Source organism: Flavobacterium oncorhynchi (assembly GCF_002217355.1).
GTDB classification, from domain to species: Bacteria; Bacteroidota; Bacteroidia; order Flavobacteriales; family Flavobacteriaceae; genus Flavobacterium; species Flavobacterium oncorhynchi.
Genome location: NZ_MUHA01000005.1, coordinates 57,672 through 173,014, shown reverse-complemented (window position 1 = coordinate 173,014; position 115,343 = coordinate 57,672). Strand labels below are relative to the sequence as shown.

Sequence of the window (115,343 nt, the reverse complement as noted above, 5' to 3'; positions counted from 1 at the left end):
GTAGTTTGTGCCAATGCTGCAATGGCAATTTCGACTGTTACAAAATGTTCTCCGCAAGAAGGATTTGAATTAGCAAAAGAAAGTTTATTGTCTGGAAAAGGATTGACAGCATTAAAGACTTTACAAGAATTAAGCAAATAAGAAACAAACACAAATTTCACAAATTAGCACTAATAAAATTTGCGCCTTTGTGACTTCGTGGCAAAACAACAACAATGAATATTTTAGATAAAATCATAGTAGACAAAAAACGAGAAGTTATTCTAAAGAAATCAATTATTCCGGTTTCTCAATTGGAATCTTCAGTATTTTTTGGGAAACAGACAATTTCTCTTAGCCAAAAATTAAAAGAAAGCAATTCTGGAATTATTGCCGAACACAAACGTCGTTCTCCATCAAAATCAATTATCAATCAAAGTTTTACAGTCGAAGAAGTCGTTAAAGGATACGAAAATGCAGGAGCTTGTGGAATTTCTGTTTTAACAGACGGAAAATATTTTGGAGGTTCACTTGACGACTTACTTTTAGCAAGAGCGAGTGTGAATATTCCGCTTTTGCGAAAAGAATTTATTGTTGACGAATATCAGATTCTTGAAGCAAAAGCTCACGGAGCCGATTTAATTTTATTAATCGCGGCAGTTTTAACAAGAGAAGAAATAAAATCGCTGTCTGAATTTGCAAAAAAACTAGGATTAGAAGTTTTATTAGAAGTTCATAATCAGGAAGAATTAGAAAAATCGATCATGCCTAGTTTAGATATGATTGGTGTAAACAACAGAAATCTAAAAACATTCGAAGTAAGCTTAGATTTTAGTAAACAACTAGCATCTCAAATTCCTGATGATTTTGTAAAAGTTTCTGAAAGCGGAATTTCATCAATCGAAGCCATTCAGGAACTAAAACCTTACGGATATAAAGGTTTCTTAATTGGAGAAAACTTCATGAAAACTGATAATGCCGGGAAAGCTGCAACTGAATTTATTAATAAGCTAAACGTTTAAAAGTTTGCCACGAATTACACAAATTTACACTAATTAGATTCGTACTTATTCTTGAAATTCGCGGCAAGAAAACAAACAAAAGCTTCGCGAACTTAGCGTTTATAAGCGCAATCAAAATAAAAAATCTTAGCGCTCTTTGCGGTAAAAAAAACAAAACGAAATGAAACTCAAAATATGCGGTATGAAATACCCCGAAAATATTCTAGAAGTTGGAGCGCTCCTGCCCGATTATATGGGATTTATTTTCTGGGAAAAATCCGCACGATATTTTAACGGAACCATTCCTGAGCTAATAAAAACAGTCAAAAAAGTGGGTGTTTTTGTCAATCAAAGTCAGGAAGAAATTCTAGAAAAAGTAAGAACATATAATTTACAAGCCGTTCAGTTACATGGAAATGAATCGGTTGATTTTTTATCAGAACTAAAAAAACAACTGCCAAAAGAAATCGAAATCATAAAAGTATTTTCAGCTGATGAAAACTTCGATTTTGAAGTTATAAAACCTTTTGAAGCTGTCGCTGACTATTTTCTATTTGACACAAAAGGCAGACTTCCAGGTGGAAACGGAACAACATTCGACTGGACAATATTAAAAAAATACAATTCGGAAAAGCCATTCTTTTTGAGCGGCGGAATCGGGATTAACGAATTAAAAGCCATTGAAGAAATTTCAAAAACAAATTTACCTATTTATGCTGTCGATGTAAATAGTAAATTTGAAATCGAACCAGGGCTTAAAAACAAAAATCTATTTAGCAATTTCAAACGAAAATTTGATGTTGCCAACTTTTAAAATTGGAATAAAATGAATTTTAACGTTAACGAAAAAGGATATTACGGAGAATTTGGCGGAGCTTATATTCCAGAAATGCTATATCCAAATGTAGAGGAATTACGCCAAAACTATTTAAAAATTACAAGTGAACCAGGTTTTAAAGCTGAGTTTGATAAACTTTTAAAAGATTATGTTGGCCGTCCTAGTCCGCTTTATTTTGCAAATCGTTTATCTGAAAAATACAACACCAAAATTTACTTAAAAAGAGAAGACCTTAATCATACGGGCGCTCATAAAGTAAATAATACGATTGGACAGATATTAGTTGCCAGACGTTTGGGTAAAAAAAGAATTATTGCCGAAACGGGAGCTGGTCAGCATGGAGTTGCAACAGCAACAGTTTGTGCTTTAATGGGAATGGAATGTATTGTTTACATGGGCGAAATAGACATCGCACGTCAAGCTCCAAACGTAGCTCGTATGAAAATGTTAGGCGCAGAAGTTCGTCCGGCACTTTCGGGTTCAAGAACTTTAAAAGATGCTACAAACGAAGCTATTCGTGATTGGATCAATAATCCGGTTGACACACATTATATTATTGGTTCAGCCATTGGACCTCATCCTTATCCAGATATGGTAACGCGTTTTCAAAGTGTCATTTCTGAGGAAATAAAATGGCAGTTAAAAGAAAAAGAAGGACGCGAAAATCCTGATTATGTAGTAGCTTGTATTGGCGGAGGAAGTAATGCAGCAGGAACATATTATCACTTTTTACATGAACCAGAAGTAGGTATTATTGCTGTTGAAGCAGCTGGAAAGGGTGTAGACAGCGGTCACAGTGCTGCAACCAGTAAATTAGGAAAAGTGGGGGTTATTCACGGCTGTAAAACGCTTTTAATGCAAACATCAGACGGACAAATTACGGAACCATATTCTATTTCTGCAGGTTTAGATTATCCTGGTGTTGGCCCAATGCACGCGCATTTAGCACAAACTGGACGCGGAGAATTTTTCTCTGTTACTGATGATGATGCTATGAATGCAGGTTTACAGCTGACAAAATTAGAAGGAATCATTCCTGCAATTGAAAGTGCACATGCCTTTGCAGTTTTAGATCAAAAGAAATTTAAACCTACAGATATTGTAGTAATCAGTCTTTCAGGCCGCGGTGATAAAGATTTAGATAATTATATTGATTATTTTAAATTGTAATAAAAATCGTAATTTGGAGCGTTTTCCGAAACAACGGATTAGAACATATTTAACGCAGACAAGCAACGAGAAAAATAATAATTATGGAACAGTTATTCTCTTACGGAACATTACGTTCAAAAGAAATTCAGATGCGAGTTTTTAGAAAACTATTAACTGGCACTCCCGATCAGCTAAATGGCTACAAATTAAAAAGTCTCAAAATTGAAGAAGAATTTGGAATGGCAGATTATGTTGTCGCAATAGCAAGTGAAAGTCTTTCAGATGTTATTCATGGCGTTGTTTTTAATGTTACTCTGGCAGATTTAGCTAAAGTAGATTTATTTGAATCGAATGCTTACAAAAGGGTTAAAGTAACATTGAACTCTGGAATTTCTGCTTGGGTTTATACAGAAAACTAACAGTTGTAAAAACAAAAAATGATTCTAGCAGCCGCACAAACAAAACCAACTCAAGGAAATATTGAAGCTAATTTACAGGATCATTATAACCTAATTGAAATGGCAGTTCAAAATGGAGAGCAATTAATCACTTTTCCCGAAATGTCGATTACTGGTAATGAAAGAGAAAAATGAAAATGATAACTGGACAAGCAAGATTGTAAAACTTTAAAACATATGCCGCAGATTACACAAATTTAAAAAGATTTTACACGCTGATTTAGCAGATTTTATTGGTAATATTAAAAAAAATCTGTCCTAATCTGCTTAAATCAATTTAAATCTGCGTGAAATAATTTACAACAGTAATCAGTGAAAATCCTTTAATCTGTGGCAGAACAAAACTTAACATACCTACAAGGTTCTGAAAACCTTGCATAAGAAATAAAAGATATTAAAATGAACAGAATAACTCAAAAATTAAAAGAAGATAAAAAGATCCTTTCGATCTATTTTTCTGCTGGATATCCAAGTTTAAATGATACCGTGCAGATTATTCAAGATTTAGAAAAAAACGGCGTTGACTTAATCGAAATTGGATTGCCCTTTAGCGATCCTTTGGCAGACGGACCAACGATTCAGGCAAGTTCTACAACCGCGCTTCATAACGGAATGACAACTCAAATTCTTTTCGATCAGTTGCAAAACATCCGCGAAAGCGTAAAAATTCCGTTGATTATTATGGGATATTTTAATCCGATGCTGCAATACGGCGTTGAAGCTTTTTGCAAAAAATGTGCTGAAATTGGAATTGACGGATTAATTATTCCAGATTTACCTGTTGATGTTTATGCTGATGAATACAAAGCAATTTTCGAAAAATACGGATTGCTTAACGTATTCTTGATTACACCACAAACTTCGGAAGAACGTATTCGTTTTATCGACAGCGTTTCAAACGGATTTATTTACATGGTAAGTTCTGCAAGCGTTACAGGTTCTCAATCTGGTTTTGGAAATGTTCAGGAAAGTTATTTTGAAAGAATTGCAAACATGAATTTGAAAAACCCGCAAATCGTGGGTTTTGGAATTTCGAATAAAGAAACTTTCAATCAAGCTACTAAATATGCAAAAGGTGCTATCATTGGAAGTGCTTTTATCAAACATTTGAGTGAAAATGGAAGTGGGAAAATTGCAGAATTTGTTGGAGAAATTCGATAAATTGTATACAATAAACATATAGTTTGTCATTCTGAGGGACGAAGAATCTCCGTTGCAAAATCGACAAAGATTAAAGCTTTTGATTGCGGAGCTGCTTGTGAAGATTTCTCCTTCGTCGAAATGACAAAACAGAGCTATAAAGCTGAAACACTTGGTGTTTCAGCTTTTTTTTGCACTAAATTACAAAATCATTTTATGTTAATATTATGTTAAAATAAAATTAAACAAGTGTTTAATTTAAACAAGTGTTTAATTTTGTATTCGATTAGAAACAACATCATGTCACACATCGAACTAAACGATAAAAAAATTCAGATTCTAAACGTTGCCGAAAGGTTGTTTTCTGAAAAAGGATTTGAAGGGACGTCAATACGGGATATTTCGAAAGAAGCAAAAATCAACATTGCCATGATTTCGTATTATTTTGGCTCCAAGGAAAGATTACTGGAATCTTTAATTATTTACAAAACTTCGGATTTAAAATTACAACTCGAAAATTTATTACAAGAAAATCTGGAACCGATTGAAAAAGTCAATAAATTAATCGAAATTTACATTAACAGAATCAGTTGTAACAAAGGGATTTTCAGAGTTTTACATTTTGAAATTAACGCAAAAAAAAGAGAAAAAAGTTTTATTGCATTTACAGAATTAAAAAAAGGGAATCTAAAATCTGTTGAGAGTATTATTACTCAAGGTCAGGAAAAAGGTGTTTTTAGAAAAGATGTAATCATTCCGCTAATTACGCCAACTATCATAGGAACGTATTTTCACTTTCATATGAATAAACCTTTCTTCGTAGAGTTACTGAACTTAAATACAGAAGCATTGTACAATGATTACATTAAAACCAGTCTCACAAAGCACATTCAACAAACTATAAAAGCGCTACTTGTTTATGAAAATTAGTCAATTAATGCTCTTTGGAGTATTCTTTATCGGAATATCTGCAATAGAAGCACAAGAAAAAACAAGTTTAACCTTAGACGAAGCCGTAAAAATGGCTTGGGAAAAAAGCAACGAAGTTACGCTTGCCAATACTAAGGTAAACACAAAAAAACACGAGCTTACAGCCGTAAAAAACAATCAATATCCTGATTTAAAAGTTTCTGGTCAATATCAGCGTCTTACAAAAGCATCTATTGAAATGCCTAATCAGGATAAAAGTGCTTCTTTAGCATCTCCTGATCGTGCAATGCTTGGAATGGCAAATTTGAGTTTACCTATTTTTGCAGGATTCAAAATTCAAAGCAGTATTGATGCTTACGATAACTTGTATGAAGCGGAAACTGCCAATGCAGCAAAAACTAAAGAAGATGTTGCATTAAGAGTAATCACTTATTATACGGCACTATACAAAGCTCAAAAAACACTCGATGTTTTAAATGAGAATCAAAAAAGTGCTAAACAGCGTGTTACTGATTTTATAGAATTGGAGAAAAACGGAATTATTCCGAGAAACGATTTGTTGAAAGCACAGTTATTAGTTTCAAAAACACAATTATCTATTGATGAAGCTACGAACAACTTAAACAACATCAATTTTTATCTCACTACTTTATTGAAATTAGCTCCTGAAACAAAACTTCAAGTTAATGAGGATGATTTCTTTAATTTAAAAACAAACAATGCACCAACATCTGATGCAATTGCTTTGGAGAGCAGAAAAGATCTTGAGGCTGTTCGCTTACAGCAAAAAGCTTCTGAAGCAAGTATTAAAGTAGCAAAAGCTGGGTATTATCCTTCTATTTCTTTACTTGGAGGTTACACCGCTTTTGATCTTAAAGATATAGTAACGGTAAAATATGCTATGAACTTTGGTTTAGGTTTATCGTATGATTTATCAGGAATCTTAAAAAACAGCGCGCACGTTAAAGAAGCTGAAAGCAGAGCTCTAGAAGTAAAAAACACTGAAGCTATTATGACGGATCGTATTAAGGTAGAGGTTCAAAAATCTATCGAAGATTATGATTTAGCCATTAATCAAAGTGTTGTTTATAATGAAGCATTACAGCAGGCTGCGGAAAATTACAGACTTGTAAAAGACAAGTTCGACAATGGTTTGGCTGATACTAATGATTTGGTTGAAGCAGATGTTGAACAATTAAGTGCCAAAATAAATACTGCTGTTTCTAAAGCGGCAATTATTCAAAAATATTACGAATTACTTTCAGTATCAGGACAATTATCACAATCATTCAATCTTTCTAAAATATAATCGACAGCTCTCATGGAAAAGAAAAAGACAAATAAAAAATTCATCATCATACTAACCGTATTGGTTTTAGTGGGCGGAACGTATGGAATATCAAAATATATTCACTCACAAGCTCACGAAGAAACGGATGATGCTCAAATCGAGAAAAAAATGAACCCGATTATTCCGAGAGTTTCAGGATATATCAGTAAAGTTTATGTGAAAGATAATGATTATGTAAAAAAAGGAGATACTTTATTTACTATCGATAAGAGAGACTATCAATTAAAAATTGACGAAGCAAACGCTGCTTTGTTAGGAGCTGAAGGACAATACGAAGCTGCAAAAGCTGATATTGGAAGTGCATATGCAAGTATTTCTGTTTCTGATGCAAATATGAAATCGGCTAGCGGTTCTATCGAAAGCGCAAAAATTAGATTGAGACAACTTACAAACGATTATAACCGTTATAATAATTTGTATAAAACACATACGATTACAAAACAACAATATGAGCAAGCTTTGACTGCAAAGGAAGAAGCAGAAAATCAAGTACGTGTTTTACAACAACAACAAAGAGCAAGTTCTTACCAAAAATCGGTAATTGAATCTAAATCTAAAGCTTCTGATAAACAAACAGAAGTTGCTGCTGCAAACATCAAAAAAGCAAAAACGATGCTCGATGTTGCTCATTTGAACCTTTCTTATACAGTAGTTACTGCTGCAATTGACGGTCAAGTTTCGAAAGTTGATATTCAACCAGGACAATTGGTACAACCTGGACAATCTTTGTTTTACATCATCAATAATAACGAAGCTTGGGTTGTAGCAAACTTTAAAGAAACACAATTAAACAAAATGATTGTAGGTCAAAAAGTAAGTTTAAAAGTTGATGCTTACCCTAACTATGAGTTTAAAGGTACAGTAACTTCATTCTCTCCTGCGACAGGATCTCGTTTTTCATTATTACCTCCTGATAATGCTACAGGAAACTTCGTAAAAACAATTCAGAGATTACCAGTAAAAATTAGTTTAGATGAATCAAACGATCCTGAAAAAGTAAAACTTTTAAGACCAGGAATGAATGTTGACGTAGACGTACATTTAAAATAAAACATGGCAGGAGCAGTACAAGCAGACGACGATTTAGTAGAATACGGTTATAGACGTGTTATCATTACGATTACGGCAGTACTTTGTGCACTGTTGGAAATTGTTGATACGACGATTGTAAACGTAGCGCTGACAGACATGCGCGGAAGTCTTGGTGCTACCTTGACTGATGTGGCATGGGTAATTACAGCATACGCAATTGCGAATGTTATTGTAATACCGATGACAAGCTGGCTATCACAGCAATTTGGAAGACGTAATTATTTTGTGGCTTCCATTATAATATTTACGGTCTGTTCTTTTTTGTGTGGTAATGCCACGAATATTTGGGAACTTGTAGCTTTCCGATTCGTACAAGGTATGGGTGGAGGAGCATTACTAGTAACAGCCCAAACGATTATTACCGAAAGTTATCCAGTTGCAAAACGTGGAATGGCACAGGCTATATACGGAATGGGTGTAATTGTTGGACCTACTCTTGGACCGCCTTTGGGAGGTTATTTGGTAGATAATTATTCTTGGCCTTATATTTTCTATATCAATATTCCATTAGGGATTATCGCTACTATTTTGGCTATAACTTTTGTGAGAAGTCCAAAATATGGCGAAAAATTGAAAGCCAATCAGGTTGACTGGTGGGGAATTATTTTGTTGAGTGCCTTTATTGGTTCTTTACAATTTGTACTTGAACACGGACAGCAAGATGACTGGTTTAATGATCCACTTATTGTAACTTTAAGTGTTGTTACGGTTCTTGGATTAATATTATTTATTTGGAGAGAGCTAACCTATAAATATCCAATCGTAAACTTAAGTGTTTTAAAAGATGGAAATTTAAGAATTGGAACTGTAATGTGTTTTATTCTTGGTTTCGGTTTATACGGTTCAACTTTAATTATCCCAATTTACACGCAGTCGATTTTAGGATGGACAGCAACTGATGCAGGATTATTATTAATTCCTGGATCTATTACCACGGCGCTAATGATGCCATTTGTGGGTAATATGATTCAGAAAGGTGTACCACAAGGTTATATGGTGGGAGTTGGATTCTTTATTTTCTTCTTGTTTACCTTTATGATGTACAGCCGTATGACTCCAGACACGGGTGTTGAACATATGTACTGGCCTTTAATTTTAAGAGGAATTGGTTTAGGATTACTTTTCGTTCCTATTACAACACTTTCACTTTCGACTTTAAAAGGAAAACATATTGGTGAAGGGGCGGCATTTACTGGAATGATGCGTCAATTGGGTGGATCTTTTGGTATTGCGATTATTACCACTTTCATCACACGTTTTAGTCAGACACACAGAGTAGATCTAATTAACAATTTAGATCCTGCAAAATATGATGTCCAACAACGTATTACAGGAATGCAGCACGCTTTTATGGCAAAAGGATACAGCGCAGATGTTGCTTTAAAGAAAGCGTATCAAGCTATAGAGTATTCAGTAATGAAGCAAAGTACTGTAATGGCTTACATGGATATTTTCCTGTATCTTGGAATCATGTTTTTATGTTGCATACCGATTATTCTCTTTATCAAAAAAGGGAAGAACAAAATTAGTGCAGCCGACGCAATGCATTAATAATAATAATTTTATAATACGCAGAAACGCCGAATTCATCATTTAGAATTCGGCGTTTATTTTTTTTTATTTTACTGCAATCCCAATAGCTATCAGGAGCAAAGAATTTATTCATAAAAGCATAAAAAAAGTTCGCAAAGCTTTGTAATAAAAACTTTGCGAACCTTGCGTAAATCATTGCGTTCTTTGCGGTAAAAAACCCTAGAACCTTAGTATCTTAGAACCTCAGCTCCTTAAAAGTTATCTTGTAAAAACCAAATGATTCCCTTTAGAAAGATTGGCATCAAACTGATATCCTTCGTAGTTAAAGCCTTTCAAGTCCTCGATAGTTTCGGCATTCGTATCAATAATGTAGCGAACCATCATACCTCTTGCCTTTTTTGCAAAGAAACTGATCATTTTTAATTTTCCATCTTTATAATCTTTAAAATCTGGTGTAATTACTGGAACTTTCAAAGCTTTTACATCAACTGCAGAGAAGTATTCATTACTCGCTAAATTCACGAACAATTCGTCTTTTTTCAATTCTTTATTTAAAGCTTTTGTAACCACAGGTTTCCAAAACTCATGAAGGTTTTTATACTCACCAACCGGTATTTTTGTTCCCATTTCTAAACGATATGCCTGCATTAAATCAAGAGGTTTTAAAAGTCCGTAAAGTCCAGATAAGATTCTTAATTTATCTTGAAGCACCTCAAGTTTTTCTAATGGAATTGTATAAGCGTCTAAACCTGTGTAAACATCTCCGTCAAAAGTATAAACTGCCGGACGCGCATTTTCAGGTGTAAAAGGCGTTTTCCATTCTTGATTTCGTTTCCAGTTTAAATCGGCAAGTTTGCTTGAAATTGACATTAACTCAGACAATTCAGCTGGCTTTTTTTGTTTTACAACTTTATGAACCACTCTTGCTTCTTTTAAAAATGATGGTTCTGTATATTGAGATGTTGGTAATTCTTTTTCGAAATTCAGTGATTTCGCTGGAGATATAACAATTTTCATGTGAGCTTTTTTGTATGATTCAAAAATACAAATTGAAATTTTAAAAATTAGAAATTGTAATTGATTTGTTTTATTGGGGTATAGTTTTTTTTCGCCACGAATTACACTAATTTCCAAGTTTTTTTTTTGAGCCACAGATTACAGGATTAAAAGGATTAAAAAAATCTGCGTAAATCTTTTTAATCTGTGGCAAAAAATCTTCACAACCTGCGTAAAAGAAAAATAATTCGTGGAAATTAGTGTAATTAGCGGTAAACCTTTCCCAATTCATAAAAATCGACACTGCAAAATGTGAAATTGTTCAAAAAAGTGAGCGATAGATTGTAATAGGCATTTTCTATGTTGTAAATTTGCATACGTTTCATTTCTTAGAAATTTGAAATGTCTTTTTTATTCAAAAATTAGTGAATTCGTGGCTATACAAACAAATTATAAAACAGCTTTACAAAATAAAATTTTCGATATTATCTCGAAAGCTTCTCAGGAACTAAATGTTGACAGTTATGTTATTGGTGGTTTTGTTAGAGATTTACTTTTAAATCGAGGTTCTAAAAAAGATATTGATGTTGTAGCTGTTGGCAGCGGAATCGAATTGGCTTTAAAAGTTTCTGAATTACTTCCTAACAAACCAAAAGTTCAGGTTTTTAAAACTTATGGAACTGCAATGTTACGTTTTGAAGATACTGATATTGAATTTGTCGGCGCTCGAAAAGAATCTTATAATTTTGACAGCCGAAATCCAATTGTAGAAAACGGAACGCTTCAGGATGACCAAAACCGTCGTGATTTTACAATCAATGCATTGGCTTTATCTTTAAACGAAAACAATTTTGGAGATCTTTTAGACCCTTTTGACGGTTTGAAAGATTTAGAAAATAAAACGATTAAAACTCCACTGGATCCAGACATTACTTATTCTGATGATCCGCTTCGAATGCTTCGTGCAATTCGTTTTGCTACACAATTGAAATTTGAGATTGAAGAAAATTCATTGAATGCAATTACAAAAAATGCTGATCGTATTAAAATTATTTCGGGTGAGAGAATTGTTGACGAATTGAATAAAATTCTTTCGACAGATAAACCTTCAACTGGATTTTTACTTTTATACAAAACGAGACTTTTAGATTTGATTTTACCTGAACTAACGGCGCTGAATCAGGTTGAAGAAATAGAAGGTCATACACATAAAAACAACTTTTATCATACGCTTGAAGTAGTTGATAATATTTGTCCAAATACAGATGATGTCTGGCTGCGCTGGTCGGCATTATTACATGATATTGGAAAAGCGCCAACAAAACGTTTCAGCAAAAAGCAAGGCTGGACTTTTCATGGACATGAGTTTTTGGGCGGAAAAATGGCGAAGAATATCTTCGAACGCCTGCACATGCCTTTGAACCATAAAATGAAATTTGTTCAAAAAATGGTTATTATGAGTTCGCGTCCAATTGTTTTGGCGCAGGATATTGTTACCGACAGTGCAGTTCGTCGTTTGGTTTTTGACGCCGGCGAAGATGTCGAAAATTTAATGACTTTATGTGAGGCTGATATTACAACCAAAAATCCATCGAAATTCAAGAAATATCATAAAAACTTTGAAATCGTTCGCAAGAAAATTGTAGAAGTGGAAGAGCGCGATCATGTTCGTAATTTTCAACCCCCAATTTCTGGCGAGGAAATTATGGAAATGTTCGATTTAAAACCTTCACGTGAAATTGGAGTTTTGAAAGAAGCTGTGAAAGAAGCAATTTTAGAAGGCGATATACCAAACGAATATCAGGCGGCTTATGATTTTGTAATTAAAAGAGCATCAAAGTTAAATCTAACGCTTAAAAAATAATGGACGAATTAGGTGCTGTTTTTCTAGTTTTACTTTTATTGGTATTCATAGTATCAAATATTATGTTTTCAAGAAAACTGAAGAATTCAGACGGCAACCATTTTAAATTAAAAATTATATTTTTCTTTAGCTGTATAATTACTATTACATTAGTTTTCATTGCATTCTTTATTTTTGAATCTTCTCTTGACATAGCTATTTCAAAATTACGAATCGAAAATGAATATGCTCAAAGAATTACTAAACTTTTAATTATACTTCCTTTAAATAGTATTGCAAATTATTTTCTGGCAAAATTTTACTTAAAGAAAACCAAACGAACAAACGAAATAGAATTAATTGGAAAAGAATGAAAAAAGAGAATAAATCAGTAATCATTTGGTTACTATCAGGTTGTGTTTTATTATTTTTAATGGTAGTCGTTGGCGGAATTACCCGTTTGACCAACTCAGGTTTATCAATGACCGATTGGCATTTGGTAACCGATACTTTCCCGCCTTTAACGGAAGCCAAATGGAATGAGGCTTTTGAGCAGTACAAGAAATTTCCTGAGTATCAAAAAATCAACATTCATAACGATTTTCAGCTTTCAGATTATAAGTTTATTTATTTCTGGGAATGGTTTCACCGTTTCATCGGTCGTATTATTGGTTTAGTATTTTTTGTTCCTTTTGTTTATTTCTTAATCAAAAAGAAATTAGATACAGCAACGATCAAAAAGTGTATTGTACTTTTGGCAATGGGTGGTTTTCAAGGTTTTCTTGGATGGTTTATGGTTAGAAGTGGTTTAATTGACAATCCAGATGTAAGTCATTTTAGACTTTCGCTGCATTTAACTTTTGCTTTTATAACTTTTGCTTATACGCTTTGGGTAGCGCTGGATTTAATTTATCCAGAAAGAAATATCAACAAAATATTACCGTTGCGCACTATTGCACGTTATGCTTTGGCCGCTTTATTAATACAAATTATTTATGGTGGTTTTGTTGCAGGATTAAACGCAGGATTAATTCATAATCACTGGCCTTTAATGAGTGACGGAGAATTTATGCACGAATCAGTTCTTATTGAACAATCAAGTTTAATAAAAAATTTAATTGAAGGAAAAAGCGGTGTTCAGTTTGTACACAGAACTTTTGCTTACGTAGTAGTTGCCATTATACTTTTCCTATATTTTAGAAGTAAAAAATATACGCTTACTAATACACAATCAAACGGAATTAAAACTTTGGTGGTTTTTGTATTTATACAGTTTCTACTAGGAGTTTTCACTTTATTATACAGCGTGCCTTTGGCTTTAGGACTAATCCATCAGATTATGGCATTTTTCCTTTTAAGTGCTATGACTTTTACATTGCATCGATTGAGTAAATAAATTCGAAATAGCTGTCTCAAAAGGACTGCTTTTTTGCTGTATAGATTATTGACAAATTTATTCTTCGATAAACCCCAGCGGGGTAAAATATTTATAGAGATACAATTCGATAAATTATAAAGCTCCAGAGGAGCGACATATATTAAGAATATAGAAAAAACATGTCGCTCCTCTGGAGCTATATATTGTAAACATTTATCCTTTGCTATAAATATTTAGCTTCTCTGAAGCTTACAAAAAAAGCTGTCCTTTTGAGACAACCTCTTTTTTGCGACATAGATTTTAATTAAATGAATTAAAATCAGCTGAATTTCTATATTTTGATTTAAATTTTACCCAAGCCAAGCTTTAAAATCTTGTACTTTTTCTCGGCTTACTATTACCTCATCTTCCTTGTAAGTTGGTAAAATAACTTTCAAACGAGAATTTGTATATACCTGAATTTCTTTAATTGCCTGCAGCGGTACAATAAATTTTCTGCTTACACGAAAAAAATCCTTTTTATCTAGTTCCTGTTCTAAAATTTCTAAAGTCGAATCGATTAAGTAGTTTCGATTATCAAAGGTATGTATATATGTTCCTTTGTTTTCACTAAAAAAACATTCAATCTCTTCGGTCGTTATTACTTTTAAGTGCTGTCCTATTTTAACAGTAAATCTTTTTTTGTAACTCTTTTCAAAAGGATTTGACAGCATTTGACGTATTTGCTCAAAGTCTAATTGCAGATTATGATTTCTTTCATCAGCTTTAGGCATTCGCGCTTTATACTTTACTACTGCGGCTTCTAGATCATCTTCATCTATTGGTTTTAAAAGATAATCAATACTATTTAGTTTAAAAGCTTTCAAAGCATACTCATCATAAGCTGTTGTAAAAATTATGGCGCTTTGAATATTTATTTTTTCAAAAATCTCAAACGATAAACCATCTGATAACTGAATATCCAGAAAAATCAAATCTGGATGTTCATTATTTGTAAACCAATGAAGTGATTCTTCTACAGAATGCAGCATTGTTTTTACAGTTATATCTAATTTTTCAAGTTTTCGCTGCAATAAACGTGCAGCTGGTTTTTCGTCTTCTATAATTAATGTGGTCATTTAATACAATACAAGGTTTAAAATATACTAGTTAAAATTACTCCCATTTTTTCTTATTCTGAGCTTCTTTTTCCATATATTTTTGGATTTTTCTATCTTCCCAATCTTTATTAAAAAAAATATCCGGGCCAAAAACAGTAAAAGCATGAATGGCTAAAGCAATCCCCCAATAAAATGCGGTTGAATAAACTTCCCAATCTCGAAAACCTCTAATTTCAATACGATTGCCTATAAAACCATTATTCAAATTTGAAATAATGATAATAATATTTACTATAATGTAAACCTTCAGATGCGAATAAAATCCTTTTATTCTTCTAACCTTTCTATAGGCAGCGTTAAAGTTTTCATCTGTACTAAATTCATCTCCGTATTCTTCATACATACGTCTTCTAAATCGTCCCATTTTATTTTGATTTAAAAATTATTGCCATTTACTTTTGTTCCATTTTTCCTTTTCCATAAACTCTTTGATTTTTCTTTCTTCCCAGTCTTTTCCTAAAGCCGGAAATACTTCAAAAACCCTTAATCCATGAAAAACTACTCCAATTCCCCACCACAACAAAGGCCAAAAAAACCATAAATATTCCGGTGATGTGTACAAATTAACGAAAATCAAAATTGCATTTACAAATATATAAGATGCCAAGTTTCCATAAAATCCTTTAATATCACCGACTTTCTTTTTAGCCAAAAAATATCTATCCTCTTCGCTGTATTTCATTTCCATGATTACTCCCATTTTTGTTTTTTTTCTCTTTTTTCTAAAATACGTTTCATTTTACGTTTCTCCCATTTATCTCCAAAAACTTTAGCAGAGACAAATAAATCAATCGCTGAACCAAAAAATACGGTTGACCAAACAATCATTACAACTCCATTTAAAAATTTAGCAGGAAACACATTCAAAGGCAATTTGTAATACTCTTTTAAAACAAAAAGCACCACCGCTATAATATAAAAAAATGAATGAACATAAAATGATTTAAGCTTTACAACCTTTTTGCTGGCTAACTGCTGTAATTCATATTCTTCTTGATCACTATTATAATTCGTTTTCATCTTTAGCTTGAAGTTTTTTGGTTTTTTTCTTTTCCTAAAATCTCTTGAATCTTTCGTTCTTCCCATTCTTTATTAAAAAACGGCGAGTATCCAAAAACTTTCAATCCATGAAAAACCACTCCTATCCCCCAGCCTCCAATACACCAAATGAACCATAAATATTCTGGCGAAGTCACAAGGTTGATAACAACTAAAACTATGGTTACGAAAATAAAAACAGTCAAATGCTCGTAAAATCCTCTAATTTCTTTTACTTTTTTTTGAGCCTGGTAATAGCGTTCCGCTTCTGTATAATTTGGCTTCATGATTATTTCCAAGTTTGCTTGTTTTTTTCTTTCTCTAAAATCTCTCTAATCTTTCTTTCCTCCCAACCTGTGCTGTAGCCATATACTTTAAAAGCATGCATTACAACTCCAAATCCCCAGCCCAAAGCTGAAAACCAAAACCATTGAAATCCTGGTGAATATCTTAAATTAACAAAAGCTAATATTGGGATTACACAGCAATATGAAATTACATTTCCGTAAAACCCTTTTAATTCTTCTACTCTTTTTTTAGCCCTAAAATAAGCTTTAGTTTCATCGTTATAATCTGCATTTGTTTCCATAACGTTAATTTGTTTTGTTAAAATTGGAATCTTAACCGTGAAATTTTTCTCATCTTGTTCGATCATCACATTTCTGTTGGTCACAATTGCATATCGATTTACAATATTCTGTAATCCAACTCCCTGCCTATCCTGAAGAACTTCTTTTTTCTGAAGATCATTTTGAATTGCTAAGTAATCACCGTCAATAAAAATTCGAATATGAAGCGGTTTTTGCTCACTTACAACATTATGTTTTACCGTATTTTCAAGCAATAGCTGTAATGAAAGCGGAACTACTTTTGCATCCGGATTTATGTTCTCGACTGGCAATTCGTAGAATAAACTATTCTCAAAACGCATTTTCAACAGATTCATATAGGTTTTTGCAAATGATAACTCATCTTCTACAGAAACCAATTCTTTGTCCTTCTGCTCTAAAACATAGCGGTAAATTTTTGACAAAGAAGTCGTAAAACGCTGTGCATTATCAGGATTTTCTTCGATCAAGGAACTTAAAACATTTAAGCTGTTAAAAAGAAAATGTGGATCGATCTGATTTTTTAAACTCTCAAATTGTGCATTTGCCGTTCCTGCAATAATTTTTTGCTGCGTTATTTCAATTTTAGAAGCTTGTTTCCATTTTACCATAAAACTTCTGGCTTGCATGAAAGTAGAAACTCCAAACGATAAAACAATATAAAAAACGTGATTCCAAATCATTCGATTGCCAAAAAACTGATCTATAGGAAGCTTCTGAACGACAACAAAAATGATATAATTAATTCCTAACACTGCAGGAACTGTATATAAAACAGTTACTAAAATTCCGTAATATACTCTTAAATTAGTCTGTTCCAGCCAATCCCATTTTCGATCTAAGAGAACGCTTATAAAACCATTTCCAAAACCAAGTCCAAACGAATAAAGACAGCTTAAAAGAAATGTTAGTACAACATTTTTTACATTTAAATCAGTACCTAAAAGAGCGCAGAATATTACTGTAAAGATCATAGAAATCTTGAAACACACTATGGTTCCACTTTTCAAATCAGCAAATGCATTTCTATGGTCTTTCATTATAATTAACTTAATTTATTACTATTTTTTATTTACAGGTTTTTTGAATTTCCAACGCTCTTTCTAAACCCCATTTAGGAGAAAAAGGCGTTTCAGGCTTAAAAGTACCAAAAAGTTCGATAGATCTGTTAACTTGTTCACAAAGTGGTTTTGTATCAACCCCAGTCCATTTCGCTCCTCCCAGTTGATAATCAGCCTCACCGAAAACAGCTCTCGGATTGTTTGGATCTAGTGCTTTAGCAGTTGCATAAGCTTCCATTACTTTAGCCGAATATTTCATTCCGTTTGTCATTGGATCAGACGCTACATAAGCTGTGTAAATTAAAGCCTGCATTACGTACAACTCTGAATTGTTTAGATCTTTTAACATTTCAGCATCAACAGCATCTTGCGCTTTTGTCAATAACAAATCAATTTTGGTTTTATCTTTTTCACCAAAAGCCGATGTCGTGTTAATTAAAGCTACATAATAATTAGGCAGATAACTATTTTTTTCGGCCGCTGCAATTCTTTCAAACAATGCCGAAGCATCCGCATTTTTTCCTTCTTTCCAAAGCCCGAAAGCTTTTGTCATTCCTTGTTCAAACTGTGTTTGTGCAGATAATAAGCTGCAGATAAATAATGTGATAATGGTAATAATCTTGGTCATGATTTCTTTTTTTTAAGGTTGTTTTTTTTAGATTCTACCCCGATAGCTATCGGGGCTGAGCTGCTAAGGTTCTAATTTTTTCTTATTGATGATTAAAACTCTTTTGTTTTTTTAGATTCTAAGCTTTTCTTACTTAGAACCTTAGCAACTTGTTAATTATACTTCAAAAGTATATTGGATTTTACTGTTTTAAAATTAAATGATACTGAGTTGTTGATTTTTGCTGCTGAATTGTTTCTTATTAAGATTCTGAGGTTCTGAGATGCTAAGGTTCTAAGTTTTTTTTTTCTTAGCAGCTCAGAACCTTAGCAGCTTAGCATCTATACCACGAACTACAAATTCTTCAACTGATTCTCATTTTTATTTTGGCTGATGGTCCAAAAGAAGCCTAAAAAGAAAAATCGATCTGCGGTTGGCACTACGGCTTGTCTTTGATATACTCCATTTGGATCTGGTAATTTTGCATAATCATATCCAAAAACATTCTGTGTTCCTAAAACGTTCGAAACAGAAAAATAAAGGATTTTTTGTGTTGTTAATATATACGCCCAGTTGAAACTCAAACTATTGTATGATTTTGTTTTTCCGCTCATAAATTGTGTCTGATTTGGGTCGTTATATGGGCGTCCTGAACTATAATTGTTTGTAAAACCTATTTGTGATTTCCAATCTGTAATAAAATATTTTGTTACTACAGATAAAGTATGATTTGCAATAAAACTTGGCACAGCCATTGTTGGAAAATTCTTGTATTGTCGCTCAGAATCGATATAAGAATACGAAATCCAATATTCTAAGTTTTTGTACAAATTACTGTCTCTCCAATATAATTCTAAACCTTTTGCATAACCTGAACCGTCATTATTGAAGACTGAATTGTATCTAATATCTTTTGTATCATATTGAACTAAATTTCTATAATCTTTATAATAAAGATCTGCTCTAAAAATCTGTCCCGGTTTTGTAAATTGATAATTCAAAATATAATGACTTGCTTTTTCACTTTCAAACTGATGGTATTTTGAGTATTTAATATAATCTACAACCGGTGTCTGCGAAAAATCTCCATAAGCAAATGAAAGCTGGCTTGTTTTTGAAAACTTGTAAGCTATTGAAGCTCTTGGCGCAATATTATTTTCATTTAGCAAACTATTGTTCGAATATCTTAAACCAACTTTCATTGCTAACCTTTTAGAAAATAAAATATCTCCTTCTGTATAAGCTGCAAAGATGTTTGAATCATATCCGTTTGTAACATCGATTGAAATATTGTCATTAAAATTTTCATCGAATTTTGTAATGAAATAATCCGCTCCAAAAGATACTTTAAAATAATTCGAAACTTTTTTACCAAACTTCAATTTCAATTGTGCCGCATTTTCATCAGCATCAATATCATTTATATCATATTTTGTTTTGTTTTTACTGTATCCGTAGCTTATTCCTGTTGTTAACTGCCATCCAGTTCCAAAAGTTCCCTTGTAAGAAGAATTCAAATAAAAATTATTGTTATTCAAATCTGTTCTGATAGGATTCTCGAAATTGATATTTTTCTGATTTAAATCGAATTTCTCCGAATCAAAAGCGGCATAAAGTTTAAAGATTCCATTTGTAAAATTATATCTGTAAACTGTTTCACCTCCAAGAGACTGATACGGATTATTCCAATCTACATTTTGAGGAATCACCGCCTGATATGGCGCTAAGTTTATGTAAGCCATATTTACACTCAACGAGCTTTTTTTCATTTTTTGAGTATGTCCTAAACTCAGACCTACAGTCATTAAACCAATATCTGTTTTATTATGATCTACTTCGTCCTGCGTATTTAAAAGTAAAACACTTGATAATGCTTCACCATATTCTGCAGAATAACCTCCAGTCGAAAAAGAGATTCCGCTAAACAAAAAAGGAGAAAATCGGCTTCGAGTTGGCAAATTATTTGTTGTCGCTCCATAAGGCTGTGCAACTCTAATTCCGTCTACAAAAGTCTGCGTTTCGTTTGCTTCTCCACCACGAACGAACAAACGCCCGTCTTCACCAACAGATTGTGTTCCTGGTAAAGTCTGCAAAGCAGCAATTATATTTCCAGCTGAACCAGCTGTTGTTACAATATCTAAAGGTTTTAAAACCGAAACTCTCGCTTTATCTCCAGATTCTAAAGTTCCTGCTGTGATTACAACAGCATCAAGTGTATTTATATTTTCTCTAAGTTTAACCGTTTGCTCTTTATAATTCGTTACATCAATTTCTTTCTTGTAGGTTTCAAAAAGCAAAAAACTCACTACAAGAAATTGATTTCCAGTCGCACTTGTTTCAAAAGAAAACTCACCCGTTGCAGAGCTAGTTGCTCCGTCGTATGTTCCGTCTAGGTAAATATTAGCGCCTTGAACCGGCCTTCCTTTTTGGTCAATCACTTTTCCAGAAATCGTATTTTGAGCGAAAATAAAAACAGTAAAAAGTAAAAAAATACTTGTAAAAAATAACTTGGTTTTCATAACATTGGTTTTTGTTGAAGCAAATGTATTTTAACATTCAGCGTTAAAAAATATATAATAACTGAACTGTAGAAATTTATGACTGAGTTGTAATTTACTTTATTTGTATATTAGCTTTGAATTGCAAAACTATCAATTATGTCAGAAAGCAAGAGAATTTCAAATCTATATCAATCCATTTATAATGGAAATCCATGGCTGGAGGTTACTCTAGCACGTACTTTAGAAAATGTAAGTGCCGAACAGGCTTATAAGAAAACAAATCCTAATTTGAACACGATTTGGGAAATTGTAAATCACCTGATACAATGGAGAAGAAACATTTTAAAACGCGTTCAGGGAGAAACGATCATCACGCCGGATCATAATTATTTTGTTCCCGTTTTAGATCCGTCTGAAGCCGCTTGGGAGCAGTCACTTCAAAATTTGGCTAAATCACAAGAATCGTGGAATTCCTTTTTTGAAGATTTCGACGATGCTGATCTGGCAAAAATATATGCTGCGAACAATCACACGTTCTACGAACATATACACGGCATTATTCAGCACGATGTTTATCATTTAGGGCAGATTGTTATTTTGAAAAAACTTCTTTAAAAACAGTGTTATGAAAAACTCTTTCTTTTTATTCGCTTTCTTACTAATAAATGCAATTGGATTCGCTCAGGAAACGGAAGTTAAATTTGATGAAAATTTAGCCAAATCGTTGAATGCAGATGAATATGGAATGAAAAAATATGTTTTCTGTTTATTGAAATCAGGAACAAACAAAACGGCTTCAAAAGAAGAAACCAAAAAATTATTTGAAGGTCATATGGCAAATATCAACAAACTAGCCAAAGAAGGAAAACTCGTTGTTGCCGGTCCTTTTATGAAAAATGATCGAAATTATCGTGGAATTTATATTTTTAATGTAGAAACTGTTGACGAAGCAAAAGCTCTTGTTGCAACAGATCCTGCCATTAAAGCCAATTTGCTTGAAGCCGAATTAACACCGTGGTATTCGAGTGCGGCTTTGCAGGAAACAGTAAAAATTCACGAAAAAATTGCCAAGACTAAAATGTAATCTCTTTATATGAAAACAGAAAAAGAAAAAATGATTGCGGGAGAATATTACTTACCAGGAGATCCTGTTTTAGTAAAAGACCGCCGAAAAGCAAAAATCTTATTACATACATTGAATGTAAAAGAATACCGCTTGACCAAAAAAGCAAAAGAAATTTTAAAAGAGTTAATTCCTAATTCTGGCAGTAATTTTTATATCGAACCACCTTTTCATTGCGATTATGGATATAATATAACTTGTGGGGACAATGTTTATTTTAATGTTAACTGTGTTGTTCTTGATAGTTGTCCAGTAAATATTGGATCAAATGTTTTTTTTGCACCAAATGTTCAAATCTACACTGCAACTCATCCGCTTGATGCAGAATTGAGAAAATCTTTAGAAAACGCAGAACCAATTACAATTGGCGACGATTGCTGGATTGGCGGAAACTCTGTTATTTGTCCTGGTGTAACAATTGGTAAAGGCTGTGTTATTGGCGCGGGATCTGTTGTTGCAAAAGATATTCCTGATAATTCTCTTGCCGTTGGAAATCCTGCTAAAGTAATTCGAAAATTAAATCAAGAACCTCAACAAAAAAACTAATGCTTACCTTAAACAAAATCCATCATATTGCCATTTTATGCTCGGATTATCAAAAATCTAAAACTTTTTATACCGAAGTTTTAGGACTTACCATTATTAGAGAAATCTATCGTGAAGAACGCCAATCGTATAAACTTGATTTGGCATTAAATGGCATTTATGTAGTAGAACTATTCTCTTTCCCAAATCCGCCGCAGCGTCCATCGAGACCAGAGGCAGTTGGATTACGACACTTGGCATTTGAAGTAATTAATTTAGAAGAAACTATAGCTTTCTTAACTTCAAAAAACATAGAAGCAGAACCTATCAGAATAGATGAAACGACTGAAAAACGTTTTACTTTTATTGCTGATCCTGATTTATTGCCAATTGAGTTTTATGAGAGATAGAAACTAAGGTTCAAAGATACAGAGGCTCAAAGGAACAGAGGTTATTACTTCTTTTATGTCATTTCGAGGAACGAGAAATCACACTAGAAACTAAGCAAGTAAAAAGCAATTTTTGTCAATTCACATGTGATTTATCGTTCGAAAATAACACAAAATGAGAAAACTTTGAACCTTTGCTGCTTTGTACCTTTGCACATAAACAAGCGATATACAAAGAAAAACGCACTGAAAGAATTTTCTTGTTTATATACATTTTAACACACTATATTGAAGATTTTCTATTAAAAACCGATTTTGATGCTTAATTTTGTAATCCGCATAAAAAAGCTGCGACTTACTTCTGATGAACAAAACGGCGAAAATCAAAAAAAATCATCAATTTATCAAATTCCGAAAATTAGTTATTGTATCTGTTTTAATTGGCTTTTTATCAGCCTTTTTGGGAATTTCACTTAAAAAAATCACTGAATATTACGAGGAAATCTTCTTTCATGAAGTATCGGTTCATCCAATATTCTATATTATTTTTCCAGTTTTCGGATTGTCTGTAATTTATTTCCTGAGACAATATCTCTTTAAGAAAAAAGAAAATAAAGGAATCAAAGAAGTTTTTGAAAGTACAAAAACTAAAAAGAATCTTCCTTCTTATAAAATTCCATCACATTTTATAAACGGTTTAATCACGGTTATTTTTGGCGGATCAACAGGAATAGAGGTTTCTACAGTTGTAGCTACAGCGACAATTGGATCTGTTGCTCATGAAAAAGAAAATGTCTTCCGTCAATACAAAACAGAATTAATTTGTGCAGGTGTTGCTGCTGGTGTTACTGCTCTTTTCAGTAGTCCAATAGCAGGAATTCTGTTTGCTTTTGAAGTTATTTCAAGAAAAGTAACACGTGCATTTATTATTTCAAATGTAATTGCTGTTTCTATTGCATTTGGTTTACTTTCAATTTTAAAAGAAGAACCTTTATTTGCCGTTTCTATTACAACTTGGCATTTAAAAGCGATTCCGTATTTTATTCTTTTAGGAATTTTAGCTGGGATGAATTCTGTGTATTTAACACGATGTGTATTGTTTTTTAAATCTCAATTTGGAAAAATAGATACGCATTATTATAAAATCCTTATAGGCTCTGTAGTTTTAAGCATCTCATTATTTGTTTTTCCACAATTGTATGGAGAAGGCTATCATGCCATAAAAAGTATTTTTGGAAATTCGACAGAAATCCCCTTAACCCTGACATTAGCTTTAACCTTTATTGGTGTTTTAATTCTAAAACCTATCGTTACCTCTATTACATTAGCTTCTGGCGGAGACGGCGGCGTTTTTGCACCAAGTCTTTTTATCGGTGCCTTTTTAGGATTATTGCTTGCATCGGTTTTAAACACCTTTTTCAATCTGCATGTAATTCCAGTAAACTTTATGATTATTGGTATGGCTGCGGTATTAAGCGCGAGTATTCATGCCCCTTTTACAGCAATATTTTTAGTATGCGGTTTAACAAACGATTATACGTTGTTTTTACCAATTCTTGTCGTGTGTCTAATTTCTAAATACACCGCAAAAATGATTTATCCGCATACTGTTTATACGTATGCCCCAAGTTTAACAAAATAACAGTTCCGAAACCAACTCACAAATCTCACAGATTTAAATACTAATTTTTAACCCTTCTTATAAAATAAACAAACATTAAATAATTATGCCCACTCCAAGAATTAAAAGAAGCTATCGCAAAACTCGTTATATTCTTTATAAAGAAACTTTAATTGACTACAAAGAGCATTTTTGGTCATTTCTCGGATCATTTGTTGGGATTGGGATTTTAGCTTATGTACAATCGATACATTTTACAGGAAATGATGCTGTTTACTTGATTGGTTCTTTTGGAGCTTCGAGCGTTTTGGTTTACGGAATTATTCAAAGTCCATTTTCTCAGCCAAGGAATTTAGTTGGCGGACACGTAATTTCGGCTTTTATAGGCGTTACAGTTCATAAACTAGCACCAGATATTATTTGGATTGCGGCACCTTTGGCCGTTTCGCTGGCAATAATTTTCATGCAGATTACTAAAACTCTGCACCCGCCAGGAGGCGCAACAGCTCTGATTGCTATTATTGGTTCAGACAAAATTAAGGCTTTGGGATATTTTTATGTGGTTTCGCCGGTTCTTGTGGGAACACTTATTTTACTTTTGACTGCTCTACTTTTTAATAATATGACATCAAGCAGAAGTTATCCCAGCCACAGCACATACCATAAACATTATCATAAAATCAAAAAGAGATTAACTGGTAAGCAGTAATTGCTTCAACTGTTCCGGTACTGTTTTCATGAACTTGCAGCTATAATTTTAGGAATCTTTGAAAACTAAACGATTCTGAAAATTGGGCAAATTCATCAAACACACTAAATCACAAAAAAACAGCAGTTTAAAATCTTTTCAACAAATCGTAATTCACAATTCGTATTTTGTTTTTTATATTTTACCTTTGACCTCTCAATAAAAACAAAGATTATGGTTTATAAATTTAGAGTAATTCTAGACGCCGAAGAAGATATTTTTAGAGACATTGCTATTCTTGAAGAAGATACTCTTGAAGATTTACACAATGCAATCTTCAACGCTTTTGGTTTTGACGGAATGGAAGTAGCTTCGTTCTACACCTGCGATGAAACTTGGAATCAAGAAGATGAAATTCCGCTTTTTGATACTGGCGATGTTCCTGGTGAGCAAAGAACTATGGGCGATTATCCATTATCTTCTATCTTAGATAAAGAAAACACCAAAATCATTTATGTTTACGATTTCATTCATATGTGGACTTTCTTAGTTGAATTGGCTGCTATTGAAGATCAATCTGTTGGAGCTGTTTACCCAGAAACTTTATTCTCTCATGGAGAAATGCCTGATGATTCTGGCGAGAAAAATTTTGAAGCTGATATGCACGACGATATCTACGGCGAATTTGAAGACGATCTAGACGAAGACGATCTAGATATGTTTGAAGGCGATGACAGCTTTGAAGATTTTGGATTTGAGGAGAATTGGAATTAGTTTTTTTGAGGTTCAAAGGTACAGAGAGACAAAGGCACAAAGGTTTTCTTTAAAATTTTGCAATTTTAATTTGTAAGTTTTTTATTATTTTTACACTTAATTCTCAATTGTAAAAATGAAAACTTTTAGAGATCTTTTAATCTGGCAAAAATCTATGAATTTGGTAACTGAAATTTACCAAATAACAAATTCATTCCCTAAAGAAGAAATTTATGGTTTATCTTCACAAATTAGAAGATGCTCCATTTCAATACCAAGTAATATTGCTGAGGGATACGGCAGAGATGGAAATAATGATTATTTGAGGTTTTTAAACATCTCAATTTCATCATTGTTTGAAATGCAGACTCAACTTGAAATTTCATTCAATTTAAAATATATAACCGAGCACCAATTCAATAAAGTAAATGGAGAAAGCAGAGAAATAGAACGAATGTTAAGTTCTTTTATCAGAAAAATAAAAGATAGAAACTAACCTTTGTTCCTTTGAACCTTTGCTTCTCTGAACCTAAATAAATACATGATCAACTTATTCAACACTCACATCGAGACGCTTTCGATACACCGCGTAGGAAACAAAAGCCGTAACGAAGCTATTTTTTTATCAGAACAGCCCTTTAATTTAAATGACGAAATTGTGCCTTTGATAAAAGAGTATTTCTTTAAACCTTTTAGAGAAAAGGAAGAAAACTATTATCAGTTTGCTCACGAAGTAGATTTGGATTACAATGATATGTTTAAGTATGCTTCTGAAATTTTTGATAATCCTGGGAATGTTCAGGAAGTTTCAAAAAAAATCACAAAACATTTATACGAGCAGTCTAACCATCCGCATATTAAAAACGGAGAGGTTTATGTTACGTACTTAACCAATTTAAGTATCGATAATAATGTAGTTGATGCTATCGGAATTTTTAAAAGTGAGTTACAGGCTGACTTTTTACAATTTGAAGAAAAAGACAGCAATCTTGAAATGATTTTACAACAAGGGATCAACTTGAGTAAATTAGACAAAGGATGTTTGATTTTTAATTATAAAAAAGAAGAAGGATATAAAATCCTGACTGTAGACAGCAACCGTTATGATGCGCGTTATTGGTTAGAGCACTTTTTATCTGTTGATGCTTTTGAAGATGAAAACTTCATTACTAAAAAGTACTTGAAATTCTGTCAAAACTTCGCAAAAGATGTTGTTTTACCAGCAGAAGATAAAAAAGAAGAAGTTATGTTCATGAACCGTTCTGTGAATTACTTCGCTAAAAACGATCAGTTTGAAGAACAAAATTTCTTGAATGAAGTACTTGACAATCCTGACTTAATTCCTGAATTCAAAAACTATAAAGTTGATAAAGGAGAAAAATACAGCATCGAAGATGTAACCTCATTCCCAATTGCAAATGCAGCAGTTTCTGACGCTAGAAAATCGATTAAAAACGTTATTAATCTAGATACACATATTCAGATTAAAATGGATTTTATCAATCCTGAAAGTGCAGAAAAATTTGTTGAAAAAGGCTGGGATGAAGAAAAACAAATGTATTACTACTTAGTTTACTTCAATAAAGAAGAAAAAAGCTAAGAGTTATTCATTTTCTATTACTTACTTAAAAAGAAAAACGGCAGTTGCAATTTGTAACTGCCGTTTTTTATTGACAGTTTTACGTTATAAAAGTTTTTCTTTTTAAAATATCAATTAAACTCGATAGTACTATAAACGAAAGAAATCGCAAAATGCTAAAGATTCTTAATTTATGCTTAATTTTGTGTTTTAAAACCAAAACAGATGGATCGTCTTTTACACAACGAAAGTCCTTTCGAAACGATAATCTCATTTCATAAGCTGATTGAATCTTTTGAAGAAATTGCTTTATCTGATGTTGATTATCGATCTAATTATGCTAAAGCCATTTTAAAAGAGGTTGAAGCATATCCGGAATTTAGAACCGGAATTCACGACTACTCTATTATTAAAAATAACGAAGATTTAATCAAAAATCTAGTTGCTGATTTATTTCCAACTGCACTTACGCATAACGAGATAAAGGCAATTACAATTCCTTTTCAAAACGTTTCGTTCAATTATACCGAACGTTTCAAGAAAATTTTACGTAACGCCGGCGACGAATTTTATATGGAAATTCGTGATTTTGATGAACATCAATTTTACATCAACAATTGCTGTTTGATTTTAGGCGATTACTACAAACAAAATCTCGATTTCAACAGACCATTTTTCTATGATATTCCAGACGAAAACGGCATAGAAAAGCATTATAGAATTTTGTATAATGCCGATTTTATGGAAATTACTCCAACAGAAAAAGCAATACATTTAACACAAGACGATATCGATCTTCTTATTGATAATTATAATGATATTGATTTATGGAAATCTAAATTCCCTAAAGGAAGCTGGATTCTTAAAGGTTTTGGCATTGTTTCTTTGTTTGATGCAACGACCGAAAGTGCTATTTCGAACCTAAAAAGTAATTTATTAAAACCCGAAACTACAAGAGTTGCTTCGACAGAAATAATTGAAAACATTTTTAAATCGATCTTTAAAATTTCGAATTTAAAAGTGGGGTTTATAATCTACAATCCCGAAGAAGAAAAATTCATCAGACCAATAAAATTTGACAATCAGCTTACCAGTTTTTTATTAAAATCAGATCAGGAAGTAGATTGTAAAAATGCTTTTTTTGGATGTTCTTTTGAAAATTTATTAGACAAAAAAGAACCGCTTGTTATTTCTAATGTTAAAAAATTCATCGAAGATTCTTCAAACAAAAAACTTGGTGAACATTTATTAAAACAAGGAATTCAAAGCTGTGTTTTTGCTCCGGTTATAAAAGACGGTCATTTATTGGGTGTAGTCGAACTAGTTTCTGAAAATGCAAGAGAACTAAACAGCGTAAACGCTACAAAACTGGAATTAGTTTTGCCGTACTTAACAGATACAATTGATCGCTATAATACCGATATGCAGCATCAGGTTGAAGCCATTATTCAGCGTGAGTATACAACAATTCATCCAAGTGTTTATTGGAAATTCAAGAAAGAATCTCAAAATTACTTTCAAAATATAAATCATACAAAAGACTATATTTTTAAAGAGATTGTGTTTAAAAATGTATTCCCGTTATACGGACAAATTGATATTAAAAGTTCATCTGAACATCGAAATGAAACTGTAAAAATAGATCTTCAAAATCAGCTTACAGCACTATTAGAAATTTTTAATAATCAAAAACCCAACTCTAATTTGGTTCTTTTAGAGCAGAGAAAATTTGAACTAGAATCGCTTCGAGACGAGTTAGAATTTCCTTTGAAAGCAGATACTGAACAACATATTCAGCGCTATATAGAAGAAGAAATTCATCCGATATTGAAAAACACAAAGGACAATGCTAAAAATGTAAAATTGGAAGAATTGTACTTTGAAACTCTGGATGAAAAAACAGGAATGTTTTATCAGGAAAGAAAGAAGTTCGACAATGCGATGTCGATTATCAATAAAAGATTAGCTTCTGTTCTAGATAAAAAGCAAATCGAGGCGCAGCAAATCTATCCGCATTATTATGAGCGTTTTAAAACTGACGGCGTAGAACATAACTTATATATTGGAGCTTCGATTGCACCAACAAAACCGTTTGATATAATGTATCTGCATAATTTGCGTTTGTGGCAGCTGCAAACGTTATGTGAAATGGAATTGGCGCATCATCAGCTAAAAGAATCACTGCCATACGAATTAGATGTTACTTCGTTGATCTTGGTATTTAGTTCTCCGCTTTCTATACGTTTTAGAATGGATGAAAAACGTTTTGATGTTGACGGAACTTATAATGCCAGATATGAGGTTGTTAAAAAACGAATTGATAAAGCAAATATCAAAGGAACTAACGAACGTATTACTGAAAAGGAAAAAATAACAATCGTGTATTCGCAAAACAGCGAAGAAGCTGAGTATTTAAAATATATTAAATACCTGCAGCACACGAAAGTTCTTGAGCCAGCAATCGAACAATTCGAAGTCGAAGATCTTCAAGGCGTTTCGGGTTTAAGAGCTATTCGAGTAAAAGTCATTAATAATACTTCGAATTCAGAGGTAAAAAAAATAACCTATCAGGATTTACTAGATGAGCTCAACTAAATTAGTTGAGCTTTTTCTTTGACTAATATTGAACCGCAGATCAAACGTTTAAATATGTACTTAAAATTAAATCGATTTAAAAGCGATTACAAACGCAATTACCGTAATAATTATGCCTACCATGAAAAAATTGTAGGCTATACGCAGTAAGTTGTACTTTCGCTGTAAAACCAATCCTAGGTAATATAAATCTTTAATCATTGTTGAGTACAAATAATCTCGGTCTTTCATCATTTCATTCATAGCCCAGTCATAATCTTCAAGAGGCATTTTATAAAAATTCCCAAAGAACATTAAATTCACTTTTTTCTCTTCAACATCAGCACGCGTAAAAAAACCAGAGGTTACTTTTGGACGTGTAGAAAGTATGGCAAAAATAATAGTAACCACACTTGAAATCAACATAATGAATGTGGGCAATACCAAATGTGCATTTTTTGGACTGTCTAATTTTGGAATAATAGACGAAAGTGCAATCGAAATAATAATAGCATTAACAGATAACAGAATATTAGCTTTACTATCAGCAATACCGCTTAAACGTGTATGATTCCCAAGAGTAACACGAAATAGAGTATCGATACCGCGATCTGGTTTTTCGAGTTTTTCTTTCTTTTTATTCTCCTCCTCTATTGCTTCGGCAGCTTTTAATTCTTGTTTATCTATTTTTTTTCGAATAAGAACTAAATTTTTCTCTTTAAGCGGCTGCCATTTTCTAAGTGCGTAATCCGTGTAAAAACGGTGTTTATTCAATAAAAAATTCAAATTCTCTTTAGCCCATTCCGCATTTGAGAACGATATTTTTCCAGTATTTTTAAGCTCTAAACGCAGCAGCTCGCAAGTTGTAACGTATTCCGTTCCCATAAGATGTGCATAATCTGCATCTTTAATAATTTTTTCTAAATGCGTTTTAGGAACGTATTCTTTCTGTGTTGCCAAAATCAAATCGGCAACAGCTGCGATAAACTCTTCCGATTGTCCTTTTTCTTTCAAAAAAGCAGTTGCAATTTTCACACTCTCTTTCTCATGATTATCATAACCATGTACATAACCTGTATCGTGAAACCAAGCCGCAATTATAAGAACTTCTTTATCACTATCACTTACTTCTTCTTTCTTACATAGTTCTTTAACCGCAGTAACAACAGTTAATGTATGGTTAAAATTATGGTAAGAATATAAATTAGAAAGTTTATCTTTGAGTAAATTACTGACGAAATCTTCGGATTGATCTATTAGATTCATAAAGAATATTTTTATACCACTAAATTATGAAATTGTTTTTGGAAAATCATTTCATTGCTAAGATTAAAAACTATTTATTAGCAATTACCACTCTTATATTAATCAGCTCTTGCGCAACGCATAAACCTCAATACGGAAAAAATGTAAGCGCCAACGAAACAGAAAACGCAACTGATACCATAAAAATTGCCCAAACATTTTATCTTGTTGGAGATGCAGGAAATGCTGATGAAGAACAAGCACAACAAACACTGGAACTATTACATCAAAAATTAAAAAAAGCCGGTAAAAAATCAACTTTACTGTTTTTAGGAGACAATATTTATCCAAAAGGTTTTCCGAGTGATAAAAACCCTGATGATAAAGCACTTGCAGAAACTAAACTTACCAATCAATTAAAACTAACTAAGGGATTTAAGGGAAAAACTATTTTCATTCCCGGCAATCACGATTGGTACAGCGGTATAAAAGGATTAGAACGTCAAGCTGATTTTGTAACTAATTATTTAAATGACAAAAAAGCTTTTTTACCAAGAAAATCATGCCCTATTGAAGGCGTAAAAATTGACAGCACTACAACGTTAGTAACCGTTGATAGTGAATGGTTTTTAGAAAACTGGGACGATCATCCCACTATCAACGACAATTGTTCTATAAAAACAAGAGAAGATTTTTTTGATGAGCTGGAAAGTATTTTAAATAAAAATCAAGAAAAAACAGTTGTTCTTGCAATTCATCATCCTTTATTGAGCAATGGAACACACGGCGGACAATTCTCTATGGAAAAACAATTATTTCCTCTTGAGAATAAAATTCCGCTTCCAATTATTGGATCTTTTATCAATTTACTTCGAAAAACATCTGGTGTAAGTCCGCAGGATATTCAGAATAAGCAATATACCATTTACACCAAAAGAATTAAAACGCTGTTACAGAAGCAGAAAAATGTGATTGTTGTTTCTGGACACGATCACAACCTGCAATACATAAGTAAAGAAAATATTCAGCAGATTATCAGTGGAGCCGGATCAAAATCTGAAGCTGCCAGAGCTGTAAATCCTTACGATTTCTCGTATGGAGGAAATGGTTACGCAACTTTAACCTTGTTTAAAAGCGGCGATGCTAAAGTTTCTTTTTATGGAAATGAAAACAATAAAGAAAAACTGCTTTTTGAACGCGAAATAATCAAAGCTAAAGAAATTAACTGGGCGGCAGATATTCCGAATAACTTCCCTCCAAAAATTACGACTTCGATCTATCCGCCGAAAATGACTGAAAAAAGTTTCTTTCATAAATTCTTGTTCGGACAGCATTATAGAAAATATTACAGTATGCCAATCGAAGTAAAAACCGCTACAGTAGATACTTTAATGGGAGGATTAAAACCTATTCGAGAAGGCGGCGGTCATCAATCTGTTTCCCTTAGAATGTCAGATCCAAAAGGCCGTGAATATGTAATGCGCGCTATGAAAAAAAGCGCTACAGCATTTTTACAGTCAGTAGCTTTTAAAGATCAATATGTTGTAAACGATTTTGCCGATACTTACGCAGAGAATTTCTTATTAGATTTTTACACTACATCTCACCCGTATACCAGTTTTGCAATTGGCAATTTATCAGATAAAATAGGATTATCGCATACTAATCCTGTTTTATACTATATTCCTAGACAAAATGGCTTAAAAGAATTTAATGCAAGTTTTGGTGATGGATTGTATATGGTAGAAGAAAGACCTGCCGACAATCATATTGATGCTAAAAACTTCGGAAATCCAAGTGATATAATAAGTACTGCCGATATGATGGCTAATCTTCATAAAGATGAAAAATATGCTGTTGATGAAAAAGAATATATAAAAGCGCGTTTGTTTGATATGCTGATTGGCGACTGGGACAGACACAGTGATCAATGGCGTTGGGGCGAACACAAAAAAGACGGAAAAATAATTTATAAACCAATTCCGAGAGATCGTGATCAGGCATTTGTAAAATATGACGGGACTTTACTTTCGCTTTTAATGAATATTCCTGCATTGCGCCATATGCGTACTTTTAAAAGTTCAATCGACAATGTAAAATGGCTTAACAGAGAACCTTATCCTTTAGATTTGGCATTTTTAAAAACGGCTGAAGAAAAAGACTGGATTGAGCAGGCAAAATTTATTCAAGAAAATTTATCTGACAGTGATATTGATAATGCTTTTAAAAATTTACCAAAAGAGGTTCAGGATGAGACGATTGAAGAAATTAAGCAAAAGCTAAAAAGCAGAAAAAAAGAACTTCAAAAATATGCAATACGCTATTCTGATGTTTTAAGTAAAACAATTATGATTGCGGGAACTGATAAAAAAGACAAATTTGTTTTGAATCACATTGCCAAAAACAAAATTGAACTTCAGGTTATCAGAATGAAGAAAGATGGCGACGAATTACAATACACAAAAATGATAAGTGATGCTAAAACCAAAAATTTATGGATTTATGGTTTAGATGACAATGATGTTTTTGAAGTAAAAGGCGATCATAAATCGAACGTTAAAATTCGTTTAATTGGTGGTCAAAATAATGATGTTTATAATATTGAAAACGGACGAAAAGTTATTGTTTACGATTTCAAATCAAAAGAAAACACGTATAACTTAGACTCAAAAACCCAAACTCAGTTAACTGACGATTACGATGTTAACTTATACAATTACGAAAAACCAAAATACAATGTAATTTCTGGTCTGCCAAATATTGGATACAATCCTGATGACGGTGTAAAATTAGGTTTTAATGTAAATTACACCGTGAACAATTTTAAACAAAATCCTTATACACAAAAACATGTATTAAATGGTTTTTACTATTTTGCTACTGGCGGTTTAGAATTTAATTATGCCGCACATTTCCCTGGATTACTGGGTAAATGGGTTATTGATGTTGAATCGCAGTACACAACTCCAAATTTTGCCATGAACTATTTTGGATATGGAAACGAAAGTCAGAACAATGACGAGGAATTTGGAATGGATTACAACAGAGTCCGTATTCGAAAATTTAATGTATCAGGTGCTATTAGACACGTTGGACGATACGGAAGTGAATTCAGTTTTCAGCCTATTTTTCAGAAAATGACAGTTGAAGAAACCGAAAACAGATATATTGATATTCCAAATATCGTAAACCCAATGGTATTTGACAGCCAGACTTTTGGAGGTTTGAAGGTGAAATATCAATTTAAAAATTCTGATTTCGCTGCAAAACCAACTTTAGGTATAGCGTTTATGATAGCCGCTACTTGGACAACAAATTTGAGTGACACGAAACAAAATTTTCCAACATTGGAAAGTTTTTTAGGCTTTACTCATAAAATCGATCATAACGGAAAACTAGTTTTAGCGACTTATGTTAAAGGAAAAGCCATTTTAAATAACAATTATGAGTTTTATCAAGGCGCTGCTTTAGGAGGCGACACTGATTTAAGAGGGTATAGAAACGATCGCTTTTTAGGTAATTCGTATTTCTCTCAAAGCTCTGATCTTCGATTAAGTCTTGGTAAAATCGAACGTACGGTTGCTCCTTTGACTTACGGAATTTTAGGCGGCTTTGATTACGGAAGAATCTGGCTTGATGGCGAAAATTCAAGAAAATGGCATCAGGATTACGGCGGCGGTCTTTGGCTGAATGCAATCAATGTTTTAACAGCTAGAATCTCTTATTTTAAATCTCCTGACGAAGTAGGAAGAGTTATTTTTGGAGCGGCATATAGTTTCTAAAAGGCACTAAGGTTCTGAGATGCTAAGGTGCTAAGGTTTTTCCTAGATACCTATAAAAAACAGCCACGAATTCACGAATTAACTATGATTAAAATTGGTGAATTCGTGGCTGACTTTTTAAATATAATTCGTTGAAATGTATTCTCAGAAATTCAAATTATTTTAGTTTAAATTCATAAACATTTCCTCCAGTCTTGTTCGCTTTTTCATCGGCAATAAGCAAAGTATTGTTGTCTTTAAAAACAATAGCCTCTTTTTGAGAAAAATGATTGAGTTCAATTTCAGTCTGAGTTCCTTTATGAAATAAATCTCCTTTAAAATCTTTAAATAAAACAATTTTGTCATGGCTTAATAAAACTACTTTTTTGCCGTCAGGACTAATTGTTGCGCTGGTTAGCACACAATGATTATAGTTATCACAAGTTTTAAACTCTCCTATTTTAACTGCTTTTTGAGTTCCTGCTGCATTTTTTATTTTATAGATAAAAGCAGTTCCGTCAAAACCTTTGCTTCGATTTTTGGTAAAAAGATAAAAGTAACCGTCGTGTTCAAAAAAACCTTCAACATCATAAAACATTTCCTTTTTCTTTGGAGGAAATTCAGTTTGTTCTGGATAAGAGAATGAAATTTTATATTCGGCGGAAGCCACATCTTTATCCAATTGAGTTTTATCTACTTTATAAATGCATAAATCTTTACGTTCGTTATCATTATTTCCAAAATCTCCAATATAAAGATTGCCTTTTTTATCTTTGGTTATATCTTCCCAATCCACATTTACTGCATTTGAAATCGTAATTGTTTTGGCCAATTTTCCTTCGGTATTTAATGCATAAACTGCATTTTTGTTTCCGCTGTCTTCTAAAGTATAAAGCAAATTTGTCTCAGGGAAATAAGTTATTCCCGAAACTTCTTTTAACTTTTTTGGAAGTGAATAAAGTGTTTTTAAATCACTATTTGATTGTTGCTGACACGCTAATAAAACAATAGAAGCGGCTACTAAAAAAGACTTTTTCATAAGATTGTTTTTTTTGAACCATATAAGAAAATTTAAGTTATGCTTTGTGAATGTAGCTTGAATTGATTTTTTAAAATCATATAGCGAAATTCAAATTTTGCCTTTATGAACTTATTTAACTTACATGGTTTATCCTTTTAAACTAAGTTTGTATTTTTAAAATTACGGGTTATAAATTCGAACGCGGCATGCATAATATGCCCCATTGATTTAGCATTTTTAAATTTCATATCGTTTGTATATCGATACAATTCCATTTTCAATTGATTCAAATGTTCTTCGGTCGAAATGGTATCGTGACACATTATGTTCAGTAATTTATGTATTCTCGTTTCAGCTGAATGTATACGTTTTGCCAAAATCGCTCTTTCTTCATCTTTATATTGAATAATGGATCGATCTTCTAATTTCTCCTTTATGAGCTGTATCATTGGATAATTTTCTTTAAAAAACTGCGGACGATACACTTTAAAATTTCCTTCATAACACTGCTGATCAAAATCGATTGGACGGATTTTATAAACGACTTGATCAAAATCGTGAATTGGGACAATTACATAATTATAAGCACGCATATCGCCCAAAAGCCTAATCATACAACGTTCATTAAACTTTACAAACTCCTTTGCAATCTGAGATTTTTCGGTTTCTGTACAATTGTGCAATAAAGTATCCATAAAAACATCACCTGGAATACCTATAATATGTTCTTCGATTAAAGTGTCTTTATAGACCAAAAAGTTAATTTTATCAGGCGAAAGAATATCTTCCAATTCAAGTCCGTAAATCCTCGAAGCATCTGCTTTTTTAATATAAAAATGAACATAATTATCGTTCAGAATATTTCGCACCTTAATTCGAAACGGTTTTGAATTTCCAAAAGTACAATAGTCAATTGCATCAATGTTTAAAAACTGAATAATATCACTATTTCCATCAGAATGTAAAAGCGAATAAATTTTCTTTAGGTTCAAATCGATTTCATTTCTTTCGAACTCGCTGTAATAAACCCGAATCCACAAAGTATCTGTTTCATTTTTATCATATACATTGACCGAACCCGAAAAACGCAATAAGTCATCATAGAACACAGATACTTTCGAAATTCGTTCGTATCGTTCTAAATAACTTAATAATGGACGTGTTAAAGGATAAGTAGGTTTCTTTAGCACCATTAATGGTTCGCTCATTTTTGAATATCTTTATTACAAATTTACACGAATAAGATGATAAAAATAAATTTGGCGTAACAATATCCCACTTGCTTCGTCTTACTAAAAAACTAAAACCACAATTAACTTGGAAACCATATTAACTATCGAGAATCTCAGCAAAAGATACGGACGCATTAATGCGCTTCAAAATGTATCTTTTAGCATTAAAAAAGGACATGTTTACGGAATTTTAGGTCCAAACGGAAGCGGAAAATCAACCACTTTAGGCATCGTTTTGAATGTTGTAAATAAAACTTCCGGCGATTACAAATGGTTTGACGGTAAAGTGCAAACGCACGAAGCTTTAAAAAAGGTTGGCGCTATTATAGAACGTCCCAACTTTTACCCGTACATGACTGCCGAAGAAAACCTGAAACTGGTTTGCAAAATAAAAAGCATTGATTATTCTAAAATAAATGAAAAACTGACTCTTGTGGGTTTAACCGAAAGAAAAGACAGCAAATTCAGTACTTTTTCTTTAGGAATGAAGCAACGCCTTGCAATTGCATCGGCACTATTAAATGATCCCGAAATTCTAATTTTAGATGAACCTACAAATGGTTTAGATCCGCAGGGAATTCATCAAATTAGAGATATTATTAAAGAAATTGCATCGCACGGAACAACCATTTTACTGGCTTCGCATTTACTAGACGAAGTCGAAAAAGTTTGCTCGCACGTTGTTGTTCTGCGCAAAGGCGAAATTTTGTATTCAGGTTCAGTTGATGGCATGTCTGCTAATGAAAGTTTCTTCGAATTACAGGCAAATGATAATTTAGCTTTAAAATCAGTTTTAACAGAGCATCCTGCTGTAGATAAAATCAAAGAATCAGATGGAAAAATTTTGGTACATCTAAAATCCGATTTATCCGCTTCTGAACTGAATTTGTATTTGTTCTCTAAAAATATTGCTTTGAGCCATTTGGTAAAACGCAAAAATAGTTTAGAAGCACAATTTTTAGAACTAACTCAAAAAGCCACCATCAAAAATAATTAAGCCATGAACAGACTTGTCTCTATAGAATTACAGAAAATCTGGAAAAATAAAGCCAGCAAGATTCTTACTTTAACTTATTTTATCCTTCTTTCATTTATAGCATTAATTGCATCTATAAAATTTGACCTAGGTGTTTTTAAATTTCATTTGGCCGAAATGGGAATCTTTAACTTTCCTTTTATCTGGCATTTTAACACCTATATCGCAGCATGGCTGAAATTTTTTCTAGCTATTGTAATTGTTTCAATGATGGCAAATGAATACAGCTACGGTACATTAAAACAAAATTTAATTGATGGTTTAAGCAAAAAAGAGTTTATTCTATCTAAGTTTCTTACGGTCGTACTTTTTGCATTATGCTCTACCATTTTTGTTTTTGTAATGAGTTTACTGCTTGGATTAAGCTTTTCTTCGTACACAGAATTTGATGTCATTTTCATGGATTTAGATTATTTGCTTGCCTTTTTTGTAAAACTGGTTGGTTTCTTTTCTTTCTGTTTGTTTTTAGGAATCTTGGTAAAACGATCTGCATTTGCTTTGGGATTTTTATTAGTTTGGAGTATCCTTGAAGGTATTGCAAAAGGTTTATTAGTTTTCAAAATTTTTCCTGAAAGCACAACAGGATATACTATAATGAAGTTTTTCCCGCTGGAAGCAATGTCAAATTTAATTATAGAACCCTTTTCAAGACTTTCAGTTATCAAAAATATCGGAGCGCAAATGGGCGTAAATGATGTTAAAGATTACAGCGTAAGTTATACTACGATATTAATTGTTTTAATCTGGACTTTCTTATTTATTTACTTTTCTTACAAACTATTAAAAAATCGAGATTTATAGTATATTTGTTATACTATGATTCCAGCAAAACGTTTTTTATTTATTCTATTTTTATGCTGTTTGTCTGCAAAGATGAGTGCGCAGGTTATAACTATTGACGATACAAAAACACCAACACAGTTAATTGAAGATATTTTAGTTAATAGTTCTTGTGCCAATGCCTCAAATGCATCTGGAAAAGGAGATAACTTTACTTCGAACAAAAAAAGTTTTGCATATTTTAATGCTGGTACAAGTAGCTTTCCTTTTTCAGAAGGGATTGTTTTAACGACTTCTACCAGTACAGAAGCAATTGGACCCTATGTCAGTAATATGGGAGGCGGAAGTCCATTTTGGACCGGAGATTCAGATTTGAATCAGTTACTGGGTATAAATTCTATAAATGCAACTGTTCTTGAATTTGATTTTGTGCCTTTAACTGATTTCCTAAGTTTTAATTATATTTTTGCATCAAATGAATATCAATATTCTTACCCCTGCGAGTACTCTGATGGTTTTGCTTTTTTAATCAAAGAAGCCGACACTGCTGATCCTTATAAAAACTTGGCAGTGTTACCAAATACAAATACTCCTGTTTCCTCTGTAAATGTACGCCCTAAAATTGAACCCGGCACAAGACCAAACGGAAGCCCATATCCTGGCTGTTCTGCTTCAAACGAAAATTATTTCAACGGTCTAAACAACAATACAAGCCCTATTAATTATGCAGGGCAAACCGTAGTTATGACGGCTCAAACTGCAGTAACCAAAGGAAAAACCTATCATATTAAACTAGTTGTTGCTGATGCAGACCAACGCTATTATGACTCCGCAGTTTTTTTACAAGCTGGAAGTTTTGCTTCAAAAATAGACTTTGGAGCAAATAGAACATCGGCTACTGATAATCCGCTATGTTTTGGAGACACCTATTTACTTGATCCAAAATTATCAACAGCTTATTCCTATAAATGGTTCAAAGACAATGTTCAAGTTGCAACAACACCAACTTACACTGTTACTACCCCTGGAAACTACAAGGTAGAAGTTACGATAACACCCTCAACGTGTAGCTTAGTTGGTGAAATAAAAATAGACTATGCTTTAGAAATCCAATCAACAGATACCTCTTTACTGCAATGTGACGATAATACAGACGGGATTTCGATTTTTGATTTAAGCAAAGTAAACAATATTATAAAAAATAATGTTGCTTCTATTTTAAATGAAGGCTTTTATGAAACACTGACCGATGCTCAGAACAAAACAAATAAAATCGCATCTCCAAACCGATATGTTAATAATATCCCTAATCAAATTGTTTATGCACGTCTTGAAAATCAATTTGGATGCTCTAAAATTGCTCAAGTAACTTTAGAAATTGCAAATACATCTATTACTGACCCAAATCCGATAAGTACTTGCGACCAAGATCAAACTCAAGATGGATTGTATCAATTTGATTTGAATAATGAAGTTACGCCACAGCTTGGTCTTACATCTGGATTAACTGTTAATTACTATGTAACCGCAAATGATGCTGTAACAGAAACAAATCAGTTACCAAATATTTTTAGAAACACAACTGCATTCAATCAAACTATTTATGGCAGAGTTGTAAACGGACCAGATTGTTACGATATTATTCCAGTTCCTCTTGTCGTAAACACATTTGACCCGCCAAATTTTGAGAATGAATCTGTTTTTATATGTAAAAATAGTGATGTAACGCTAACTGTTGATTCTAGTTTTAGCAGTTACTCTTGGAATACTGCACCGGGAAATCCCACAAATTCATTAACTGTTACTGCTCCGGGAGATTACGTCGTAACTGTAACAAATGCAAATGGCTGTAAAAAAACTAAAACTTTCAAAGTTATTTTATCAGAACCTGCAACATTGACAGGATCGACTGTAAAAGATTTTTCAGGGAACGATAATTCCGTTTTGTTAGAATATACTGGAGTTGGAGACTACGAATTTTCATTAGACGGCATTACTTTTCAAGATGATCCGTTATTTACCAGAGTAGCTGCCGGCACTTATAATGCTGTTGCCAGAGACAAAAATGGCTGTGGATTATCAAACAATATCACGATATATGTACTAGATTATCCAAGATTTTTCACACCAAACGGAGACGGATATAATGATTTATGGTTTATCAATGACATCGAACATCTTCCTAATTTTAAAATCTATGTTTTTGATCGCTACGGAAAATTACTGAAAGAAATGAATCAAAACAGCATTGGCTGGAATGGAATTTTTAATGGCCAGCAGCTTCCCTCTGATGATTATTGGTTTACCCTAACTTTTATTACTGGTAAAAATGTAAAAGGTCATTTTAGTTTAAAAAGATAAGTTTCTTTTGCTATTTTTATAACATGAAAAAAAAAGTATTCCTTTTCTTTATTTTGTTTTGTACTTATAGCTTTGCTCAAACAAGCACAGCAAATCTTACTAAAAAATTAACTGCCGTCACTGCAGGAATTGGGTCTGTGCAAGTTTTGTTTGAAAAAGTAAACAATGCTATTCCGCCTTGTATTCCAAATACAAAGCTTACCGTAGCTAATGCTTCGAACTTTACTGCATATCAATGGTATTTTAACAATACTCCAATTCCTTCAGCAACGACTAGTAGTTACGTACCAACACAGGCTGGATACTATACTGTAACAGCTATACAATCCTCTACAGGAACCTCTGAACATTCAAATGATATTCCAGTGAATATTTGTCCATTAGATACGGATAATGATGGCACAAATAACAATATAGATGAAGACTGGGACAATGATGGAATTACCAATAGAACTGAAAGCGGCATACTTTCTATAAACCAATCAAATCCGCTAATGAGTTCAGAATTTTCAGCAACAATTGTGGGAAATGGCACAATAAAAGGAAAACCATATTACGGTTTTGTTTCTGAAGTTCCAGCTGGTAAGACAAATAGTCTAACCTATACATTAAACCTAACAAAACCAGAAACTATTGTATTTCAATATATCGGAATAGATTCTCCAGGTATACAAATCACTCCTCCATCAGAGTACTTAAATAATGAGGGTGATTTTATTCTAAAAGTTCCATTTGACAAAACTATTACGGTACAAAATCCAGTAAATCAAATACTCATTGACACCAATTTTGATGGCGTTTACGAAAGTGATGTAACAGAATTTACTTCTTCTGAAATAAGATTTAGATACGCACACAATAATCCAGCACAACCTGGAATTCTAGTTCTGAACATAGTTTCTTATTTAACAAATTCTATTACATTTATACATACCAATCTATCTGATATAAATATTAACAGAGCAGTGTTTACATTTAATAAATATTATAACAATGATTTCGATTCTGACAATGTTCCTGATTATTTCGATTTAGATAGTGATAATGATGGGATTCCTGACACAATTGAAGCTCAAGGAAAAAATTTCAAAGTTTATTCAGGCATTGACACTAATAAAAATGGGCTAGATGATGCATTTGAACCTGGACTAAATCCTGTATATTCAGATAATGATCAAAACAACTATGGTTATAATACCAATCCAGATTATAAAGACCTCGATAGTGATAATGATGGAATTTATGATTTAATTGAGTCAGGAAATAATTCGTTAGATGTCAATAACGACGGCATGATCGATGGCAGTCCTATATCTTTTGGTGTAAATGGTTTTTATGATGCTTTAGAAACATTCCCTGAAAGTGGCATTCTTAATTATATTATTGCAGATACTGATAATGATGGAATTCCAAACTATCTTGATCTGGATAGCGATGGAGACTCCTGCAATGACGTTACTGATGCTGGTTTTACAGATAGCAACAACGATGGAGTACTTGGCGATGCCCCAACGATATTAAATTACAAAGGTCTTGTTACAAATAAAACAGACGGATACACAACTCCTAACAGCGCTTATTTAATTGCTTCCAAAATTTCAATAACAACACAACCAGTTAATCAATCGAACTGCGAAACACAAAGTGCAACATTTACAATAAGCACAAATCAATTAGATGGTTATCAATGGCAATTATCTACTAATGGAACTCTTTGGACTAATATTGTCGACAATACAAATTACTCTGGCAGTACAACAAGTTCACTCTTAGTAAAAAACCTGATGCTTACAATGCAAAACTATAAATATCGTGTATTGTTAAGCAAAAACGGAAACCTTTGCGGTTTAACTTCAAGAGAAGCTGCTTTATCTGTTTCACCAATTCCATCAATAATACCTACAGTAAGTTTAATACAATGTGATGATACTGCTGGTGGGTTATCTACATTTAATTTAACAGAAAAGCAGAGTTTCTTTTCAACAAATTACACTAATGAAGCATTTAGTTACTATACTTCTTTATCTGGAGCAAATACCAAAGATGCAACCTACATAATCAGTAACCCTATTGCTTACTCTAGTACAAGTGGTACAATTTGGGTAAGAATCGAAAATTCAAATGGCTGTTTTTCAGTTGGTGAATTAAATCTAATCGTGTCAGCAACCAAAATCCCAAGCAGCTACAATCGTACCTTTTCTGTATGTGACGATTATTTAGATAGTCAAAATGACGACAAAGACGGAATAGCAACTTTTAATTTTGACAGTGTTTCCGATGATTTAAAAACATTACTTCCTGCGCCTGTATCTTTATATTCGATATCTTATTACAACACAGAAAGTGATGCTTTATCCGAAATAAATAAAATAACTAATACAACAACTTACAGAAATATTGGATCTCCAGACCAACAAAAAATATGGGCTCGAATAGAAAACAATCTTGATAATTCATGTTATGGTCTTGGTTCTTATATTACTTTACAAGTAATACCAATTCCGAACATTGATACAAATGAAAATCATAGGGACGACCAATTAATATGTTCTAACTTATCCACATTCTTTGTAAAACTTAACGCAGGAATTAATGACGGAACACCTATTGATAGCTACAGCTATATTTGGAAAAAGGATGGAGAAATTTTACCAGATGAAATACAGGCGAGTATAGATGTTAACAAAGAAGGAACCTATACCGTAGAAGTTACTTCTCTTTCAAATTGTAGTACAATTAGAACTATCAAAGTATCTGCCTCAAATGTGGCACAAATAAATAAAATAAGTATAGAAGATGGAAATGATTCAAACACAAAAACAATCATAGTAGATGCGAGTGGACCTGGATCTTACGAATATAGCTTAGACAACGCTGATGGTCCTTTTCAAACTTCTAGCACTTTTGAAAATGTAGCATTTGGAGTTCATGAAGTTTACATTAAAGATATAAATGGTTGTGGTTTGGTTAGTAAATCAACAGCGATTGTTGGTGCGCCTAAATTCTTCACTCCAAATGCTGATGGGTATAATGATTACTGGAATATTCTAGGCTTAAATACTGATGTAAACAGAAACTCAATAATTCATGTTTTTGACCGATATGGTAAGCTTATAAAACAACTTAAACCTTCAGACATTGGTTGGGATGGAACTTTTGCTGGAAACATAATGCCCGCCGATGATTATTGGTACTCTGCTAAACTAGGAAATGGCACAGAAACAAAAGGACATTTTAGTTTAAAAAGGTAACTTTTTAAAAATTCCAAAATTTCAATTCCAAATTCTAATGATTTGTCATTCTAAGATATTGGAAAAGCAAATCCCCTAAAAAAATAACCCGACAAGTTTTTAAAACCTACAGGTAAAAAAAAATCCCAAACTCCATAATGGAATTTGGGATTTTTTATATTGAAATTTAAAATTATTAAACTTTAAATCTTTTTCTATCAGTTTCAGTCAAATAGATTTTTCTTAGACGAATAGATTTTGGTGTTACCTCTACATACTCATCTTTTTGAATGTACTCTAAAGCTTCTTCAAGAGAGAAAATAATCGGAGGGATAATTCTAGCTTTTTCATCAGCTCCAGATGAACGAACGTTAGATTGTTTTTTCTCTTTAGTTACATTCACACACATATCATCACTACGAGAGTTTTCTCCAATTACCTGACCTTCATAAATTTCAGCATTTGGTTCAACAAAAAACTTACCACGATCTTGTAATTTATCGATAGAATAAGGAATAGCTTTTCCTTTTTCCATAGAAATCAATGAACCTTTGTTACGTCCAGAAATTTCTCCTTTGTAAGGCTCATATCCAATAAAACGGTGTGACATAATAGCTTCACCAGCTGTAGCAGTAAGCAATTGATTTCTTAAACCAATAATTCCACGTGAAGGAATATTAAATTTAATGATCATACGCTCACCTTTAGTCTCCATACTTAACATTTCACCTTTACGAACTGTTACGAATTCAACTGCTCTACCTGAAAGGTTTTCTGGTAAATCGATTGTTAATTCTTCAATTGGCTCACATTTTTTACCATCGATTTCTTTGATGATTACTTGCGGCTGACCAATTTGTAACTCATAACCTTCTCTTCTCATTGTTTCAATAAGAACAGATAAGTGAAGTACACCACGACCAAAAACCATAAATTTATCTGCAGAATCAGTTTCACCTAACTTCATCGCTAAGTTTTTCTCTAATTCTTTTGTCAATCTTTCTCTAATATGACGAGAAGTTACAAATTTACCTTCTTTACCAAAGAAAGGTGAGTCATTAATTGTAAACAACATACTCATTGTAGGCTCATCAATAGCAATAGAAGCTAAACCTTCAGGGTTTTCGTTATCAGCAATAGTATCACCAATTTCAAAACCATCAATACCAACTACGGCACAAATATCACCTGCAATTACTTCAGCTACTTTTTTACGTCCAAGACCTTCAAAAGTATGTAATTCTTTGATTCTTGATTTCGTAACCGTACCATCTCTCTTTACTAAAGAGATTGCCATACCTTCTTTCAAAATACCTCTTTCTAAACGACCAATAGCGATACGCCCAGTAAAAGCAGAGAAATCTAAAGATGTAATTAACATTTGAGGAGTTCCTTCAGAAACTTTAGGAGCTGGTACATTTGCAATAACCATGTCTAATAAAGGCTCAATGTTTTCTGTTTGGTTTTTCCAATCGTCAGACATCCAGTTGTTTTTAGCAGAACCATAAACAGTTGGGAAATCTAACTGCTCTTCTGTAGCACCTAATTCAAACATTAAGTCAAAAACTTTTTCATGAACTTCTTCAGGAGTACAGTTTTCTTTATCAACTTTATTGATAACTACACAAGGCTTCAAACCTAAATCAATAGCTTTTTGTAATACAAAACGAGTTTGCGGCATAGGACCTTCAAAGGCATCCACTAATAAACATACACCATCGGCCATGTTCAATACACGTTCTACTTCACCTCCAAAATCCGCGTGGCCAGGAGTATCGATAATATTGATTTTTGTTCCTTTATACTGAACAGAAACGTTTTTAGAAGTAATAGTAATACCTCTCTCACGCTCTAAATCGTTATTATCAAGAATTAAATCACCTGTGTTTTCGTTGTCACGAAATAATTGACAGTGATACATAATTTTATCAACCAAAGTGGTCTTACCGTGATCGACGTGGGCAATAATTGCAATATTTCTAATAGATTCCATTTGTGTTTTTTAATGGGTGCAAAAGTACACTTTATTTTCTAAAAAAAAACGTTTCTGTGATAGTTTGCGTATATACAAGTAATTAGTTCATTAAATCAATGTTAAATTAGGCATCAAAATGAACTTTACTTATTGTTTAGTTATGGTTAATTTAACTATATTTGAGTAATGAAAAGTAAAACTCTCCTAATTACTCTTGTTTACGTTATCATATCACTAATTATGGCAACAGTGTGCCATAATCTACTCATTAAATACTTTTTTCAGTCAAAATATTCTTATTTATTTTATTTAAAGGACATTTTTCTTATCCTGACTACAGGACTTATTTTCAAATACATACTCACAAAAAATGAAAATAGAAATATTTCAATTTTTAAGAAACTAAAAAAAACAAACGAAGAAATTAAAGAATCCAACGAAAAATATGACATCGTTGCAAAAGCAACAAGTGATACTATTTGGGATTGGAAAATACAAGAAGACAGAATAAATTGGAACAAAGGAATTGAGAGCGTTTTTGGATACAACCCTGAAGAAGTTGGAAAAACTTCAAAGTGGTGGTTTGACAAAATTCATCCTGAAGACAGCATTAGAATGTCTATTAAATTATACTCTTTTATTGAGCAAAAAACAGAAAAATGGCAGGATCAATACCGTTTTAGATGCGCCGATGGAAGCTACAAGTATGTTTTAGACAGAGGTTTTTTACTAAAAGATGAAAACGGAAGAGCTATCAGAATGATTGGTGCAATACAAGATATTACCAAACAAAAAGAAGAAGAACAACGATTAAAACTACTAGAAACCGTAATCACACAATCTAAAGATTCAATTTTAATTACCGAAGCCAATTCTGTCGATCGTAAAATACCAAAAATAGTTTATGTTAACCCAGCTTTCTCTCAAATGTCCGGCTATGGATCAAATGAAATAATCGGAAAATCTCCAAATATCTTCAAAGGACCAAAATCTGACTCAGATGAACTAAAAAAACTCTTAAGAGCCATCAAGAATGAAGAAGAATGCCTGATAGAAACAATTAGTTACACTAAGAAAAAAGAAGAATACTGGGTACGTTTCTCCATGATTCCTATTTTTAATAACGAAGGTTTGATATCACACTGGATTTCTATTCAAAGAGATATTACTGATGAAAAGACACTAGAAACTGAAAAAGAGCACTTAATTCGTGAACTAACACAAAACAATAAGGACTTAAAACAATTCTCATACATCACATCACACAATTTACGAGCTCCATTATCTAACTTAATTGGACTTTTAAATCTTATCGAAGATATTCCTATTGAGAATACTGAACTGCAAGAGATTTTAGGAGGTTTTACAAAATCAACTCATCTATTAAATGAAACAATTAATGATTTAGTAAAAGTCATAATCATAAAAGACAATCCTTCTATGCAAAAAGAAGAAGTTTCGTTAAAAGAAGTTTTTGAAAATGTTTTCAGTCAGCTTTCTTTTCAAATTGAACTGCACAAACCAATTATTAAATTAAAATTCGAAAAAGTCCCTTTATTAAACACAAACAAGGCTTACATTGAAAGCATTTTACTCAACCTGCTTACAAACTCAATAAAATACAAGTCCGAAAACCGTAAATTAAAAATATCGATAACCGCCGAACAAATTGACCAACAAGTTACATTAACCTTTAAAGACAATGGAATTGGAATAGATCTAGACCGAAATCGCGATAAGGTTTTTGGCCTTTATCAGAGATTCCACAATTATCCCGACAGCAAAGGACTAGGTTTATATCTTGTAAAATCTCAAGTAGAAACCATGGGCGGAACGATTAGTATTGAGAGCGAAGTCAACAAAGGCACAACATTTACGATAACATTTAAAAACTAAACACTATGCTTGAGCAAATTTTATGCATTGACGACGACCCTATTACATTAATGCTATGCAAAAAAGTAATTTCAAGATCATCATTTTCACATGAAATTATCACTGCTCAAAATGGTGAAGAAGCACTACTCCATTTCAACACCTTAAAATACACCAATAATAAAAATAAGGTAAACAAAAAACCAGAGCTGATTTTTTTAGATTTAAACATGCCAGTTATGAGTGGATGGGAATTTCTAGATCATTTCATTTCAGCAGACTACAAAGAATTCAACAGCGCAAAAGTCATTGTCTTATCTTCTACAATTGATCCTGACGACTTAGCCAAAGCAAAAAAATACCCTATAATAATAGATTTTCTTTCAAAACCAATTACGCTGGCTATGTTAGAATATCTCAAAAAGAAAATAGACATCGATTAAAAACAAGATATTACTAACTCCTAAAAACGAACAAAAGATATAATTAGAGAATCTTAAATTCAAAACTCACCTAAAACTGAATTTAAGATTTTCATTTTTAAACAACAAAAAAGTCCTCTAAAAGAGGACTTCTTAATATTTAGGAAATTGTAATTAATTACAATTTAGCAACATGTTTCGTTAATTTAGACTTCAAGTTAGAAGCTTTATTATCATGAATGATGTTCTTTTTAGCTAATTTATCAATCATAGAAATTACAGTTGATAATTTTGCAGTAGCATCAGATTTATCAGTAGCTAATCTTAATGCTTTAATAGCGTTACGAGTAGTTTTGTGTTGATATCTGTTAAGAACTCTTCTTTTTTCGTTACTTCTGATTCTTTTTAATGCTGACTTATGATTTGCCATTTTGTTTTAATTTTTAGATGTAATAATTATTATAAGTACTAGTTAAAAAAGAAAAACCTCCCACAATTGCAAAACAATCACTTTGGTTTTAACTAATAAAACAAAAATCGAGACACCAATTTTCATTTTACAAAACTTATTCACAACTAATTTTTGTAGTCTGTAAGGGAATCGAACCCCTGTTACCAGGACGAAAGCCTGGAGTCCTAACCCCTAGACGAACAGACCAATTTTCCTCTAAGTTTTCTTCAATTTATATAAAATTGAATTTGTAGTCCGTGGGGGAATCGAACCCCCCTTACCAGGATGAAAACCTGGCGTCCTAACCGATAGACGAACGGACCAATACATCAAGTTAAATAACTTATTCGCAGAAAAAAAAGTAGTCCGTGGGGGAATCGAACCCCCCTTACCAGGATGAAAACCTGGCGTCCTAACCGATAGACGAACGGACCATGTATTTCTCTAATGCGGATGCAAAGATACATCTATTTTTTAGCTGTACAATAGCTGATGCAAAAATTTTTATTTTTTTTTAATATGCCTTAGCAAAAAGCACTCTTTTTGAAGATGGATTCCCAGTAAACACACAGGCTCCAGCCTCTTCAACAGCATCTAAAGGAATGCAACGAATAGTCGCTTTTGTCAAATCTTTTATCTTCTCTTCAGTCGCAGCAGTACCATCCCAATGAGCAGAAATAAACCCACCTTTTCCTTCTAAAACTTCTTTAAATTCCTCAAAACTATTTACTTCCGTAACATGTGTATTACGATACTCTAATGCTTTGTTAAATAAATCCATTTGAATCTGTTCTAACAAATCATTTACATAATTTACAATTCCCTCAGCAGAAACAACCTCTTTTGTCAAAGTATCACGTCTGGCAACTTCAAATGTTCCGTTTTCTAAATCTTTAGGACCAACTGCAATTCTTACCGGAACACCTTTCAACTCCCACTCTGCAAATTTAAATCCAGGTTTTTGAGTTGTTCTGTCATCATATTTCACAGAAATCTTAAGCTTTCTCAGTTTAGCAGTTAATTCATTAACAGCTGTTGTAATTTGAGCCAATTGCTCATCTGTTTTATGAATTGGAACAATCACCACTTGTATTGGCGCTAAATTAGGAGGAAGCACTAATCCTTGATCATCTGAATGTGTCATAACCAAAGCCCCCATCAAACGAGTAGAAACCCCCCAAGAAGTTCCCCACACATGCTCTTGCTTTCCTTCAGCATTTGCAAACTTCACATCAAAGGCTTTTGCAAAGTTTTGCCCCAAAAAGTGAGACGTCCCAGCTTGCAAAGCTTTTCCATCCTGCATTAATGCTTCAATGCAATACGTTTCATCAGCACCTGCAAAACGCTCTGTTTCGGTTTTAAAACCTTTTACAACTGGAATCGCCATGAAGTTCTCAGCAAAATCAGCATAAACGTTCATCATTTTCTCAGATTCTTCCAAAGCTTCTTGTTTTGTTGCATGAGCGGTATGCCCTTCCTGCCACAAAAATTCAGCAGTTCTTAAAAACAAACGCGTACGCATTTCCCATCGAACTACATTTGCCCACTGATTAATTAACAATGGTAAATCTCTATAAGATTGCACCCATCCTTTATATGTAGACCAAATAATTGCTTCACTTGTAGGACGAACAATAAGTTCTTCCTCCAGTTTAGCATTTGGATCAACCATTAATTTACCTGGCTTATCAGGATCATTCTTTAATCTATAGTGCGTAACAATAGCACATTCTTTCGCAAATCCTTCCGCATTTTTTTCCTCAGCCTCAAACATGCTTTTTGGAACAAACAAAGGAAAGTAAGCATTTTGATGTCCTGTCTCTTTAAACATTCGATCTAACTCAGCCTGCATTTTTTCCCAAATCGCATAACCATACGGCTTAATTACCATACAGCCTCTAACTCCTGAATTTTCAGCTAGATCCGCTTTCACAACCAGCTCGTTATACCATTTCGAATAATCTTCTGATCTTGTAGTGAGGTTCTTACTCATATTATATAGTTTGGCACAAATTTTGTTTTAATTATTTTAACTAAATAGTTTGACAAAACTAACTATTTTTGTAATGTGCAACAATAAAAAACACCACAGATATGAAAACTTATATTACTCTACGTCAAAACTCAAGTCATTTTTACTTAATTGGACTATTGAGTTTTCTGCTTGCATCGTGTGGTTCTTACCAAAACACATCTTATAATGATAATGACGGAGTCTATGGTAATTCCACTACTAGATACGTTCAAACAAACACATCTAACGCAAACAACCAATACAAAGATTATTTCAGATCTCTTCAAGACGACAACCAGCCTACAGAAATTTTTACAGATGTAGACAGCTACGGCAACTACTCTCAAAACGACAGTACACAAGTTGCATCAACTGCTTATCCAGCTTGGGGAAGCAGCCCATCTGAAGTTTCTGTAAATGTATATTCTAACCCAACATGGTCACTTGGATTTGGTTTTGGTTTTGGATATCCATACTACGGCGGATACTGGGGATACCCAGGTTACGCTTGGGGCTACCCAGGATACTGGGGACCTGGATGGGGCTATCCTGGATGGGGTTACCCTGGATACTGGGGACCAGGTTATTACGGAAACTATTCTTATAACTATGGAAGACGAGGTTCTGCAGCATATTATGGAAGCGGCAGAAACTATAGCTCAAATAGAAATTTTACCTCTGGAAGAAACTACTCTTCAAACAGAAATTACACTGACAGAAGTTTCAACAACCGAAGCTATAGCAACAGAAACTATACAACAGATAGAAACTACACTAACAGAACAAACAGCTATTCTGACTACAGAAGAAGTTCTAATGCAAACGGCAGAAACTACACAACAAGCCCAACGTTCACAAACAGAAGAAGCACGACACAAGGACAAAGTAACAGCTACGATTATTCAAACAGAAGATCAAGCTCTACAACTAATAGAAGCTACAACAATACCAATAGCAGCCCATCTAGAACTTACTCTCCTAGCCCATCACGTTCAATGAACAGCGGCGGAGGAAGCATGAGATCGTCTGGCGGCGGTGGCGGTGGCGGAAGATCTTACGGTGGAGGCGGAGGAGGAAGAAGATAACCCTCCTCCCCCTTTTACCAATCTAAAATCACACAAAAACATACCAAAATGAAAAAAATACTCTTCCTATTAATTACAGGACTAACTGTCAGCATCTCACATTCTCAGGAAGTTTCTGATGCTTTACGCTTTTCGCAAGACAACTTAACAGGAACGGCGAGATTTAGAGCAATGAGCGGAGCATTTGGAGCTTTAGGCGGGGATTTATCCTCAATTAGCGTAAATCCTGCAGGATCTGCGATTTTCATAAACAATCAAATGGGAGTAACTTTTAGTAATCAGAACATCAAAAACAACTCTAATTACTTTGGAACTCAAACTTCAGACAAAGACAATTCATTCATCCTAAATCAAGTAGGCGCCATCTTTGTTTTTAATGACCGAAATCCAAACAACAATTGGAAAAAAATCGCAATTGGAGCCACTTATGAAAACACCAATAATTTCAACAACAATGTTTTCTCAGCTGGAACAAATCCAACCAATTCTATAGACAACTATTTCCTTACTTATGCAAATGGAATCCCATTAGGAGACATTACTGGAATACCTTATAAAAATCAGTTTTATGATGAGCAGCAAGCCTATTTTGGATACTACGGTTTTGTCATAAACCCAGTAAATCCACTAGACAAAAACAACACTCAATATACTTCTAATGTTCCTGCAGGCGGAAACTACTATCACGAAAATGAAATTTACGCGAGAGGATATAACAGCAAATTAAGTTTTAACATTTCAACCTCATATAAAGATCGTATTTATTTTGGAGCAAATTTAAACGCCCACATTACTGATTATAGAAGATCAAGCAGTTTCTATGAAGACAATTCAAACCCATTAGAACCTACTGAAACCATTTCTAATCTACGTTTTAACAACGAACTTTACACTTATGGAAATGGGTTCTCTTTTCAACTTGGTGCAATTGCTAAAGTAACAGACTCTTTCAGACTTGGACTAGCTTACGAATCAAACACTTGGTACGAACTTTACGACGAAGTTTCTCAAAGCCTTCACACTACTACACAAGCTGCAAATGGACCTGAGAAATATGCAGACATAAACCCTAATATTATTAATGTTTACGAGTCGTACACTTTACAAACCCCTGGAAAAACAACTTTTAGTGCAGCGTATATATTTGGAAAATCAGGCTTAATCAGCGTTGATTATGCTATTAAAGATTACGGAAACGCAAAATACAAACCTACTAACGACCCAGGTTTTAGAGGTGTAAATAACGACATCAGCAATCAGCTGACTAATAATGGAGAACTAAGAATTGGAGCAGAATACAAAATAAACCAATTGAGTTTAAGAGGCGGATACAGATACGAAGGAAGCCCTTATAAAAACAAAACTACAATTGGAGATTTAAACAGTTATTCTGGAGGATTAGGTTATAATTTTGGAGGTACAAAATTAGACTTAGCCTATTCTTACGCTGAAAGAAAATCAAACCAAGGTTTCTTTAGCAAAGGTTTTACTGATGGTGCCAATATTACATCAAAACTCAACAATGTTACATTGACTTTATTATTTGAATTGTAATTTAAAGAAAAAACAAACGATAAAACTTCCGTCAGGTTCTTGCTTGACGGATTTTTTTTTTACTCCCAAAAAAAGAAGCTTGTTTCGAGGCGAAAAAAACACAGCAAACAACACAATTTACATCACAAAAAACACCTAAATAGAATCGAAACAAGTGCTGTTTGAATAAAAAAGTGTAATTTTGCACTCCAATTTATAAAAGTATGAGAACCAAGTCTTTAAAAAAGAACAAAATTAACGTAATCACTCTTGGGTGTTCAAAAAATGTATATGATAGTGAAGTGCTTATGGGACAACTTCGTGCAAACGGCAAAGAAGTTACTCATGAAGCCACTAAGGACGAAGGAAACATTATTGTAATCAACACTTGCGGGTTTATTGATAATGCAAAAGCAGAATCAGTTAATATGATTTTGGAATATGCTGACAAAAAAGACAAAGGTTTAGTTGATAAAGTTTTTGTAACTGGATGTTTATCTGAACGCTATAGACCAGACTTAGAAAAAGAAATCCCCAATGTAGACCAATACTTTGGCACAACTGAATTACCTCAGCTGTTAAAAGCTTTAGGAGCCGATTATAAACATGAATTATTAGGCGAAAGACTAACGACAACGCCTAAAAATTATGCTTATTTAAAAATTGCCGAAGGCTGCGACAGACCTTGCAGTTTTTGTGCAATTCCATTAATGCGTGGATCGCATATTTCACAACCAATTGAAAAATTAGTTAAAGAAGCACAAGGTTTAGCAAAAAACGGCGTTAAAGAATTAATACTAATTGCTCAAGACTTAACCTATTACGGTTTAGACCTTTATAAAAAGAGAAATCTTGCTGAATTATTAGAAGAATTAGCGAAAGTTGAAGGCATTGAATGGATTCGTCTGCATTATGCTTACCCTACCGGTTTCCCGATGGATGTTTTGGAATTAATGAAACGCGAACCTAAAATTTGTAACTACATTGATATTCCATTACAGCATATTTCAGATTCTATTTTAAAATCAATGCGTCGTGGTACAACACAAGCTAAAACAACGCAATTGTTAAAAGATTTCCGCGCTGCAGTTCCCGGAATGGCAATTAGAACAACTTTAATTGTTGGATATCCAGGTGAAACTCAAGAGGATTTTGAAATTTTGAAAGATTTTGTTCAGGAAATGAAGTTTGACAGAATGGGATGTTTTGCTTATTCTCATGAAGAAAATACACATGCTTACTTACTCGAAGATAATGTTCCAGATGACGTGAAACAAGCAAGAGCCAATGAAATTATGGAATTACAATCTCAAATTTCATGGGATTTAAATCAAGAAAAAGTAGGACAAGTTTACAAATGTATTATCGACAGAAAAGAAGGTGCGCATTTTGTAGGAAGAACCGAATTTGACAGCCCTGATGTTGACAATGAAGTTTTAATAGACGCATCTAAACATTATGTAAAAACAGGAGAATTTGTTAATATACGCATAATTGAAGCTACAGAATTTGATTTATACGGAGAACCTGCTTAAATTTACCTAAATAACTATCAATTTTAGATAAAAACTTTTTATATGAAAGCTACACAATCTTTATTTCTTTTGGTTTTCACCATATTCTGCTTCAACTCTGTTTCAGCTCAATACGGAAACGGTTATGGAAATGGTTACGGAAACGGTTATGGAAATGGTTACGGACGAGGCGGCGGTATGGGCATGGATAGAAGTATGATGCAAGGACCACAAAGCACGCCAAGCAAACCTAAAGAAGTTCCTGTAGAAGAAACTGCTTCATTAATTGTTGAACAAATGAAACCAGCTGTTAACTTAGATGAATTGCAGGTAATTGCAATAACAAATGTTTTGGCAGACAGTATGAGAGAACAAGGCATTCTTTTAAAAAACGAAAGCAGCAGTCAAGAAGTAAAAATTGAACAAATAAAAGCTCTAAGAGAAAGTACAAATAAAAAAATAGGTGCTTTTTTAAATCCTGATCAAGTTACAAAGTACACAACTTTCATGGAGAACTTTAAAGAAATCAAAAAACCTTCTAAATCAAAAAAGAAAAAAGACTCAAAAGATAACAAAGAAAAAGAAGAAGAAAAACCTATAGAAAAAGCGCAAGAATAATTGCTCAAACTTCATCCTAAAATGTAACTAACCATGGCAAAAAAACATTTTTGTTATCTATTTTTAGCAATTATAATTACTTCTTGCTCAACAAATCCTTACAAGAATACCGAAAAAGCTTATGATCAACAGCTTAAAACCCTGGAGAATCAAATTACAAGCAAAGAACCTCAATCTATTCCGCCAATAACTCCAGTAATTATTGATACCTCTTATGCTGCTCAACTAGGCATTATTAAAGATACTTTATCAAAAACAGGATCTACGGCTTTACAAAATGGAATAAATACAGAATGGGTTGGCACGGTAAACTTTAACTTAAGAAAACCAAGCTTTATTATTATTCATCACACTGCTCAAGATTCACTTCAGCAAACGATTAATACTTTTACTAAAGTTAAAACGCAAGTCAGCGCGCACTATATCATTTCTGAAAACGGAAAAGTAGTTCAAATGCTAAACGATTATCTAAGAGCTTGGCACGCAGGAAATGCAACTTGGGGAAAAAATACTGATTTGAATTCAACTTCTATCGGGATTGAACTTGACAACAATGGATTCAAACCTTTTACTGAAGCTCAAATTAGCAGCTTAGTTGCTCTTTTAACCAAGCTTAAAAAAGATTACAATATTCCAACTCAAAACATATTAGGACATGCAGATATTGCTCCTGGCAGAAAACAAGACCCAAGCGCTTTGTTTCCTTGGAAAACTTTAGCCGAAAAAGGTTTTGGAATTTGGCCGGATGTTGTATTAGAAGAAGCTCCTTTTGACTTTAAAATAGAGCCTGCGCTTAGAATAATAGGATATAACACTAAAAATCTTTCGGCAGCTATTATGGCGTTTAAACTACATTACATTCAAACTGATGTGACTGCCACTTTAGACCGAAAAACAATAGACACTATTTATTCGATTTATAAAAAACAAGTTCAATAAATAGTATTCACAAAATACAAAAAGCGCATTTCTACAATTTTAGAAATGCGCTTTTTTTGTTCCTTTTCGTTCCCAAAATCTGCTAGTGCAAACACCAATTATGAAAACTTAAAAAACCTGTTTAAATACAGATTAGAAATCCTCACACTATGGTATTTCCTTAATTACCTATAACTAAAATACTACGGTAAAAACACCAAATAAAGCGAGTAAGTCTTTTTTTATCTGCAGCAAAAGAGCAAGACGTTCAAATAAAAAAGCTGCCAAAACATTAATGTGTTTCGACAGCTCCAAAAAAAAAAAAAAATATCAATCTTTATCTCTAGAAAGAGTATGTTGTAGCCAGAAGAGCATAGAATGATCCGCCGGTTGGAGCAGCATCTTTATCTAAAAAGATGTCCTCTGATGCGGCATCGTATCTTATCTCTGGAATAATAGTCAGTTTTCCAACTTTATAATTTAAAGAAGCTGTATTAGCAAAAACATTTGATCCAGTAAGAGTTCCTAAACTTGGAGCGGCACTTTTTGCATCAAAATATTCCATTCTATAAGCTAAAAGTAATGATGGAGAAAATGCATAGTTTGCATAACCTACTAAAGAAAACCACTCACCATCATCTACACTTGAAATATCATTTTTAGTTTTAGCATAAGTTGCATTAAATCCAAGTCCAAAGCTGTCGCTTATTGTTTTTGACGCAACAAAATCAAACTGCGTTTTATTCTCTAAAGAAGATGGATTACTGCTCCCTGAAGTGAAATTTAAATAAGCACTTCCCGTTTCGCCAATATATCCTAATTGACCTATATATGTTTTTTGAGTAGAACCCGCATCCATAGCCGATTTAAAATCAGTAGGATTTGTGATACCAAACATCGCTGTAAACTTTCCTGAAGTATATTGTGCTTTTACACCAGTATTAAAAAATGGACCATAAGAAAAAGCATAAGACATACTGTAGTTTTTATTATCGACAGCATCTAAAACTTCGTATCCAATATGAGTTCCAAAACTACCTGCTACGACTTTAAATTTATCTGTGATTTGATAGGTAAAAAACAATTGTTTTATCAAAAATTTTGCTGTTATATCTTTATCAGTTGTTTCGTTATAGGAGAACTCTCCTGCTCTTTTTCCAAATCCTAAGTCTACAAAAACAGAAGCTTTTCCAAATGTATGCCCCGCCTCTATCGACGCCATTCCTAATTCAAACGAATCCTGTGAGTTGGTAAAGCTCGTTAATCCGTTCATTTGTTTCGAAAAATCATATTTATAGTAAGCATCTGCAGACCCTCCCCAAGTTGTTGCCGGCGAAGTTTTCGTTTCATCATCTTGCGCAAAAGCAAAAGAACTCGTTAACGTCGCGGCTAAAATGTAAAATACTTTTTTCATGTGTTAATTGGTTTTTAGTTATTAATTGATTTTGGTTAGTTAATCTTTTATATATCTATTTAATAGTATAAGTCATTTTTAAAACCCTGAATCTGCCCCTAAAACCTCCTCATTTTCATTAGCGAATTTATTAACTTTTGCATGAGTAGAACAATTGAAAACTACTTTTTTGGCTTTTTAAACGAAGAATTACGGATTACAAAAATTAAAACACCAATAATCATTATTTGACATTTATATGGTTTTGTTTTTAAAAAATCAATAACTCTATTTTACAAAAAGCAATACAAAAACAAGGGTAAAAACAAAAATCAACAACAACAAAACACACAAAACAACCATTTTTACAACACAAAAACAATTATACCCATTAAAAAATAGGGTATACAAAAAATAAATACAAATACCAATAAAACATATTTTTTCATAAAACAACAGAATTTGTCAAAAACAAATCGTAAAAATTCCTACAAAAACAAAACACCTGAATACTTTAAAGAAGGTCGCTTTTTAAACGACCAATCGCCTTTAAAAAACAAAAAACCTGTCCAAAATTTGAACAGGTTTCAAAGCCACAGAAAAAAATTTCTATTCTTAACTCTTATACCTTATTTAAATTTTACGCACTTTTATTCCATACTCTTTGTCTCTCGAAAAAACAGAAACAGCTTTAAAAGAATAGTATTCAAAAACTTTTACATTAATAATGAGGATACAATTAAGTATCACAGATTATACTTATACCAATAACCAAAAACGCACTGCTATTGCAGTGCGTTTTACTTTTATCTAAATTAGATATTGTTCTATGCTAATATCTTTTCAATGGCATTCAATTCATCAGAGGTAAACTCCAATTTTTGCAAACAATCTATATTATTGTTTAATTGCTTTACTGAACTCGCGCCAATCAAAACAGACGTAATTCGTTTATCTTTTTGCAGCCAAGCCAATGCCATCTGCGCCAAAGATTGATTTCTGTTTTTAGCAATTTCATTTAATTGAATCAATTTTTGAATGCGTTCCTGTGTAACCTCATCTTCCTTCAAATGTCCGTTTGGATTATGTGCTCTAGAATTTTCTGGGATTCCGCTTAAATATTTATCCGTTAAAAGTCCTTGTGCCAAAGGCGAAAATGCGATGCAGCCCACTCCTTTCTCCTCTAAAACATCCAATAAACCACTTTCAACCCAGCGTTCTAACATGGAGTATTTTGCTTGATGAATTAAACAAGGCGTCCCTAATTGCTTTAAAACATCAACCGCTGCACGAGTTTGCTCTGCCGAATAATTACTGATTCCAACATAAAGTGCTTTCCCGCTTCTTACCGCATAATCAAGCGCCATCATTGTTTCTTCAATTGGTGTTTCAGGGTCAGGGCGATGCGAATAAAAAATATCCACATAATCTACCTTCATTCTTTTTAGACTTTGATCTAAACTTGACAGCAAATATTTTCTAGATCCCCAATCGCCATATGGTCCATCCCACATTGTATAACCTGCTTTTGTTGAAATTATAATTTCATCACGTAAATTTCCCTGAAAATTATGCCATAAAATTTTACCAAAATTTGTTTCAGCAGAACCCGGAACCGGGCCATAATTATTAGCCAAATCATAATGTGTAATTCCTTTATCAAAAGCTTCCATAGCAATACTTTCTGCATTTTCAAAATTATCTACTGAGCCAAAGTTATGCCATAATCCTAAGGAAATTTCAGGCAGTAATAAACCGCTTTTTCCGCATCTGTTGTATTTCATTATCTAAAATTGAGATTAAATATTCTACCTAATAACCCTAAAAAGATTTAATAGCCTTTTAGGTTTAACCATCGAAAGATACTTATTTTTTTATTTCGACTCAAAAAACAAACCCGACAGATTTATAAAAACTATCGGGTTTGTTTTATCTCTAAGAATTAAAATCTTCTTAATGCATATCATGAATTCTCTTTAATTTGAAAGAAAAATAAATATAAAAAATTCCAAGAGCAATAAAAGCAAAAGCTGTCCAATATACTAATGAAAGTCCTGCAAAAACTGGATTCCATAATAATACAAACGAAAATATAGTTCCGAGTATTCCAAGAATCAAAAGATTTCCCCAATCAGAAACAGCATAACTCTTTAAATTAAAAGCAATAACTATAGCCATTATAGAGCGAAATAGAATTACAAAACCTACATAAAGCGGCAGTAAAGTAATTGAGATCAGTGGATTAATAACCAGCAAAATTCCCACTACTAAACCTATAATTCCCGATGCTAATGTCCATCCCCAATTGTCGATTTTCTTTCTGTTTGAAAGAGCAAAAATGATTTCAAAAATTCCGCTTCCTAAAAACGAAACACTAAAGAGAAACGCAAGAGTTAAATAAGCTGCCAACGGCGTCATAAAAGACCAAATTCCGATTCCAACAAACAGTAATCCTACTAACAGCGGAATATACCAGTAATCAATAGCTTTTTTTACTTTTTTAAATAAAGAATTTTCCATAAGTATACTTTTAAAATCGTGCCTACTCTATAAAGTTTTCAGCTTACCTTTAAAATCAACGTCATAAAAACCGCTTCTCAGCTCTCCTTACATCGCTGTATTTCAAAGATATAAATAAAAACTTACACTTACGTATTCTTCATTGTCCGTTTCAACTTGATCGTGTCGGGTAAAACACAAAATGACTTAAAGGAGCAAAAAAAACTTTAAAAATTCTTTCTACTCTGTAATAAAACAAGAAGCTGGCAGATTTGCTTCATTAAACAAGTCAGATTGTATTATATTTCCCCAAGCAAATCTGACTTTTAGAGGATTATCAACTTTCTTGCATATCAAAACAACTTGACTGTTTCTAATTGATGCTTCGGCAAAATAGAAAACTCCATCAGCTCCAGCAACTTCAAATTGTTTAGAATTTTTATTCTTAAAATACAATCCTTCAGCATAGTCAAAAGAAACTTCTACTGTATTTTTCTCCATTTTAATTTCTTTGTAAAGTGGCCCATTAACTAAACTTAAATTGATTTTATAGGTTTCGGTCAAAGCTAAATTTGCCAAACGGATTCCAACATCTTTTTTATTTTTTGGATGAATATCCGTAATATCTGAAATGTCCGAAGTCAAAACCATTCCAGTTTTCGGGACTTCTTTCAAAATTTTTCTTTGAGAATTTCTAACTATTACATTCGAAAAATTATTTGCTCCTGCTTTAAAAGGAGCGATTTGAACGAAGTAAAAAGGAAATTCGTCATTCCATTTCTTTCTCCACGAAGCGATCAAAGCTGATAATGTCTTATCATAAACTAACGAACCAACATTTGATTCTCCTTGATACCAAAGCGTGCCCGCAATTTTAAATCCTGCAAAAGGATGAATCATTGCATTATAAGCACGTCCTGGCAAATGTGGATCGTATTCTTGCTTATTTAATTTCTTGGCACTTTCCAACAAAACAGGATTATTTTGTACAACTTCTTCTGGCATCCAAATCTCTGCAGGAGTTCCTCCACAATTTGAAGAAATCAATCCAATTGGAACATTTTTTAAATCTTCCTGTAAGCGTTTGGCAAAGAAATAACCAATAGCGCTAAAATTTCTCATGGTTTCTGGAGTCGATTCAACCCAATTACCAGATAAATTATGCTGCGGAGTTACGGCTGTTGATTTTGGAACGGTATAAAAACGAATATTTGAATTTGAAGCATTCTTCGCTTCTTCTTCACCATTATCTATTCCCCAGTCAACAGACATTTCCATGTTTGATTGTCCTGCGCAAAGCCAAACTTCTCCAATCAAAATGTTTTCTAAAACAACTTCTTTAAAACCTTTTATTACGATTGTAAAAGGTCCGCCAGCTTCAGGTGTTTTAATGTAAAACTCCCACTTTGCCTCATTATCAGTAACAGTTTTATACTCTTGATTATCCCAACTCGAAACCAATTTGATTTCCTCATTCGGATTTGCCCAACCCCACATTTTCACTTTTGAGCTGCGCTGTAAAACCATATTATCACCAAAAAAATTTGGAAGTGTAACGTTTGCCATCATAGTATTGGAAATCAACAGAAAGAAAACAAACTTAAATATATTATTTTTTATTAGCCCCCTTTTTTGCTAAACATAATTTATTTGTTAAAACACAAATGTGATTGCTAAAATTTTTTGAAACAATGTGTCTAAAATATCCTAAACTAATAAAAATAGATACCTTAACACACTAAAAAAGGCTTACAAAAACAGTTAATTCTTACAATTAATATAAATCATTCTTTTGATTTACAATTTTTAGAACCTATCTTTATCGATTAAATATTTTCTTCTTATAAAAAAATGAAATCGTATCTCCTTACAGCTTTACTATCTTTTACTTTATTTTCTTCTTTTACTTTAAAAAAGAACGAACAACAAACTACTTTTTCTAATCCAAAAATACAAACCGAAATTAACCGAGATTCTATTATCGAATATGCCAAGAAAAGCTTAGGCATGCCGTACAAATATGCCAGCAATGATCCCAAAAAAGGATTTGACTGTTCTGGTTTTGTCGGTTATATTTTTAAAAATTTCGGCATGACTTTACCAAGAAGTTCCAGCGGTTACAAAAATTTAGGTACTTCTTTAAAACCTGAAGAATTTAAAGTTGGTGATGTTCTAGTTTTTTATGGTTACAAAAATAAAACTGTAGTCGGCCACGTTGGAATAATATGTGAAGCAAACGGAATGCAGTCTAAATTTATTCATGCTTCATCTGGAAAAGCACAAAAAGTTACCATTACGGCTTTGGATACAGAACATTATAGAAAACGCTTTTATAAGTGTATTGACATCTTGAATAAATAATTTTTACTGCAAATTACACGAATTTATAAGCAAAAATTTAGTTTTAAACCGTGTAATTTGCAGGTAGAACTTTTATATTTATTCTTCTGTCAGTAGTTTTATCAAACTTTCATCTCTTTGATAAATATCTTTATAAAAATTCATGTTCCCTTCTCGATCAACCCAAGCTGTAAAATAACCAATGTAAACAGGTATTTTATTTTTTAACGTGTACCAGCTTTCTTTACCAGCGTGCATGGCTTTGTCAATTCTTGCAGGTGTCCATGAGGGATCTTGCTTTAATAATTCAATTGCCAGTTCACGAGGTTTTGCGACACGTACACATCCATGACTGAAAGCTCTGCTTTCTCTTTCAAATAAACTTTTTGAAGGTGTATCATGCAGATAAATATTACTAGAATTCGGAAATAAAAACTTCACTAAACCTAATGAATTGTTTTTTCCTGGAAGCTGACGAACAGCACCATTATTCCATTCTAAATTTTTCTGTTTTAAATAATTTTTATTCTTTGCCATTCCTGGTTTTATCTCTTTATTGATAATGCTTGTGGGAACATTCCAATACGGACTAAAAACAATATTATTCATCATTCCACTAAAAATAACCGTTTTTGTCATCGCTTTTCCAACTACTACCGCCGATGTAAACGCAATTTTACCATCCCGAATTAAATACAATTTAAACTCTGGAATATTTACCTCTAGATATTCTTTACCTTTTTCTAATTCAGGATCAATCCAGCGGCAGCGCTCCATATTCGCAATTATCGTTTTAATTCTATCAGATACAGGCACATTCATTTCATCAATATGTTCACGTAAGATTATATTTTTGGGAGACAAACCATGATGCAATTCGTAGTTTTTAATCGATTTCATTAAAACCGAATCGCATACTGCACTTTTAGAATCCTCTTTAATATCTTTTGTAACGTAAAGTCTTTCTCTAATCTGAGCTATAACATCAGACGAATCTCCTAATTTTAGATTTTTATAACTATCATCTATTTCAATAGTTTTCCAACCGCCTTTTTTTTCAATTTCTCTGTATTCACGAAGAACATCGCGAAGTTTATAATACTGGCTGAACATTTTACTCTTTCGATCATCGTTTATAGTAGATTTTTGAAAAATCGAATCAGAGAAAACTTGATAATTCATTTTTTTTCGAGGAAGAAGCCATTCTAAAGATCTAGTCGTTTTTTCGTCAAAACCACGATATACTTTTTCTCCATAATAAAAGTACAAATTGGTAATCATCAAGTCAGTATTTACTTGCGACAACTTGTTATCGGCATTGCCTTCAAAAATAAAATTGATTTCTTTGTATGGAAAATTGGCTTTTAAACCTTCATTATCTAAACCTTTATATTTGTTATACAAAGTATTCCCAAACTCCACCACGCCTTTGTTATCAAGCCATAATTGTGTCGATTCCTTCTTTTTATATAAAGAAAGAACCTCCTCTTGAAAATTCTTTAATTTCGGATAGGTTTCGTAAAAATCAGCAATTGCAGTCCTGTCGATAGTAAGTTTAAGTTCAGGAACAACCACCTTTGCTGTTTTTGTTTGATTTTCTTCTTTTTTATCCGCTTTAGAATTACACGAAACCACAACTGCAAGAAGTACAACAGCAATAAAAGAATACCAAATTTTCATACTATTTTTTGTATAAAAATAGAAAAGTTTTACTGAAAACAAGCCAATTGCAAAAAAATAAATTTGTTCCAGTTTAATCCTGTTTTATTCAAAAAAAACAATCCAATTAAAAACAAAAAAACTCCAAATACATTATGTATTTGGAGTATCCACTTTATATAACTAACCTCTAAAAATAAACTTATTTAAATAACAGTTCCTTTTAATGTAAGCACTTTTGGAGCTGTTTCAGCACTTGTTGTTACCGTTACGGTTTTTGTAAATCCGCCTTTGTTTGCAGCGTTATAAGTTGCAGTAACTTTTGCAGATTTACCAGGTAAAATTGGCTCTTTTGTATAATCAGTTGCTGTACAACCGCATGAACCTTTTACATCTGTAATTACTACAGCTGTTTTTCCTGTATTTTTAAATTCGTAAACAATTGCTTTTGGAGTACCTTGAGGTATCTGTCCAACATCTATCGTTTCAGCTTTCCAAACAATTGTTGAAGCTGCTTCAATTACTGTTGTTTCAGAAACTAATGATTGTACTGGCGCAATAGCAGAAAAAGACATTAAGCCTAAAGCCAAAGCAAGCATAGAAATTTTGATGATTCTCATAGTCAAATATTTTAAATGGTTTATAGTTCTAATTTTATATTTCAAAAGTAGTCCAGACAAAAACAAATCGCTGTTAACCAGTTTCAAATCTTTGTTAATGACTTGTTAATCCCTTATTTTAGTCTTAAAAATGATTAATATTACACTTTTAAAATGCCTTTTTCTTGAAAATTAACAGACTTAACAGTATCATCCTCCTCGGATTAATTGCCATTATAAGCATTTTGGTAGCGCAATTGCTTTGGACAAAAGAAGCTTTTACATTAGAACAAAAAAAGCTTAGCCAGAAAGCCCATATTGCACTTCTTGAAGTTGCCAGAAAATTATATGAAGGAAAAGATCGCGAGCCATCTTGTCAAAATCCTGTTCGAAAAGTTTCAAACGATTATTACATTGTAAACATCGACAATGAGTTTGAACCCGATATTTTAGAATTTTATTTAAGATCAGAATTCAAAAAGATGAACATTACAACCGATTTTGAATATGCGATGTACAATTGTCAAAGCGACGAAATGGTATATGGAAATTATATTTCTTTGTCTCAAAAAGCAAAAGCACAAAAAACAGTTTCTTTTCCTAAACATAAAAATCTTGTTTACTACTTTGCAGTTCGTTTTCCTAACGAAACGACCTACTTATTCAGTTCAATGCGTTTTTGGTTTGTGCTTTCAACTGCTTTAATTTTGATTTTATTAATTTACGTATACTCAATTTTTAAACTTTTGCAACAAAAAAAATACTCTGAATTGCAGCGTGATTTTATCAATAATATGACGCATGAATTTAAAACCCCATTATCTTCTATTTTAATTGCATCAAAATATTTAATAGAACAAAATCCAATTAAGGAAAATAAAAAACTGCATACTTATACTGATATTATAATCAATCAGAGTAATAAACTGAATAATCATATTGAAAAGATTTTAAATATTGCGAAATCAGATTACAAACCTTTAGAATTAAAAAAAGAAACTGTTTTAATTGTTCCAATTATTGAAGAAGCAATTGAAAACATTCAGTTGAAATACCCAGAAGCGGTTATCAAAATTGAAACCCTTTCAAAGGAATATTTATTAGAAACAGATGTATTTCATTTCTCTAATATCATTTATAATCTTTTAGACAATGCAGTAAAATACTGCAATGCAAAACCAGAAATCACAGTTAGAATATCTGACGAAAAGTCGATTTTAAAGATTGAAGTTATTGATAACGGAATTGGAATTTCTGCTAAAAAAATATCCTTTATATTTGATAAATTTTATAGAGTTCAAAATGAAAAAAGCAACGAGGTTAATGGTTTTGGACTTGGTTTATATTATGTAAAAGAAATTTGCGGACTGCAAAACTGGAAAATTAAAGCCGAAAACAATGCAACAAACGGAGTTACTATAACTTTATCTATTCCTTATAAAAAATGAAACATTATAAAATACTTTATACCGAAGATGATGAAACGTTAGCCTTTTTGACCAAGGATAATTTAGAACAAAACAATTACGAAGTTGTTCATTGTATTGATGGTAAGTCTGGCTTGGAAACTTTTAAAAAAGAGAGTTTTGACATTTGTATTTTTGATATTATGATGCCAAAAATGGATGGTTTTGAACTGGCTTCGGAAATAAGAAAAATAGATTTAGATGTGCCTATTATTTTTCTATCGGCAAAAACCTTAAAAGAAGATCGCATAAAAGGACTGCGTTTAGGAGCTGATGATTATTTGGTAAAGCCTTTTAGTATTGAAGAATTAATGCTTAAAATTGAAATTTTTCTAAAACGTTCACAGCGAAATATCACGGTTGAGAAATCGATCTACGAAATTGGAAAATACCAATTTGATACTAAAAACTTCATTCTTTTCAATGATGATGAAAAAATTGGACTTACACAGCGCGAAGCCGAATTATTAAAACTATTCCTCGATAACAAAAACTCCGTATTAAAAAGAGAACAAATCCTAACCTCTCTTTGGGGAACTGATGATTATTTCATGGGACGAAGTCTTGATGTTTTTATTTCCCGATTGCGTAAAATTCTATCAAATGAAAAAGGTATTTCGATTGAAAACCTTCACGGAATTGGCTTTAGATTTTCTATTGAATAAATTGTCAAAAATTCTTATCACAATCAATAACAATCCTGTTAAAAATAAAGAAAAATCTATAAATCAAATTTGAAAAATCTTTGTATTTTTAATATCTAATTTTCCAGATATGAAAATACATCATTTGCGAAATGCGACTTTAGTTATTGAAACAGAGAAGCATGTAATTTTGGTAGATCCAATGTTAGGAAAAAGAAAAACGATTCCTCCATTTACAATCTTTCGATACAAGCCAAAAAGAAATCCCTTGGTTTCTCTGCCCAAAAACAGCCGAGAAATTTTGAGCAAAGTAACTCATTGTTTAATAACTCATTTGCATCCAGATCATATAGACAAAGCTGGCGAAGTTTTTTTAAGACGAAAAAGCATCCCTGTAATTTGCAGTGCAAAAGATGAAAAAGTGCTTACAAAAAGAGGACTTAACATTGTTCAAACTTTAAATTACTGGGAACCGCAATCTTTTCTAGATGGAAAAATTATTGGTATTCCAGCACTTCATGGTTATGGTTTTGTTGCAAAATTAATGGGAAACGTAATGGGATTTTACATTGAACTCGAAAATGAAAAATCTGTTTACATAAGCGCCGACACCATTTTTACCAATGATGTACAAAAAGCGCTCATAGAGTTAAAACCTGATATTGCAACCGTTGCCTGCGGAACTGCCAGATTAGATTTTGGCCAGCCTTTATTAATGCGAATGAATGATATTTTGAAATTTACAACACTTGCTCCAGGAAATGTTTTTGCAAATCATCTTGAAGCTTTAAACCATTGTCCAACAACTCGTGAAGAACTAAAAACGGCTCTTGCTGAAAATAATCTTCTCTCTAAAACTACAATTCCAAGCGACGGAACTTTTGTCGAATATTGATTTATAAAACCAACAATCCGAACTCGCGTAAAGTGTTTATAGGTTTTGAATACCAAAACAATTCAAAATCTTCTAAAAGAGTTTCAAAATCGTTTTTTACTTCTTGAAAAGTATAACTTTTAGAATTTAAAACTGAGATTTTAGTTAAAATTTCGATTAGCCATTTACCTTCTTCATTACTAGTTTGAATACTGAAACTTTGTTTTTTATCATGAAAAGCCAGCGCCATCATTTCCCAGCTTCTGCCTTTTTTTGATTTAGTAAAAATCTCCGTTGAAGGTTTTCCACCAAGCCAAACTACTTTTGCATTTGGTTTTGTGCTGAAATCATTTTGCTCTTCAAGTGCATTAAATATAAAATCAGGATGAATTTTTGTCTTCGGAATTTTGAAATCAAACCAATCTTGAAGTTCGTAATCAAAACAAATTCCGTGCATGAAATTAAAAAGCGATTTCTTTAATCCAAAACTAAATTTATCATGATTGATTCCTGTAGAATCTGTGTATTCAATATCATTATTAGCAAAAGTTCCAATAGTTTCAGAAGCCTTAGTTACACCAAATTTCTCAGGATATAATCCAACTGGGCTATGAGCTGTTAATGCAAACTGATGCCAAAATCCAGACTGTAAAACTCCAGCTTCAAACAACTGACGAACCATTTCAAGACTATCAACTGTTTCTTGGATCGTTTGTGTTGGATATCCGTACATTAAATAGGCGTGAACCATAATTCCGGCTTCAGTAAAATTGCGAGTTACTTTTGCAACTTGCTCCACCGTTACACCTTTGTCTATTAATTTCAATAATCGGTCTGAAGCAACTTCCAAACCGCCTGAAACTGCAATACAACCAGATGCTTTTAAAAGAAGACAAAGATCTTTAGAAAAACTTTTTTCAAATCTAATATTCGTCCACCAAGTAACTGCAAGTTTTCGCTTCAGAATTTCAAGCGCTAAAGCCCGCATTAAAGCCGGCGGCGCCGCTTCATCGACAAAATGAAAACCATTTTGACCTGTCTGCAAAATCATTTCTTCCATTCGATCACAAAGTAAACTTGCCGCAACTGGTTCGTAAACTTTAATATAATCCAGCGAAATATCGCAAAAAGTGCATTTTCCCCAATAGCAGCCGTGTGCCATCGTAAGTTTATTCCAGCGTCCATCGCTCCACATTCTGTGCATTGGATTTACAATTTCAATTACCGAAATGTATTTATCCAAAGGCAGATCTGAGTAATCTGGAGTTCCTACTTGCGATTGTTTATAATCGTGTTTTAAAGAGTTATTTTTATAAACTACTTCTCCGTTTTCTAATAAAAATGTTCTTTTATAATGCTTCTGGTCCCTCGACTCCGCTCGGGATGACATATTTTCAATAAGTTCTTCTATTGGAACTTCTCCATCGTCTAAAGTGATGAAATCGAAAAATTCAAAAACACGTTTATCTGAAAGGGATCGCAGTTCTGTATTTGGAAAACCGCCTCCCATTGAAATCTTAATTTCGGGGTGATTTTGTTTTACCCATTGTGCACATCTAAATGCGCTGTATAAATTTCCTGGAAAAGGGACAGAAATCAAAAAGAAAGTAGGCTTTACAGCTTCAATTTTTTCTTTTAAAATAGAAATTAAAACGGAATCAATATAAGTTGGTTTTTGTTGTAAAGCATTGTACAATTCATCAAAAGAATTGGCACTTCGGCCTAAACGTTCTGCATATCGGCTGAAGCCAAAATTTTCATCAACACATTCTACAATAAAATCCGAAATATCTTCAAGATATAAAGTTGCCAAATGTTTGGCTTTATCTTGCGTTCCCATTGTTCCAAAAGCCCAATCAAGTTCTTCCAACTGCGCAAAACGAGAAGCTTCAGGCAGAAAATCTTCCTGACAAATCTGCAAAGCCAAAGTTGGATTTTTTCCCTGCAAAAACTGAATAACAGCATCGATGGTTTTGATGTATTCATCCTGCAAAGCAAAAATACGCTTAGAGTTATCTGAGATTTCAAAACCAGAAGTCTCAAACTTAAAACTTGAAGTTTTAAACAAATTATTTAATCCTTGCTTCGAGAACAATTCCAAAATCACATCAATACCCAAATCTGCCTGAACCGATTCGATATTTTTTGTGTTCAGAAAACCTTTTATATAAGCTGTTGCCGGATACGGAGTATTCAGTTGTGTAAATGGCGGTGTAATTACAAAAAGTTTCGTTTTCAAAGGGAATTATTTTTTTGCAAAAATACGAGATATTTAGAGACTTTTATGGCAAAGATTTTATGAATAGTCGTTTTAAATTTTTTATTGAAATTAAAGCTGCAAAGTCCGCAATCCTGATCACGATCTGGATTGCGGACTTTGCACAAATAGTAGATAATCTTTTGATTAAAAAACTTTAAAACTTATGTTCCTCTTTACTAATTACCAAAAATGAAAATAATGAAATACTAGCAGCGGCTGTTAAATACAATCCTACATAACTTACACTATATGTTGAAGCCAAATAAATGGCAATCATAGGCGCAAAAGCAGCACCAAGAATCCCTGCCATGTTAAAAGTTAAAGAAGCACCTGAATAACGAACATTTGTTGGAAACAACTCTGATAAAAATGTTCCTAAAGGACCATAAGTAAATCCCATTAAACCCATTCCAATACAAGCAAAAGTGGTAATTAAAACAATATTTCCGGTACTTAAAAAATACGAAAAGAAAAATCCAAATACGGCAATAGCTGCTGTAGCAATAATAAGCATTTTACGACGTCCGATTTTATCAGCAACTACTGCCGAAACAGGAATAAAAGCCGCAAAAAACAGCACCGAGAATAGTTGCACTAATAAAGCATCTCTCTTTACAATTCCTAAATCTGAAGTCGCCCAGCTCAATGTAAAAACGGTCATTAAATAAAAAACTAAAAAAGTTGTAATGGCAGCAAACGTACCAAAAATCAACTGATTTTTATATGATTTCACCAATACTAAAAAAGGGATTTTAACTTCTTCTTTCTCTTTTTTAGAATTTTCAAATGAAGGTGTTTCAGTAATTTTTGTTCGAATGTAAAAACCAACTACAACCAAAAGTGAACTAGCAATAAATGGAATTCTCCAGCCATAATCCATAAAGTCTTCATTACTCATAGAATCGGTTAATAGTAAAAATGTTCCTCCCGAAAGTAACAATCCTATTGGAGCACCTAATTGAGGAAACATTCCGTACCAAGCGCGTTTATTTGGCGGTGCGTTTTCTATAGCCAGCAAAACTGCTCCTCCCCACTCACCTCCTAAGCCAACCCCTTGTCCAAAACGACACAACATCAACAATAATGGCGCCGCAACACCTATACTGGCGTAACTTGGTAAAAATCCAATAGTAACAGTCGAAATACCCATTGTTAGCAAAGCTGCAACTAGCGTAAATTTACGGCCTATTTTATCACCATAATGACCAAAAAAAGCGGAACCTAAAGGACGTGATAAGAATGCAATTGAAAAAGTAGCTAACGATTCCAAAGTCGCCATAGTCGAATCTGAACTGGGGAAAAATAATTGTGGAAAAACTAATACAGCTGCATTAGCGTAAATATAAAAATCAAAAAATTCAATTGTTGTACCAATTAGGCTTCCAAAAAGAACGTGTTTTAAAGAGTTCTTCTTTTTTGGGTTAGTTTCCATGTAAAATAGATATATTTATTTCTACTGCAAAAATAGGTTTTCACCTCTAATAATTCAATGATACACAAATTAGTTTTAAACCATTCACACATTATTAACAAAATTAATGCGTTTTTACATTTTTACAACCCCTCAAAAAACTTAATTAAAAAACTGATTTTAAGACATTTATCTTAAATTTTAAAAATCAATTCTTAAGCAATAGTTAAAACCAATTTTGACTGTATATTTTCATTAAATTTACAGCTGTCAAAAATAAATTTCAAATTATGCCTACAGACTGTATCAGCTACCAAACTTCAGTATATTTTTCTAAACTAATACAAGATTATTTAGATCAAAAATCAGAATTAAAGCCGCTGTACAATCATTTTCCTACTTTAGAAAATTTTCAAAAACAAATCACTGAAAAAACAGTCAACTTTGATAATAACAATAGAATTCCTTTAGTAGAGACTTTAAAAAAGCAATATCAAAATATAGAGGTTTCGAATTCTACTAAACAGAACATTGAGCTTCTTGCTCTCGAAAATACCTTTACCATTACAACTGGACATCAATTAAACCTCTTTAGCGGTCCATTGTATTTTTTATATAAAATTATTTCGACCATTAATCTTACTAAAGAATTAAAAGCGAAATATCCATCGCACAATTTTGTTCCGATTTACTGGATGGCAACAGAAGATCATGATTTTGAAGAAATTAACTATTTTAATTTTAAAGGAAAAAAATTCAGATGGAACAAAGAAAGTAATGGTCCGGTTGGAAGACTTTCAACCGAGGGTTTGGCAGAGTTTTTTGAAATTTATGCTTTGGAATTAGGCTCGAGTACAAATGCCAATACATTAAAAAAACTCTTTGCTGATGCCTATTTAAAACACGACAATCTAGCCGATGCGACTCGCTTTTTAGCCAACAGCTTATTTGCAGACTACGGTTTAGTAATCTTAGATGCAGATGATGCACACTTAAAACGTGCCTTTATTCCGTATGTAAAAGAAGAATTAGAAAAACAAACTTCATACAAAGCTGTTCAGGAAACAATTGAGCATCTTACAGCATATACTGTTCAGGTAAATCCGCGCGAGATTAATTTATTTTATATTGAAGATCACTTACGCGAAAGAATCATTTTTGAAAATGACAAGTATTTTGTAAACAATACTAAAATCTCGTTTTCAAAAGAAGAAATTCTTAAACTTTTAGAAAGCAATCCAGAAAAGTTCAGCCCAAATGTGATAATGCGTCCGCTTTATCAAGAAATTATATTACCTAATTTATGTTATATTGGCGGAGGCGGAGAAATTGCCTACTGGCTTGAATTAAAATCTTTTTTTGATGCGGTAAAAGTTACATTCCCAATGCTTTTAGTTCGTAATTCAGTTCTTTTAACAACCGAAAAACAAGCTAAAAAAGCAGATCAGTTGAATTTAAGCTGGAAAGATTTATTTACCAAACAAGAGAATTTAGTTAACATAATCACACATAAAATTTCTACATTTCCTATTGATTTGACGCCGCAGAAAGATATTTTAAAAACACAATTTCAATATCTTTACCAACTGGCAGATCAAACTGACAAATCATTTTCGGGAGCTGTTAAAGCACAGGAAATAAAACAGACAAAAGGTCTTGAAAATTTAGAAAAGCGTTTATTAAAAGCACAAAAACGAAAATTACACAATCAATTACAGCGTGTTATTGATTTACAATGCGAATTGTTTCCAAATAATAGTTTACAAGAACGCCAAACCAATTTTTCTGAGTTTTATTTAGAAAAAGGCGAAGAATTAGTACCGCTTTTATTGGAGAATTTGAAGCCGTTAGAAATGAATTTTAACATCATAACAATATAAAAAAATAAAGTAATAATTCTGAGAACCAAATAACCACCTTCCTCTCGAAATTATTGCCTCTCTAAACCAAATAGAAAAATTTTATAAAAGCAAAAATTAACCTATTTACCAAAAACTATGACCAGAGAGCGCTTGATTTCGTTAGATGTCTTTAGAGGACTCACTATTTTATTGATGACAATTGTAAACAACCCTGGTGATTGGGGCAATGTTTATCCGCCTTTATTACATGCCGATTGGAACGGATGCACACCAACTGATTTAGTATTTCCGTTTTTCATTTTTATAATGGGAGTTGCCGTCCCTTTAGCGATGCCGGATAAATTTTACGACGGCTCCACTTTCAATAAAATTCTAGTTCGCTCTTTGCGAATGCTTTGTTTGGGCATTTTCTTTAACTTTTTTGGAAAAATTCAGTTATTTGGATTGGAAGGAATTCCGCTTTTAATTGGCCGATTAGCCATTACAATTGCCGTAGGCTATGCTTTAATGGGAAGTTTCAGTTCCAAAATTAAAAACATACTTGCCTTTTCAATTCTCTTTATTTATCTATTTCTAGCTTACAGCGGTATTGAAGCTTACAGCAGCGTAAGACTTCCAGGAGTTTTACAAAGAATTGCGATCGTTTATTTTGTCGTATCTCTTTTGTATTTAAAAACCTCTCAAAAAATACAAATCATAACTGGAGTTATTCTACTATTAGGTTATTGGGCAATTATGACTTTAATTCCTGTGCCGGGAATTGGTGAAGCTAACCTTGAAAAAGGAACAAATCTAGCCTCTTGGATTGACAATGTTTTATTAAAAGGACATATGTATCGCGGCACCATAACTTGGGACCCTGAAGGAATCTTAAGTACAATTCCGTCAATCGTAAACGGAATTATCGGTTTATTAATTGGGCAGGTTCTACAAACCAATAATATTAAAATTCAAAAAGCGCAAAAAATGGGTATCATCGGTACGATACTTATCTTTTTTGGTTTAATCTGGGACATCGTTTTCCCAATAAACAAATCACTTTGGACAAGCAGTTATGTGCTATACACGACAGGATTAGCAACAGTATTTCTAACGATTTTATACTACATAATTGATATCGCCAATTACAAAAAAGGCTTCAAACCCTTCTTAATTTGGGGCGTAAATCCTATGATTGTTTTCTTTACTTCGCAGATTATTCCGCAGGCTTTAGTAATGATCGAATTTCAAAATCCGCACAATACCTCAGAGAAAATCAACTTATTAAATTACTTATATAGTTTCGGGATCGCACCATTTTTCAGTAATCCAATGACCGCTTCGCTGGCTGGCGCACTTACCTATGTTTGTATCTGGACTTTTATTTTATGGACATTCTACAGAAACAAATTAATATTTAAAGTATAAAAATGTTCCACCATACAAGTAATATAAGTTCATTTTAGAAAATGGCAAAACTTCCTGAGCTATTTCCCACACAGATTTAAATGAACTTACATTAATTATATGGTTTAAAAGAGCTTTTATTCACCGAAACATCATTCTAACGTGTTTTAATTACGAATTAATTAAAATCAATTCATAAAAAAAGTATACTTTTGCACAAAATTTAATAAAATAAAAAATGGCAACAAATAGAACTTTTACAATGATTAAACCAGATGCTGTTGCAAACGGACACATCGGGAATATCTTAGCAATGATCACTAATGGTGGTTTTAAAATCGTTTCATTAAAATTAACTCAATTAACTGTAGCTGATGCACAGGCATTTTACGCAGTTCACTCAGAAAGACCTTTCTACGGAGAATTAGTTGAATTTATGTCACGCGGACCAATTGTTGCTGCAATTTTAGAAAAAGACAACGCGGTAGAAGATTTCAGAACTTTAATTGGTGCTACAAATCCTGCTGAAGCTGCTGAAGGAACTATCCGTAAAGCATATGCTACTTCAATTGGAGAAAATGCAGTTCACGGTTCTGACAGCGACGAAAATGCTGCAATCGAAGGTGCATTCCACTTTGCTGGTAGAGAGCAATTCTAATTTATGATTTTAGGAGTTCGGCACTAATAATTACCGAGCTTTGCACATAATAAAAAGCCGTTTCAAATTTGAAACGGCTTTTTATTTATATTTAATGTATATACAACTAAGTGTTCGCACTTTTTAAAGTATTTTCCATTTCAACTAAATCGACTAAATTCTTTTTCAAGTTTAACTTTAAAGCATCGAAATTGCTATGATAAAAACTAGAAATACAACCTACCCTCTTTCCTTCTTCAAGAATAAAAACCGACTCATAAACACTGCCTTTTCCAGACTCGAATAAAGTACCAAAACCATCTAATTCAGCGTATTTATATACTTTAGATTTTCCTAATCCAAAGTAACGTTTCACTAGTATACCGTCTTCATACATTGTTATCCTGTTTGCCCGAGTTTTCAATATGGTTAGCCAGAAAACAACAACAAACAATAAAAACAAAACGACTAATATTATATTTTCCTTTAGCGATATAAAACATAAATAAACAGCCAAAAAAGGCAAAGCACTCAAATATGAAATTAAAACAATTGGCAAAATTTTAAACTTCGATTTTATGATTATCATAATTTAACTATCTAGAATTCCAAATAAGTTTATCTTAAAACGACATCCTTCACAACCTCACGACCCAATTCTTCATTAATCATCTTAACGATTTTAGATTTTCCATGACTTAACTCTTCCCTTAAAACGGCTGATGCAAGTTCAACATAAAGCGTACTTCCTTTTAAAACAACATTTCTTGTGTATGTGTTTACTCCATTTCCCATCAACTGTCTCCATGCCTCTTTTACATCGATTTGATCCATTCCAGGCTGCAATTTATTCACCTGAATAATTTGCTGTAAAACATCGCCAATTGTACTTTGATTATTTAGTCTTTTTGCCATTTTCTAAAATATTAACTGGTCCTGCTTTTTTATAATGATATTCTTTATTTTGATCGTTCTTTACAACAAAAGTTTCATCTGAAACAGAGATCAACTCCTCACTCCATTTGGCATAATCTGTTTTATAATCCAAAAAAGCTCCTTTATCTGTAAATCTTACTGCAACATTTTCAAAAGTGTTTGTAGTTAAAAAAGTACCATCTAACTGCGCCATAACTTTCGTACGAGTACCCTTATTTCCTTTTATTTGAAAATAATCAAAGTTTTCATTCATTCCGTATGCTTTTTCTTCACCTTTATCAAAAACTACTTTTTCAATTTCCCAGTAACCATTAAGTTTTTCAATATCTGCGGGTTTTATTTCTTGTTTACAGCTTATAAACAAAAGCGACAAAACCAAAATCATAAAAGTGTTTTTCATAATAATTTATAATATTAATTTGGAGCTGGTTCCTGCTGTCCGCTGTATCTTTTCCTGCCTAAAAAAGTCAGAAAAAGGATGCCGCTCCCATCAGGGCTAGGGCTCCTGTTTTCAAAAGAAGTTCATTGAATCACAAAGGTAACTTTATATCATTCAAAAGAGACAAAAATCTATAAAAACAAAAAACATTATCAAATTTAAATTTGACAATGCACTTTTGATACTTTTTAAATTTAAAAAGCTAAATTTTATTGTTTAGTACGCAGTCTTTTAAGAACCCCCATAAAGAAGAAACCTATTCCTAAAACTAATAAAACGTAATAAAAAGAAAGACTATTGTCTCTTAAAACATTTGCTAAAACAAAACACACCACACTTGCAAAATAAAAAACAACTGCCGATATATTTTTTAAAGAAGAAAAACTCATTATTATTTTATTTAAAGAAACTGTCAACGAATTCATATTTATTAAAGACTTGTAAGTCTTCAATTCCTTCACCAACACCAATATATTTTACAGGAATTTGAAATTGGTCTGAGATACCAATCACAACACCGCCTTTTGCTGTTCCGTCTAATTTTGTAACTGCCAATGATGTTACTTCTGTTGCTGCAGTAAACTGTTTAGCTTGCTCAAAAGCATTTTGACCTGTTGAACCATCTAAAACTAAAAGCACATCATGTGGAGCATCTTCAACCACTTTTTGCATAACACGTTTCACTTTAGAAAGCTCATTCATCAAATTAACTTTATTGTGTAAACGTCCAGCAGTATCAATAATTACAACATCGGCATTTTGAGCTACAGCAGATTGCAAAGTATCAAAAGCTACAGAAGCAGGATCACTTCCCATATTTTGTCTTACGATTGGAACATCAACACGATCAGCCCAAACTTGTAACTGGTCTATTGCAGCAGCACGAAATGTATCTGCAGCACCTAAAACCACTTTATAACCCGCTTTTTTAAACTGATAAGCCAGTTTACCAATTGTAGTTGTTTTTCCAACACCGTTTACTCCAACCACCATTAAAACGTATGGTTTTTTATCTTTTGGAATATCAAACTCTGTTCCTTCGCCTGTATTAGTTTCTGATAATAAACCACCTATTTCGTCACGAAGAATTTGATTTAATTCAGCTGTACCTAAATATTTATCTTCGGCAACGCGTTTTTCAATTCTTTCAATGATTTTCAACGTTGTATTTACACCAACGTCTGAAGCAACCAAAACTTCTTCAAGATTATCTAAAACATCATCATCAACTTTAGATTTTCCTGCAACAGCTTTGCTTAACTTAGAGAAAAAAGTAGTTTTTGTTTTTTCAAGACCTTTATCTAAAGTCTCTTTTTTTTCGGTAGAGAATAATTTTTTAAAAAAACTCATTTTTTATTTATTGTTAGTTGTAGACTGTTTTTTTAGGGCTTAAAAACAATCCTAATGCTTATAGAATGCCTTTTGCTTTTAATTTAACCCCGACAGGAACGATATCCTTTACTTGTCTTCTTTAGACGAGTAAAGATAAAGAGTCTGGCGGGAATTAATGTTTAAAAAAACACAAATTGTATGGTTTCTACAAATTTTTAAACAAATATAAAAAATAAAAAAGCTACTTCCGAATGAAAGTAGCTTTTCTATATATTGTAAATGTAATTATTTCTTTTTCAAGAAATTATCAACTTCTTCAGGAGCCATAATAGATTCTACGAATGTATATGCACCAGTTTTAGGAGATTTCACCATTTTGATGGCTTTTGATAATCTCTTAGAAGATGTTTGTAACGATGCTACGGTTTTCTTTGCCATGATTCAAATGTTATTTGAAGTTTTATAAAACTCAAATGGCCAAACCACTGAGACTTATAAATCTCTAATTATTACTTAATTTCTTTATGAACAGTTACTCTTTTTAAGATTGGATTAAATTTTTTAATCTCTAATCTGTCTGGAGTATTTTTTTTGTTCTTAGTTGTAATGTATCTAGAAGTTCCTGGAACACCAGAAGTCTTGTGCTCAGTACATTCTAAAATTACTTGGATTCTATTACCTTTCTTTGCCATCTTGCTATATATTTATTTAGGAAAAGATTATTTGATAAATCCTTCTGACTGCGCTTTTTTCAAAACAGCAGTGATTCCATTTTTATTAATTGTTTTTATCGTAGATGCTGCTACTCTAAGAGTAATCCATCTATCTTCTTCTGGAAGATAAAAACGCTTTTTAACTAAGTTTACAGAAAACTTTCTCTTAGTTTTGTTCATAGCGTGAGAAACGTTATTTCCTACCATCGCTCTTTTACCTGTAAGGTCACAAACTCTTGACATTATACTTATCTTTTATCGTTATTCAAAATCAGGGTGCAAAGAAAAGAAAAATAAACCATTGTAGCAAAAAATTATTGCACAATTTTTAAAATTTCTTTCTGTAAAATTTCCAAACTCTTAATCGCGGCTCTATCTATCACTTTTTCACGTGGTTGACCAAAGTTAAATTCTTCTACAATTATCTCTGTTGGGGTAGCCAAAGCTATAAAAACAGTGCCAATTTCAGCATCTGAATCCCCTTTTGAGGGTCCGGCGTTACCAGTTGTCGCAATTGCATAGTCCGTTTTCAGTATTTCTTTCACATTCAAAGCCATAGCTGATGCAACCTGCGCACTTACCACTGTAAATTCATCTACTAAATCCTGCGAAACACCAAGAACATTGACTTTAGCCTCTGTTGCATACGAAACAACACTTCCTTTAAAATATTTTGAAGAGCCTTCTACCGAAGTCAACAACGAAGCAATTCGTCCTCCAGTACAACTTTCTGCCGTTGAAATCGTTTTATTTTGTCTGGAAAGAAATTTAGCAATTACCGTTTCTATCGTTTCATTTTCTTCGTAACCAACTATTATATCATGAATTATAGCATCTAAAGATTTTACATTCTCCTCTATTGCTTTTTCTAACTCAGCTTTATCCGTTCCCCTGGCCGTTAATCGCAAACGCACTCTGCCTGGATTTGGCAGATACGCTAATTTTATAAAATCCGGCAGATTATTCTCCCAAGTTTCTATACGCTCTGCAACTAAACTCTCTCCTTGACCATAGGTTAAAATAGTTTTATGAATGATGTAGGGACGTTTGTATTCTTTGACTATTTTCGGAATTATCTCTTCTTCGACTAAGTATTTCATCTCATACGGAACTCCGGGAAGCGAAATAAATACCGTATTTTCTTTTTTCATCCACATACCCGGCGCAGTACCCACTTGATTATGAAGTACTGTACAAGTAGACGGAACGAGTGCTTGATCTTTGTTTAATTGTGAAATTGGTCTTTTATAAAAACCTTCTATTAATTGCGTTACATGTGCTAAAACTTCTGGATTAACAACTAATTCATCGTTAAAATATTCGCAAAAGGTTTTCTTCGTAACATCATCTTTTGTAGGCCCCAAACCACCGGTTACAATAACAACATCAACTTTGTTTTGCAATTGCTCAAAAGTATCTAAAATGTGTTTTTTGTCATCACTAATCGAAATCATTTCTGCAACTTCGACACCAATTCGATCAAGTGATTTAGCAATAAAACCAGAGTTTGTATCAATAATTTGACCTATTAAAATTTCATCTCCAATAGTTATAATGGCTGCCTTCATACAAATATTATTTTCACTTGCGGTAATGCAAGTTGTTATTAGAAAGTAGATTGCTGTTTTTACTTTATTTATAAGGAAATAAAAACTGGATTCTTTTTACAACAAATACCAGATGTTGACTAAACGAAGTTTTTAGAAATTGAAAAACAACCTCAACAATAGAAGAAATCCTTAATTCTTATTCTTTTCTTTAAAAAACAAGAATTAAGAACATTTAAATCTTACAAATCAAAATCTTTCTTGATTTCTTTGATCGCATCTTTAACCTGAACTTTTATACTTTTAAAAGTCTCTATAATATCCTTTTTCTTCCCCTCGGCTTTTGTCCAAGCTTCTACTTGCAGAATTTCTTCAAAAGCAACATTTAACCCCATTAAATCTAATGTAGGTTTTATTTTATGAGCATAAGAATAGGCATATTTATGATCCTTTTTCTTAATTCCTTCCTTTATTTGTTTTAGATCTTCAGGAACTTCTGTAACAAATAAATTAAGAATTTCGTTTACAAATTCAGGATCGTTATCTGAAAGCGCGTACACTTTCGAAAGGTTGTACTTTAAGGCCATTATTTTACTTGTATTCTAAATAATTTTTTATCTTCTAAAAAGCCTTCTAAAACATCATTAGGCTTAACTGATGCAACACCTGCAGGTGTCCCAGTAAAAATAATATCTCCAATTTTTAAGGTAAAAAATTGTGATACGTACGAAATCAGTTCGTCAATTTTCCAAAGCATAAAGCTTGTATTTCCTTTTTGAACAGTTTCATTATTACTCTTGAGTTCAAACGTAAGATTTTCTAATGAAACAAAATCACTTTTTGGTAAAAAATCACCAATTACTGCAGAACCGTCAAAAGCTTTTGCTTTTTCCCAAGGCAATCCTTTTGCTTTCAATTTATCTTGTAAATCTCTGGCTGTAAAATCAATACCTACACTAATTTCTTCGTAATATTTATTAGCAAACTTTGATTCAATATATTTTCCTACTTTATTAATCTTTACAATTACTTCTAATTCATGATGAACTTCTTCAGAAAATTCTGGAATTACAAACGGATGCTGTTTCAACAAAACTGCCGAATCTGGCTTCATAAAAACCACAGGCTCATCTGGTCGTTCGTTTTTTAGCTCCTCAATATGATTGGTATAATTTCTACCGATACAAATAATCTTCATTCTTTTTCTTAAGTTGCTAAGATACTAAGGTGCTAAGGCACTAAGAAACTAAACTCAGAACCTTAGAACCTTAGAACCTTATTTCGTATTTAATTTTCTTAATTTAATTGCAGTCAAAACTTTTTTGGTATACAAAGGAAAGTCTGCATTTTGAATCCAGCTGAAGTAACCCGGCTCTGACTCCAATACCTTCTCTACTTTTGCTCCTTTATGTTTTCCGAAAGTAAAAATCTCTTCGTTGTCTTTATCAAAAGCAATCATTCCTGCAAAGTCTGCTATTTTTTTTCGAGTTGTAAATTCAGACAATGATTTCATATCATTCTCCAATTCTGGATAACGATCTAATTGCGCTTTTAAAATTTCGTAAGTTGCCATTGTATCTGCTTCTGCAGAATGGGCATTTTCAAGACTTTTTCCGCAATAAAATTTCAAAGCAGCACTTAATGTACGCTCTTCCATTTTATGAAAAATCGTCTGAACATCAACAGAAACTTTATTTTTCATATCAAAATCAACTCCTGCACGAAGTAATTCTTCTGCCAATAACGGAATATCAAAACGATCTGAATTAAAACCTCCTAAATCACTATCCTTAATCATATTGTAAACCTGCGGTGCCAATTCTGTAAAAGTAGGTTCATTTGCCACTTTTTCATCAGTTATACCATGCACAGCTGTTGTTTGCGGCGGAATTGGGATAGTAGGATTAACTAACCATGTTTTACTTTCTTTATTTCCGTTTGGGAAAACTTTGAATATCGAAATTTCTACAATCCGATCTTTACCGATGTCAATTCCAGTAGTTTCTAGATCAAAAAAACAAATTGGTTTGTTAAGCTTTAATTCCATTTTTAAATTTTATAAGTTTACAAATGTAATTTTTAAAGCGGAATTTCCTTTGCAAATTTTTATTTTTTTGCCCAAAATAAGTCTCTTTTTTGCATTTTAACATCAAAATTTATCAGAGAACAATTTCTTCTTAATTGTATCTTCTTATTTTCCTACAAACAAAAAACCCGAAAAAACTAATTTTCGGGTTTGTATCTAAATATCGATCGATTAAAAATCGCGATCTACATCAAAAGCTTCTAAATACTCTGCTACTCTTTTCACAAAACTTCCTCCTAAAGCTCCATCAACAACTCTATGATCGTAAGAGTGAGACAAGAACATTTTTTGACGGATTCCAATAAAATCACCTTCTGGTGTTTCGATAACTGCAGGCACTTTACGAATCGCACCAAGAGCTAAAATTCCAACTTGAGGCTGATTGATAATTGGCGTTCCAAAAACACTTCCAAATGTTCCAACATTTGTTACTGTATAAGTTCCACCTTGCGTATCGTCTGGTTTTAATTTTCCAGCTTTTGCACGATTTCCTAAATCGTTCACTGCTTTTGCCATTCCAACAAGATTTAATTGATCTGCATTTTTAATTACAGGAACAATTAGATTTCCGTTTGGCAATGCGGCTGCCATTCCTAAATTAATATTTTTCTTTTTGATGATATAATCTCCATCAACAGAAATATTCATTCCCGGAAAATCTTTTAAAGCTTTTGCAACAGCTTCCATCATAATTGGAGTAAAAGTAAGCTTCTCGCCTTCTCTTTTCTCAAAAGCGGTTTTCACTTTATCTCTCCATTTTACAATATTTGTTACGTCAACTTCAATAAATGATTGTACATGAGCCGAAGTTTGAACTGAAGCCGTCATGTAACCTGAAATCAGTTTACGCATTCTGTCCATTTCGATGATTTCATCACCTCCATTAACAGAAACTGGAACTGCCTGCTGACTTTTTTGAACTATTGGTTCTGCAGCTTTTGGCGCAGCAGCAACAGTTTGCGGCGCAGGAGCACCTGATTTTCTATTTTCTATAAACTTTAGAATATCTTCTTTGGTTACACGTCCATCTTTTCCTGAACCTGCAATATTGTTCAATTCAGCAACAGAAACCCCTTCTTCTTTTGCAATATTTTTCACTAAAGGAGAAAAGAATTTATCTGATCCAGAAAAATCTTGCGGTACAGAAACTGCTTCTTTAACTGTTTCTATTGTTTTTTCAATTTCTACTGCTTCTACAGGAACTGCAGTTTCTTCAACAGCTTGCACAGCTGGAGCATCACCTTCTGTTTCAATAATAGCAATGGTTTGTCCTACTTGAACTAAATCGTCTTTACCAAACAATTGTTCAACTAAAACGCCCGACACCTCGCTTGGCACTTCGCTGTCAACCTTATCAGTTGCAATTTCTAGTACAGCTTCATCAGCTTCAATTCTGTCTCCAACTTCTTTCAACCAGTTTGTAATGGTTGCTTCAGCGACACTTTCTCCCATTTTTGGAAGTTTTAATTCAAATCTTGCCATATTGTTATCCTCAAGGGTGATTTTGATTATCAGATTGCGAAATTACTGAATATTTTAAATATAAATTACATTTAATATAATTTTTTACTCAATTTCTACAATTTGACCCATGTCATTTCGCGAATTGCTTCCAATTATAAAATTTGTATTTTTAGGGAAAATCTTAAAAGTAATGTTCTTATCTTTAAGAGTTTCTATGATTTTGATACATTTTTTGAATGAAACATACTGATTATCCAAAATTATCTCAATGTTTTTCCCCTTAAAAACCTGGCACGAATTTACCATTTTTTCTTTTTTGAAATCGAAAAACTGCACTTTATTTTTTAAAATAGATGGTAATTTTTCAGACAAATTTTGATTTGAGGAATAAAAAATAAAACTTTCCGGCGATGGTTTTACTTTTATTTTCGCTTGAAACATTTTGAAAAATGAAAAAGCAAAACTTCCTATTTGAATAAAAAACGTAAAAAACCAAGATTTCTTAAAATGCTTTTGATAAAAGTAATTCATTGCTTCTTGAAAACGCATCATATATTTTTCGTCCTTTACTGTACTTTCTCCTTTATAGTGTAAAACAGTAGTTTCATGAAAATAATAATTTGATTTTTGCCTCAAAAGTGCACGATAAGACAAATCAATATCATCTGCATACATAAAACAATTTTCATCAAAACCACCTAGTTCAAGGTAAAGATCTCGTTTCATAAGCATAAAAGCTCCCACTAAAATCTCAACTTTTCCGCTTTGATCTTTGTTTAAATGCTGTGCATAGTAACGATTAAATATTCGTGATTTTGGAAATACTTTATACAACCCAAAAATCTTTGTAAAAGCAACCCAAGGAGTTGGAATACCTCGTTTGCTTTCAGGCAGAAAACTTCCGGTGCCGTCAATTAGTTTACAGCCTGTTATTCCTAAATCTTGTTTTTCTTCGGCGAAAGCCAAAATTTTAATAAATGTATCTTCTGCAACAACTGTATCTGGATTTAAAATACAAATGTATTTTCCTGTTGCAGATTGAACTCCAATATTATTGCCTTTTGGAAAACCAAAATTGCGATCGTTCTTAATTAGTTTAATGTTAGGAAATTTATTTTTCATCATCAAACAACTATCGTCAGATGAATTATTATCTACTACAATAATTTCGGCATCAAGTGTTAAAAGTGCTTCTTGAACACTCAAAATGCATTGTTCGAGAAAGTAACGCACATTATAATTAAGTATAACAACCGATAATTGCATGTAATTTTAAGTAATTTGATTTTTGGGGAAGTTAGAAATTTTCGGTCAAACCTAATCGCAGCGACCAATCGTTTTTGCTGACTCCAAAATCCAGTACCAAATTACTATTATTCTGTTTATTCCATTTAATACGTAATCCTGTTCCAACAGCGGGATTCCATTTACTAAACTGATAGGTGTCTAATTTTGAAACAGAGGAAATATTGGTAAAAAATACGGCGCCCCAAAAACCATTTTTTGAAATATCAGTACGATATTCGGTTTCAAAATAGATAAGTGCATTACTTCTAAATCTATTTCTCGTAAAACCGCGACCTGTTTTTCCGTCTCGATCCCAACCAATACTTGGCAGATCGAGATAATGCGGTTTTCCTCCAAAAGTTGACCAATAAAAGGCTCTATATGCTAGAACTCGATGTTTGTGTTTATTAAACGAATGATATTTTCTGGCATCAAAATAAATAGAATTCCATTTTTTACCATCGACTCCGCTTGTATTTATTCTATAATCTGCCTCGACATATAAACCTTGTTCTGGATTCACAATGTTTTCTCTGGAATCATACAACCCTTGAACAGCAAATCCTAACGAAGTTTCATCTGTAAAATCGCCGTTCATATATTTAGAATAATCTGTTTCTTCATCTATATAGGAATCCTCAGAAATATTTTGATAATTATCAAATAATACGCCCAATCCCATTCTGAAATTACCAATAACTTTTCGGGTTGTAAATTGATAAAATCTCCATTGCTGATAATCCAAAGTCGACATTTTATCTTCGGTATTATGCCTTCCCAATCCATAAGTATCCTGCGGATAAATCATATACCTATAATCTCCAATAAAATTCCATTTATTATCAGCCGTGTAAATATAAGACTGCACTGGAAAAACATATTGTTTGGTAAAACTAAAATAAGGGGAAAAAGTAATTTGAGACATTTTTGTTGTTTTGCTGTCTCCTAAATAAAATGTGGTTAAAAATGACACTACTAATCCGGCACTTTTATTTGCATCTATAGGAACTGGAAGCAAAGAAAAAGCTACTTTTTTTTCTGGTTTTATTCGAACAGAATCATTTTTATGGAAAAGCTTATACAATACATCTAAAATGTCTTTTTGATTATTCGAAATGGAATCATTTTGTGCGTAACAAAATGACATCCCAAAAAAGAAAAATAAAACAAGTATTGATTTTGCTTTTTTCATTTCGTAAAGTTTTCGGAAACAACTTCTTACAAATTTAAAATTTTATTTAGAATAGGTATCTCTTTCAAAATAATAAAAAAGAAAATTATATTTTTGAAGATGAAACCTATATATTTTATGAAAAACAAACCATCGATTGTTCTGAACTATTTTCTTTTTCCTTTAGTCTTGCTGTTCATGTATGGTTTTTCTCCATTAACCGTTTCTTCTAGCTCAAACTTAGATCTTGTAAAAACTTCGACATGGTATATTGCAGGCCCAACGAAAGAGACACAGGAAACCATTAATAAAATGAGAAAAGAAAAGGGTTTAATTAAAATTACCGCAAAAGAAAATCCAGCAGGTGCAATCGAGCTGAATGTTATGATTACTGAAGCTGATTCGAATGACGGCGTTCCCACAAATCTATCTAAAAACTCAAAATATGTGAGTATTACCTATAAATCAAATGAATTAATAAAACTGCAGGCTCGCGAAGGAAATAAAGAAGGTACTGGATGCGTGCACGGCGGCTCACACCCAAGAGTTGATCTTCCGATATCTGCCAAAGATTTTACAACAATAAAAATTCCGTGGACAGAGTTCAAGCAAGATGGTCTTGCAGATGGAAAGATTTTAAACATTCATAACCTTTGCAAATTCAATTTTGTAAACTACAATCCAACATCAAACGCCATTTTAGAAATAAAATCTGTTCGTATTCACTAACCGTTTTATTACAAATAGAATCTTTTGTTTACCTTATTATAAATGAAGCTGTATTTTATACTTATTACATACTTTCATAACAAAAAGCATAATTGTAGAAAACACAAGTGACCAAATTATTCCTGGAACTCCTACTCTAAAGTAACCTGGAATAATATGAAATCCTAAAGCTTTGCAGAAATAATAAATTACTCCGGGCAGAATATAAATTAATAAAGGATTTGCTGCCGCCGGCATAAAAAACGCACTCCATTTTGTTTGTTTCTTAACTTCCATTAACCAATACAAAAAGTAAAACAACACCGTACAAATCCCAGCAGAAAACATAGTCCAAGAAGGTGTTCCTTTTATTTTTGAAATTCCAAAATAAGGACGCAAAAAGTACCCAATTGCAAAAAACAAAACGGCAAAACCAATTACAGGCCAGTTTATTTTTTGCTGCATTTTCCTGTCAAAAAACAACAAAGAAATTATTACTCCTGCACTCACTAAAGCAGCGTGCGTTAAATGTCCGGCAATAAATTTAAACCAAGGCAGATTTGAAAGTGGAACATCGGCACTTAGGTTTATTGAATTTGCAATTACACAAACAAACAAAAATGCGATCATCGCCCACAATCGTCCTGAAACAAACCAATAATAAATTACAGAAAATAGATACGCCCATCCAATTAATCCTAGAATACCCCACCATTTAGGTGTTATTCCAATTTCACCGGTATCTCGTACATATAAAAAATAAAGAATAACCAAAACGAAAATTCCGCCGTAGTGAAGACTGTTTTTTAACCAAACCGGGAAATCTTTAGGATATTTATTCCAAATAGGAATTGGCATTGCATAGGCTAAAAGTGCCCAAAGAACTGGAGAAATAATCATTTTTGAAGCATCAAAACCATATTCGGCATTAACCATAAAAACGCCAATAATGATTAGAGCTAAAGCTCTTTTTAAGGTATGAATCCAAATTACTTTAGGACTGTCTCCTTTTAGTAATCTGGCATTGAAAGCAAACGGAATTGACATACCTACAATAAACAAAAAAGCAGGAAAAACTACATCAACAAAAGTCATCGCATCTGCATCTGCAGGCATATGTCTAAGCCATTGCGGGACTTCTTTTATACTTGCCAATTCATTTACAAATATCATTACAAAAATGGTAATTCCACGTAAAGCATCTATCGATATAATCCTTTGATTGTACAAATTTTCTTTAATTTTCATAAATTACTTTGTTTTTGGCAATAACAAATTTAAAATAATAGACGAGATCTCGTTTTTATTTCTCATAAATATTTCAAAAAAAAGTCTATCCTAAAACAGCATCTAAAATGAACTGCAAAAATCAAAATACAACAAAAAAGCCTTTTTCATGTTAATCTCTTAATACCGTACTTTTGTTTTTGTTAATGCCTATTTGTAAATGAAAAAAGTAGTTTTCTTTTTCCTTATAATTTTCACTTCAGCTTATTCGCAGGTTTCTAGCTGTACAGATCCTCTTTCTAAAAACTACAATCCAAAAGCAACTCAAAATGACGGAAACTGTCTTTATAAAAACATAAAAATAAAACCTGAATATTCAATCAAACTAAGCGACTCTGTTAAAGAAACTTCAGGATTAATTGCATTTGACAACTTAATATGGACACACAATGACGATCATGATAAAACTATTTACGGATTAGATTCTATTGGAAAAATTAGACGAAAAATTATTCTTGAGCACGCTGTGAATAATGATTGGGAAGAAATATCACAAGACAGCACACATATCTATATTGGAGATTTCGGAAACAATGCAAAGGGAAATCGAACAGACTTAAACATTCTAAAAGTAAATAAAACATCATTTTTGAATGAGAATCCAATTATTGAAACAATTTCATTTAAGTATTCTGATCAAACTGATTTTTCTGCAAAGAAGCCAAACACAACCAAATTTGACTGCGAAGCATTTATAGTTTCAAAGGACAGTATTTATTTGTTTACTAAACAATGGAAATCATCTAAAACCAACATTTACGTTTTACCAAATCACGCTGGAAATCATATTGCACAATTTAAAAATACGATTGACACAAAAGGTTTAGTTACGGGTGCCGTTTTTCTTGAAAACAAAAAAGCAATTGTTTTGTGCGGTTACTCAAAACTCGGAAAGCCTTTTCTCTATTTATTATATGATTTTAAAAATCAATCCTTTTTATCAGGAAATAAGCGTCGAATAAATCTAAAACTCCCATTTCATCAAATTGAAGGAATTACCACAAAAGACGGACTTCATTATTTTATTACCAATGAATCTTTGGTTCGTAAACCCGTCTTAAATAATCCGCAGCAGATACATTATTTTGATTTGAGTTCTCTTCTAGGGTCGTATCTCCATAAATAATTCGCAAATGCAAGATAATAGTTTACTTTTGCAGAAAGTTATGTTTTTCAAAATATTCATAACTCATATTTTATAACTTATAATTACAAAAGTGAATTACTTATCTGTAGAAAATATATCAAAGTCATTTGGCGAAAGAGTCCTTTTTGACAACATTTCTTTTGGAATCAACAAAGATCAAAAAATTGCTTTTATTGCCAAAAATGGTTCTGGAAAAACAACTATTATGAGTATCATTAATGGTTTAGACGAACCAGATACTGGACAAGTTGTTTTAAGAAAAGGAATCAGAATGGCTTTTCTGTCGCAAGACAATAATTTGCAGGATGAACTTACGATTGAAGAAAGTATTTTCGCTTCAGACAATGAAACACTTAAAATAATTGAAGCATACGAAAAAGCACTAGAAAACCCAAATGACGAAGAAGCGTATCAAAAAGCTTTTGACGGAATGGATCAGCATAATGCATGGGATTTTGAAACGCAGTACAAACAAATTTTATTCAAGTTAAAACTTGAAGATTTTAAACTTAAAGTAAAAAATCTTTCTGGAGGACAAAAAAAACGTCTTTCATTGGCAATCATATTAATCAATCGCCCTGATTTATTGATTCTAGATGAGCCAACCAACCATTTGGATCTTGAAATGATCGAATGGCTTGAAAGTTATTTTGCCAAAGAAAATATCACCTTGTTTATGGTAACGCACGACCGTTTCTTTTTGGAACGTGTCTGCAATGAAATTATCGAATTAGACAACGGGAAATTATATCAGTACAAAGGAAATTACTCTTATTATTTAGAGAAAAAAGAAGAACGAATTACTTCTGAAAATTCTAGTATTGATAAAGCAAAAAATCTTTTTGTAAAAGAATTAGAATGGATGCGCCGCCAGCCAAAAGCGAGAACAACCAAATCTAAATCACGCCAGGACGATTTTTATGTAATTAAAGAAAAGGCACAAAGCCGACGTAAAGAAAACAAAGTCGAACTTGAAATTAATATGGAAAGAATGGGAAGCAAAATTATTGAGCTTCATAAACTTTCTAAAAAATTCAAAGACCGTGTTATTCTGGACAACTTCAGTTTTGATTTTCAGCGCGGCGAGAGAATTGGAATTATTGGTAAAAACGGAACAGGAAAGTCTACCTTTTTAAATCTTCTTACAGGAACAATTCCACCAGACAGCGGCAGGGTTGTAAAAGGCGACACTATTAAAATTGGATATTATACACAGTCTGGAATTAATCCAAAACCGGGTCAGCGTGTAATTGATATTATAAAGGAGTACGGAGAATATATTCCGCTTGCAAAAGGAAAAATCATTTCAGCTTCGCAATTGTTAGAGCGTTTTCTTTTTGATGCCAAAAAACAATACGATTATGTCGAAAAATTAAGCGGAGGAGAATTAAAACGTTTGTATTTATGTACTGTTTTAATTCAGAATCCAAACTTTTTGATTCTAGATGAGCCAACAAACGATTTAGATATTGTAACGCTAAACGTTTTGGAAAGTTTCCTTTTAGACTACCCAGGATGTTTATTAGTAGTTTCTCACGATCGTTATTTCATGGATAAAATTGTCGATCACTTATTTGTTTTTAGAGGAAATGGAGAAATTGAGAATTTCCCTGGAAACTATTCTGATTTCCGTGCTTATGAAGACAGTGCTGATGTGGCTCAAAAAGAAGAAAACAAAGCCGAAAAGAAAGACTGGAAACAAAACAATCCTACTGGAAATTTAAGTTTCAACGAGCAAAAAGAATATCAAAAAATCGAAAGAGAAATCAAAGATTTAGAAATCGAAAAAACTAAAATCGAACAACTATTCTCTGACGGAAAAGTTGCCGATGCCGATATTGAGAAAAAAGCAAACGAACTGCAAAATATCATAAATAAAATAGATAAAAAAGAAGAACGCTGGTTTGAACTTTCGGCTAAACTTGAAAGTTAATATTTCAGTTATAGATTTTCGTTTTCAAAAAAATCATTTTTTCGACTAAAACATAGAGTAAAGACTAATTTTATATATTTACGATCTTTAAAAACAAATTTCATATGAAAAAATTATTATTTGCTTTTTCAATTCTTACCTTTTTTATCTCTTGCTCAAGTGATTCTGGATCAGAAAAAATTCCTGAAAAAATAGATTACAGCGTTGAAAACGAAAAAGAAATCACAGATTATCTAGTTAAAAACAATTTAACAGCAAAAAAAACAGACACTGGTTTACATTATATCATTACAGAAGAAGGAACCGGTAAACAACCCATTACACAATCATCTATTACTGTTACCTACAAAGGCTCTCTTACCAATGGAAAAGTTTTTGATCAAAATGCTTCGGGCGCAACTTTCCCATTAAGCAAATTAATTTTAGGATGGCAGCAAGGATTACCCTTTTTTAAAGAAGGCGGAAGTGGCATTTTATTTGTTCCAGCACATTTAGGATACGGCAGTTATTCTGTTTCAGGCATTCCAGGAGGTTCTGTTTTAATATTTGAAATTAAACTGATTACCGTAAATTAATTCGCCTGAAAACGAAATATTATAAGAATGCTTTTTCAAATACAATCTTATCTAAAATTTCTTTGGAATTCTAAAAACGAACATGGTGTTCACTCGCCTTTCGTTTTTAGTCTGCTGACAAAATGTTTCTATGACAAGAAGCCTAAACCAGAATATAAAATTCTAAAAAAATACAGAAAGTCACTTCTTGAAAACAAAAATTTCATCGAAGTAACTGATTTTGGTGAAGGTTCAAAAGTACTTAAATCTGATAAGAGACAAATTTCTAAAATTGCATCGACGGCTGGAATTTCTCCAAAACGTGCTGAATTATTACTTAGAGTAACCAATTATTTCAAGCCAAATAACATTCTTGAAATAGGAACTTCATTAGGTTTAGCAACTTCTGCCCTAGCTCTAGGAAACACAAACGCAAAAGTTGTTACTATTGAAGGATGTGCACAAACTGGAGACATTGCCAAAAATCAATTAGACAAATTTGATTGCAAAAATGTTGAAAACATAATTGCAGAATTTGAATCATTTTTAGTTTCTGAAAATCTAAATTCTAAAACATATGATCTAATTTACTTTGACGGTAATCATTCTAAAAAAGCAACTTTGGCTTATTTTGAACTTTTACTATTAACAATCAACAACGATTCGGTTTGGATTTTTGATGATATTCATTGGTCTCCAGAAATGGAAGAAACTTGGGAAATCATAAAAAATCACCCAAAAGTAAAAGTTACTATCGATACCTTTCAATGGGGACTTGTATTTTTTAGATACGAACAAGAGAAGGAGCATTTTATAATTAGAGCATAAAAAAAAGACGATCAGTGATGATCGTCTTTTTTATTTCAACAAAAATTTGATGCTTATTTTTTAGCAGCTGCAGTTTCTTCAGACTTCGCTCCCATTCTATTTACCGTATACATTGGCGCAAACTTAAGTTTCAAACCGGCAATTTTTCTGTTATCTTCGGCAGTAAGACCTTCTTTTTCAACTGTATTTTTACGGCTGTCAAGTGCCTCATACATAAGTTTAACTTCATCCCAGTCTTCTCTTGAATACTTATCTTTATTATTCTCAACCGTATGAACAAATTGCTGGTAAACACTATGAATGTTTTTAGCATTTACCCAATCAAAATTCATATCATCACCAATCTTGCCTTCACCAAATAAGGCATTTCGTAATTGTTGTTTTGGGCTTGGACTTGGGGCAAAAAGGACAGCCATCTCATTTCTAAACTCTTCATATTTAACTTTACTCGTGTTTATTTTCTCCGTTGCCGCAGTATTGTCTTTAATATCTGCCAAAGCCAATTGTGCTTCTTCTGCTCTTTTATCATATTCAGTTTCTACACCTTTCCAATTTTCTTTCAAATCATCAGCGGTTACATTTTTAACTGAATCGACATAAGCTACATAAGAATCTATTGTTTTTTGAGCCTTTTCTTGTTTCTCATCTTTACACGAAGTAAAAATTAATGCAATAAATGCAATTCCTGACACTAATTGTATATTTTTCATAATTCTGATTATTTAAGATTATATAACAAATATAGTTATAACCCTAAGTATTTTATTACATAATTATCACTTTTACAGGATTAAAAACAACATAATTCAATAAAATTCAAAAAACATGACAATTACATAAAAACAACTCAAAATAACATAACAACATTTTCAATTCTAATTTTACATTATACAAACACGCACAAAAACGGAAATCAATATAAAAAACTTCATTTTGTAACATAATTCAATTTAAAACTACTTATCGTTTATTGAAAAGTGTTTTGTACTTTTAAATCCAAAAATTGTAAAACGAAATGGCAAATCCATTAATTAAAATAACCGACATAAAACGAAATTTTATTCTAGGCAATGAAATTGTATATGTTTTAAAAGGAATTAATTTAGAAATCAACAAAGGAGAATATGTTGCATTAATGGGGCCTTCGGGATCTGGAAAATCAACTTTAATGAATTTATTAGGTTGTTTAGATACGCCAACTTCTGGGCGATACATTTTAAACGGAAAAGATGTCAGCCAGATGAAAGACGATGAATTGGCAGGAATTAGAAACAAAGAAATTGGTTTCGTATTCCAAACCTTTAATCTTTTGCCAAGAACAACTGCCCTAGACAATGTTGCATTGCCAATGATTTATGCCGGACATTCAAAATCAGAACGTAATGCAAGAGCAGTCGAAGTACTAACACAAGTAAATCTAGCAGACAGAATGGATCATCAGCCTAATCAGCTTTCTGGAGGACAACGTCAGCGTGTTGCTATTGCCCGCGCTTTAGTTAACAAACCTTCTATTATTTTGGCCGATGAACCAACAGGAAACTTAGACAGTAAAACTTCAGTAGAAATTATGAAGCTTTTTGGCGATATCCACGCACAAGGAAATACAGTAATTTTAGTAACACACGAAGAGGATATTGCAGCTTATGCGCATCGCGTTATTCGTTTAAGAGACGGATTAATTGAAAGTGATACCACGAAATAGTTTAACCGCTTATTTGGTTAAATGTTTAATCGGAAAAGAAAAGCCTTAGAATCTTAAAAAACCAGATTAACACAAAGAGAAAAAACTTAGAATCTTAGTATCTTAGAACCTTAGAAACTTTCTTAGCATCTTAGCACCTCAGAACCTTAGCATCTTAAAAAAAAATGAAAGTATATACAAAAACAGGCGACAAAGGAACTACGGCTCTTTTTGGAGGCACGCGAGTTCCTAAAGATCATATCAGGATTGACAGTTACGGAACTGTTGACGAATTAAATTCTTACATCGGGTTAATTCGCGATCAAGAAATGGATTCTCATTATAAAACAATTCTAATAGAAATTCAAGATCGCTTATTTACTGTTGGAGCAATATTAGCAACTCCACAAGAAAAAGAGGTTTTAAAAAACGGCGAACTTCGTTTGAAAAACTTAGGCATTATTGATTCTGATATTGAATTACTTGAAAACGAAATCGACAAAATGGAGGAAAGTTTACCGCCAATGACTCATTTTGTTTTACCGGGCGGTCATCCCACCGTGTCACATTGTCATATAGCACGCTGCATTTGCCGCCGAGCAGAACGTTTGGCAGTGCATTTAAGCCATAATGAACACGTTCCTGAAGTAGCAATCAAGTACTTAAACCGACTTTCTGACTACCTTTTTGTCTTGGCACGAAAGTTGTCCTCAGACTTAAAAGCGGAGGAAGTGAAATGGATTCCTCGCAAGTAAAATTTTAGATTTTAGAACTTCGTTTTTAGATTTTTTTCAATGTATCAATCTAAAATCAACAATCTAAAATCTGCAATTTAGAAGACGTTCTTAAATTTTATTAAAATAAATCAAAATTTACTTGTCTTTTTCAGTAAAAAATTTATTTTTGCACAAACTAAACAGATAACAGATGTATTGGACATTAGAATTAGCATCTTATTTAAGTGATGCGCCATGGCCTGCTAACAAAGACGAACTTATTGACTACGCTATTAGAGCTGGTGCTCCATTAGAAGTAGTAGAGAACCTTCAATCAATTGAAGATGAAGGCGAGATATATGAATCAATGGAAGAAATTTGGCCTGATTATCCAACAGACGAAGATTATCTTTGGAATGAGGATGAATATTAAAAAATAAACCAAAGGAAAAAGTCTCATCATCGAGGCTTTTTTTTTGGTTCAAATACACAACATATAATAAAGAAATACTAATAAATTATGAGTTTCATAAACAGCATCATCAAGGTCTTTGTAGGTGATAAATCTCAAAAAGATGTCAAAGCTTTACAACCTTATTTAAACAAAATTAAAACATTCGAAACCAGCTTAATGGCTTTATCTCACGATGACCTAAGAGCTAGAACTGTATATTTTAAAGATAGAATTAAAGAAGCCAGAGCAGATAAAGATGCTAAAATTGCTTCGCTTAAAGCTGAAGTTGAAAACATCGAAGACATCGACAAAAGAGAAGATCTTTATGATGCAATAGACAGTCTTGAAAAAGAAGCTTATGAAATTTCTGAAAAAACTTTATTAGAAATTCTTCCAGAAGCATTTTCTGTAGTTAAGGAAACAGCACGTCGTTTTAAAGACAATTCATTTATTGAAGTTACTGCCACTCCAAAAGACAGAGAATTCTCAGCTTCAAAAACATATGTTACTATTGAAGGTGATAAAGCTACTTGGGCTAACAAATGGAATGCTGCAGGTAAAGAAATTACTTGGGACATGATTCATTATGATGTTCAGTTAATTGGAGGAATGGTTCTGCACGAAGGTAAAGTTGCCGAAATGCAGACTGGTGAAGGTAAAACTTTGGTAGCGACACTTCCTTTATACTTAAATGCTTTGACAGGAAACGGAGTTCACTTGGTAACTGTGAATGACTACTTAGCAAAACGTGACAGCACATGGAAAGCGCCTTTATTCGAATTTCACGGTTTAACTGTTGATTGTATCGATAATCACCAGCCAAGTACTGAGCAAAGAAAAAAAGCATACGACGCCGATATCACTTACGGAACTAATAATGAATTTGGTTTTGACTACTTAAGAGATAACATGGCGCACTCGCCTAGCGATTTAGTTCAAAGAAAACACAATTATGCTATTGTCGACGAGGTCGATTCTGTATTAATTGATGATGCAAGAACACCGCTTATTATTTCAGGACCAGTTCCTCAGGGAGATCGTCATGAATTTAACGAGCTGAAACCAAAAATCGAAAATCTAGTTGCGCAACAACGTCAATTAGCAAACGGTTTCTTGGCAGAAGCTAAAAAATTAATCAAAGAAGGAAATACTAAAGAAGGCGGATTCTTATTATTAAGAGCTTACAGAAGTTTACCTAAAAATAAAGCATTAATTAAATTTTTGAGTGAAGAAGGAATCAAACAATTGCTTCAAAAAACCGAAAATCAATATATGCAGGATAACAATCGCGAAATGCATAAAGTGGATGAAGCTTTATACTTTGTGATTGAAGAAAAAAATAATCAAGTAGAATTGACAGATAATGGTATTAAATACCTTTCTGGGGATACTGATGCAGATTTCTTCGTTTTACCAGACATTGGTACAGAAATCGCTGCTATCGAAAAACAAAAATTAGATAAAGACGCTGAAGCGGAAGCTAAAGAAAGATTATTCCAAGATTTTGGAATAAAAAGCGAGCGTATCCATACTCTTACACAACTTTTAAAAGCATATGCTTTATTCGAAAAAGATGTAGAATATGTGATCATGGACAACAAAATTATGATTGTCGATGAGCAAACAGGTCGTATTATGGATGGTCGTCGTTATTCTGACGGATTACACCAAGCGATTGAAGCTAAAGAAAATGTAAAAATTGAAGCGGCAACTCAAACTTTTGCAACCGTTACATTACAGAATTATTTCAGAATGTACAGCAAATTGGGTGGTATGACAGGTACAGCGGTTACTGAAGCTGGAGAGTTATGGCAGATTTACAAATTGGATGTTGTTGAAATTCCAACCAACCGTCCGATTGCCAGAATAGACAAAGAAGATTATATCTACAAAACAACAAGAGAGAAATTCAACGCTGTTATCGAAGACGTTACCGAATTATCAAACGCTGGAAGACCAGTTTTGATTGGAACAACTTCTGTAGAGATCTCTGAATTGTTAAGCCGAATGTTAAAAATGAGAGGTGTTACACACAACGTATTAAATGCTAAAATGCACAAGCAAGAAGCACAAATCGTTGAAGAAGCTGGTAAAGCCGGCGTTGTAACTATTGCTACAAACATGGCTGGTCGTGGTACCGATATTAAATTATCTCCAGAAGTAAAAGCTGCAGGAGGTTTAGCAATCGTTGGTACAGAACGTCATGATTCTCGTCGTGTAGACAGACAGTTACGTGGTCGTGCTGGTCGTCAAGGAGATCCAGGAAGTTCTCAATTTTATGTTTCTCTAGAAGACAACTTAATGCGTTTATTTGGTTCTGAAAGAGTAGCTAAAGTTATGGATAGAATGGGACTTCAAGAAGGTGAAGTTATTCAACATTCGATGATGACTAAATCTATTGAGCGCGCTCAGAAAAAAGTAGAAGAAAACAACTTTGGCGTTCGTAAACGTTTATTAGAATATGATGACGTAATGAACTCACAACGTGAAGTAGTTTACAAACGTCGTCGTCATGCTTTGTTTGGTGAGCGTTTAAAACTAGATATCGCAAATATGCTTTACGATACGTGCGAACTAATCGTAAGCAATAATAAAGTAACAAACGATTTCAAAAATTTCGATTTTGATTTAATTCGTTACTTCGGAATTACTTCTCCAATCTCTGAAGCTGATTTTACAAAATTATCAGATATTGAAATTACTGGAAAAGTATACAAAGAAGCACTTGCTTTCTACACTGAAAAAACAGAAAGAAGCGCAAGAGAAGCTTTCCCAATTATTAAAGGAGTTTACGAAGAGCCAAACAACCATTTTGAAAGAATCGTAGTTCCATTTACTGACGGAATCAAAACGCTTAATGTTGTTACAGACTTAAAGAAAGCATACGAAAGCGAAGGAGCTCAGTTAATTGCTGATTTTGAGAAAAACATCACACTTTCGATTGTTGATGAAGCTTGGAAAAAACATTTACGTAAAATGGACGAATTGAAACAATCTGTTCAATTGGCTGTTCACGAACAAAAAGATCCATTGCTTATTTACAAATTAGAAGCTTTCAATTTGTTTAGAGGAATGTTGGACAACGTTAATAAAGAAGTTATTTCATTCTTATTTAAAGGAGATTTACCTGCGCAAAACGTTCCTGAAATTCACGAAGCAAGAGAAGTTCGCCAGAAAGAAAATTTACAATTAAGCAAAGACGAAATTGTAAACAGCGAAGAAATGAATCGTGAAGCTGGAGAAACACAGCAACGTCAAGTTACAGAAACCATTGTTAGAGAGATGCCAAAAATCAATCGTAATGACAATGTAACTATTCAAGAAGTTGCAACTGGTAAAACAGAAACAATGAAATATAAAAAAGCAGAAACTCTTTTAGCTTCAGGAGCTTGGGTTATTGTTAAAGAATAATTTTTATTTCAAATTACATATTAAAGCCGACACGTTTTCAAAAACTTGTCGGCTTTATCATTTAAAAGAATCTTCAATTGCTTAAACCTCTTGAAGATTTTTTTTTTGAAAAAAATTAAAATAAGTTCTTTCCAAAACGAATTAAATGTACTTTTGCATTCGAAACAACGAAATCAAGTCTTGAAGAATATCTTCATCATATTACTTTCCGGTATACTTTTACTGCCATCTTTTGGCAATTTCTTTGTTTACACTAATTTCAAACTGAATCAGGAGGAAATTATAAAAACCATTTGTGTACAGCGTAAACAAGTTTTCAATACCTGTAACGGTCGATGCGAGCTTCAAAAAAGCTTGAAAAAATACGCCGATAACGAGAAAAAAATGGAGAACAATCTTAAAGAAAAATCAGAGATTGTTTATATTCAAAATACAATTACAGCACCTTACAGCTTAATAGTGCCTATTAAAACTAAAACACAAAACTTTTCTGTTTTAGACCAAAAACCTGTTTCGGTTTCGAACACTTCGTTTCGCCCTCCATCCTATTTTATATAATTTTTTAAATCTATTTTCAATTTTACAATTGAAATCATTTTTATTGCCCAAAAGCAATGAAACGTGCTTACGCACATCTCAAATTTAAATTATATAAAACTCATAAAAATGAAAAATACTTTATACAGAGCTTTAGCTATTGTAACACTATCTATATCTTTATTTTCTTGTTCAAGCGATGATAACAACGAAACGATTACAGGAAACGGAAAAATCACTTTAAAATTTGACAATGCTTACGGAGCAAACGATTTAATTTTAAGCACACAAGGAAACACAACTTCTAACAATGAAGTATTAAAAATTAGTCTTGTAAAATATATTGTCAGCAATGTTGTTTTTACAAAAGCAGACGGAACCACTTTTACATACCCAAAAAGCAAAAGCTACTTTATTGCAGATGAATCTACTGCAGCTGGACAGCAATTTCAACTTGCTGATATTCCTGCTGGAGACTACACAAAAGTAAAATTCGGAATTGGAGTTGACGAAGAGCAATGGAAATTAGGCGCTGCAGGACAAGGTGATTTCTTAGCGCAAGCCGATGCCGCCGGAATGATGTGGTCATGGGCTGCCGGATATAAATTTCTAGCTCTTGAAGGTACTTTTACTTCGTCGACTGTTACAACTGCTACTCCATTTATGATTCACACTGGAAAAACGGGAACTGATTACAATTATACCGAAGTAACGCTAGATCTTCCAACAAAAGCTTTAGTTCGTACAAACATTACTCCTGCTGTACACATTATCACAGATCTTTCGAAAATTATCGACGGAAAAAACAAAATCAAACTTTCTGACAACAACATGGGCGGAATGGGTGCGATGATTATGGGCGGTGCTAATTTGCCATTAATTACTCAAAACATCTCTGCAATGTTTAGAGTAGATCACGTACATAACGACTAAACTTATTTTCAGGAGCACAAAAGTTATGGTTTAACAGACCACTCGTCCTGCCATCCGTTAAATCTTTCACGGCGAACACCGCCGTAAAAGGATATCACTGCTGTCAGGGCTAAAAAACACCTTTTGTGCTTCTTAAAACCCAAAAAAACATGTTGAAAATAAAATATTTTCTTTGGCTGATCATTCCATTATTATGGAGCTGCTCAGATCAAGATGACGAATATATAAATGTACCGCTGGAATTTAAAGTTCCGTCAAACTTTCCAGATCTTGCTTATAATATTGCCTTAAATCCGCCAACAGTAAAAGGATTCGAACTAGGAAAAAAATTATTCTACGATGGACGTTTAGCATCTGACGGAGTAGTTTCCTGCGGTTTCTGTCATATTCAAGCAAATGCCTTTACGCATCACGGACATACTGTAAGTCATGGTGTAGACAATGCTCAGGGAACACGAAATACACCATCCATTCAAAACCTAGGGTTTCAAACTGCTTTTATGTACGACGGTGCTGCCGACCATTTAGACTTACAGCCGCTGATTCCGCTTAAAAGTGTGATCGAAATGAATGGTGATTTAAATGCGATTCTAAAAATGATGAAAGCCGATAAGGAATATCAAAAACTATTTGGGCAGGCTTTTGATGATGGTGCCATTACAACCGAAAATATGCTGAAAGCCCTTTCTCAATTTATGGTTATGGTGGTTTCATCAAATTCAAAATTTGATAAATACAGACGAAATGAAACCGGCGGAACTTTGACTTCTGATGAATTGGCAGGTTACGATTTGTTCAAATCAAAATGTGCCTCATGTCATGCAACAGATTTACAGACTGATAATTCGTTCCGAAATAATGGTTTAGCAGTAAATCCAGCCGTTAATGATATTGGACGTTATAGAGTAACAGAACTGAAGAGTGATTATTACAAATTTAAAGTGCCGAGTTTACGAAATGTAGAAGTTTCTGCTCCCTATATGCACGATGGAAGATTTGGAACTCTGGAAGGTGTTCTAGATCATTACGCAAGCGGAATTGAAGATTCTCCAACTTTAGATCCAATTTTAAAACAGAATGGAAAATTTGGAATTGCGCTTTCTGCTACAGAAAAAACACAAATAATCGCTTTTCTAAAAACACTGACAGATAATCAGTATTTGACAGATAAACGTTTCTCGGAATTTTGACAAAGTACATCATTAAAGTTTGTCATTTCGACGAAGGAGAAATCACACTAGAAACTCCGTAAAGAAAAGCGCAAATCTTTGTCGACCAACGAGTGTGATTTCTCCTCCGTCGAAATGACAAAATTGCCTTATCAAAAATGACAAAAAAATAAATCTTATGAAAACAGGCGCCTAGCCCCGATTGAAGTGGAAAGCCTTTTTGAAGAAAGACCTTATTTTTCTTGAGTTTATAGAGCGACCAACGGAAGCTTTATAAACTTATAGAAAAATGGGATTTTGAAAAAAGCTTGAAACGAAAAGCGGGATTAGCTCCTAAAAACAATAAAAATGAAAAAATTAATAATAGTTTGCACTTTTTTGGTTGGATTTTCAGCCTTTAGTTCTACTGTAAAAGACAGTATTTCGACATTCACCTTTCAGCGTTTGGCTCTAATGGAAGATTTTGAGTGTGATGCCTGCGGTTGCTCTGCAAGCGGCGGAAGCATGGGTTTTAGCTCGATGTTGAATAACAATTTTGTTGGGCTTCGCTATTTTAAACAAAGCTATACAAGCCGTGATGGTATTTTTGCTAATTCCCCTTGGATAGACGAAAATTTCAATACTGTTCAAGCCTGGGCAAGGATTCCGATTTCAGAGAAAATTCAGATTTCGGCTTTACTTCCATATCATTTTCACGAAAGACAATTAACAGCAGGTACACAAAGCATTGAAGGTCTAGGCGACATGACTCTTATGGGACTTTATACTGTTTATGAAACTCAAAAAGATAGTACGGTTTTTACTCATAAAATAAATCTAGGAGGTGGAGTTAAGATTCCGACAGGAAAATTCAAAGAAATCAACAATTTAGGAACTATAAATCAGAGTTTTCAATTAGGAACAGGAAGCTGGGATTTTCCTTTGGTTTCAGAATATGTAATCAAACACAAAAATCTAGGTCTAAACACTACTTTGAATTATATTTTTAAAACTGAAAATAGTAAAAATTACCAATACGGCGACCAATTTAATTATGCTGGTACTTTTTTCTATTTGTTTGATGCAAATAAATTTCAAATTGTTCCGCAGTTAGGACTTGCGGGTGAAGTTTATCAAACTAATAAGCAACACGGACTTGATTTACCAAATACGGCAGGAGATATTTTGTTTGGAAAATTTGGCATCGAAGCAGGTAAAGATAAATTTTCGATTGGTGTAAATGCAATGCTTCCAATAACACAGCATTTGTCAAATGGCAACATGGAAGCTAATTACAGATGGAGTATTAATTTGAATTATACTTTGTAAAAAAAGGTACTGAGGGACTAAGGCTCTGAGGTTCTAAGTTTTTTATCTTAGCATCTCAGAGCCTTAGCACCTTAGTATCTTTAAAATTTATCTTGGGTTTTCTTCGTAATAACGCGCCTCAATTCTCTTAATATCTTTAATTGAATTTCTAGCCCAAGCTAGACGTTTTTCTAGAATTTCGTCATCAGACAATTGCCATTTGATATCTGAATTTCGCAGTCTATTAGTTAGGTTTTGAATAATGATCGCAGCTGAAACAGAAATATTCAAACTCTCTGTAAATCCAACCATCGGGATTTTAAGGAAACCATCGGCTTTTTCTAATATTTCTTCAGATAATCCATCTCGTTCTGTTCCAAAAAATAAAGCACTTGGTTTTGTAATATCAAAATCTTCCAGCAAGCAATCATTTTCATGCGGAGTAGTTGCAATGATTTGATAACCTTGATCTTTTAAAGTCGAAATACAATTGCCGACAGAATCAAACTGATTAATATCTACCCACTTCTGAGCACCCATTGCGATTTCTTTATCGATTTTTTTTCCGTAGCGCTGTTCAATAACATTTAGTTCCTGAATTCCAAAAACTTCACAACTGCGCATCACGGCACTTGTGTTATGCATTTGAAAAACATCTTCAACTGCAATAGTAAAATGTTTAGTACGATTTCCAAGTACGTTTAAAAATCTTTCTTTACGATTATCCGTTAATATATTTTCGAGAAAAGCGAGGTAATCTAAATCAACCATTTTGTATCTGTTTGCTGCAAAAATACATTTTTTATCTTTCTTTTTAAGTTTGATTAAAGAACCTCATCTCTTTAACATCAGGAAAACTTTAGTTAAATTCGTAAAAAAAATAAATGGGAATACCAGAAATTAGAAAAATCGACTCATCAGAAATACAACTATTACAAAAAATAGGTAGAGAAACATTTCGTGAAACTTTCGCAGATCACAATTCTGAAGAAAACATGACCTCCTATTTAGATCAAAAATTCGCTGTCGACAAACTTACAGCTGAAGTAACAAATCCAGATTCAGCTTTTTATTTTGCTCACATTGATGATCAAATTTTAGGGTATTTAAAACTAAATTTTGGTCAAGCACAAACAGAACTTCAAGACAAAGACGGTTTAGAAATAGAACGAATATATGTTTCAAAAGAATTTCATGGACTTAAAATAGGGCAGCTTTTATACGATCATGCTTTACAAACTGCAAAACATTTGGATTTAAAATATATTTGGTTAGGTGTTTGGGAAGAAAACACAAGAGCGTTAAACTTTTATAAAAAAAATGGTTTCGTAGAATTTGACAAACACATTTTCGTACTTGGAGATGAGGAACAAACCGATTTATTAATGAAGCTAACGCTAAAATAACAAAATGAAAAAGAAATTAGTTGTTCTGACCGGCGCAGGAATTAGTGCCGAAAGCGGTATTAAAACTTTTCGAGACAGCGACGGCTTATGGGAAGGCCATGACATAATGGAAGTTGCAACTCCTGAAGGCTGGAACAAAAACCAAGATTTAGTTCTAGATTTTTACAACAAAAGACGCCAACAGCTTAAAGAAGTGAATCCAAATTTAGGACATCAGATTTTAGCTGAATTAGAAAACCATTTTGATGTTTATATTGTTACTCAAAATGTTGATGATTTGCATGAACGCGCAGGAAGCTCAAAAGTTTTGCATTTACATGGAGAATTATTAAAAGTAAGAAGCACAAAAAATCGCGAATTAATTCTAGACTGGACCAATGATTTATTTACTGGTGATCTTGATAAAAACGGTCATCAATTGAGACCACATATTGTTTGGTTTGGTGAAGAAGTTCCTGCACTCGAAGAAGCCATTTCGATTGTAGAAGAAGCTGATTATCTGGCCGTAATTGGAACTTCGCTTCAAGTATATCCTGCTGCTGGATTAATTTCTTACACCTATAGTATTACCCCAGTTTTTTACATTGATCCTAAACCAATTTCGATTCCTAATATTCAGAACAAAGTCGAAGTTATTCCTAAAACTGCAACTGAAGGAGTTACAGAAATGAGAAATAAATTGTTCGAACTGGAAAAAATATCATGATCGCAGAAAATCTTTTACAGCAATTATCGCAAATAGGTTTCTTGGCTCAATTACTTGTTTTTACAATAGAAAATGGCATTCTACTGCTAATGGCAGTTTTAATTGGAAAAATAATTGAACCCAAAAACACTGTTTTAAATATAAAGGATCGTAAATGGGTTATTTCTACTTTGATCTGCAATATATTAATTACCGCTTTAGGGTTTAAATTGTATCAACTACAAATCATTCGAATTGATTTTTCAGTTTCTTTAACTTCGGCTGTAATCGATACTCTTATACTCATTATTTTGATGGACTTTTTTATGTTTTGTTTTCATTTTCTGGCACATAATTTAAAATGGTTTTATCCCATTCATAAATTGCATCACACTCACATCAACACCAATGTTTATAGTTTATTTGTGCTTCATCCTATAGAAACTCTCGGATTTGGTTTTATATGGCTTATTCTCATTTCTGTTTTTCAATTTAATTACATCAGTTTAATTATTTATCTGTTTTTAAATTTGATGTACGGAATATTTGGTCATTTACAGAAAAATCTATTTCCTGCATTTTGGCACAAAAACTTTATGACAAAATGGATTTCTACCACAAAATTTCATGGTGATCATCATAAAAATGAAGCCCATAATTTTGGCTTTTACTTTACCATTTGGGATAAAATTTTCAAAACTAGCATTTAATTTGAAAGTTCCTATATAATAACGCTTCGGTAATTTTCAGAAGTTTTAACAATAGCTTATATTTGCACCTTTCGAAAAACAACATAACAATGACTACTCTAAACGAACTGAATGCTATATCGCCAATTGATGGAAGATATAGAAATAAAACTCAAAATTTAGCACCTTTTTTCTCAGAAGAAGCTTTAATCAAATATCGCGTATTGGTTGAAATTGAATATTTCATTGCCTTATGCGAAGTGCCTTTGCCTCAGCTTTCAGACATAGACTCTAGTTTATTTGACAGCTTAAGAGATATCTACAAAAATTTCTCTACAGAAGATGCACTTTGGATTAAAGAAACTGAAAAAGTAACCAATCACGATGTAAAAGCGGTTGAATACTTTATTAAAGATGCATTTGAAAAATTAGGTTTATCTCAATACAAAGAGTTCATTCACTTCGGATTAACATCTCAAGATATTAACAACACTGCAATTCCGCTTTCTACAAAAGAAGCGTTTGAGCAGGTTTATATGCCGTCATTAATTGCTTTAATTTCTAAATTAAAAGAATTAAGTGTAGAATGGGCTGCCATTCCTATGTTAGCGCGTACACATGGACAGCCAGCTTCTCCAACTCGTTTAGGAAAAGAAATTTTGGTTTTTGTAGAACGTCTTGAAGAGCAAATGCGTTTGTTATTTAATGTTCCGTTTGCAGCTAAATTTGGCGGTGCAACAGGAAACTTCAATGCACATCATGTAGCATATCCGCAAATCGACTGGAAACAATTTGGAAATAAATTCGTTGAAACAGATTTAGGTTTACACCATTCTTTTCCAACAACTCAAATTGAGCACTACGATCATTTTGCAGCATTCTTTGATGGTTTAAAAAGAATCAACAATATCATTATTGATTTAGACCGTGACATTTGGACTTATGTTTCAATGGAATATTTCAAACAAAAAATAAAAGCAGGCGAAATTGGTTCATCAGCAATGCCGCATAAAGTAAATCCTATTGATTTTGAAAACTCAGAAGGAAATTTAGGAATTGCAAACGCAATTTTTGAGCATTTAGCTGCCAAATTGCCTATTTCAAGATTACAGCGTGATTTAACAGACAGTACTGTTTTACGTAATGTTGGAGTTCCAATGGGACACACCATTATTGCTTTTGAAGCAACTCTAAAAGGTTTAAACAAATTATTATTAAACGAAAGTAAATTTGCCGAAGATTTAGAGAAAAACTGGGCTGTTGTTGCAGAAGCTATTCAAACTATTTTACGTCGCGAAGCATATCCAAATCCATATGAAGCACTAAAAGGACTAACAAGAACAAATGAGGCCATTGATAAAAATGCAATTCACAATTTCATTGCAACTTTAGAAGTTTCTGATGCTGTTCGAACTGAATTAATGCAGATAACTCCTAGTAATTATGTAGGAATTTAAATAAAACCTAAAATATTTTCTAAAAAAAAGCTATCTTTATCGAGATAGCTTTTTTTTTTAACGCAGGAAGTTAATCCAGATTCAAACAAAAATCCTTTTATCGAAAAAATATTGTTTTTTTCATCACTGCTGAATGGCATACGAAAGCGCCATGAACCAATCTAAAAAGGGCTATTTAAGTAAACAGCTTAAATAAAAAATCGGACTAAGCTCCTTAAAAACAAAATACCCTTTATGATTGCCTTAAACGCCGCTGCCGAAAGTACACACCATTTACAACCCTTAATCAGTGATCTGGGATTAATCCTGATGACTGCAGGAATCGCTGTTTTATTATTTAAAAAAATGAAACAACCTCTAGTTTTAGGATACCTGATTGCAGGATTCTTGGCTGGAAACCACTTTGATTTTTTCCCTTCAATAACCGACATGAAAAGTGTTGAAGTTTGGGCCGAAATTGGGGTTATCTTTTTGCTGTTTAGTTTAGGACTCGAATTTAGTTTTAAAAAGCTGATGAAAGTTGGAGGCACCTCCTCCATCACCGCAATAACCCAGATTTTATTCATGTCCATTATAGGTTATTGTGTAGGTCAATGGATGGGCTGGGGAAAAATGGACAGCGTTTTTCTTGGTGCAACACTTTCGATTTCATCAACGACCATCATTATTAGAGCCTTTGATGAACTGGGAGTAAAAGGTAAAAAATTCGCCGGAATAGTATTTGGAGCCTTAATAGTCGAAGATATTGTGGCCATTTTAATGCTTGTTTTATTATCGACTATTGCAGTCAGCGATCAAGTTTCAGGCGCCGAATTATTACAATCAGTTCTAAAACTGGTTTTCTTTTTAATCATTTGGTTTCTAGGAGGAATCTTTATCATACCAACGATTCTTAAAAAAGCTAAACATCTTTTAACAGATGAGATGCTGCTTATTATTTCGCTGGCATTATGTTTAATGATGGTTGTTTTTGCTGCAAAAGTTGGCTTCTCGCCTGCATTAGGAGCTTTTATAATGGGTTCTATCATTGCCGAAACTACGATGGCAGAAAAAATCGAACACTTAATTCAGCCCGTAAAAGATCTATTTGGAGCCGTTTTCTTTGTATCAGTCGGAATGTTAATTAATCCTGACACCTTAATTACTTATGCGCTCCCTGTTGCTTTAATTACACTTATTACCATTTTTGGGAAAGCTTTTAGTTCCTCATTTGGTGCACTGCTTTCTGGTCAACCGCTTAAACAATCAGTTCAGACCGGTATGAGTTTAGCACAAATTGGAGAGTTTTCGTTTATTATCGCCACTCTGGGTATGACATTAAAAGTTACCAGCGATTTCTTGTATCCAATTATTGTTGCTGTATCAGCAGTTACAACCTTTACAACTCCATTTTTAATTAAATATTCAGATCCTTTCTCTGAACTTCTTGAGCGAAAGCTGCCAAAAAAATGGGTTAAAAACATAAACCGTTACAGCGTCAATGCACAAGCAATAAAATCAGTCAGTACTTGGCAAATTGTACTAAGAGCGTCTATAACTCAAATCATACTGCATACTATAATTATTGTTGCTATAATTTTATTATCATCAAAATTTGTTGCACCTCTCGTTGCTGATACTCGTTTTGGCAACACCTTAGCTGCGCTTATTACACTTGTAATCATTGCTCCTTTTTTATGGGCACTTTCGCTGCGTCGTGTAAAAGTTGATGAAGTTGAAACTTTATGGGAAGAACGTAAATATCGAGGCGCACTTTTAATGCTTATATTAATTAGAATGAGCCTTGGATTATTCTTTGTAGGTTTCTTGTTGAATATTTTCTTTTCTCCGTTAGTAGCATTTGTTGCACTAATTATTGCAATTGGAGCCTATCAAATTTTTCCAAAAAAGCTAAACGAACAATATCATAAAATTGAAAATCACTTTTTAAAGAACTTAAACGATCGCGAAAACAAAAAAATAGACAGAAGATATGCTAATCTAATGCCTTGGGACGGTCACATGTCTATTTTTGATATAGGAAAAGAATCAAACCTTGCCGGTAAAACACTTGAAGAATTGCGAATTCGAGAAAATATGGGAATAAACATCGCTTTTATTCGTCGTGGAGAAATTACAATTCCAATTCCAACCAAAAATGAACGATTGTTTCCTGGTGATGAGATATGCGTTATTGGAACTGACGAACAAATTGCACAGTTTACTACTTATCTAAAAAATGAAATTGAAGCTCCTAACAACAGCGAGGAATCTGATATTGTACTTCGTCAATTAGAGATTTCTAACGAAGATTTTATTCAAAAAAGTATCGGTCAATTTAGAGGAAGAACCGGCGGACTTGTTGTAGGAATTGAACGTAACGGTAATCGAATTTTGAATCCTGAATCGAATATCATTTTAGAAAAAAACGATATCATCTGGGTTGTAGGCGATAAAAAACGAATGAACGAATTAATGCAAAAAAGTACACACGTATCATTTTAAAATCTAATCACTTATATAAAAAAGAAAGCCACAGGAATTATTTAATCTGTGGCTTTTTCTTTTTTTATTTATTTGGCTGCGGTGTCATACGCAGATAAGGTTTTATAGGTGTGTGTCCCTTAGGAAACTTTGCAGGAATATCGCTGTCTGGAATTGCTGGTGCAATCACCACATCTTCTCCGTCTTTCCAGTTTGCTGGTGTCGCAACACTATAATTTGCCGTTAGCTGCAAACTATCAATAACACGAAGCAATTCGTCAAAATTTCTTCCTGTTGATGCTGGGTAAGTCAAAGTCAATTTGATTTTTTTATCGGCACCAATTACAAAAACAGATCTTACGGTAAATTTATCACTTGCATTTGGATGAAGCATATCATACAAAGTAGCTACTTTTTTATCCTCATCAGCAATAATTGGAAAATTAACTTCAGTATTCTGAGTTTCGTTGATGTCTTTAATCCAATCTAAATGTGATTGCAAACCATCTACACTCAAAGCAATAACCTTAGTATTTCTTTTTGTAAACTCAGGAACATAATTCGCTACAGTTCCTAATTCGGTCGTACAAACAGGAGTAAAATCTGCTGGATGCGAAAATAAAACTCCCCAAGAATCTCCTAACCATTCATGAAAATTAATTGGTCCCTGCGTGGTTTCCGCATGAAAATCTGGAGCTATATCGCCTAATCTTAATGTTGACATAATTTATATTTTTTAGTTCCTCTAAAATTAACTAAAAAATACATTTAGAAAACACGCAGGAATTAAAAAAAAGTTAAAATTCTATCTTATCTATATAATTACTATTTTAAACTAAATAAAGCGCATCACAAAGTACCAGAATGCAAGGGTTACAAACGAAATTGGAATTCCGAAACCAATCATCATACTACTCAATTTTGGTTTTAAACCATAAGTCGAAGCTAAAATTGCACCAGTAATCATGGGCGCCATTGCCGTTTCCATAATCGTTATTTTTATAGGCTCTGAATGCTGGTTAAAAACAAATACATACAAAACCATAATAATAAACGGTGTGAGAATCAATCTAAAAAAAAGACCGAGACGAAGAAATCGCCAATGTTGACTTCTTCTATCAAAAGTAAGTTGCAATCCTACCGAAAGTAAAGCAAGAGGTGTTACCAAACTGCCAATTTTTAATAAAAAAGATTGTATGTTTAGTTCTAAGTCATATTCAAAGACATTTAATAAACAGGCTGCAACAAAAGTAATAAAAGGCGGAAAAAAGATTATTTTCTTGCAGATACTCCATGCGTCTGGACTTCCTTTAGAATAAAATGCAGCTACAAAAACACCTAAAGTAGAAACTACCACAAAAGTTCCAGGCTGATCTACTAATATCGCAGTTTCTAATCCTTTTTTTCCATACAAAGCTTCTATAATTGGATAGCCTAAAAAAGAGGAGTTACTTAAACCTGCAGTTAAAATTAAGCAGCCAATTAATTTATTCGACCAGCCTAACTTTTTTCCTAAGAAATGAAAAAAGACAAATGCCAATAAAAAAGCAATCCACCCAGCTCCTATAGGAAACAGTAATTCGTTACTCCATTTTATTTTCGGAATATGATATAAGGTAATTGCAGGCAAACATAAATAGATGACAATTTTATTTAAAACCTTATAAATAGAAGTTGGAAATTGTTTTACATGTTGTAAAATCAAACCCAAAGCAAGAAAGAAAAATATAAGTATAAAATTATTCATGGCGCTAAAAGCCTCAAAAATACATTTTTATTGCATGTAAGTTTTTATAGAAGCTAAACATTTTAGCTTCCGTAATCCTTTTTTAATTTTCTCATTAACAATCTCACTCCATTTACAGTTGCTTCATTAAAAGAATTGGTAAAAATGATGTACGCGATAAACTTTTTTCGATCGATCGAAGCAATGGTATAATATGTTCCTGCAGTTCCAGAATGCGTCGAAAAGTCTTGATTGTTCTCGTAACTATTAAACCAACCCAAAGAATAACCTTCGATTCCTTTATGAATAAAATGATAAGTACTTGCTTTTAAATAATTATCCTGACCTTGAAGTCCCTGAATATTGAGCTGAATGAACTTAATATAATCAGTAAGTTTAATATTAATATCACCCGCAGGTTCTGTATAATCTAAATGGTAATCTGTATTTGAAGGAACGGGACTTAGTTTATTGTTTTCAAAAGAATGTCCCCATGTATCTTTTGCTTTTACATTTTCTGGCCATGACAATTTAACATCAAGTTTCAAATCTTTATTAAAAACCTCATCAACCAGTTTTTCCCAGCTTTTTCCACTCACTTTTTCGACCATCATTGTGGCGAGAGTGTAACCTGCATTAGAATAAACATATTTGTGGTCAGCCTCTATTTCTGCAGGATTTAAGGTAAGTACAAATTTCCCAAATTGATTTCTTTTCTCTTGATGAGTACCTGTAAAATTAGGAACTGCTGGGTCGTTTTCTCCCTGAAAAGGCTGAATTCTAGCTTGGTGCGACAATAATTTTTCGAGAGTTACAGCGTAATATTCTGGTTTTGAAGTTTTCTTTAAATCTGGAAATAAATCAAAAAATTTAGACGTCCATTTCAGTTTTCCTTTTTCAACATATTTTGCAATAATAAAAGCGGTCATCGCTTTTGTATTCGAACCAATATGAAATCGGTCATTTAATGAAGCCACATCCTTTAAATCTATCGAATGCAATCCAGATGTATTAATTTCTAACGTTTTACTGCCATTAACAACGGCATAACTCAATTCTGGAATTGCATGTGCAGCACGAATAGAATCTGCATATTGCGCATGATTTTGCCCATATATCAAAGTTGAAAAACAATAAAAGAAAAGGAATCTTAATTTAAATTTCATTGTAATAAATTGAGAGTGTTACAAATTAATTACAAATCTAATACTAATAAAAAACACACGAGTTCTCAAATCATTTTATTTTAATGCATTAGCCCCATTTCATTCAAAAATTAATTTTTAGTTAAAATCTTTTTTATTTCGTCAAAGCTCCTTACATTTGTAACATATTTTATTACAGTATGATTTCAGGTAAATTTGCCATAACGATTCACATTCTTACTTTGCTGACTAAATTCCCTAATGATTATTTATCATCAGAGTTTATTGCCGGCAGTATCAATTTAAATCCTGTTTTGGTTCGAAAAGAAATTGCAAACCTAAAAGCACATCATATTGTAGAAAGTAAAGAAGGGAAAAATGGCGGAACAAAATTGGCCGTAGATGCTGCGAAATTGACTTTAAAAGAGATTTTTGAGATGACTTTTGAAACTATTAATTTGGGGTATGCAAAAAATGAACCTAACCCAGATTGTCCTGTTGGAAAAAAAATCAATCAAAATCTAGCTGATTTATATCGAGAAATGAATAAGAAAGTGAGCGCACAATTAGAGAATATTTCGCTTGAAGATTTTTCGAACCAATTTTAAAACTATTTTTTTATCCCAAACTGTAACATTTTTTATTACTAAATAAATTTATATATTATGAAAATCGCAATTATTGGAGCTACAGGATTTGTTGGCTCAGCCATCTTAAATGAATTAGCAGACAGAAAACATGAAATTTCGGCAATTGCCCGAAATCCAAAAGACACTACAAATGCAACCTGGATTGCGGCGGATGTTTTTAATGTTGATGCTTTGGCAGAAGCTTTAAAAGGACATGATATTGTAGTAAATGCTTTTAATCCAGGATGGACGAATCCTAATATTTATGATGATTTCCTTAACGGATCAAAGGCAATACAAGAAGCTGTAAAAAAATCAGGTGTAAAACGTTTTATTACTATTGGAGGTGCAGGAAGTTTATTTGTTGCTCCAGATTTACAAGCAGTAGATACTCCAGATTTTCCAAAAGAAATCTTTAATGGTGCAAATGCAGCCAGAAACTACTTGAATATAATTAAAGAAGAAAAAGATTTAGACTGGGCATTTTTTAGTCCGGCGTTCGAAATGCATGCGGGAACTAAAACAGGAAGAACTGGTAAATATCGTTTAGGTTTAGAAAACCCAGTTTTTAATGACGAACAAAGAAGCATCTTATCTGTAGAGGATCTAGCAGTTGTTATCGCTGATGAAGTTGAAAACCCAAAACATCATCAAGTACGATTTACGGCTGGATATTAATTTTAAGATGCTAAGGCTCTAAGATTCTGAGATACTAAGTTTTTTTTATATTAAAGCTAAGTTCTGTATGTCATTCTGAGCTAGAAACTCTGTAATACTAATCAGACCTGACAGGTTTTAAAAATCTGTCGGGTCTCTTTGTATCAAAAAATTGCTGCTAAACAATCTTTGTCGAGCTGTTTGTATCAATTCTTTGGCTTCATTCAGGAAGAAAAAAATATGATCACAAATTCGTGTAAATTCGTGTAATTCGTAGCAAACTAACTTTTTGAAACTGTTTTTGTTTTCAGTACTTTTACATTATTAAAAAAGTACTTTGTCAAGTTTAAAGAAACAGTCGAGCAGTTTAACTGAAAAAGCTGGGATTTCACCTCCTGAAATCACCAATGTTTCGGCTATTAATCAAATTAAAAACAAACGCAGACAACAACCTTCTGCCGATGAATTAATCTCTGGAATTCTTTCTGGAAATAGAACGGCTCTCAGCCGTGCCATTACTCTCGTAGAAAGTACAAATCCTGAACATTATGAGAAAGCAAATGAAATTATAAACGGCTGCCTGCCTCATGCAAATAAATCTGTCCGAATAGGAATTACGGGAGTACCAGGAGTTGGAAAAAGTACTTTTATTGAAGCTTTTGGAACCTACCTTACACGTACAGGAAAAAAAGTGGCAGTTCTAGCTGTTGATCCAAGCAGTTCTATTTCACACGGAAGTATTCTGGGTGATAAAACCCGCATGGAGGAATTGGTAAAAGATGAAAATGCTTTTATACGCCCAAGTGCATCTGGAGAAACTTTAGGCGGTGTGGCTCGCAAAACCCGT

The 115,343-nt window shown here is 32.9% G+C and carries 108 protein-coding genes and 3 tRNA genes (2 of these 111 cut by a window edge); 64 read left to right on the top strand and 47 right to left on the bottom strand.

What is annotated here, in order from left to right:
- The 11 genes from trpD to B0A75_RS03985 form a co-directional block, all read left to right on the top strand.
- Nucleotides 1–141, top strand: partial view of an anthranilate phosphoribosyltransferase gene (gene trpD, locus B0A75_RS04035; protein ID WP_089052998.1) — the 3' end only. The gene continues 852 nt to the left of window position 1, outside the view; 141 of the gene's 993 nt are visible here — the last part of the coding sequence; its start codon lies off the left edge, out of view; it ends in the stop codon at nucleotides 139–141.
- Nucleotides 142–215: 74 nt separating this feature from the next.
- A complete protein-coding gene (trpC, locus tag B0A75_RS04030) occupies nucleotides 216–1,001 on the top strand; it encodes an indole-3-glycerol phosphate synthase TrpC (RefSeq protein WP_089052997.1) in 786 nt (261 codons plus the stop codon).
- A gap of 160 nt (nucleotides 1,002–1,161) precedes the next feature.
- Nucleotides 1,162–1,794: a phosphoribosylanthranilate isomerase gene (locus tag B0A75_RS04025; RefSeq protein ID WP_089052996.1), complete on the top strand. Its 633-nt coding sequence runs from the start codon at nucleotides 1,162–1,164 to the stop codon at nucleotides 1,792–1,794.
- 12 nt (nucleotides 1,795–1,806) lie between these two features.
- Nucleotides 1,807–2,988, top strand: coding sequence for a tryptophan synthase subunit beta (gene trpB / locus B0A75_RS04020; protein WP_089052995.1), 1,182 nt, complete (start codon nucleotides 1,807–1,809; stop codon nucleotides 2,986–2,988).
- 83 nt (nucleotides 2,989–3,071) lie between these two features.
- Nucleotides 3,072–3,389 (top strand): gamma-glutamylcyclotransferase family protein, encoded by a 318-nt coding sequence (locus B0A75_RS04015; RefSeq protein ID WP_089052994.1) that lies wholly within the window; start codon nucleotides 3,072–3,074, stop codon nucleotides 3,387–3,389.
- A gap of 18 nt (nucleotides 3,390–3,407) precedes the next feature.
- Nucleotides 3,408–3,563 carry a nitrilase-related carbon-nitrogen hydrolase gene (locus B0A75_RS04010; RefSeq protein WP_244284342.1) on the top strand — a complete coding sequence of 52 codons (156 nt, stop codon included), beginning with the start codon at nucleotides 3,408–3,410 and terminating at the stop codon, nucleotides 3,561–3,563.
- Between the two features lie 264 nt (nucleotides 3,564–3,827).
- Nucleotides 3,828–4,589, top strand: a complete 762-nt coding sequence (gene trpA / locus B0A75_RS04005; protein ID WP_089052993.1) for a tryptophan synthase subunit alpha — start codon at nucleotides 3,828–3,830, stop codon at nucleotides 4,587–4,589.
- Nucleotides 4,590–4,868: 279 nt separating this feature from the next.
- Nucleotides 4,869–5,498, top strand: coding sequence for a TetR/AcrR family transcriptional regulator (locus tag B0A75_RS04000; protein ID WP_089052992.1), 630 nt, complete (start codon nucleotides 4,869–4,871; stop codon nucleotides 5,496–5,498).
- Entirely contained in the window at nucleotides 5,488–6,807 is a 1,320-nt protein-coding gene (locus B0A75_RS03995) for a TolC family protein (protein ID WP_089052991.1), read from the top strand. Before B0A75_RS04000 ends, B0A75_RS03995 begins: the two co-directional genes overlap by 11 nt.
- A gap of 12 nt (nucleotides 6,808–6,819) precedes the next feature.
- Complete coding sequence (locus B0A75_RS03990; protein WP_089052990.1) at nucleotides 6,820–7,899, top strand: HlyD family secretion protein; 1,080 nt, start codon at nucleotides 6,820–6,822, stop codon at nucleotides 7,897–7,899.
- A gap of 3 nt (nucleotides 7,900–7,902) precedes the next feature.
- Nucleotides 7,903–9,492: an MDR family MFS transporter gene (locus B0A75_RS03985; protein WP_089052989.1), complete on the top strand. Its 1,590-nt coding sequence runs from the start codon at nucleotides 7,903–7,905 to the stop codon at nucleotides 9,490–9,492.
- A gap of 240 nt (nucleotides 9,493–9,732) precedes the next feature.
- Here B0A75_RS03985 and yaaA read toward each other — a convergent pair whose 3' ends face one another.
- A complete protein-coding gene (gene yaaA, locus B0A75_RS03980; protein WP_089053094.1) occupies nucleotides 9,733–10,491 on the bottom strand; it encodes a peroxide stress protein YaaA in 759 nt (252 codons plus the stop codon).
- Between the two features lie 412 nt (nucleotides 10,492–10,903).
- Between yaaA and B0A75_RS03975 the strand changes: the two genes are divergently transcribed.
- From B0A75_RS03975 to B0A75_RS03965, 3 genes are read left to right on the top strand one after another with little or no spacing between them, the layout of a single operon-like run.
- Entirely contained in the window at nucleotides 10,904–12,334 is a 1,431-nt protein-coding gene (locus B0A75_RS03975) for a CCA tRNA nucleotidyltransferase (protein WP_165765083.1), read from the top strand.
- Nucleotides 12,334–12,687: a hypothetical protein gene (locus B0A75_RS03970; protein ID WP_089052988.1), complete on the top strand. Its 354-nt coding sequence runs from the start codon at nucleotides 12,334–12,336 to the stop codon at nucleotides 12,685–12,687. The genes B0A75_RS03975 and B0A75_RS03970 overlap by 1 nt, the downstream gene beginning before the upstream one ends.
- Entirely contained in the window at nucleotides 12,684–13,709 is a 1,026-nt protein-coding gene (locus B0A75_RS03965) for a COX15/CtaA family protein (RefSeq protein ID WP_089052987.1), read from the top strand. The genes B0A75_RS03970 and B0A75_RS03965 overlap by 4 nt, the downstream gene beginning before the upstream one ends.
- Nucleotides 13,710–14,041: 332 nt before the next feature.
- On the opposite strand, the gene B0A75_RS03960 is transcribed toward B0A75_RS03965, so the two are convergent.
- The 8 genes from B0A75_RS03960 to B0A75_RS03925 form a co-directional block, all read right to left on the bottom strand.
- Nucleotides 14,042–14,809: a LytR/AlgR family response regulator transcription factor gene (locus tag B0A75_RS03960; RefSeq protein WP_089052986.1), complete on the bottom strand. Its 768-nt coding sequence runs from the start codon at nucleotides 14,807–14,809 to the stop codon at nucleotides 14,042–14,044.
- A 37-nt stretch (nucleotides 14,810–14,846) separates the two neighbouring features.
- Entirely contained in the window at nucleotides 14,847–15,215 is a 369-nt protein-coding gene (locus tag B0A75_RS03955) for a 2TM domain-containing protein (RefSeq protein WP_089052985.1), read from the bottom strand.
- 18 nt (nucleotides 15,216–15,233) lie between these two features.
- Nucleotides 15,234–15,551, bottom strand: a complete 318-nt coding sequence (locus B0A75_RS03950; RefSeq protein ID WP_089052984.1) for a 2TM domain-containing protein — start codon at nucleotides 15,549–15,551, stop codon at nucleotides 15,234–15,236.
- Nucleotides 15,542–15,871: a 2TM domain-containing protein gene (locus B0A75_RS03945; protein WP_089052983.1), complete on the bottom strand. Its 330-nt coding sequence runs from the start codon at nucleotides 15,869–15,871 to the stop codon at nucleotides 15,542–15,544. Before B0A75_RS03945 ends, B0A75_RS03950 begins: the two co-directional genes overlap by 10 nt.
- A gap of 2 nt (nucleotides 15,872–15,873) precedes the next feature.
- Nucleotides 15,874–16,176, bottom strand: coding sequence for a 2TM domain-containing protein (locus B0A75_RS03940; protein ID WP_089052982.1), 303 nt, complete (start codon nucleotides 16,174–16,176; stop codon nucleotides 15,874–15,876).
- A gap of 2 nt (nucleotides 16,177–16,178) precedes the next feature.
- Nucleotides 16,179–17,537: a histidine kinase gene (locus tag B0A75_RS03935; RefSeq protein WP_089052981.1), complete on the bottom strand. Its 1,359-nt coding sequence runs from the start codon at nucleotides 17,535–17,537 to the stop codon at nucleotides 16,179–16,181.
- 28 nt (nucleotides 17,538–17,565) lie between these two features.
- A complete protein-coding gene (locus B0A75_RS03930; protein WP_089052980.1) occupies nucleotides 17,566–18,186 on the bottom strand; it encodes a hypothetical protein in 621 nt (206 codons plus the stop codon).
- A 332-nt stretch (nucleotides 18,187–18,518) separates the two neighbouring features.
- Nucleotides 18,519–20,684: a TonB-dependent receptor gene (locus B0A75_RS03925; RefSeq protein WP_089052979.1), complete on the bottom strand. Its 2,166-nt coding sequence runs from the start codon at nucleotides 20,682–20,684 to the stop codon at nucleotides 18,519–18,521.
- Nucleotides 20,685–20,822: 138 nt separating this feature from the next.
- On the opposite strand from B0A75_RS03925, the gene B0A75_RS03920 reads away from it, so the two are divergent.
- The 10 genes from B0A75_RS03920 (at nucleotide 20,823) to B0A75_RS03875 (ending at nucleotide 29,939) form a co-directional block, all read left to right on the top strand.
- Entirely contained in the window at nucleotides 20,823–21,281 is a 459-nt protein-coding gene (locus B0A75_RS03920; RefSeq protein ID WP_089052978.1) for a DinB family protein, read from the top strand.
- Nucleotides 21,282–21,291: 10 nt separating this feature from the next.
- Complete coding sequence (locus B0A75_RS03915) at nucleotides 21,292–21,750, top strand: YciI family protein (RefSeq protein WP_089052977.1); 459 nt, start codon at nucleotides 21,292–21,294, stop codon at nucleotides 21,748–21,750.
- A 9-nt stretch (nucleotides 21,751–21,759) separates the two neighbouring features.
- Nucleotides 21,760–22,335, top strand: coding sequence for a sugar O-acetyltransferase (locus tag B0A75_RS03910; protein ID WP_089052976.1), 576 nt, complete (start codon nucleotides 21,760–21,762; stop codon nucleotides 22,333–22,335).
- Nucleotides 22,335–22,724 carry an SMU1112c/YaeR family gloxylase I-like metalloprotein gene (gloA2, locus tag B0A75_RS03905; RefSeq protein ID WP_089052975.1) on the top strand — a complete coding sequence of 130 codons (390 nt, stop codon included), beginning with the start codon at nucleotides 22,335–22,337 and terminating at the stop codon, nucleotides 22,722–22,724. Before B0A75_RS03910 ends, gloA2 begins: the two co-directional genes overlap by 1 nt.
- A 343-nt stretch (nucleotides 22,725–23,067) precedes the next feature.
- Nucleotides 23,068–24,345 carry a chloride channel protein gene (locus B0A75_RS03900; RefSeq protein ID WP_089052974.1) on the top strand — a complete coding sequence of 426 codons (1,278 nt, stop codon included), beginning with the start codon at nucleotides 23,068–23,070 and terminating at the stop codon, nucleotides 24,343–24,345.
- 85 nt (nucleotides 24,346–24,430) lie between these two features.
- A complete protein-coding gene (locus B0A75_RS03895; protein WP_089052973.1) occupies nucleotides 24,431–25,033 on the top strand; it encodes an HPP family protein in 603 nt (200 codons plus the stop codon).
- 213 nt (nucleotides 25,034–25,246) lie between these two features.
- Nucleotides 25,247–25,786, top strand: coding sequence for an IS1096 element passenger TnpR family protein (locus tag B0A75_RS03890; RefSeq protein ID WP_089052972.1), 540 nt, complete (start codon nucleotides 25,247–25,249; stop codon nucleotides 25,784–25,786).
- A gap of 115 nt (nucleotides 25,787–25,901) precedes the next feature.
- Nucleotides 25,902–26,261, top strand: a complete 360-nt coding sequence (locus B0A75_RS03885) for a four helix bundle protein (protein ID WP_089052971.1) — start codon at nucleotides 25,902–25,904, stop codon at nucleotides 26,259–26,261.
- A 45-nt stretch (nucleotides 26,262–26,306) separates the two neighbouring features.
- Nucleotides 26,307–27,365, top strand: a complete 1,059-nt coding sequence (locus B0A75_RS03880) for a nucleoid-associated protein (RefSeq protein WP_089052970.1) — start codon at nucleotides 26,307–26,309, stop codon at nucleotides 27,363–27,365.
- Nucleotides 27,366–27,569: 204 nt separating this feature from the next.
- Complete coding sequence (locus B0A75_RS03875; protein WP_089052969.1) at nucleotides 27,570–29,939, top strand: GAF domain-containing protein; 2,370 nt, start codon at nucleotides 27,570–27,572, stop codon at nucleotides 29,937–29,939.
- 66 nt (nucleotides 29,940–30,005) lie between these two features.
- On the opposite strand, the gene B0A75_RS03870 is transcribed toward B0A75_RS03875, so the two are convergent.
- Entirely contained in the window at nucleotides 30,006–31,184 is a 1,179-nt protein-coding gene (locus B0A75_RS03870) for a Pycsar system effector family protein (RefSeq protein ID WP_089052968.1), read from the bottom strand.
- Between the two features lie 26 nt (nucleotides 31,185–31,210).
- Between B0A75_RS03870 and B0A75_RS03865 the strand changes: the two genes are divergently transcribed.
- On the top strand, nucleotides 31,211–34,945 hold the full coding sequence (locus B0A75_RS03865) for a metallophosphoesterase (RefSeq protein ID WP_089052967.1): 3,735 nt from the start codon (nucleotides 31,211–31,213) through the stop codon (nucleotides 34,943–34,945).
- A 157-nt stretch (nucleotides 34,946–35,102) separates the two neighbouring features.
- Here B0A75_RS03865 and B0A75_RS03860 read toward each other — a convergent pair whose 3' ends face one another.
- Nucleotides 35,103–35,963, bottom strand: coding sequence for an SdiA-regulated domain-containing protein (locus B0A75_RS03860; RefSeq protein ID WP_089052966.1), 861 nt, complete (start codon nucleotides 35,961–35,963; stop codon nucleotides 35,103–35,105).
- 137 nt (nucleotides 35,964–36,100) lie between these two features.
- A complete protein-coding gene (locus B0A75_RS03855; protein ID WP_089052965.1) occupies nucleotides 36,101–37,153 on the bottom strand; it encodes a hypothetical protein in 1,053 nt (350 codons plus the stop codon).
- Nucleotides 37,154–37,262: 109 nt separating this feature from the next.
- Here B0A75_RS03855 and B0A75_RS03850 point away from each other — a divergent pair, with 109 nt between their 5' ends.
- From B0A75_RS03850 to B0A75_RS03835, 4 genes are read left to right on the top strand one after another with little or no spacing between them, the layout of a single operon-like run.
- Entirely contained in the window at nucleotides 37,263–38,174 is a 912-nt protein-coding gene (locus B0A75_RS03850; RefSeq protein WP_089052964.1) for an ABC transporter ATP-binding protein, read from the top strand.
- Between the two features lie 3 nt (nucleotides 38,175–38,177).
- Nucleotides 38,178–39,014: an ABC transporter permease gene (locus tag B0A75_RS03845; protein ID WP_089052963.1), complete on the top strand. Its 837-nt coding sequence runs from the start codon at nucleotides 38,178–38,180 to the stop codon at nucleotides 39,012–39,014.
- A gap of 15 nt (nucleotides 39,015–39,029) precedes the next feature.
- Nucleotides 39,030–41,354, top strand: coding sequence for a T9SS type B sorting domain-containing protein (locus B0A75_RS03840; protein ID WP_089052962.1), 2,325 nt, complete (start codon nucleotides 39,030–39,032; stop codon nucleotides 41,352–41,354).
- Between the two features lie 23 nt (nucleotides 41,355–41,377).
- Nucleotides 41,378–44,605 (top strand): T9SS type B sorting domain-containing protein, encoded by a 3,228-nt coding sequence (locus B0A75_RS03835; protein WP_089052961.1) that lies wholly within the window; start codon nucleotides 41,378–41,380, stop codon nucleotides 44,603–44,605.
- 175 nt (nucleotides 44,606–44,780) lie between these two features.
- On the opposite strand, the gene typA is transcribed toward B0A75_RS03835, so the two are convergent.
- Nucleotides 44,781–46,577: a translational GTPase TypA gene (gene typA, locus B0A75_RS03830; protein WP_089052960.1), complete on the bottom strand. Its 1,797-nt coding sequence runs from the start codon at nucleotides 46,575–46,577 to the stop codon at nucleotides 44,781–44,783.
- 222 nt (nucleotides 46,578–46,799) lie between these two features.
- Between typA and B0A75_RS03825 the strand changes: the two genes are divergently transcribed.
- Nucleotides 46,800–48,455, top strand: coding sequence for a PAS domain-containing sensor histidine kinase (locus B0A75_RS03825; RefSeq protein ID WP_241687356.1), 1,656 nt, complete (start codon nucleotides 46,800–46,802; stop codon nucleotides 48,453–48,455).
- Between the two features lie 5 nt (nucleotides 48,456–48,460).
- Nucleotides 48,461–48,877, top strand: a complete 417-nt coding sequence (locus B0A75_RS03820) for a response regulator (protein ID WP_089052958.1) — start codon at nucleotides 48,461–48,463, stop codon at nucleotides 48,875–48,877.
- A 157-nt stretch (nucleotides 48,878–49,034) separates the two neighbouring features.
- Here B0A75_RS03820 and rpsT read toward each other — a convergent pair whose 3' ends face one another.
- From rpsT to proS, 5 genes are all read right to left on the bottom strand, one after another.
- The gene (gene rpsT, locus B0A75_RS03815; protein ID WP_089052957.1) at nucleotides 49,035–49,286 is read right to left on the bottom strand and encodes a 30S ribosomal protein S20; all 252 of its coding nucleotides are present in this window, start codon (nucleotides 49,284–49,286) and stop codon (nucleotides 49,035–49,037) included.
- 156 nt (nucleotides 49,287–49,442) lie between these two features.
- Nucleotides 49,443–49,514, bottom strand: a tRNA-Glu gene (locus tag B0A75_RS03810).
- Nucleotides 49,515–49,558: 44 nt separating this feature from the next.
- A tRNA-Glu gene (locus B0A75_RS03805) sits at nucleotides 49,559–49,630 on the bottom strand.
- Nucleotides 49,631–49,669: 39 nt separating this feature from the next.
- Nucleotides 49,670–49,741, bottom strand: a tRNA-Glu gene (locus tag B0A75_RS03800).
- Between the two features lie 80 nt (nucleotides 49,742–49,821).
- On the bottom strand, nucleotides 49,822–51,300 hold the full coding sequence (proS, locus tag B0A75_RS03795; protein ID WP_089052956.1) for a proline--tRNA ligase: 1,479 nt from the start codon (nucleotides 51,298–51,300) through the stop codon (nucleotides 49,822–49,824).
- 101 nt (nucleotides 51,301–51,401) lie between these two features.
- Here proS and B0A75_RS03790 point away from each other — a divergent pair, with 101 nt between their 5' ends.
- The 5 genes from B0A75_RS03790 to B0A75_RS03770 all read left to right on the top strand — a co-directional run bounded on the left by B0A75_RS03790 (nucleotide 51,402) and on the right by B0A75_RS03770 (nucleotide 57,010).
- Nucleotides 51,402–52,406, top strand: coding sequence for a hypothetical protein (locus B0A75_RS03790; RefSeq protein WP_089052955.1), 1,005 nt, complete (start codon nucleotides 51,402–51,404; stop codon nucleotides 52,404–52,406).
- A 48-nt stretch (nucleotides 52,407–52,454) separates the two neighbouring features.
- Nucleotides 52,455–53,960, top strand: a complete 1,506-nt coding sequence (locus tag B0A75_RS03785; protein ID WP_089052954.1) for an OmpP1/FadL family transporter — start codon at nucleotides 52,455–52,457, stop codon at nucleotides 53,958–53,960.
- A 203-nt stretch (nucleotides 53,961–54,163) separates the two neighbouring features.
- Nucleotides 54,164–55,474 carry a 30S ribosomal protein S12 methylthiotransferase RimO gene (gene rimO / locus B0A75_RS03780; RefSeq protein WP_089052953.1) on the top strand — a complete coding sequence of 437 codons (1,311 nt, stop codon included), beginning with the start codon at nucleotides 54,164–54,166 and terminating at the stop codon, nucleotides 55,472–55,474.
- A 42-nt stretch (nucleotides 55,475–55,516) separates the two neighbouring features.
- Nucleotides 55,517–56,071 (top strand): hypothetical protein, encoded by a 555-nt coding sequence (locus B0A75_RS03775; RefSeq protein ID WP_089052952.1) that lies wholly within the window; start codon nucleotides 55,517–55,519, stop codon nucleotides 56,069–56,071.
- A gap of 33 nt (nucleotides 56,072–56,104) precedes the next feature.
- Nucleotides 56,105–57,010, top strand: a complete 906-nt coding sequence (locus B0A75_RS03770; protein ID WP_089052951.1) for an N-acetylmuramoyl-L-alanine amidase — start codon at nucleotides 56,105–56,107, stop codon at nucleotides 57,008–57,010.
- Between the two features lie 322 nt (nucleotides 57,011–57,332).
- Here the strand turns inward: B0A75_RS03770 and B0A75_RS03765 are convergent, their stop codons facing one another.
- The 4 genes from B0A75_RS03765 to B0A75_RS03750 form a co-directional block, all read right to left on the bottom strand.
- Complete coding sequence (locus B0A75_RS03765) at nucleotides 57,333–58,403, bottom strand: outer membrane beta-barrel protein (RefSeq protein WP_089052950.1); 1,071 nt, start codon at nucleotides 58,401–58,403, stop codon at nucleotides 57,333–57,335.
- 806 nt (nucleotides 58,404–59,209) lie between these two features.
- A complete protein-coding gene (locus B0A75_RS03760) occupies nucleotides 59,210–60,166 on the bottom strand; it encodes an aldo/keto reductase (protein ID WP_089052949.1) in 957 nt (318 codons plus the stop codon).
- 169 nt (nucleotides 60,167–60,335) lie between these two features.
- Nucleotides 60,336–60,902: an HdeD family acid-resistance protein gene (locus B0A75_RS03755; protein WP_089052948.1), complete on the bottom strand. Its 567-nt coding sequence runs from the start codon at nucleotides 60,900–60,902 to the stop codon at nucleotides 60,336–60,338.
- A gap of 219 nt (nucleotides 60,903–61,121) precedes the next feature.
- Nucleotides 61,122–62,450 carry a sialate O-acetylesterase gene (locus B0A75_RS03750; RefSeq protein WP_244284341.1) on the bottom strand — a complete coding sequence of 443 codons (1,329 nt, stop codon included), beginning with the start codon at nucleotides 62,448–62,450 and terminating at the stop codon, nucleotides 61,122–61,124.
- Between the two features lie 282 nt (nucleotides 62,451–62,732).
- Between B0A75_RS03750 and B0A75_RS03745 the strand changes: the two genes are divergently transcribed.
- Nucleotides 62,733–63,242, top strand: a complete 510-nt coding sequence (locus B0A75_RS03745) for a C40 family peptidase (protein WP_089052946.1) — start codon at nucleotides 62,733–62,735, stop codon at nucleotides 63,240–63,242.
- Nucleotides 63,243–63,320: 78 nt separating this feature from the next.
- Here B0A75_RS03745 and B0A75_RS03740 read toward each other — a convergent pair whose 3' ends face one another.
- Together B0A75_RS03740 and B0A75_RS03735 are read right to left on the bottom strand one after the other, a co-directional pair.
- A complete protein-coding gene (locus tag B0A75_RS03740; protein WP_089052945.1) occupies nucleotides 63,321–64,901 on the bottom strand; it encodes a L,D-transpeptidase family protein in 1,581 nt (526 codons plus the stop codon).
- A 185-nt stretch (nucleotides 64,902–65,086) separates the two neighbouring features.
- A complete protein-coding gene (locus tag B0A75_RS03735) occupies nucleotides 65,087–65,500 on the bottom strand; it encodes a DUF1573 domain-containing protein (protein ID WP_089052944.1) in 414 nt (137 codons plus the stop codon).
- Nucleotides 65,501–65,664: 164 nt separating this feature from the next.
- Between B0A75_RS03735 and B0A75_RS03730 the strand changes: the two genes are divergently transcribed.
- From B0A75_RS03730 to B0A75_RS03720, 3 genes are all read left to right on the top strand, one after another.
- The gene (locus tag B0A75_RS03730; protein WP_089052943.1) at nucleotides 65,665–66,927 is read left to right on the top strand and encodes a sensor histidine kinase; all 1,263 of its coding nucleotides are present in this window, start codon (nucleotides 65,665–65,667) and stop codon (nucleotides 66,925–66,927) included.
- A complete protein-coding gene (locus B0A75_RS03725) occupies nucleotides 66,924–67,610 on the top strand; it encodes a response regulator transcription factor (protein WP_089052942.1) in 687 nt (228 codons plus the stop codon). The genes B0A75_RS03730 and B0A75_RS03725 overlap by 4 nt, the downstream gene beginning before the upstream one ends.
- Nucleotides 67,611–67,719: 109 nt before the next feature.
- On the top strand, nucleotides 67,720–68,484 hold the full coding sequence (locus B0A75_RS03720; RefSeq protein ID WP_089052941.1) for an MBL fold metallo-hydrolase: 765 nt from the start codon (nucleotides 67,720–67,722) through the stop codon (nucleotides 68,482–68,484).
- A gap of 1 nt (nucleotide 68,485) precedes the next feature.
- On the opposite strand, the gene B0A75_RS03715 is transcribed toward B0A75_RS03720, so the two are convergent.
- Entirely contained in the window at nucleotides 68,486–70,702 is a 2,217-nt protein-coding gene (locus tag B0A75_RS03715; RefSeq protein WP_089052940.1) for a B12-binding domain-containing radical SAM protein, read from the bottom strand.
- 175 nt (nucleotides 70,703–70,877) lie between these two features.
- Complete coding sequence (locus tag B0A75_RS03710; protein WP_089052939.1) at nucleotides 70,878–72,155, bottom strand: MFS transporter; 1,278 nt, start codon at nucleotides 72,153–72,155, stop codon at nucleotides 70,878–70,880.
- A 269-nt stretch (nucleotides 72,156–72,424) separates the two neighbouring features.
- Here B0A75_RS03710 and bshC point away from each other — a divergent pair, with 269 nt between their 5' ends.
- The 3 genes from bshC (at nucleotide 72,425) to B0A75_RS03695 (ending at nucleotide 76,040) form a co-directional block, all read left to right on the top strand.
- Nucleotides 72,425–74,014 (top strand): bacillithiol biosynthesis cysteine-adding enzyme BshC, encoded by a 1,590-nt coding sequence (gene bshC, locus B0A75_RS03705; RefSeq protein ID WP_089052938.1) that lies wholly within the window; start codon nucleotides 72,425–72,427, stop codon nucleotides 74,012–74,014.
- 117 nt (nucleotides 74,015–74,131) lie between these two features.
- On the top strand, nucleotides 74,132–75,403 hold the full coding sequence (locus B0A75_RS03700; protein ID WP_089052937.1) for an acyltransferase family protein: 1,272 nt from the start codon (nucleotides 74,132–74,134) through the stop codon (nucleotides 75,401–75,403).
- A 217-nt stretch (nucleotides 75,404–75,620) separates the two neighbouring features.
- Nucleotides 75,621–76,040, top strand: coding sequence for a nucleoside-diphosphate kinase (locus B0A75_RS03695; RefSeq protein WP_089052936.1), 420 nt, complete (start codon nucleotides 75,621–75,623; stop codon nucleotides 76,038–76,040).
- Between the two features lie 106 nt (nucleotides 76,041–76,146).
- On the opposite strand, the gene B0A75_RS20380 is transcribed toward B0A75_RS03695, so the two are convergent.
- From B0A75_RS20380 to B0A75_RS03620, 15 genes are all read right to left on the bottom strand, one after another.
- Nucleotides 76,147–76,416 (bottom strand): hypothetical protein, encoded by a 270-nt coding sequence (locus B0A75_RS20380; RefSeq protein WP_123872310.1) that lies wholly within the window; start codon nucleotides 76,414–76,416, stop codon nucleotides 76,147–76,149.
- Between the two features lie 221 nt (nucleotides 76,417–76,637).
- A complete protein-coding gene (locus tag B0A75_RS03685) occupies nucleotides 76,638–76,934 on the bottom strand; it encodes a DUF721 domain-containing protein (RefSeq protein WP_089052934.1) in 297 nt (98 codons plus the stop codon).
- The gene (locus B0A75_RS03680) at nucleotides 76,915–77,355 is read right to left on the bottom strand and encodes a hypothetical protein (RefSeq protein ID WP_089052933.1); all 441 of its coding nucleotides are present in this window, start codon (nucleotides 77,353–77,355) and stop codon (nucleotides 76,915–76,917) included. The genes B0A75_RS03685 and B0A75_RS03680 overlap by 20 nt, the downstream gene beginning before the upstream one ends.
- A gap of 248 nt (nucleotides 77,356–77,603) precedes the next feature.
- Nucleotides 77,604–77,783: a hypothetical protein gene (locus B0A75_RS03675; RefSeq protein WP_089053092.1), complete on the bottom strand. Its 180-nt coding sequence runs from the start codon at nucleotides 77,781–77,783 to the stop codon at nucleotides 77,604–77,606.
- Between the two features lie 7 nt (nucleotides 77,784–77,790).
- The gene (gene ftsY / locus B0A75_RS03670) at nucleotides 77,791–78,744 is read right to left on the bottom strand and encodes a signal recognition particle-docking protein FtsY (RefSeq protein WP_089052932.1); all 954 of its coding nucleotides are present in this window, start codon (nucleotides 78,742–78,744) and stop codon (nucleotides 77,791–77,793) included.
- A gap of 267 nt (nucleotides 78,745–79,011) precedes the next feature.
- The gene (locus B0A75_RS03665; protein ID WP_071634818.1) at nucleotides 79,012–79,164 is read right to left on the bottom strand and encodes a DUF4295 domain-containing protein; all 153 of its coding nucleotides are present in this window, start codon (nucleotides 79,162–79,164) and stop codon (nucleotides 79,012–79,014) included.
- A 71-nt stretch (nucleotides 79,165–79,235) separates the two neighbouring features.
- A complete protein-coding gene (rpmG, locus tag B0A75_RS03660; RefSeq protein WP_008253902.1) occupies nucleotides 79,236–79,418 on the bottom strand; it encodes a 50S ribosomal protein L33 in 183 nt (60 codons plus the stop codon).
- 27 nt (nucleotides 79,419–79,445) lie between these two features.
- Nucleotides 79,446–79,682 carry a 50S ribosomal protein L28 gene (gene rpmB / locus B0A75_RS03655; protein ID WP_008468080.1) on the bottom strand — a complete coding sequence of 79 codons (237 nt, stop codon included), beginning with the start codon at nucleotides 79,680–79,682 and terminating at the stop codon, nucleotides 79,446–79,448.
- 71 nt (nucleotides 79,683–79,753) lie between these two features.
- Nucleotides 79,754–81,007, bottom strand: a complete 1,254-nt coding sequence (locus tag B0A75_RS03650) for a CinA family nicotinamide mononucleotide deamidase-related protein (protein ID WP_089052931.1) — start codon at nucleotides 81,005–81,007, stop codon at nucleotides 79,754–79,756.
- Between the two features lie 221 nt (nucleotides 81,008–81,228).
- The gene (locus tag B0A75_RS03645) at nucleotides 81,229–81,573 is read right to left on the bottom strand and encodes an Hpt domain-containing protein (protein WP_089052930.1); all 345 of its coding nucleotides are present in this window, start codon (nucleotides 81,571–81,573) and stop codon (nucleotides 81,229–81,231) included.
- Nucleotides 81,573–82,184, bottom strand: coding sequence for a fumarylacetoacetate hydrolase family protein (locus tag B0A75_RS03640; RefSeq protein ID WP_089052929.1), 612 nt, complete (start codon nucleotides 82,182–82,184; stop codon nucleotides 81,573–81,575). Before B0A75_RS03640 ends, B0A75_RS03645 begins: the two co-directional genes overlap by 1 nt.
- A gap of 78 nt (nucleotides 82,185–82,262) precedes the next feature.
- Nucleotides 82,263–83,033 carry a 3'-5' exonuclease gene (locus B0A75_RS03635; RefSeq protein ID WP_089052928.1) on the bottom strand — a complete coding sequence of 257 codons (771 nt, stop codon included), beginning with the start codon at nucleotides 83,031–83,033 and terminating at the stop codon, nucleotides 82,263–82,265.
- 210 nt (nucleotides 83,034–83,243) lie between these two features.
- The gene (locus B0A75_RS03630) at nucleotides 83,244–84,554 is read right to left on the bottom strand and encodes a dihydrolipoamide acetyltransferase family protein (protein WP_089052927.1); all 1,311 of its coding nucleotides are present in this window, start codon (nucleotides 84,552–84,554) and stop codon (nucleotides 83,244–83,246) included.
- 84 nt (nucleotides 84,555–84,638) lie between these two features.
- Nucleotides 84,639–85,802 carry a glycosyltransferase family 2 protein gene (locus B0A75_RS03625; protein ID WP_089052926.1) on the bottom strand — a complete coding sequence of 388 codons (1,164 nt, stop codon included), beginning with the start codon at nucleotides 85,800–85,802 and terminating at the stop codon, nucleotides 84,639–84,641.
- A gap of 31 nt (nucleotides 85,803–85,833) precedes the next feature.
- Nucleotides 85,834–87,015: a BamA/TamA family outer membrane protein gene (locus B0A75_RS03620; RefSeq protein WP_244284340.1), complete on the bottom strand. Its 1,182-nt coding sequence runs from the start codon at nucleotides 87,013–87,015 to the stop codon at nucleotides 85,834–85,836.
- A 117-nt stretch (nucleotides 87,016–87,132) separates the two neighbouring features.
- Between B0A75_RS03620 and B0A75_RS03615 the strand changes: the two genes are divergently transcribed.
- A complete protein-coding gene (locus B0A75_RS03615) occupies nucleotides 87,133–87,723 on the top strand; it encodes a hypothetical protein (RefSeq protein WP_089052925.1) in 591 nt (196 codons plus the stop codon).
- Nucleotides 87,724–87,759: 36 nt separating this feature from the next.
- Here the strand turns inward: B0A75_RS03615 and B0A75_RS03610 are convergent, their stop codons facing one another.
- Nucleotides 87,760–88,950, bottom strand: coding sequence for a DUF5009 domain-containing protein (locus B0A75_RS03610; RefSeq protein ID WP_089052924.1), 1,191 nt, complete (start codon nucleotides 88,948–88,950; stop codon nucleotides 87,760–87,762).
- A gap of 199 nt (nucleotides 88,951–89,149) precedes the next feature.
- On the opposite strand from B0A75_RS03610, the gene B0A75_RS03605 reads away from it, so the two are divergent.
- The 4 genes from B0A75_RS03605 (at nucleotide 89,150) to B0A75_RS03590 (ending at nucleotide 93,451) form a co-directional block, all read left to right on the top strand.
- The gene (locus B0A75_RS03605; protein ID WP_089052923.1) at nucleotides 89,150–90,115 is read left to right on the top strand and encodes a hypothetical protein; all 966 of its coding nucleotides are present in this window, start codon (nucleotides 89,150–89,152) and stop codon (nucleotides 90,113–90,115) included.
- Between the two features lie 91 nt (nucleotides 90,116–90,206).
- Nucleotides 90,207–92,069, top strand: coding sequence for an ABC-F family ATP-binding cassette domain-containing protein (locus tag B0A75_RS03600; RefSeq protein WP_089052922.1), 1,863 nt, complete (start codon nucleotides 90,207–90,209; stop codon nucleotides 92,067–92,069).
- 104 nt (nucleotides 92,070–92,173) lie between these two features.
- Nucleotides 92,174–92,644 (top strand): FKBP-type peptidyl-prolyl cis-trans isomerase, encoded by a 471-nt coding sequence (locus B0A75_RS03595; RefSeq protein WP_089052921.1) that lies wholly within the window; start codon nucleotides 92,174–92,176, stop codon nucleotides 92,642–92,644.
- 27 nt (nucleotides 92,645–92,671) lie between these two features.
- Complete coding sequence (locus B0A75_RS03590; protein ID WP_089052920.1) at nucleotides 92,672–93,451, top strand: O-methyltransferase; 780 nt, start codon at nucleotides 92,672–92,674, stop codon at nucleotides 93,449–93,451.
- Nucleotides 93,452–93,504: 53 nt separating this feature from the next.
- On the opposite strand, the gene B0A75_RS03585 is transcribed toward B0A75_RS03590, so the two are convergent.
- Nucleotides 93,505–94,161: a DUF6565 domain-containing protein gene (locus tag B0A75_RS03585; RefSeq protein WP_089052919.1), complete on the bottom strand. Its 657-nt coding sequence runs from the start codon at nucleotides 94,159–94,161 to the stop codon at nucleotides 93,505–93,507.
- Nucleotides 94,162–94,466: 305 nt separating this feature from the next.
- Between B0A75_RS03585 and B0A75_RS03580 the strand changes: the two genes are divergently transcribed.
- The 8 genes from B0A75_RS03580 (at nucleotide 94,467) to B0A75_RS03545 (ending at nucleotide 103,660) form a co-directional block, all read left to right on the top strand.
- Nucleotides 94,467–95,153 (top strand): ABC transporter ATP-binding protein, encoded by a 687-nt coding sequence (locus tag B0A75_RS03580; RefSeq protein WP_089052918.1) that lies wholly within the window; start codon nucleotides 94,467–94,469, stop codon nucleotides 95,151–95,153.
- A gap of 164 nt (nucleotides 95,154–95,317) precedes the next feature.
- On the top strand, nucleotides 95,318–95,887 hold the full coding sequence (locus B0A75_RS03575; RefSeq protein WP_089052917.1) for a cob(I)yrinic acid a,c-diamide adenosyltransferase: 570 nt from the start codon (nucleotides 95,318–95,320) through the stop codon (nucleotides 95,885–95,887).
- A 172-nt stretch (nucleotides 95,888–96,059) separates the two neighbouring features.
- The gene (locus B0A75_RS03570; protein WP_007138072.1) at nucleotides 96,060–96,281 is read left to right on the top strand and encodes a DUF2795 domain-containing protein; all 222 of its coding nucleotides are present in this window, start codon (nucleotides 96,060–96,062) and stop codon (nucleotides 96,279–96,281) included.
- Between the two features lie 87 nt (nucleotides 96,282–96,368).
- A complete protein-coding gene (gene secA / locus B0A75_RS03565) occupies nucleotides 96,369–99,713 on the top strand; it encodes a preprotein translocase subunit SecA (RefSeq protein WP_089052916.1) in 3,345 nt (1,114 codons plus the stop codon).
- Nucleotides 99,714–99,818: 105 nt separating this feature from the next.
- Nucleotides 99,819–100,271: a hypothetical protein gene (locus B0A75_RS03560; protein WP_244284339.1), complete on the top strand. Its 453-nt coding sequence runs from the start codon at nucleotides 99,819–99,821 to the stop codon at nucleotides 100,269–100,271.
- A gap of 108 nt (nucleotides 100,272–100,379) precedes the next feature.
- Nucleotides 100,380–101,183 carry an MbnP family protein gene (locus tag B0A75_RS03555; RefSeq protein ID WP_089052915.1) on the top strand — a complete coding sequence of 268 codons (804 nt, stop codon included), beginning with the start codon at nucleotides 100,380–100,382 and terminating at the stop codon, nucleotides 101,181–101,183.
- Nucleotides 101,184–101,332: 149 nt separating this feature from the next.
- Nucleotides 101,333–102,373 carry a cytochrome-c peroxidase gene (locus tag B0A75_RS03550; RefSeq protein WP_089052914.1) on the top strand — a complete coding sequence of 347 codons (1,041 nt, stop codon included), beginning with the start codon at nucleotides 101,333–101,335 and terminating at the stop codon, nucleotides 102,371–102,373.
- A 327-nt stretch (nucleotides 102,374–102,700) separates the two neighbouring features.
- Nucleotides 102,701–103,660: a transporter family protein gene (locus B0A75_RS03545; protein ID WP_089052913.1), complete on the top strand. Its 960-nt coding sequence runs from the start codon at nucleotides 102,701–102,703 to the stop codon at nucleotides 103,658–103,660.
- A gap of 87 nt (nucleotides 103,661–103,747) precedes the next feature.
- On the opposite strand, the gene B0A75_RS03540 is transcribed toward B0A75_RS03545, so the two are convergent.
- Nucleotides 103,748–104,410, bottom strand: coding sequence for a TrmH family RNA methyltransferase (locus B0A75_RS03540; RefSeq protein WP_089052912.1), 663 nt, complete (start codon nucleotides 104,408–104,410; stop codon nucleotides 103,748–103,750).
- A gap of 113 nt (nucleotides 104,411–104,523) precedes the next feature.
- Between B0A75_RS03540 and B0A75_RS03535 the strand changes: the two genes are divergently transcribed.
- From B0A75_RS03535 to B0A75_RS03515, 5 genes are all read left to right on the top strand, one after another.
- A complete protein-coding gene (locus tag B0A75_RS03535; protein ID WP_089052911.1) occupies nucleotides 104,524–105,045 on the top strand; it encodes a GNAT family N-acetyltransferase in 522 nt (173 codons plus the stop codon).
- A gap of 4 nt (nucleotides 105,046–105,049) precedes the next feature.
- Nucleotides 105,050–105,751 (top strand): SIR2 family NAD-dependent protein deacylase, encoded by a 702-nt coding sequence (locus tag B0A75_RS03530; protein ID WP_089052910.1) that lies wholly within the window; start codon nucleotides 105,050–105,052, stop codon nucleotides 105,749–105,751.
- Nucleotides 105,748–106,440, top strand: a complete 693-nt coding sequence (locus B0A75_RS03525) for a sterol desaturase family protein (protein WP_089052909.1) — start codon at nucleotides 105,748–105,750, stop codon at nucleotides 106,438–106,440. The genes B0A75_RS03530 and B0A75_RS03525 overlap by 4 nt, the downstream gene beginning before the upstream one ends.
- Before the next feature lie 89 nt (nucleotides 106,441–106,529).
- Entirely contained in the window at nucleotides 106,530–107,876 is a 1,347-nt protein-coding gene (gene purB, locus B0A75_RS03520; protein WP_089052908.1) for an adenylosuccinate lyase, read from the top strand.
- Nucleotides 107,877–108,110: 234 nt separating this feature from the next.
- Nucleotides 108,111–110,360 (top strand): cation:proton antiporter domain-containing protein, encoded by a 2,250-nt coding sequence (locus B0A75_RS03515; RefSeq protein WP_089052907.1) that lies wholly within the window; start codon nucleotides 108,111–108,113, stop codon nucleotides 110,358–110,360.
- Between the two features lie 64 nt (nucleotides 110,361–110,424).
- Here the strand turns inward: B0A75_RS03515 and B0A75_RS03510 are convergent, their stop codons facing one another.
- The 3 genes from B0A75_RS03510 to B0A75_RS03500 all read right to left on the bottom strand — a co-directional run bounded on the left by B0A75_RS03510 (nucleotide 110,425) and on the right by B0A75_RS03500 (nucleotide 113,231).
- Entirely contained in the window at nucleotides 110,425–111,063 is a 639-nt protein-coding gene (locus B0A75_RS03510) for a peroxiredoxin (RefSeq protein WP_089052906.1), read from the bottom strand.
- Between the two features lie 111 nt (nucleotides 111,064–111,174).
- On the bottom strand, nucleotides 111,175–112,086 hold the full coding sequence (locus tag B0A75_RS03505) for an AEC family transporter (RefSeq protein ID WP_089052905.1): 912 nt from the start codon (nucleotides 112,084–112,086) through the stop codon (nucleotides 111,175–111,177).
- Nucleotides 112,087–112,148: 62 nt separating this feature from the next.
- Complete coding sequence (locus tag B0A75_RS03500) at nucleotides 112,149–113,231, bottom strand: serine hydrolase domain-containing protein (RefSeq protein WP_089052904.1); 1,083 nt, start codon at nucleotides 113,229–113,231, stop codon at nucleotides 112,149–112,151.
- Between the two features lie 179 nt (nucleotides 113,232–113,410).
- Between B0A75_RS03500 and B0A75_RS03495 the strand changes: the two genes are divergently transcribed.
- The 3 genes from B0A75_RS03495 to meaB form a co-directional block, all read left to right on the top strand.
- Nucleotides 113,411–113,818 carry an RrF2 family transcriptional regulator gene (locus tag B0A75_RS03495; protein ID WP_089052903.1) on the top strand — a complete coding sequence of 136 codons (408 nt, stop codon included), beginning with the start codon at nucleotides 113,411–113,413 and terminating at the stop codon, nucleotides 113,816–113,818.
- Between the two features lie 57 nt (nucleotides 113,819–113,875).
- A complete protein-coding gene (locus tag B0A75_RS03490) occupies nucleotides 113,876–114,517 on the top strand; it encodes an NAD(P)-dependent oxidoreductase (protein ID WP_089052902.1) in 642 nt (213 codons plus the stop codon).
- A 316-nt stretch (nucleotides 114,518–114,833) separates the two neighbouring features.
- A protein-coding gene (gene meaB / locus B0A75_RS03485; protein WP_089052901.1) for a methylmalonyl Co-A mutase-associated GTPase MeaB crosses the window boundary here: on the top strand, nucleotides 114,834–115,343 show its beginning. The gene runs 588 nt beyond the window's last position; the window shows 510 of its 1,098 coding nt (coding positions 1–510); the start codon lies at nucleotides 114,834–114,836; the stop codon falls past the right edge of the window.

Bases quoted from the DNA above. Each gene is read 5' to 3' on its own strand.
- B0A75_RS03825 (WP_241687356.1), top strand. From the start codon at position 46,800: ATGGCAACAGTGTGCCATAATCTACTCATTAAATACTTTTTTCAGTCA.
- B0A75_RS03535 (WP_089052911.1), top strand. From the start codon at position 104,524: ATGGGAATACCAGAAATTAGAAAAATCGACTCATCAGAAATACAACTA.
- B0A75_RS03870 (WP_089052968.1), bottom strand. From the start codon at position 31,184: ATGAATCTAATAGATCAATCCGAAGATTTCGTCAGTAATTTACTCAAA.
- gloA2 (WP_089052975.1), top strand. From the start codon at position 22,335: ATGCTTACCTTAAACAAAATCCATCATATTGCCATTTTATGCTCGGAT.
- B0A75_RS03840 (WP_089052962.1), top strand. From the start codon at position 39,030: ATGATTCCAGCAAAACGTTTTTTATTTATTCTATTTTTATGCTGTTTG.
- B0A75_RS03785 (WP_089052954.1), top strand. From the start codon at position 52,455: ATGAAAAAAATACTCTTCCTATTAATTACAGGACTAACTGTCAGCATC.
- B0A75_RS03620 (WP_244284340.1), bottom strand. From the start codon at position 87,015: ATGAAAAAAGCAAAATCAATACTTGTTTTATTTTTCTTTTTTGGGATG.
- B0A75_RS03630 (WP_089052927.1), bottom strand. From the start codon at position 84,554: ATGGCAAGATTTGAATTAAAACTTCCAAAAATGGGAGAAAGTGTCGCT.
- B0A75_RS03605 (WP_089052923.1), top strand. From the start codon at position 89,150: ATGAAAAAAGTAGTTTTCTTTTTCCTTATAATTTTCACTTCAGCTTAT.
- B0A75_RS03580 (WP_089052918.1), top strand. From the start codon at position 94,467: ATGGCAAATCCATTAATTAAAATAACCGACATAAAACGAAATTTTATT.
- B0A75_RS04015 (WP_089052994.1), top strand. From the start codon at position 3,072: ATGGAACAGTTATTCTCTTACGGAACATTACGTTCAAAAGAAATTCAG.
- B0A75_RS03645 (WP_089052930.1), bottom strand. From the start codon at position 81,573: ATGGCCTTAAAGTACAACCTTTCGAAAGTGTACGCGCTTTCAGATAAC.
- ftsY (WP_089052932.1), bottom strand. From the start codon at position 78,744: ATGAGTTTTTTTAAAAAATTATTCTCTACCGAAAAAAAAGAGACTTTA.
- B0A75_RS04000 (WP_089052992.1), top strand. From the start codon at position 4,869: ATGTCACACATCGAACTAAACGATAAAAAAATTCAGATTCTAAACGTT.
- B0A75_RS03925 (WP_089052979.1), bottom strand. From the start codon at position 20,684: ATGAAAACCAAGTTATTTTTTACAAGTATTTTTTTACTTTTTACTGTT.
- B0A75_RS03550 (WP_089052914.1), top strand. From the start codon at position 101,333: ATGTTGAAAATAAAATATTTTCTTTGGCTGATCATTCCATTATTATGG.
- B0A75_RS03570 (WP_007138072.1), top strand. From the start codon at position 96,060: ATGTATTGGACATTAGAATTAGCATCTTATTTAAGTGATGCGCCATGG.
- B0A75_RS03515 (WP_089052907.1), top strand. From the start codon at position 108,111: ATGATTGCCTTAAACGCCGCTGCCGAAAGTACACACCATTTACAACCC.
- secA (WP_089052916.1), top strand. From the start codon at position 96,369: ATGAGTTTCATAAACAGCATCATCAAGGTCTTTGTAGGTGATAAATCT.
- B0A75_RS03640 (WP_089052929.1), bottom strand. From the start codon at position 82,184: ATGAAGATTATTTGTATCGGTAGAAATTATACCAATCATATTGAGGAG.
- B0A75_RS03990 (WP_089052990.1), top strand. From the start codon at position 6,820: ATGGAAAAGAAAAAGACAAATAAAAAATTCATCATCATACTAACCGTA.
- typA (WP_089052960.1), bottom strand. From the start codon at position 46,577: ATGGAATCTATTAGAAATATTGCAATTATTGCCCACGTCGATCACGGT.
- B0A75_RS03880 (WP_089052970.1), top strand. From the start codon at position 26,307: ATGATCAACTTATTCAACACTCACATCGAGACGCTTTCGATACACCGC.
- B0A75_RS03920 (WP_089052978.1), top strand. From the start codon at position 20,823: ATGTCAGAAAGCAAGAGAATTTCAAATCTATATCAATCCATTTATAAT.
- B0A75_RS03900 (WP_089052974.1), top strand. From the start codon at position 23,068: ATGAACAAAACGGCGAAAATCAAAAAAAATCATCAATTTATCAAATTC.
- B0A75_RS03510 (WP_089052906.1), bottom strand. From the start codon at position 111,063: ATGTCAACATTAAGATTAGGCGATATAGCTCCAGATTTTCATGCGGAA.
- B0A75_RS03860 (WP_089052966.1), bottom strand. From the start codon at position 35,963: ATGAAAAAGTCTTTTTTAGTAGCCGCTTCTATTGTTTTATTAGCGTGT.
- B0A75_RS03555 (WP_089052915.1), top strand. From the start codon at position 100,380: ATGAAAAATACTTTATACAGAGCTTTAGCTATTGTAACACTATCTATA.
- B0A75_RS03540 (WP_089052912.1), bottom strand. From the start codon at position 104,410: ATGGTTGATTTAGATTACCTCGCTTTTCTCGAAAATATATTAACGGAT.
- B0A75_RS04010 (WP_244284342.1), top strand. From the start codon at position 3,408: ATGATTCTAGCAGCCGCACAAACAAAACCAACTCAAGGAAATATTGAA.
- trpA (WP_089052993.1), top strand. From the start codon at position 3,828: ATGAACAGAATAACTCAAAAATTAAAAGAAGATAAAAAGATCCTTTCG.
- B0A75_RS03585 (WP_089052919.1), bottom strand. From the start codon at position 94,161: ATGAAAAATATACAATTAGTGTCAGGAATTGCATTTATTGCATTAATT.
- B0A75_RS03985 (WP_089052989.1), top strand. From the start codon at position 7,903: ATGGCAGGAGCAGTACAAGCAGACGACGATTTAGTAGAATACGGTTAT.
- B0A75_RS03610 (WP_089052924.1), bottom strand. From the start codon at position 88,950: ATGAAAATTAAAGAAAATTTGTACAATCAAAGGATTATATCGATAGAT.
- B0A75_RS03745 (WP_089052946.1), top strand. From the start codon at position 62,733: ATGAAATCGTATCTCCTTACAGCTTTACTATCTTTTACTTTATTTTCT.
- B0A75_RS03875 (WP_089052969.1), top strand. From the start codon at position 27,570: ATGGATCGTCTTTTACACAACGAAAGTCCTTTCGAAACGATAATCTCA.
- B0A75_RS03965 (WP_089052987.1), top strand. From the start codon at position 12,684: ATGAAAAAAGAGAATAAATCAGTAATCATTTGGTTACTATCAGGTTGT.
- B0A75_RS03675 (WP_089053092.1), bottom strand. From the start codon at position 77,783: ATGAGTTTTTCTTCTTTAAAAAATATATCGGCAGTTGTTTTTTATTTT.
- B0A75_RS03775 (WP_089052952.1), top strand. From the start codon at position 55,517: ATGAAAGCTACACAATCTTTATTTCTTTTGGTTTTCACCATATTCTGC.
- B0A75_RS03720 (WP_089052941.1), top strand. From the start codon at position 67,720: ATGAAAATACATCATTTGCGAAATGCGACTTTAGTTATTGAAACAGAG.
- B0A75_RS20380 (WP_123872310.1), bottom strand. From the start codon at position 76,416: ATGTATGAAGACGGTATACTAGTGAAACGTTACTTTGGATTAGGAAAA.
- proS (WP_089052956.1), bottom strand. From the start codon at position 51,300: ATGAGTAAGAACCTCACTACAAGATCAGAAGATTATTCGAAATGGTAT.
- yaaA (WP_089053094.1), bottom strand. From the start codon at position 10,491: ATGAAAATTGTTATATCTCCAGCGAAATCACTGAATTTCGAAAAAGAA.
- B0A75_RS03505 (WP_089052905.1), bottom strand. From the start codon at position 112,086: ATGAATAATTTTATACTTATATTTTTCTTTCTTGCTTTGGGTTTGATT.
- B0A75_RS03495 (WP_089052903.1), top strand. From the start codon at position 113,411: ATGATTTCAGGTAAATTTGCCATAACGATTCACATTCTTACTTTGCTG.
- B0A75_RS03845 (WP_089052963.1), top strand. From the start codon at position 38,178: ATGAACAGACTTGTCTCTATAGAATTACAGAAAATCTGGAAAAATAAA.
- B0A75_RS03490 (WP_089052902.1), top strand. From the start codon at position 113,876: ATGAAAATCGCAATTATTGGAGCTACAGGATTTGTTGGCTCAGCCATC.
- B0A75_RS03700 (WP_089052937.1), top strand. From the start codon at position 74,132: ATGACCAGAGAGCGCTTGATTTCGTTAGATGTCTTTAGAGGACTCACT.
- B0A75_RS03740 (WP_089052945.1), bottom strand. From the start codon at position 64,901: ATGAAAATTTGGTATTCTTTTATTGCTGTTGTACTTCTTGCAGTTGTG.
- B0A75_RS03865 (WP_089052967.1), top strand. From the start codon at position 31,211: ATGAAATTGTTTTTGGAAAATCATTTCATTGCTAAGATTAAAAACTAT.
- B0A75_RS03770 (WP_089052951.1), top strand. From the start codon at position 56,105: ATGGCAAAAAAACATTTTTGTTATCTATTTTTAGCAATTATAATTACT.
- B0A75_RS03895 (WP_089052973.1), top strand. From the start codon at position 24,431: ATGCCCACTCCAAGAATTAAAAGAAGCTATCGCAAAACTCGTTATATT.
- B0A75_RS04025 (WP_089052996.1), top strand. From the start codon at position 1,162: ATGAAACTCAAAATATGCGGTATGAAATACCCCGAAAATATTCTAGAA.
- B0A75_RS03935 (WP_089052981.1), bottom strand. From the start codon at position 17,537: ATGAAAGACCATAGAAATGCATTTGCTGATTTGAAAAGTGGAACCATA.
- B0A75_RS03725 (WP_089052942.1), top strand. From the start codon at position 66,924: ATGAAACATTATAAAATACTTTATACCGAAGATGATGAAACGTTAGCC.
- B0A75_RS03500 (WP_089052904.1), bottom strand. From the start codon at position 113,231: ATGAAATTTAAATTAAGATTCCTTTTCTTTTATTGTTTTTCAACTTTG.
- B0A75_RS03625 (WP_089052926.1), bottom strand. From the start codon at position 85,802: ATGCAATTATCGGTTGTTATACTTAATTATAATGTGCGTTACTTTCTC.
- purB (WP_089052908.1), top strand. From the start codon at position 106,530: ATGACTACTCTAAACGAACTGAATGCTATATCGCCAATTGATGGAAGA.
- B0A75_RS03695 (WP_089052936.1), top strand. From the start codon at position 75,621: ATGGCAACAAATAGAACTTTTACAATGATTAAACCAGATGCTGTTGCA.
- B0A75_RS03790 (WP_089052955.1), top strand. From the start codon at position 51,402: ATGAAAACTTATATTACTCTACGTCAAAACTCAAGTCATTTTTACTTA.
- B0A75_RS03930 (WP_089052980.1), bottom strand. From the start codon at position 18,186: ATGACCAAGATTATTACCATTATCACATTATTTATCTGCAGCTTATTA.
- trpC (WP_089052997.1), top strand. From the start codon at position 216: ATGAATATTTTAGATAAAATCATAGTAGACAAAAAACGAGAAGTTATT.
- B0A75_RS03575 (WP_089052917.1), top strand. From the start codon at position 95,318: ATGAAAGTATATACAAAAACAGGCGACAAAGGAACTACGGCTCTTTTT.
- B0A75_RS03995 (WP_089052991.1), top strand. From the start codon at position 5,488: ATGAAAATTAGTCAATTAATGCTCTTTGGAGTATTCTTTATCGGAATA.
- B0A75_RS03615 (WP_089052925.1), top strand. From the start codon at position 87,133: ATGAAAAACAAACCATCGATTGTTCTGAACTATTTTCTTTTTCCTTTA.
- B0A75_RS03890 (WP_089052972.1), top strand. From the start codon at position 25,247: ATGGTTTATAAATTTAGAGTAATTCTAGACGCCGAAGAAGATATTTTT.
- rpsT (WP_089052957.1), bottom strand. From the start codon at position 49,286: ATGGCAAATCATAAGTCAGCATTAAAAAGAATCAGAAGTAACGAAAAA.
- B0A75_RS03685 (WP_089052934.1), bottom strand. From the start codon at position 76,934: ATGGCAAAAAGACTAAATAATCAAAGTACAATTGGCGATGTTTTACAG.
- B0A75_RS03910 (WP_089052976.1), top strand. From the start codon at position 21,760: ATGAAAACAGAAAAAGAAAAAATGATTGCGGGAGAATATTACTTACCA.
- B0A75_RS03710 (WP_089052939.1), bottom strand. From the start codon at position 72,155: ATGGAAACTAACCCAAAAAAGAAGAACTCTTTAAAACACGTTCTTTTT.
- B0A75_RS03755 (WP_089052948.1), bottom strand. From the start codon at position 60,902: ATGGAAAATTCTTTATTTAAAAAAGTAAAAAAAGCTATTGATTACTGG.
- B0A75_RS03940 (WP_089052982.1), bottom strand. From the start codon at position 16,176: ATGAAGCCAAATTATACAGAAGCGGAACGCTATTACCAGGCTCAAAAA.
- B0A75_RS03750 (WP_244284341.1), bottom strand. From the start codon at position 62,450: ATGATGGCAAACGTTACACTTCCAAATTTTTTTGGTGATAATATGGTT.
- rpmB (WP_008468080.1), bottom strand. From the start codon at position 79,682: ATGTCAAGAGTTTGTGACCTTACAGGTAAAAGAGCGATGGTAGGAAAT.
- B0A75_RS03760 (WP_089052949.1), bottom strand. From the start codon at position 60,166: ATGAAATACAACAGATGCGGAAAAAGCGGTTTATTACTGCCTGAAATT.
- B0A75_RS03855 (WP_089052965.1), bottom strand. From the start codon at position 37,153: ATGAGCGAACCATTAATGGTGCTAAAGAAACCTACTTATCCTTTAACA.
- B0A75_RS03680 (WP_089052933.1), bottom strand. From the start codon at position 77,355: ATGAAAAACACTTTTATGATTTTGGTTTTGTCGCTTTTGTTTATAAGC.
- B0A75_RS03735 (WP_089052944.1), bottom strand. From the start codon at position 65,500: ATGAGAATCATCAAAATTTCTATGCTTGCTTTGGCTTTAGGCTTAATG.
- B0A75_RS03950 (WP_089052984.1), bottom strand. From the start codon at position 15,551: ATGGGAGTAATCATGGAAATGAAATACAGCGAAGAGGATAGATATTTT.
- rpmG (WP_008253902.1), bottom strand. From the start codon at position 79,418: ATGGCAAAGAAAGGTAATAGAATCCAAGTAATTTTAGAATGTACTGAG.
- bshC (WP_089052938.1), top strand. From the start codon at position 72,425: ATGCCTACAGACTGTATCAGCTACCAAACTTCAGTATATTTTTCTAAA.
- rimO (WP_089052953.1), top strand. From the start codon at position 54,164: ATGAGAACCAAGTCTTTAAAAAAGAACAAAATTAACGTAATCACTCTT.
- B0A75_RS03650 (WP_089052931.1), bottom strand. From the start codon at position 81,007: ATGAAGGCAGCCATTATAACTATTGGAGATGAAATTTTAATAGGTCAA.
- B0A75_RS03820 (WP_089052958.1), top strand. From the start codon at position 48,461: ATGCTTGAGCAAATTTTATGCATTGACGACGACCCTATTACATTAATG.
- B0A75_RS03835 (WP_089052961.1), top strand. From the start codon at position 41,378: ATGAAAAAAAAAGTATTCCTTTTCTTTATTTTGTTTTGTACTTATAGC.
- trpB (WP_089052995.1), top strand. From the start codon at position 1,807: ATGAATTTTAACGTTAACGAAAAAGGATATTACGGAGAATTTGGCGGA.
- B0A75_RS03765 (WP_089052950.1), bottom strand. From the start codon at position 58,403: ATGAAAAAAGTATTTTACATTTTAGCCGCGACGTTAACGAGTTCTTTT.
- B0A75_RS03960 (WP_089052986.1), bottom strand. From the start codon at position 14,809: ATGACCACATTAATTATAGAAGACGAAAAACCAGCTGCACGTTTATTG.
- B0A75_RS03885 (WP_089052971.1), top strand. From the start codon at position 25,902: ATGAAAACTTTTAGAGATCTTTTAATCTGGCAAAAATCTATGAATTTG.
- B0A75_RS03915 (WP_089052977.1), top strand. From the start codon at position 21,292: ATGAAAAACTCTTTCTTTTTATTCGCTTTCTTACTAATAAATGCAATT.
- B0A75_RS03525 (WP_089052909.1), top strand. From the start codon at position 105,748: ATGATCGCAGAAAATCTTTTACAGCAATTATCGCAAATAGGTTTCTTG.
- B0A75_RS03665 (WP_071634818.1), bottom strand. From the start codon at position 79,164: ATGGCAAAGAAAACCGTAGCATCGTTACAAACATCTTCTAAGAGATTA.
- B0A75_RS03970 (WP_089052988.1), top strand. From the start codon at position 12,334: ATGGACGAATTAGGTGCTGTTTTTCTAGTTTTACTTTTATTGGTATTC.
- B0A75_RS03545 (WP_089052913.1), top strand. From the start codon at position 102,701: ATGAAAAAATTAATAATAGTTTGCACTTTTTTGGTTGGATTTTCAGCC.
- B0A75_RS03635 (WP_089052928.1), bottom strand. From the start codon at position 83,033: ATGGAATTAAAGCTTAACAAACCAATTTGTTTTTTTGATCTAGAAACT.
- B0A75_RS03590 (WP_089052920.1), top strand. From the start codon at position 92,672: ATGCTTTTTCAAATACAATCTTATCTAAAATTTCTTTGGAATTCTAAA.
- B0A75_RS03945 (WP_089052983.1), bottom strand. From the start codon at position 15,871: ATGAAAACGAATTATAATAGTGATCAAGAAGAATATGAATTACAGCAG.
- B0A75_RS03530 (WP_089052910.1), top strand. From the start codon at position 105,050: ATGAAAAAGAAATTAGTTGTTCTGACCGGCGCAGGAATTAGTGCCGAA.
- B0A75_RS03955 (WP_089052985.1), bottom strand. From the start codon at position 15,215: ATGGGACGATTTAGAAGACGTATGTATGAAGAATACGGAGATGAATTT.
- B0A75_RS03595 (WP_089052921.1), top strand. From the start codon at position 92,174: ATGAAAAAATTATTATTTGCTTTTTCAATTCTTACCTTTTTTATCTCT.